The sequence below is a fragment of the Terracoccus sp. 273MFTsu3.1 genome, from assembly GCF_000383675.1.
Lineage (GTDB): Bacteria > Actinomycetota > Actinomycetes > Actinomycetales > Dermatophilaceae > Terrabacter.
Map to the genome: position 1 here is coordinate 399,582 of NZ_KB911822.1, position 113,927 is coordinate 513,508.

Consider the following 113,927-nt stretch of genomic DNA (forward strand, 5'->3'; position numbering starts at 1 on the left):
CAGCCCCAGTTGTCGGTGACGAAGCCGCCGACGAGCGGGCCGAGGATCGAGGCGAGGCCGAAGACGCCGCCCATGAGGCCCTGGTACTTGCCGCGCTGACGCGGGGGGATGATGTCGCCGATGATCGTCTGCGACAGCGGCATCAGCGTGCCCATGCCGGCGCCCTGGATGGCGCGGGCGGCGATGAGCCACCAGAAGTTCTGGGCGAAGCCGGAGAGGATCGAGCCGGCCATGAAGACGACGAGCCCGCCGAGGTAGAAGCCGCGGCGACCGTAGAGGTCGCTCATCTTGCCGACGATGGGGACGGTGATCGCGCTGACGAGCATCGCGGCCGTCGCGAGCCACGAGTAGTGGTCGATGCCACCGAGCTCGGCGACGATGCGCGGCATGGCCGGCCCGACGATCGTCTGGCTGATCGACGCCACGAGCATGCCGAGCATGAGCGCGATGAAGATGTTGCGGGTCGGGCGGTCGAGTCCGGGCGCCTTGGTGACGCTCGTCGAGCTGGCTGATGCGGTCGCGGTGTCCGTGGCTACCCCCTGGGTCTTCTGTGGCATGTCCTCCACGGTACGCCGAAAGTGCAGTGACTGCAAAATTGCAGTCCATGCAGTGAACGTGTCACGATGAGGGCATGAGCACGGACCTGCTGACCGACGAGTCGTGCGGCCTGCGTGAGCGCAAGAAGCGCGAGACCCGCCGCGCGCTCAACCTCGCCGCCCTCGACCTCGTCGAGGAGAAGGGCTTCGCGGCCGTCACGACCGAGGAGATCGCGGCCCGGGCCGGCGTCAGCGCCCGGACGTTCTTCAACTACTTTCCGTCCAAGGAGGCCGCGGTCATCGGCACCACGGCCGAGGAGCTCGAGTCGTATGCCGCCGCGCTGGAGCAGGACGTCGAGGGTGAGACGCCGCTCGAGTCCCTGCGTCGGATCCTCGCCGGCATGCTCGCGCCCGCGTCGATCGACCGCGAGCTGCGGGCCCGACGCCGGCGCATCCTGCTCGGCGAACCGTCGCTCGCCCCGGCGCTCGTCGGCAACAACATCCGCATCGAGAACGCCCTGACCGGCGCGCTCGAGCGTCGTCTCGGCGTGCAGTCCGGCGCGTCGCTCGAGGCGCGCCTGACCGTGGCCGTGGCCATCGCGGCCGTCCGTGCCTGCATCGAGCACCAGCAGAACGGCGGCTCCGGCCGCCTCGAGCGCAACATCGACCAGGCCTTCGACCGGATCGCGGCCGGTCTGCGCTGAGGAGCGCTGCAGGGCCGGTGGGACGGACCGGCGTCGATGGGCTGGAGCCGTGGGCGTTCCGGCTCGAAGCGGTCTCAGCGCGCGGTGGTCGCCCCGGCGACGAGCGCCTCGGCCGCGGCCTTGGCGGCGCGGGGTGCGTCCGGCAGGGCGTCGAGCGAGCCGCTCGCGAGTCCGCCGTCGAGGAGCAGGGTCAGCGTGCGGGCCAGGCCGTCGGGGTCGGGTGCCCCCGCGTCGGCCGCGAGTCCGCGCACCCAGCCGCGCACCGAGTCCTTGTGGGAGAGGGTCCGGGCGTGGATCGCCGTGCCCGGCTCGTTCTCGGCCGCGGCGTTGATGAAGGCGCACCCGCGGTAGCCGTCGCGCCGGCAGGCGGAGTCGAGAGCGTCGAAGAGCCCGACGAGCTGGTCGGCGGGCGCCGGGCCGGCCGCCTCCGCAGCGGCGTGCAGCTGACCCGACCAGGTCGTGTCGACGACGTCGAGGTAGGCGAGGACGAGATCGTCCTTGGCCGGGAAGTGGTTGTAGAAGGTCTGCTTGGCGACCCCGGACTCGGAGATGATCCGGTCGACCCCGACCGCGCGGATGCCGTGCGCGTAGAAGAGTGCGAAGGCCGTGTCGAGAATGCGCTGCCGTGCTGCGCTCGCTGTCCGTGCCATGCGGCCATCGTACCTTGCGAGTAGACAGATCTGTCTGCTAGCGTCCAGATCAGTAGACAGATCTGTCTACTGATGCTCCGACACCCAAGGACCTCCCATGCGTTACGCAGTTCTCGGCACCGGCTCCGTCGGTCGCACCATCGCGGCCCGTCTCGACGAGCTCGGCCACGTGGTCACCATCGGCACGCGTGACCCCGCGAGCACGCTCGCCCGCACCGAGCCCGACCAGATGGGCAACGCCGCCTTCGCGACGTGGGCGACGGCATACCCGGGCATCTCCGTCGCGACCTTCGCGGACGCCGCGGCGTCCGCCGACATCGTCGTCAACGCGACGAGTGGCGACGCCTCGCTCGCGGTGCTCGGCCTCGCCGGCGCCGACGCACTCGCCGGCAAGGTGCTGCTCGACATCGCCAACCCGCTCGACTTCTCGGCGGGCATGCCTCCGACGCTGTTCGTCAAGGACTCCGACTCGCTCGGCGAGCAGATCCAGCGTGCCTTCCCCGAGGCCAAGGTCGTCAAGTCGCTCAACACCCTGACGGCAGAGCTCATGGTGCGCCCGGCCGGCCTGCCTGAGGGCAGCAGCGTCTTCGTGTCCGGCGATGACGGCGAGGCCAAGGCCGTCGTCACGGAGCTGCTCACCGAGTTCGGTCACGAGGACGTCATCGACCTCGGCGACATCACGACCGCCCGGGGCACGGAGATGCTGCTCCCGGTGTGGCTGCGCCTCTGGGGCGCCCTCGGCACGCCGATGTTCAACTTCCGGATCGTCCGCTGACGGACGTGGGCGCCCGCAGGGGCTTCACCGGACGTCGCGCTCGCGCGCTGGGGTGAGGTCAGGTGGGGCGTCCGTCATCCGTAGTCGCGGGCGTCGCCGGGAGAGGTCGATGAAGTCCCCGACGCGCAGACCTGCCTCCAGAGGGTGGCGGAAGCGCACCTCGCGACGGACCACGTAGCGGTTGCGCCGCCCCTCGCGGTGCCGGGTGATGACGCGGGCCCCCTCGAGGTCGGCCACGATCTGTTGGACTGCCCTCTCGGTGAGCCCGATGTTGGCGGCGACGTCCTTGAGCAACATGTCCGGGTCGTCCGCCAGGCAGACCAGAACGTGTCCGTGGTTCGAGAGGAAGGTCCATCCTTTCCTTCTCATGATTCGACGGTAGATCGCTGTGCGGGCGGCGGCGGCAAAAGGCGAAGAGGGCTTCGTCACACGTCTCCGTCGAATGCGAACTTCGTCCCTCGCTGGGCAGCTTAGCTGTCCCGTCTTGTCGAGGCTGAGCAGATTTGTGCATGCAGGCGGATGTGCGAACTGCGTTTCCGGAATCGCTTGTGGCGCAAAAGGTTTCGCATTTCGAATACTCGCCAAAGTCGTCGTCCACACCGTACTTCCTGTCTAGATTCTTTGCATTCGCTGATCATGCGATGAGTCACAGGACGGTGGGGAAGATGTCAGGCAGCAGTCCACGGAAATGGTTGTCGGCGATCGTGGCCAGTGCCGCGACGGTGCTCGCTCTGGGCATGCAGGCGGGAGTGGTGCCTGCCACGGTCGCGGCAGCCTCGCCACCGACGGGAGCCACGGACGCATCGAAGGTCCCGCACTACTTCGGACCCTGGCCGAACTGGGCGAACAGTCCCTTGACGTTGCCGACGGCGACGGTGAGCATCACGGACGCCGGCACCGGAGCGGGCGCGACCGCCGTGGCGCAGGTGCAGCCGGACGGCAGCATCGGCGCCATCAACCTGACAGCTCCGGGACACGACTACACGTCGCCCACCGTCACCATCAACGCGCCGACCGGCGCCGGCGGGACGCAGGCGACGGCGACCGCGACGGTCAAGGCGACCGGCGCGGTCGTCTCCGCGTCGGTCACGGCCCCGGGGGCGGGCTACTCCGGCCTGGCCGCCACCGTGACAGGCGACGGGACGGGCGCCAGCGTGACGCCCTCCGGTGGCGTCGACGCCGTGGCTCTGACGGACGGCGGCACGGGCTACACCATGCCCACCGTCCTCTTCGACCTCCCGGGTGACCCCAACGGCACGCGCGCCACCGGTCACGTCGAGCAGGCCGACCTCGTCGGCGGCGTGGTCCAGAAGGTCACGGTGGACGACCCAGGCTCGGGCTACACGACCGCACCGGGAGTCAGGATCCTCGACGGCACGCTCTCCGACCCGATCAGCGGGTCGACGCCGGCCACGGCGACCGCGACGCTCAGGCTCGTCGGACTCGCCGTGGACGTCCCCGGCTCGGGCTACACCGCGGCCACGGTGGCCCTCACGGACCCGACCGGAACCGGCACCGGCGCGAGCGGCACCCTGACGACCGACGTCGGATCGCTCGACTCGGTCACCGTCACGAATGCCGGCAGCGGCTACCTCACGGCGGGCATGAAGAAGTTCCAGGACGCACTGCCTACCGCGTGCAACCCGGGCGCCAGCGGTTCCGGGTGCCCTGTGATCCCCCAGGCGCTGGGGGTGGACGCGGCCACGGGTCCCGACCACAAGTTCATCCCGCTGGCCGTTCCCGAGGCGAAGACGTACAACGGCAAGGTCGCCGACGAGTACGTCATCGGGCTCGTGCAGTACCGCACGAAGTTCTCGTCCGACCTCCCGGCAACCCTCGTGCGCGGCTACGTCCAGCTCTCGACGACCGCGGTCCCGGGGCAGCACGTCACCCTCTTCAACGAGCTGCAGAACGGCGACAAGCAGGCCATCACCGGCTACACCGGTGTCACCGCCCCGCAGTGGCTCGGCCCGATCATCGCGGCGACGAAGGACCGTCCGGTCCGCATCGTCTTCCGCAACCTGCTGCCCACCGGCGCCGACGGCGACCTGTTCCTGCCCACCGACAGCACGATGATGGGCTCCGGCATGGGCCCGATGGCCATGCCCGCACCCGTCGACGGCGGCGCCGTGACGGACGCCGTGCGCAACCCGGCGTGCACCCAGGAGCCGAAGGCCGGTGACTGCTTCAAGGACAACCGCGCCACTCTGCACCTGCACGGCGGCACCACTGCGTGGATCAGCGACGGCACGCCGCACCAGTGGATCACGCCTGCCGGCGAGAACACGTCGTGGCCGCAGGGCGTCAGCGTGCAGAACGTCCCCGACATGCTGGCCAACCCGGCGATCCCCAACTCCCCAGCACTCTGTGCTGCGAAGGACGACGGCTGCTCGACGTTCTACTACACCAACCAGCAGAGCGCGCGGCTGATGTTCTACCACGACCACTCGTGGGGCATCACGCGTCTCAACGTGTACGCCGGTGAGGCAGCCGGCTACACCATCACGGACAACACCGAGAAGGCGCTCGTGAACGCGGGCCTGATCCCGACCGCCGCCGACACCCTGCCGCTCATCGTCCAGGACCGGACCTTCGTGCCCGGCGACGCCCAGCTCAAGGACACCGTCGACGCCAACGGCAACGTCACGGCATACGGCCAGGACCCGACCTGGGACGCGAAGCGATGGGGCACCAAGGGCAGCTTCTGGTACCACCACGTCTACATGCCGGCGCAGAACCCGGGTGACCCCGGTGGGCTGAGCGCCTACGGACGGTGGATGTACGGACCGTGGTTCTGGCCACCGGCCACGGGCACGACGTACGGACCGATCGCGAACCCGTACTACGACCCGAGCTGCAACCTCGACGACCCGGCGACGTGGCAGTACCAGACCGACCCGTTCTGCGAGCCGGAGCAGATCCCCGGCACGCCCAACGTGTCGGCCGGCATGGAGCAGTTCAACGACACCCCGATCGTCAACGGTGTCGCCTACCCGACCGTGACCCTGCAGCCGAAGACCTACCGGATGCGGCTGCTCAACGCCGCGAACGACCGGTTCTTCAACTTCCAGTGGTACACGGCCGACCCCGACCCGGCGAACGGCAACGGCCAGAGCGAGGTCAAGCTGAACCCGACCGAGCTGGCTGCCGCGCAGACCGACCCGACGGTGTCGCCGACGCCGGCCGACGCCCACAATGACGCCTCGGGCCCTGACTGGGTGCAGATCGCGAGCGAGGGCGGCTTCCTCCCTGCGCCGGCGGTCATCGACGGCCAGCAGCCGACGACCTGGATCACCGACCCGACCCGCTTCGACTTCGGCAACGTCGACAAGCACTCGATGCTGCTCGCGCCGGCGGAGCGTGCCGACGTCGTCGTCGACTTCTCGAAGTTCGCGGGCAAGACGCTGATCCTCTACAACGACGCACCCGCCGCCTTCCCGGCTCGTGTGCCGCAGTACGACTACTACACGGGTGGCCCGGACCTCAGCCCGGCCGGGGCTCCGACCGTCATGCCGGGTTACGGGCCCAACACCCGCACCGTCATGCAGGTGAAGATCGCGGCCGCAACCCCGGCTCCGGCCTTCAACGTGACGGCGCTCGCCGCCGCCTTCAAGCACCAGGCGAACGGATCCGGAGTCTTCGAGTCCGGCCAGCACCCGGTGATCGTCGGCCAGGCGGCGTACAACTCGGCCTACGGGACGAGCTTCGCGGCCAGCAGCAACTGCAACGTCAACACGGGAAACGTCACGAGGTGTGACGGTCTCGTGCGCGTCAACGACACCGGCACCTTCGGCTTCAACACCCTTGCGGCTCCCACCGCGAAGATGACGATGGGGCTCGAACCGAAGGCGATCCACGACGAGATGAACTCCTCGACGTTCGACGACTACGGGCGCATGCAGGCCAACCTCGGTGTGGAGGCGCAACCTCCGGCACCGGGAGCGCAGAACGTCACGCTCTACCCGTACGTCAACCCGGCGACCGAGCTCATCGACGGCACCAACCTGCCACCGGCGGACGTCACGGTCACCCCCATCACGAACGCCAAGGACGGGACGCAGATCTGGCGCTTCACCCACAACGGCGTGGACACGCACCCGATCCACTTCCACCTCTACGACGTCCAGGTGCTCAACCGGGTCACGTGGGACAACATCGTCATCCCACCGGACCCGAACGAGCTCGGCTGGAAGGACACCGTGCGGATGAGCCCGCTCGAGGACACCATCGTCGCCCTGCGGCCCGTCGTGCCCCAGGTGCCCTTCGAGGTGCCGAACGCGGTCCGTGCCCTCAACCCGATGATGCCGCTCGGTTCACAGTCCGGGTTCAACAACATCGACCCGCAGGGAAACCCGACCGGGGCCATCGTCAACTCGCTCGTCAACATGGGCTGGGAGTACGTCGTCCACTGCCACATCCTCAGTCACGAGGAGATGGACATGATGCGTCCCGAGTCCCTGGCCCTGCCGCCGAGGACGGCGACCTGGCCGGCGACCGGTGGGGCAGTGGTGACGGGCAACGGCAACAACCGCCACATCACCCTGACGTGGAGCGACAACTCGATCACCGAGACGGCGTTCGTGGTCCAACGGTCCACCGACGGGACGAGCTGGGTGGACGTGGGAACGGTGACCGTGCCGCTCACCGCCACCAACGTCCACCAGTCGCGGACACTCACCGACGCCACCTCGAACCCGACCACGGCCTACCTCTACCGGGTGGTCGCCCAGAACACGGTCGGCTACGGGCAGGGGTTCCCGACGATGACGGCGAGCTCGACCTCCGCCACCCTGGGGGTCAACGCTCCCGCGGCGCCGACGACGCTCACCGCGACCCTGACGGCAGGTCCGCAGGTCAGCCTCTCGTGGCGTGACAACGCGACGAACGAGTCCGGCTTCATCGTCGACCGCTCGGTCGACGGCGGCGCCTTCGCCCGGCTGGCGACCCCGCCTGCGCGTGCCAACACCGGAACGGCGACGTACGTCGACGGCGCCGTGTCGGTCGGCAGCACCTACGCTTACCGGGTCAGCGCGGTCAACGTCGCCGGGCAGTCCGCTCCGAGCAACACCGCCACGGCGGCGGTGCTGCTCCCGGGACAGCCGACGATCGCCACGGCGACCGCGGTCCGCTCGGGCAACAACGAGCGGGTGACGCTGACGTGGGGTGACGTCGCCAACGAGACGAGCTACGTCGTCCAGTGGAGTGCGAACAACTTCGCGACGGTCTCCGGGCAGTCCGGAGCGCTGGCGGCGGGCTCGACGACCTTCACGACGGGCAACATCGCGCGGCAGGCCTGGTCCTTCCGGGTCCGCGCAGTGAACGTCGTCGGAGCCGTCGACTCGGCGGTGCGGCCGGTGGCGGCAGCCCCGTGACCCGGCTCTAGAGGTTGGACCAGCAGTGAGGGCTCGTGGCGACGGGCCCTCACTGTTGCCTGCTGTCGCACGGTCGGTCAGCGCCGAGCGGTCACCGCGTGGCTCATGCAGGTCCGGGCCGTGGGCCGGGCTCGCAGCCGGTCGTCGGGGATCGCCTCACCGCACACCTCGCACCGGCCGTAGCCGCCGTCGGCGATCCGCTGCAGCGCGGCGTCGATCTCGACGAGGTGCCGCTCGGCCTGCTCGATGAGGGCGCCGATCTGGGTGCGCTCGTAGGCGATGGTCGAGCCCTCCGGGTCGTGCTCGTCGTCGGCGATGTTGGCCTCGGACGCCTCGACGACCTCGGCGAACTCCCGGCGCAGCCCGGTGATGCGCTCGACCTCGGTGGCCCGGTTCGCCGTCAGCTCCGCCTCGTGGGCGGCCGTCTTCGTGCTCATGTCCCCATCGTCCTCCCGATCGGTCGAGTCGGCCGGATCGAGTGGTCCACGGCACTCATCGCAGGGCCGGAGCGGCCGTGGATCTAAGAGTCCACTCTCGCCTCCTCGGCACCGATCTGCCGTGCGTCGTATCAGCGGCGGTGCACGGCCTTCCGACCATTGACGGGTGCCGACGGGGCACCCCGGGGCGAGGGAGCGGGCCGTGACGGACGGACGAGTGCGCGACGCGGTCCACGGCGTCGCCTGGGTCGCCGGACTCGCGGCTCTCGCGTGGGCAGGACTCGGTCTGACGGCGGTGCAGGGAGCGCCGCGCAGCGGCGACGGCGGCGTCGCGGCCTCCTCGGTCGTCGCCACGACGCCCCCGAGCGGGCTCCGTGTCGAGGGCGGCCCGAACGCCGACGGCTGGTATGCCGCCCCGGCTCGCTACCGCTGGGTGGCGCAGCACCCCGGCGGCGGGATCGCCTCGTGCCAGGGCGGATCCGTCGTCGCCGTGGACTCGGCGGTGCCGCGCACCGTCTACGGCACGTGTGTCGACGATGCCGGCCGGTCGGCGCCCTACGTCGGCTTCTCCTACCGCTACGACGGCACGCCGCCGACCCTCGACCCGGTCGCCATCCCAGCAGTCGTCCCGCGTCACGGGGTCGTCCTCGCCGTGCCACGGGCGGCCGACGCGCTCTCGGGCGTCGCCCGCCAGGGCTGCAACGGCGGGCGCGCGCCGAACACCCGCCGGCTCGGGCCCCACACCGTCACGTGCTTCGTGCGGGACCGCGCCGGCAACCTGACCACGGCCCGCGTGACCTACCTCGTCGTGGACCAGCGGCTCCGCCAGGGCTGAGCGACCAGCCGCCGACGGAGCGACCTGCCCACCCGGCAGGATGGACCCATGAGCGACCCCAGAGGAGTGGTCTTCCCCCTCGACCCGACGTCCGGACGCCGCAGCACGACGGCCACCGGACGTGCCGTGGTCGCCGACGCCCTGCGCGAGGTCGACCCGGTCGGCGCCGCCTCCGCCGAACGCGAGACGAACTGGCGCCAGGGCTACCTCCCGCACTTCCGGCGCCTCGTCGAAGCGGGGGTCGCGGTCCCGGGCGCGGCGCAGGCCATCGCCACGAGCGGGCTCGAGTCCCTGCACGCGCGCATGCGCTGGGCGACCGACGACGGCGACCGACCGCTCGAGGTGGCCGTCGCCCCGGACGACGGCGTGCCCGCCCTCGCCTCCGAGACCGTGCGCGGCGAGGGTGAGCCCGACCGCACGCTCTCGGTGCCGTATGCCGGTGAGCGCCTCTCGGGGGACGCGCTGCGCCGACGGCTCGACCGGTGGGTCGAGGCGGGGACCGTCGAGCCCACGTGCGCCGAGGCCGTCAGCCTCGTCATCGACAACCCCGACTGGCTCGACCTCTCCGACCGCACCGTCGTGGTGCTCGGTGCCGCGGCCGAGATGGGCCCGCTGCGCTCGCTGCTGCGCTGGGGCGCCGACGTCGCAGCCGTCGACCTGCCGCGAAAGGAGCTGTGGGACAAGCTGATCGGCGACACCCACCGACTGGCTGGATCCATCACCGTGCCGGTCCGACCCGGACCCGAGCCGCTGTCCGCTCGCGCCGGTGGCGACCTCGTCCACGACCTCGGCGCCGTCACCCGGTGGGTCGCGGCCATCGATGGACCGCTCGCCATCGGCAACTACGTCTATGCCGACGGCGAGACCAACGTCCGCGTCTCGATGGCCGTCGACGCCCTGACCCGCGCGGTCGTCGACGCCAAGGGCCGCGACGACGTCGCCCTCGCCTTCCTCGCGACTCCGACCGACGTCTTCGCCGTCCCGGGAGCTGCGGTCGAGCGGTCCGTCGACAGCTACGCCCACCGGCGCACCTCCAAGGTCCTGCGGGTGCCCCTGCGCACCGTGAGCGGCGGGCGCCTCCTGCGCCGCAACTACGTGCCCGGACAGGACCCCGGCATCAACGACAGCGTCGTGCTCCAGCAGGGACCCAACTACCTGCTCGCCAAGCGCCTCCAGCGGTGGCGGGCGACGGCCTACCGCGCCGACGGCGGTCTCGTGTCGCTCAAGGTGGCCCCGCCCACGCGCACCCGCTCGGTCGTCAAGAACCGGGCGCTCGCCGCCGCCTACGCCGGGGCGCACCGCTTCGGCATCGAGGTGTTCGAGCCCGGCACGGCCAACACGCTCATGGCCGCACTCCTGGTCCACGACCTGCGCACCGGCTCGCCGGCGCAGCCGACGGCCTGGCAGGACGAGGCGTATGCCGCCGCGCACGGCGGACTGTGGACCGCCGCCTACGACCCGCGCAGCGCGCTGGGGCTGGCCGCTCTCCTCGGGGTCGCCTCCGCCCGCTGAACCGTCCCGGCGGGGCGTGGCCTCGGTGGCGTGGCGGATGAAGGGCTTGTCTCAATGTGAACCGGAAGTTGGCAGGCGCGTCCCCCAGGCTCGATGCTGTGTCCCATGGGTGAGCGAGTGGCACAGCAGCCGCGCGTGGACGACCGGTCGCCAGAGCGCGGACTCGGCGGCACCATCGGCGCGCCCCGCACCCTCATCCCGGCGCTGCTCGCCGCCATCGCGTACGTCGACCCCGGCAACTTCGGCGTCAACATCACCTCCGGCGCCGAGCACGGCTACACGCTCGTCTGGGTCGTCGTCTTCGCGAGCTGCTCGGCCATGGTCATCCAGTACCTCGCCGCCAAGCTCGGCATGGCCTCGGGCAAGAGCCTCGCCGAGCACAGCGCCGAGCGCTTCCCCGGCGTCGGCCGGCTGCTGCTCTGGGCGCAGGCCGAGCTCGTCGTCATCATGACCGACCTCGCCGAGGTCGTCGGCGGCGCCATCGCGCTCAAGCTCCTCTTCGGCATGCCGCTCATGGCCGGGGCCGTCTGCGTGGCCCTCTTCAGCCTCGTCGTCCTCGCGCTCAAGGTTCGCGGCCGCAGCCACTTCGACTCGGTCGTGCTCGTCCTGCTCGTCGTCATCATCGGTTCGCTACTCTGGCAGGTGCTCGTCGCCGACGTCGACCGGGTCGCGCTGCTGCGCTCGGTCGTGCCGGGTCCGCTCGACTCCTCAGCGGCCCTGCTCGCGGTCGGCATCGTCGGCGCGACGGTGATGCCGCACGCCCTGCACTTTCACTCGGCCGCGTCCCGGGGACATGACGACGGCACCGAGGCCAGTCACGCGGAGCGGCTGGCCAGCGGCCGCCGCACGGTGCGCAGCGTCGTCGTCGCCATGACGATCGCGGGCGCCGCGAACATCAGCCTCGTCGTCTTCGCGGCAGCCCTCCCCTCGGAGGCCGGTGCGAGCATCGAGACGGCGTATGCCGCCCTGTCGGCCAACGCGGGGCAGATCGCCGCGACGATGCTGGCCGTCGCCCTCCTCGCGTCGGGCCTCGCCTCGACGCTGGTCGGCGTCCAGACCGGTGACGTCGTCATGCAGGGTTTCGGGCGCCGGCCCATCGCACCGCTCCTGCGCCGGATGCTCGCCGTCGTGCCCACGCTCGTCATCCTCGGCCTCGGCGTCGAGCCGACGAACGCGCTCGTGTGGAGCCAGGTCGTCCTGTCGTTCGCGCTGCCCGGCACGCTGATCCCGCTGGTGCTCTTCACCCGCGACTGCAGGATCATGGGCGTTCTCGTCAACCACCGCCTCACCACGGCCGTCGCAGTGCTCATCACCGCCGTCATCGTCGGCCTCTGCGGCTACCTCGTGGCCACCGGCCTCTGACCAGCCCCGCCCGTCGCACTCGAGTGAGCGCCCCGTCCCAGTCGAGTGAGCGCCCCGTCCCAGTCGAGTGAGCGCCCCGTCCCAGTCGAGTCAGCGCACCCGTCCACTGGTGTGAACGAGCGCTCACTCGAGTGTGAACGAGCGCTCACTCGAGTGTGGTTGTGCTCACTCGAGGTGGGGTGGAGGCGGGTGCGGGAGGGGTGTGGCGCACGGCACCCGGCGGGACGGCATACGGCCTCGGGTCCGGTGAGGGACCGTGTGGGAGAGTGGCGCACGAACCGCTGCGACGTCGCGTGAGGAAGGTGAGCATGGCCCGTCTCGTCCCTCCGGGTGCGCGGGAGCTGCCCGCCCTGACCGCGCTGCGTCTCGAGGTGCGCGCCTTCCTCGCCGAGCAGGTCGCGGCCGGCGCGTTCGTGCCCCACGTCGACACGTGGCTCACCCGCTGGGACCGTGACTTCACCCGCGAGCTCGGCCGGCGCGGCTGGCTCGGCATGGTCATCCCGCAGCGGTACGGCGGCCAGGGACGCACCTTCCTCGAGCGCTTCGTCGTCACCGAGGAGCTGCTCGTCGTCGGGGCTCCCGTCGCGGCGCACTGGATCGCCGAGCGGCAGATCGGCCCGTCGCTGCTGCGCTACGGCACCGAGGAGCAGAAGCAGGCGTTCCTTCCCGGGATCAGCCGCGGCGAGGTCGTCTTCGGCATCGGGATGAGCGAGCCGGACTCGGGCTCCGACCTCGCGAGCGTCCGCACCCGTGCCGAGCGCGTCGACGGCGGCTGGCGGCTCACCGGCACCAAGGTGTGGACCTCCGGCGCCCACGAGGCCGACGCCTTCTTCGCGCTCGCCCGGTCCGCGCCGCTCGACCCCGCCCACCGCCACGCGGGGCTGAGCCAGTTCATCGTCGACCTGCGGGCACCGGGGGTCACGATCCGCCCGATCATCTCGATGGGCGGCGACCACCACTTCAACGAGGTGCACCTCGACGGCGTCCTCATCCCCGACGACCGCGTGCTGGGCCAGGTGGGAGAGGGCTGGTCGCAGGTGACGTCCGAGCTCGCCCACGAGCGCAGCGGGCCCGAGCGGGTCCTGTCGACCTTCCAGCTCCTCGCCGCGGCCGCGCAGGCCATGGACGACGGCCGTCTGCCCACCGACCCGGGCCTCGGTCGCCACGTCGCGCGGGTCGCCGCCCTGCACCACATGTCCTTCGCCGTCTCGACGGCGCTCGAGAACGCCGAGGACGCCGACACGGCCGCCGCGGTCGTCAAGGTGCTGGGGACGACGGGGGAGGGCGACATCGCCGACTACGTCGACACGTTGACCGCCACGGGGTGGGCCCTCGACGAGGAGCTCGACACCCTGCTGCACGCGGCGATCCTCCAGCGTCCGGGCTTCACCCTGCGCGGCGGCACCAACGAGATCCTCCGCGGCGTCATCGCCCGCGGCCTGGGGCTGCGCTGATGACCGACATCCGCGACCTCGCCGCGCCCACGACGCCGGACCCCGACCTCGTCGCCGTCCTCACCGACCTCTTCGCCGACTACCGCGCCACCCGCGCCACGCCCACCGAAGTCGTCGACCTCGACCGCGGCCTGTGGCAGCGTCTCGAGGACCTCGGGCTGACGCGGCTCACCGGCACGGAGTCCGCGGGCGGCAGCGGGGGAGGCTGGGTCGACGCGGCAGCGCTGCTCGGGCTCGCCGCCGCAGCGGCCGCGCCGGTGCCGCTCGCAGAGCACGACGTGCTCGGGGGGTGGCTGCTCGAGGCGGCCGGGCTCCCCAACGACGGCGGCCTCCGGACCGTATGCCGTCCCGACCCGTCCGGGGTCGCCCTCAACGTCACCTGGGCCCGCGACGCGAGCAGCGTCGTGGCCCTCTGGGAGGACCGCGACCAGTGGCGGGTGGCCGACGTGCCGATCGACCTGGTGGGCGTGGAGGAGCGACGCAACCTCGCCGGGGAGCCCAGCGACACCGTCGAGTTCGACCTCGACGACCTCGAGGCGGGCATCGTCGTCGACCACGCGATCGGCGAGCAGTTCCATCTGCGCGGGGCGCTGGCGCGCTCGGCCCAGGTCGTCGGCGCCATGGAACGCGTCGTCGACGTCGTCGTCGCGCACGTGCGAGAGCGTGAGCAGTTCGGGCGGCCGATCGGGAGCTTCCAGGCGGTGCAGCACCTCGTGTCCGACATCGCCTGCGAGACGGCCCTGGCCCGTGCCGCCACCGACGCCGCCGTCGCACGGGCTGCCGCGTCCGACTGGACCGACCCCGGGATGCTCTTCGCGGTCGGGGTCGCCAAGTCGTGCGTCGGGCACGCCGCCTCGGTGGTCGTCCGGGGGTCGCACCAGGCGCTCGGGGCCATCGGCACGACCCTCGAGCACGAGCTGCACACCCTGACGCGTCCGATCCTTGCCCGGCGCAGCGAGTACGGCTCCCTGCAGGACTGGGACGAGACCCTCACGGCGCTCGCCTCGTCCGCCGGTCACGACCGACTCTGGACCCTCATCACGACCGGCCGCGCCAAGACGCAGCGAGCCCGTGAACCCCTCTGAACCACCGAGCTCGCTGGTAGCCAAGGAGATTCGCCGCATGACCGAGATCCGCTACGACGTGACCGACGGCGTCGCGCTCATCACCCTCGACGCGCCCGAGCGTCGCAACGCCCTCTCCGTGGAGATGTCGCGCGAGCTCATCGACGCCGCCCGCACGGCGGAGGCCGACGAGGAGGTCGGTGCCGTCGTCGTCACGGGCGGAGCCCACTTCTGCGCGGGGGCGGTCCGCAGCGTCCTCGCCGACACGGGCCGTGACCCCGTCGAGGACGAGGCCTACCGCAACCTCGAGACCGTCTACGCCGCGTTCACGACCATCGGCTCGATCGCCGTCCCGACCGTCGCGGCCGTGCGCGGTGCGGCCGTGGGGGCCGGTCTCAACCTCGCGCTCGCCACCGACTTGCGGATCGTCTCGCGCACGGCCCGGCTGCTCCCCGGCTTCGCCCAGATCGGCATCCACCCCGGCGGGGGGCACTTCACGCTCATCAACCGGGTCGCCGGGCGCGAGGCCGCCGCGGCGCTCGGGCTCTTCGGTGACGAGGTCGACGGCGAGCGAGCCGTCGCGCTGGGACTCGCGTGGGCGGCATACGACGACGGCGACGTGCAGGACGCGGCGATCGCGGTCGCGGGCCGCGTGGCCCGTGACCCCGCCCTCGCCCGACGGATGGTCGCGAGCTTCCGCCGAGAGACGGCCCCCGGGGGCATGCCGTGGGACGTCGCCGTCGAGCTCGAGCGCTCGCCGCAAATGTGGTCGCTGCGCCGCAAGCACGGGGCGTGAGGCACGGCTCACCACGAATCCGGCATTTCGGATCCCCGGGGGTCGTGGTGCAAGGATGGGGAAGTTGGCCGTCCCCCACCGCGAAGGAGCACCTGTGCTGGCGTCCTACCGACCTCTCTTCGAGGTACCGGGGGCACGCGTCTTCATCACCGGCGGGCTGATCGCCCGCTCGGCAGGCTCGATGTTCGCCGTGTCCGTGGTCGCGATGGTCTCGGCACGCACCGGCTCCTACGCGCTCGCCGGAGCCGTCGTGGCGGCCGGGATGGTCTCCCTGGCGCTCTTCGCCCCGTTCCTCGGGCGGCTCGTCGATCGCTACGGCCAGCGCCGCATCGCCATCCCGTTCTTCCTCTGGTCGGGGTTCTGGGCCGTCATGACCCTCCTCGTCTCGATGCGGGGGCTGCCCTCGTGGCTGCTCTTCATCACGTTCCCGCTGTGCGGCGCGATCCCCAACCTCGGCACGATGGCCCGCGCGCGGTGGTCGCACATCTTCGCCGACGACCCGCGCAACCTCCATGCGGCGATGTCGTTCGAGCAGGTCATGGAGGAGGTCACCTTCGTCATCGGTCCGGTCCTCGCGATCTGGCTCTCGACGACACTCTTCCCCGAGGCGGGCTTCGCCTTCGCCACCATCGCCTACACGGTGGGCGTCCTCATCTTCATCTCCGCACGGTCCACCGAGCCGCCGGTCGTCCCGCACCACGAGCGCCCCACCGAGCACGCCTACACGGTGCCGGGCCTCATCCCGCTCGCCTTCATCATGGTCATGACGGGTGCGATCTTCGGCGTCAACGAGGTCGTGACGCTCGCCGTCTCGCAGGAGCAGGGCGCGCCGAGCGCCGCCGGCGCCATCCTCGCGCTGTATGCCGTGGGGTCGGCCGCCGCGGGCCTCGTCTTCGGGCACGTCTCGCACGGCCGAAGCCTCGTCAAGCTCCTCATCGCCGGGACGTTCGGGATGGCGGTCCTCGAGATCCCGGTGCTCTTCGCCCCCAACCTCTGGGTCCTCGCCGGTCTCATGCTCGTCGCGGGCATGGCCACCGCTCCGACCCTCATCACGACGATGAACCTCATCGAGCGGATCGTCCCCAAGGCTCAGCTCAACGAGGGCATGACCATCGTGCTCACTGGCCTCATCATCGGCATCGCGGCGGGCTCGGCCGTGTCGGGCATCGTCGTCGACCACGTCGGCCCGCAGCACGGCTACTGGGTCGCGATCATCGCCGGCGGCTTCGCCTTCGTCATGGCCCTGGGCACGCGCGCGTTCCTTACCCGGCGCGAGCTGCACGACCTCCGCTGACCGAGCCCGCGGCATACACCACCCGCCTGAAGCGTCGAAAGGCCACGTCTCCGAGGAGACGTGGCCTTTCGACGGTCGAGCGGCTGGGCCCGAGGGGTCAGTGGGCGGCGGGGGCCACCACGACGTCCTCGTCCTTCGCCGCCGCCTGACCGGGCTTGGGGCCCAGGTCGATGTTCGGCAGGAAGAGCGTGGCGATGAACGCGAGCACGAGCACGCCGGCGGCGACGAGGAAGACGACCGACATCGCGTCGGAGAAGCCGACGAGGAACGGCTTGGCGAGCGCCGGGTCGAGCTGGTTGATGAACGAGCTGTCGGACAGGGCTGCCCCGCCGACGCCCGCACCCGTGCCGCCGGACTGCTGCGCGGTCTGGAGCTGCTCGATGAACGCCTTGTTCGCCGCAGGGTCGCCACCCGTCGGGTTGCGCAGGGCCGCCTGGAACGCCGGGCTCGGGGCGATCGCCGTGAACGCCTCGGAGATCTTCGTCCCGGCCTGCGAGAAGAGGATCGACAGGAAGACCGCGGTGCCGAGCGTGCCGCCGATCTGGCGCGTGAACGTCGCGGAGGACGTCGCCACGCCCATGTCGCGACGGTCGACGGCGTTCTGCACGGCGAGGGTCAACGGCTGGAAGTTGAAGCCGAGGCCGATGCCGAAGAAGAACATCACGATCATCGTCTTCCAGAGCGGGGTGTCCGCGCCGACGAAGTGGAAGGCGAAGAGCGACAGGACGAGGATCGCCGCGCCCATGATCGGGAAGTGCCGGTAGCGACCGGTCCGGGAGATCAGCTGGCCCGAGACGATCGAGCCGGCCATGATCCCGAGGGTCATCGGGAGCAGCTGGAGGCCGGCCTGGGTCGGCGACGAGCCCTTGACGATCTGCAGGTAGAGCGGGATCGCGGCGAGGCCGCCGAACATGCCCATGCCGATGAAGACCGAGGCGACCGACGACGACGCGACGGTGCGGTTCGTGAAGAGGCGCAGCGGGATGAGCGCCTCCTCACCCATGGACCGCTCGAAGAGGAAGAAGGCGACGAGACCGGCGAGGCCGATGGCGTAGCAGGTGATCGAGGTCGGCGAGCCCCAGCCCCATGCGCGGCCCTGCTCGGCCACGATGAGCAGCGGCACGAGGGCGACCGCGAGGCTGAGCGCACCCCAGTAGTCGATGCGGTGGTCGAGGCGCGTGTGCTTGAGGTGCAGCGTGCGCGTCACGACGATGAGGGCGGCGACGGCGATCGGCACGTTGACGAGGAAGACCCAGCGCCAGCCGGTGACGCCGAGGAGGGTCTCCTGGCCGGCGAAGAAGCCACCGATGACCGGGCCGAGCACGCTCGAGGTGCCGAAGACGGCGAGGAAGTAACCCTGGTACTTCGCACGCTCACGCGGCGGCACGATGTCGCCGATGATGGCGAGGGCGAGCGAGAAGAGGCCGCCGGCGCCGATGCCCTGGACGGCTCGGAAGGCCGCGAGCGACGGGATCGACCACGACAGCGTGCAGAGCATCGAGCCGATCGTGAAGATCGTGATGGCGAAGATGAAGAGCTTCTTGCGCCCGTAGATGTCGCCGAGCTTGCCGTAGAGCGGCGTCGTGATCGTCGCGGTGATGAGGTAGGCCGTCGTGACCCACGCCTGGCCGGCGAGGTCGTTGAGGTCGTCGGCGATGACGCGCATGGCGCTTGCGACGATGGTCTGGTCGAGCGCGGCGAGGAACATCCCCATCATGAGTCCGACGAGGATGGTCAGGATCTCCTTATGGGAGAGCACCGGTCGCGCGTCGGGACCTGCACCGGCTGGTGCGTCCGCGGTCGCGTCGACGCGTGGCGGCTCGGCGGTGGTGTCGGACATGTCAGTCCTCTTTCTGCTTCTGGGCTCTGGTGGAGTCGAAGGGCATGGGGGGCGGCGCTGCACCCCGGGCCCGGAGGTTGGTGTCGAGCGCGTCGCCGAGCTCGCGGAGCCGACCGACGAACTCTTCGGTGGTGGGGCCGTCCCACTCGGTGAGCAGCCCCTGGAACCACGTGGCGCGGCTCGCCTGGATGCGATCGAGGGCGGCGCGGCCGTGCTCGGTGAGGGAGACGACCCACGCACGACCGTCGCTGGGGTCGGCGCTCTTCTCGAGCAGTCCGCTCGCGACGAGGGCGCTGACCTGTCGACTCACGGTGGAGACGTCGTTGTGCAGCGTCGTCGCGAGCTCGGAGATGCGGACGGTGCCCTGGCCCGCGACGACGAAGAGCACGGGGTATGCCGTGACGTCCACGCCGTCCTCGAGCCGCGGGGCCGTGTGCTTGGCCGCGACGAGCAGCTTCTGGACGCGCAGGAGCCCGAGGAAGACGTCGTTCGCCTCGTCCCTGCTCACGGCCATCGCGTGCCCCCTCGGTCAACTACTTGCTTGCAGCATGCAAGTATTTGCCCGAACGTCTCGGCTGTCAACTCACGTGTCCAAGGTTTGTCCAGCCATCGGATCTTCTCGCCACGTGCGGGGCTCATGTGGTTGTCTGTGGTCTCGCGCCATCGGGGAGGTGCGAGGATGACTCACGTGCCCGAACCGTCCAGCAGTGTGCGGAAACCGCGGGGCCAGATGTTGCAGGGAGTGACATGACGAGCGACGTTCCCGTCGATCCGACGATCAACGACGCCTTCCGACAGATGTCGGCCCTGATCTACGCCGGCGCCGACGCCGGTTCGATCCACCAGTCGCTCGTCGACTCCGCGCTCCGGCTCGTCGAGGGCTGCGACCGCGCCTCTCTGCTCGTGCGCACCCGCGACCGCTACGTCACGGCCGCCAGCACCGACGACATCGCCCGCCGCATCGACCAGATCGAGCTCGAGGTCGGCGAGGGTCCCTGCGTCGACGCCATCGTCTCCGAGGCCTACCAGCACGACGCCGACCTCACTGACGCCAAGACCCCGTGGCCGCGCTTCACCGAGCGCATCGTCGCCGAGACGCCGGTCCGGTCGGCCATCGGCTACCGACTCCTGCTCGAGGGCGACAAGGTCGGTGCCCTCAACCTCTTCTCGGACACCCCCGGCGGCCTCACCTCCAAGTCGGCCGACGTCGGCGCGGTCATCGCCTCGTTCGCCTCGGTCGCCCTCATGGCGATCCGGGCGCGCGAGGAGGCGGCGACCCTGAGGCAGGGGCTGACGAGCAACCGCGAGATCGGCAAGGCCGTCGGTCTGCTCATGGCCGCTCACCACATCAGCGGCCAGGAGGCGTTCGAGCTGCTGCGGAGCACCTCGCAGGAGCTCAACATGAAGCTGGCCCTGGTGGCCTCGCAGGTGATCCAGGGGCAGGAGTCGCAGTTCGGCCACGCCGGCCCGGCGGGTGGCGCCACGGCGGACTCGCAGGTCTGAGCCGGCGGGGCCGCGGGAGGTCCCCGTCGGCCGCAGACCGATCCGGGACGGCGTCAGGCCCCGAACGACGAGCGGCCCCGACGCGCCTCACGGGCGTCGGGACCACGGGTCGGACTGGAGGGGGATCAGGCCGAGGCCATGCCCTCCGCGGACAGCTGGCGGCGCAGCTCGTCGAGCGTGCGCCGGAGCAGGCGGCTGACCTGCATCGCGCTGAGCCCCATGGACTCGGCGATCTCGGCCTGCGTCATGTCGCCGCCGAACCGGAGCTCGACGAGCTTCTGGTCCCGGGCGGGGAGCCGCCCGAGAGCGGTGCGCACGACGATGCCCTCGTCGAGGGCCGGGTCGGAGCCCGAGTCGCCGCGGGCGTCGAGCAGGTCGAGGACCGGGCGTCCGCCGTCCGCCGTCGTCGCGTCGAGGGAGGCGGGGCGCAGGTTGGTCGCCGCGACCTGGGCCTCCTTGACGGCATCGAGCGTGATGTCGAGCTCGTGGGCCAGCTCGCCGGCATCCGGGTCGTGGCCGAGCCGCTGCTCGAGCCGTGACCTCGTGTCGGTGACGAGCTGGCGTCGCTCCTGCAGCTCGCGAGGCGGGCGGACGAGCCAGCCGTGGTCACGGAAGTGGCGGCGGAGCTCACCGGTGATGGTGGGCGTCGCGTAGGCGCCGAACTCCGTCGGCTTGGACAGGTCGAACCGCTGGAGTGCCTTGAGCAGTGCGAGGAACGCGACCTGCTCAAGGTCCTCTCGGTCCAGGCCCTTGCCCGAGTAGCGGTGGGCGAGAGAACGGGCGAGCGGCATGTGCAGCACGGTCACGGTCTCGAGGGCGGTGGCGCGCTCGGACGGCGAGTCCGAGGTGCGCAGGGTCTTGATGAGCTCTCTGGTTCGCGCATCCTTGCGCGGACCCACGGATGGGTCGGTCATTTCAACTCCGATGGATCGGATCCCCGATGCGGCGCTGGCTTGACCGACTACTAGTGACGCTAGGCCGTTGCCCGTATATACACAAGGTGGACTTCGCCCCCGTCAAGGGGTCCCGAGGTGTATACGCGGGCGCGAGTGACGACGGCCCAGACGGTGTTCCCGGAGGTGTTCCCCACGGCGAGGGATGGGCCGTCTCGGAGCCGTCAGTGCGTGACGACGACGAGCGCCTCGAGAACGCGCCGGGCGATCTCCTCGTCCCCGGTGACGGTGTAGTGGATCTCGTCGACGCCGCGACGTCCGGCGGCTCGACGCGTGAGGGCGTCGGTCGTCAGGTGGATCGACGTGACGTCGAGCTGCTCCTCGCCCTCGGGTCGGTCATGACCGCTGAAGAGTGCTTCCCCGTAAGGGCGCCCGTCGTCACCGGTGATGATGCGCACGCCGCCACGCGCGACGACGGGACCGCTCACGTCGAGCACGACGGCGTGACCGGCGCCGATGCCAGCCACCCGCGAGGCGATGCGCGGGAGGGCGGCGAGGATGTCGGCGGTGAAGACCGCGGCACTCGCGGAGTCGAGGTTGCCGGGCCGGTCGAGGGCGGCACGGAGGTCCTGCTCGTGCACCCAGGCGTCGACGATCCGCCGGTGCAGGTGGTCGCCGAACGTCGTCTCCGGCCCGAAGAAACCGCCGATCACGGTGTCGATGTCGGCGTCCGACGCGCGAAGGTCGGCAACCCGTTGCGGGTGGAACTCGGCCAGCTCGGCCACGACCTCACGTCCGGAGAGGCCGCGCCGGGCCTCGACGTCGACCTCGACGAAGCGGGCGAAGTCGCTGTGGACGTGCGGGTAGTCGGGAACCTCGACCTGCGGCCGAGGCATGCCGGCAAAGGACTTCTCGGCCCCGACGACGTGGGCGATCTGGTCCTTGACGGTCCAGCCGGGGCACTCGGTCTGGATCTCGAAGTCCTCGTCTCGGCAGGAGTGCCCGAGGTCGATGATCGACTGCACGGAGTGGTCGAACGCGTCGATCAGTCCGTTGCGGTCGTCTGGGGCGGCCGGGTGCATGGGCATGTCATCAGACTACTTACCCTTGAGGCATGCCAACCCTGCAGCGAGATGGTCTCGCCGACCCGCGGACGGGCCCCGCCGCCCCGTCCTCCGGGCGCGTCGCGGTCGTCCTCGCCGCCGTCGTCGCGGTCGGTCTGCTGGCGAGCGTGGTCGCTGCCCGGTACACCGGCGCGGCCGCCCCCCTGCCCGGCGGCCTGACCGACGCGGGCCCGGTCGTCCGCTGGGCCCTCCCCCTCGTCCGCGTCGTCCACGACGTCGCCGCCTCGCTCACCATCGGCTCGCTCCTCCTCGCCGCCACGATGATTCCCGGCCGCACTCGCGCCGAGAGCGCGGCGCTCGACGAGCCACGCCGCGCCGCTGCCCTCCGGGTCGCCACCGCTGCGGCGTTCGTCTGGGCGCTCGCGGGGGCCGTCGGCGTCGTCTTCACGTTCGCCGACGCCGCGGGCATGCCGCTCGGCGACCCGCTCTTCGGAGGCAATCTCGCCGGGTCGGTGTGGTCGATCGAACCGCTCCGGGTCGGGCTCATCAGCGCGGTCGCCGCGTTCGTCGTCGCCTCGGTCGCCGCTGTGGCTCGCTCTCGTGCGGTCGCGCTCGCGCTCACCGTCGTCTCGGCGTTCGGCGTGCTCGTCCTGGGCCTCGCGGGCCATGCCGGCGGGTCGGCCGACCACGAGACGGCTGTCAACGCGATCGCCGCCCACATGCTGAGTGCCGCAGTGTGGGTCGGTGGGCTCCTCGCGCTGATCGTGCTCCGTCGTCCCCTGGGTGGCGCGCTCGGCGTCGTCGCCCGTCGCTACTCGACCGTCGCCCTCTGGTGCTTCGTCACCCTCGGCGTCTCCGGCGTCATGTCGGCCACGACCCGGCTCGGCTCGTGGTCCGACCTCGCGACGCCCTACGGCGTCCTCGTCCTCGTCAAGGTCCTGGCCTTCGCGGTCCTGGGGCTCGCAGGCTTCTGGCACCGGCGCGTCACGCTCGACCGCATCGACGAGACCGGCACCTCGGGTGCCGGCACTGCCGTCCCCGAGGGCTCGCGCAGGCTGCGGAGCCGGCTCTTCGTGCGGCTCGCGGTCGCCGAGACCCTCGTCATGGCGCTCGCGTTCGGCGTCGCGACCGCGCTCGCGCGCAGCGAGCCCCCCGTTCCCGAGACGGTGGCCGACCCGAGCGCCGCCCTCTCGCTGACCGGCTATCCCGCTCCGCCCGCCCCCACGGCGATGTCGTGGCTCACGGCCTGGCGGGTCGAGTGGCTCTTCCTCGCCACGGGGCTGCTGGCGATCGGGCTCTACCTGGCCGGGGTCGTGCGCCTGCGCCGCCGTGGCGACGCCTGGCCGGTGATGCGCACCGTGAGCTGGGTCGTGGGCTGGGTCCTCTTCGTCTACGCCACCAACGGCGTGCTCGGCATCTATGGGCGCGTCGCCTTCTCGTGGCACATGACGCTGCACATGCTCGAGGCGATGGTCGTCCCGATCTTCCTCGTGCTCGGGGCGCCGGTGACGCTCGCGCTGCGCACCGTCCGGGGGCGCCGCGACGGCACCCTCGGCCCGCGCGAGATGCTTCTCTCGCTCATCCACTCGCGGTTCCTCGCCGTCGTCGGCAACCCGATCTTCGCGGCCGTCTTCTTCTTCATGAGCCTCGTCGTCTTCTACTGGACCGGCCTGTTCCAGCTGGCCCTGCAGACGCACACGGGGCACCTGCTCATGACCGCGCACTTCGTCCTCACGGGCTATCTCTTCGCGTGGGTGCTCGTCGGGGTCGACCCGGGCCCCAAGCGCTGGAGCCCTGCGCTGCGGCTCGTCGTGCTCTTCGCGACGATCTCCTTCCACGCCTTCTTCGGCGTCGCGATGATCAGCGGCACGACGCTCCTCGGGGGCGACTTCTTCCCGACCGTCGCCATCCCGTGGGTCACCGACTCGCTCGCGGACCAGCGCTACGGCGGGGGTGTCGCGTGGGCCATCGGCGAGCTGCCGAGCCTCGTGCTCGCGCTCACGGTCGCGCTGCAGTGGTTCCGCACCGACAGTGCGGAGTCGGTGCGCCAGGACCGTCGGGCCGACCGTGACGGCGACGCCGAGCTCACGGCATACAACGAGCGGCTGGCCGCGCTGGCCCGCCGCGACGAGGGCTCGCGCCGCTGACCGCGCGGGCGGAGCGTCACTACTACCCCATGTAGTATTGACGTCGAGGAGGCGACATGCCGCAGCGACCGTCCGACCCGAGGTGCCCGATCCGGCTCGGAGAGCCGTGCACGCTCTGCTTCCCGGGGGCGAGCGGTCCGCAGGACTGCGGCCTCGTCTACCTCGTCCGGAACGACCCGGAGCTGCGTGAGGAGCTCGCGGCACGACGCCGCGCGCGCCACGCGGCGCGGCTCAGCGCACCGGTTGTTGCAGCTCCGTGACCCAGGCGTCGGCGTCGTCCATCGGCGTCTCGAGGTAGACCTCCCGACAGGGGCCGTATGCCGTGAGCCCCGTCGCGTCGACCTGCGTCGCGAGTGCCTGCCAGGTGTCCCCGATCGTCGCCATCGACCCGCGGTGGATCACCGTGACGGCCTGCGCGACGCCCGGCAGGTCGGCGACCTCGGCGCCCTCGACGTCGACGGCGTCCAGGGTCGTCGGCACCCCGACGCCCCACGTCGTGCCCTGGGCGTCGCCGTCGTACCAGGCGACCGACGGCGTGCGCGGCTGCACGCCGGCCGCCGAGAGGCCGCGGAGGAGCCGGTCGAACGCCGGCCCGATCGTCGCCCCCAGCTCGCCCACGTCGGCGACGCGGCCCGTCACCTGCGCCAGCCGGACGCCCGGCAGCTCCTTGGTCACGTACTCCAGCTCGGGCATGGTGCCCTCCTTCTCGACGGTTCGGAGTCTCGCCTCGATGGCCTGCAGACGGGCCGGTCGGCGGCACTCCCGTGAGCCGGGGCGAACTCTCCGATGTTCACCACGATGACCATGGTCTACGGCCGACACGGTGTGAGGGTCAACCCCTCGGGTCGGCGGGGTGCCCGCGTGACGGGACCGCGGACCCGGCACCGGCTCGACCGTGTGAGAGTTGGACCATGAAGGTTGCGCTCATCCAGCTGGCCTACGGTGACGACGAGTCGGTCGCGGACCGCACCGCCCGCGTCGTGGATCTCGTGCGGGCCCAGGCCGGCCATGACCTCGTGGTCCTCCCGGAGCTGTGGCCGGCCGGTGGCTTCGACTACACCGCGTGGGACGAGCGGGCGCAGTCCGTCGACGGACCCGTGGCCCAGGCGCTCTCGGCCGCCGCCCGTGAGGCCCGGGTCACGCTGCACGGCGGCTCGATCGTCGAACGGGCCGAGCCCGCCGAGCCCGGCGGCCGAGGGCTCTGGAACACCAGCCTCGTCTTCTCGCCGGACGGCGACCTCGTCGCGACGTATCGCAAGATCCACCGCTTCGGCTTCGGCGAGGGCGAGCCGACGCTCATGGAAGCCGGAGAGGACCTCGTCGTCGTCGACGTCCCCGTCGCCGATGGTGGGACGGTGCCCGTCGGGCTCTCCACCTGCTACGACCTGCGCTTCCCGGAGCTCTACCGGCGTCTGCTCGACCAGGGCGCCGAGGTCTTCGTCATCCCGGCGGCCTGGCCGCGCAGGCGGGTCGCGCACTGGACCCTGCTCGGCCAGGCGCGTGCGGTCGAGGACCAGTGCGTCGTGCTCCAGTGCAACACCGCCGGCACGCACGCCCGCCACGAGATGGGTGGTCACTCGCAGGTCGTCGACGCGACCGGGAAGGTTCTGGCCGCCGCCGGCCTTGACGAGGAGGTGCTGAGCATCGACATCGACACCGCGGCGACGCCGGAGTGGCGCCGCACCTTCCCCGTCCTGACCGACCGGAGGCTCTCGTGACGCCCGGCGGCGGGGTCGAGACCGCCTCGCTGCGCGCCCGCGTCAAGGTCCGGGCGCCCGAGCTCGTCGGCCGCGGCTGGCTCAACACCGGCGGACGGTCGCTGTCTCTCGCCGACCTGCGCGGTCGCGTCGTCGTCCTCGACTTCTGGACCTTCTGCTGCGTCAACTGCCTCCACGTGCTCGACGAGCTGCGGCCCGTCGAGGCCCAGTTCCCCGACGCGCTGACGATCATCGGCGTCCACTCGCCGAAGTTCGAGCACGAGGCCGACGCCGACGCGCTGGCCGCCGCCGTCGAGCGGTATGCCGTCCACCACCCCGTGCTCGACGACCCCGAGCTCGTGACGTGGAAGGCGTATGCCGCCCGCGCGTGGCCCACGCTCGTCGTGCTGGACCCCGAGGGCTACGTCGTCGCGTCGATGTCGGGGGAGGGCCACGGCCCGGGTCTCGCCTCCCTCGTCACGGAGCTCGTCGAGGAGCACCGCGCCAAGGGCACGCTCCAGCCCGGCGACGATCCCTACGTCCCGCCGCCGTCTCCGGACACCGCGCTGCGCTTCCCCGGCAAGGCCGTCGCCCTGCCCGACGGGTCGTTCGTCGTCAGTGACACGGCGGACCACGAGGTCGTGCACCTCGAGGACGACCTCGAGACCGAGCGGGCCCGATGGGGCGGCAAGGGCGTCCTCAACGAACCGCAAGGGGTCCTGCTCGCGACGCCCGACGTGGCCGAGCGGCTCGGCATCGACCTCCTCGTCGCGGACTCCGTCAACCACCAGGTCAAGGGAATCCGCTTCTCCGACGGCTCGATCCACGTCGTGGCCGGCACGGGGGACCAGCTGCGCGAACGCACCGGCGGCGGGCCCGCCCTCGAGCAGGCGCTCTCGACCCCGTGGGACCTCGCCTGGCTCGGCGACCGGCTCGTCATCGCGATGGCGGGCACGCACCAGCTGTGGGCCTGGACCCCCGGCAAGACCCTCGAGGAGGGTCGCGTCGAGGTCGTCGGTGGCACGTCCAACGAGGGGCTCGTGGACGGAGCGGCACCCGAGGCGTGGTTCGCCCAGCCGTCCGGTCTCGCGACCTCTGCCTCCGGCGACCGCGTCTGGGTGGCCGACTCCGAGACCTCCGCGCTGCGGTCCGTGACGGTCGGCGCCGACGGCGGACTCGTCGTCGAGACCCACGTCGGCACGGGCCTCTTCGACTTCGGTCACCGGGACGGCGACGCCGCCGACGCGCTGCTCCAGCACCCGCTCGGCGTCACCGAGCTGCCCGACGGCTCGGTCGCCGTCAGCGACACGTACAACGGCGCCGTCCGACGCTTCGACCCCGTGACGGGCCAGGTGTCGACCTTGGCCCAGGGACTCGCCGAGCCGAGCGACGCCGTCGTCGAGCACGACCCCGAGACCGGCGAGGTGCGCCTCGTCGTCGTCGAGTCCGCTGCCCATCGCCTCATCCGCGTGGCCCTGCCCGAGGCCGCGCAGCGCGTCGAGGGTCCCGCCCACCGCACCCAGCGGCCTCCGACTCCCTTGCCCGCCGGGGAGGTCGCCCTCGAGGTGACGTTCGTGCCGCCGACGGGGCAGAAGCTCGACCTGCGCTGGGGCGACCCGACGCGCCTCAACGTGTCCGCGACGCCCGATGCGCTCCTCGTCTCCGGGGCCGGGCGGGCCGAGGGCCTGACCCGGACGCTCGTCCTGCGTGACGGCATCGGGTCGGGCACGCTGCACATCTCCGTGCAGGCCGCCGCGTGCGACGGCGACCCCGAGACGGGCGAGGTTCCCGAGCACGCCGCGTGCCACCTCTTCCAGCAGGACTGGGGGATCCCGGTCACCCTCGACCCGACCGCCGATGCCACACTGACTCTCGACCTCCGCGGGGTCCAGGCCGGAAGCTAGCCGGTGCAACCCGTCCGGCAGGTCGTGACGAGACCAGCGGACGACAAGGCGGCACACGTGGCACGACAGGCATCAGGCGGCGGTGGACGCTCCGTCCTCTCGGCGGTGTGCGGGCTGCTGGCCATCGTGCTGCTGCCCGTGTCGCTCGTCGGCTTCTGGGCGTCGGTCATGCTGACGCGCACCGACGTCTTCGTCGAGGAGCTGCGGCCGGTCGTCACCAAGCCCCAGGTCCAGGAGGCCCTCACCGACGGCGTCGTCCAGGGCGTCCTCGGTGCGGTCCAGCTCCAGCCGGCGATCGAGAAGGCCCTCGAGGCGCCGATCCGGACGCAGGCCGCAGCCCTCGTCGCGAGCCCTCAGGTCACCACGGCCTGGGCCACCGGGATCCGGGCGCTCCACACCCAGTTCATCGCCGTCATGGAGGGTCGCGCCGACACGAAGCTCGACGACCAGGGGCGTGTCTCGGTGCGCCTGACGATCCCGGTCCCGGCCCTGACGTCGACGCTCGAGCAGGCCGGGGTCCCCGACGCCGGGTCGATCGCGCCCGTCGTGACGATTCCCCTCGTCAAGGCCACCGACCTGCAGAAGGCGCAGGCGGCATACCGCATCGCCGACGCGTGGGGCCCGTGGGGGCCACTCGTCGTGGGTGCCCTGGCGCTGCTGTCGATCGCGCTCGCGCGGCGCTGGCGCACGGCGACCACGCTCGTCGCCATCGGCTGGATCGCGACCGCCCTCGCGCTCGCCCTCGTCCTCATGGTGTCGCGCGAGCCGCTCATGCGTCGCGTCGACCCCGAGGTGGCGCGCACCATCGCCGACGCCGCCTACGGCCTGGCGGCGCGCAACCTCTACTACGAGATCGCGATCGCCGTCGGTGTCGGGGTCGTCATGCTCGTCGTCTCGGCCGTGTCGCTCGCGTTCGGGCGTCGCCGCTCCCGCTGACCCGGACCGTCGACGCCGGGATCGTGACGGTTCGCCGACCTGCGGGTATGTGACCCGCAGGTACGCGTCCAGGGCGTACCCCAGCCAAGGAGACCTCATGGGTATCGGACTCGGGATCTTCCTGCTCGTCGTCGGCGCGATCTTCTACTTCACGAACATCGACTCCAGCGTCCTCAACCTGAGCAGCAGCACGGGCAACACGATCGGGATCATCCTCATGGTGGCCGGCGCGCTCGCGATCATCCTCGCGCTCGTCCTCAACGCCCAGCGCGCGCGCACCCAGCACACGGTCGTCACGGAGCGCCGTGGCGCTCCCGACGTCGTCGAGCGCCGGGTCGCCGGTGACGAGGTCGTCGAGCGTCGCGTCGAGCACCGCGACGGCACCGTCTAGCACCGTCGAAGGGCCACGAACGGCCCCTCAACCGTCGAAAGGCCACGAACCGGGCTCCGGTTCGTGGCCTTTCCACGGTGAGAGGCGGGGCCCGGACGGTGGGTCACGGGCGGTGGGTCACGGGCGGCGAGCTGAGCAGGAGAACTCACCTGCCGAGGCGGCCGGTCGTGCTTCGATGAGACGTGAGCCGGACCCACCCCGACGCCGCGCCCCGCACGGCGGCCGAGATCGACGCCGCGACCCCCTCCGACCGGGACCGCTGGGCCGACACGCTCCGCGTCGGGTCGCTCGTCGTCGTCATCCTCGGACACTGGCTCATGGTCGCGATCACCCCCGACGGCCAGATCACGAACGCCCTCGCGGTCGTGCCGTCCCTCCAGCCGCTGACCTGGCTGCTCCAGGTCATGCCGCTCTTCTTCCTCGTCGGGGGCGTCGCCCACGCCCACACGCTCGAGTCGCTCGAGCGTCGTCACCCGGACACCCGTGGGAGGTATGCCGCGTTCTTCCGGGCGCGGGCGACGCGCCTGCTGCGACCCACCCTCGCCTTCCTCGCCGTCTGGGTCGCACTCGGCGTCGTCGCCGACCTGTCGGGCCTGACGTCGCGTCCCGGCGACGCGGGGCGGCTCGCGCGAGACGCGCTCGTCATGGTGCCGCAGCTGCTGTGGTTCGTCGGGATCTACCTCGGAGCCTGCGCCTTCGCCCCGCTCATGCGTGACCTCCACCGGAGGTGGGGTCTCGTCGTCCTCGGCGTGCTCGTCGTGCTGGCGTGCGTCGTCGACGCAGTGCGCTTCGGCGGCGGGCCCGAGCTCGTCGGCAACCTCAACTTCGCCCTCGTCTGGCTGGCGCTGCACCAGCTCGGGTTCGCCTGGCGTGACGGCCTGCTCACGACCGGTCGGGGGTGGGCGATGACGTTCGTGGGCTTCTCCGCGATGGGTCTGGCTGTCGCGTTCGGCCCCTACCCGACGTCGATGGTGGGCCTGCCGGGGGAGGCCGTCTCGAACATGGCGCCGCCCACGGCGGCCCTGCTCGCCCAAGGCATCGGCATCTGCGGCCTCGCCGTCGTCCTGCGGCCGGCCATGGCACACGCGCTCGCCCGGCCCCGCGTCTGGCGGGCGGTGGTGCTGTCGGGCCCCTTCGCGATGACGGCCTTCCTGTGGCACCTCACGGCGCTCATGACGGTGCTCCTCGCGATGCGGGCGCTGGGGATCGTCCAGCCGGCCGTCGCGTCCTGGCAGTGGTGGCTGTCCCGGCCCCTCCTCTTCGCCGTGCTCGCCGTCGTGACGGCGTTGCTCGTCGCCGTCTTCGTCCGCTTCGACCGCGGGCCGCGCTCGGTGGCCGGCGCCTCGCCGGAACCGCGCGGCTGGGTCGACCCCGTCGCCGCCGTGTCGGCGGGCGTGCTCTTCTTCGGGATCCTCATCGTCTCGATCGTCGGCGTCGACGTGCTCGGCAACCGACCCGTCTTCTTCCTCGTCGGTGACGTCACCCCGATCGTCGGCTTCGTCGTCCTCGCTGCCGGCCTGCTCCTGCTGCGCACGACGCGCCCCCGCGCCCCCCGCACCTGACCCCACCCCACCCCCAGTCGAGTGAGCGCTCCGTCCCACTCGAGTGAGCGTTCCGTCCCACTCGAGTGAGCGCTTCGTCCCACGGAAACTCGATGGCCGCGCCGACGCGCGTACCCCTACCGTCGTGCCATGGAGACGAGGCTCATCGACGTGCACGACGACGCCGTCTGCGCCCGCGCGTACGACGTCATCATCGCCAGCAAGGGTCACGAGCGCCCGTGGAACGAGCCGCCGTCGCTGGCCGAGACGCTCGTCGAGTGGCGCCACGTCGACGAGGCCGAACGCATGGAGATGTGGGGAGCCCACGACGGTGACGAGCTCGTCGGCGTCGCGACGCTGTGGCTCCCCCTGACGGACAACACGACGATGACGTGGACCGACGTCCAGGTCGACCCGGCCCACCGCCGGCGCGGCGCCGGCACCGCCCTCGTCGAGCGCCTCCTCGAGCGGGCCCGGGAGGAGGGTCGCGTCACCATGGTCGTCGACTTCCTCGTGCCCCCGGAGTCGGAGGGACACGGCTACCGTCGCTTCGCCGAACGGCACGGCTTCCACCTCAGCAACACCGAGATCATGCGCCACCTCCGGCTGCCCGTCGACGACGAGCTCCTCACCCGGCACGCCGAGCACGCGCGACCGCGTTGGGAGGGGGCCTACCGCCTCGAGACCCACGTCGGCGGCGTGCCCGAGCACCTGCAGGAGTCCCTCTGCGCCGTCATGAACCAGCTCGCCGTCGACGCGCCCACGGGCGACATCGCGTTCGAGGAGGAGTCCCTCACGCCGGCGCGCTACCGGGAGTACCTCGAGGTCGCGAGGGCCCAGGGGCGCGTGCGCCTGACGACCGTCGCGGTCCACGAGGACAGCGGTGACGTCGTGGCCTACACCGACCTCATGCTTCCCTCGGGTGCCCCCGGGTTGGCTTGGCAGTGGGGGACGCTCGTGCACCGCGACCATCGCGGCCGCCGTCTCGGGATGGCCCTCAAGGTCGAGAACCTCCGGCGTCTGCAGGCCGACCACCCGGAGCGCCAGCGGGTCGTCACGGGGAACGACGACACGAACTCGTGGATGGTCTCGATCAACGAGGACCTCGGCTTCCGCATCGTCGAGCTGTGCCCGGCCTACCAGCGGTCGCTCGCCTGACGTCGCCCCCGCGTCTCGGTCGTCGCGACCGTGTCCGCTCAGGCTCCACTCACACTCGTGCCTAACCAGTGAACACCGTTAACCGGTTATCCCGCTGAACCCGGTTGTCCGGGTGAGCTGTCGCGGGCCATGATCGTCTCGTGCAGACGTATGCCGTCGACGGGCGCGAGCTCCCGCTCCGCATCGCCGGCGACCCGGCCCTCGAGCTCGTCAACACCCTTGCGCGCTGGTCCGGGACCTCGACCGACCAGGTCGACCACCTCCACGACTACGACGACCTCGTCGTCTGGGCCCGGGAGTGCGGCCTCGTCGACGAGGTCGCGGCGGCCCGCCTCCGACGGTCGGCACGACGCGACCGGGTGACGGCCGGCGCCGTCCTCCGGGAGGTGCGGAGGCTGCGCCGCGACGTCCACGACCTCGCCGTCGGCCTCGGGCGGCGTGCGGCCCTGGCGCGGGTGTCGACGCTCGCCGTCGAGGCCCGCCAGTCCCAGTCGCTCACGGCCACCGCGGATGCCGTCACCTGGCGCTTCACGCGCGACGCAGGGCTGCACGAGCCGCTGTATGCCGTCGCGCAGGCCGCCGCGGCCCTGCTGACGTCCGACGCGAGCGGGCACGTCTCTGCCTGCCCGGGGGACGGGTGCGGCGCGGTCTTCCTCAACCCGTCCGGCCGACGGCGCTGGTGCATCATGTCCGTCTGTGGCAACCGGGCCAAGGCGCGGGCCTGGGCGGCTCGACAGCACGCGTCCCGGGACCCGGCCCCCTCCTGACCGACCGCACCACCGCACACCGCAGCGTCACTCCCGTGACCGGGCCGGACGGCATACGCACGCCGTCGTGGAACGACGAGGCGCCCGCTCCCGCGTGGGGAGGGGCGCCTCGAGGTGAGGGGTGCTGCGCGTCAGAACGCGGACTCGGGCACGTCCATGAGGTCGTTGTCGATGGCCTCGGCGATGGCGCGCTCGGCGGCGAGCTTCGGCAGGACGTTCTTGGCGTAGAAGGAGGCCGCCGCGACCTTGCCGCGGTAGAAGTCGGCGTCCTTGCCGGACGCGCCGCCGGCGAGGGCCGCCTGCGCGACCTCGGCCTGACGGAGCAGGAGCCAGCCGACGACGAGGTCACCGGCAGCGAGGAGCAGACGAGTCGTGTTCTGGCCGACCTTGTAGAGGTTGGCCGTCTCGCCGCCCATCCGCGGGTCGCTCTTCATGGCGTCGCCGATCATGTGGCCGACGATGCCCTGGACGTCCTCGAGGGCCCGACCGAGCAGCTCGCGCTCGGTGTCGAGCGAGCCGCCGAGGTCCTTCGCGAACTCCTGAATCTGTCCGGCGACGTGCTGCAGGGCCTGGCCCTTGTCGCGGACGATCTTGCGGAAGAAGAAGTCGAGTCCCTGGATGGCGGTCGTGCCCTCGTAGAGGGTGTCGATCTTCGCGTCGCGGACGTACTGCTCGATGGGGTAGTCCTGCAGGAAGCCCGAGCCGCCGTAGGTCTGGAGCGACTCGGTGCCGAGCAGCACCCAGGCGCGCTCGGAGCCGAGGCCCTTGACGAGGGGCAGCATGAGGTCGCTGATCCGGTTGGCGACCTCGGCCGCCGACCCCTTCTCGAGCGGGGCGGCCGGGTTGCCGGCCTGCGCCTGGTTGACGGCGTCCTGCTGGCTCGCGGTGTAGATGACGAGCGCGCGCAGGCCCTCTGCATACGCCTTCTGGAGCATGAGCGAGCGGCGGACGTCGGGGTGGTGCGTGATGGTGACCCGCGGGGCGGCCTTGTCGGTCATCTGCGTCAGGTCGGCGCCCTGGACGCGCTCCTTGGCGTACTCGAGGGCGTTGAGGTAGCCGGTCGAGAGCGTGGCGATCGCCTTGGTGCCGACGAACATCCGGGCGTTCTCGATGACCTTGAACATCTGCGCGATGCCGTCGTGGACGTCGCCGAGGAGGGTGCCGACAGCCGGCTCGTGCTCGCCGAAGGTGACCTCGCACGTCGTCGAGACCTTGAGGCCCATCTTGTGCTCGACGTTGGTCACGTGGGCGCCGTTGCGCTCGCCCAGCTCGCCGGTCTCGAGGTCGACGTGGAACTTCGGGACGATGAAGAGGGAGAGGCCCTTCGTGCCGGGCCCGGCCCCCTCGGGGCGGGCGAGGACGAAGTGCACGACGTTGTCGACCATGTCGGACTCGGCAGAGGTGATGAACCGCTTGACGCCCGTGATGTGCCACGTGCCGTCGGGCTGCTGGACGGCCTTGGTGCGGCCCGCACCGACGTCGGAGCCGGCGTCGGGCTCGGTGAGCACCATCGTCGTGTGCCAGGCCCGGTCGACGATGTGCTTGGCGAGCTTCTTCTGGTCGTCGGTGCCGAGGTGCCACAGCAGGTTGGCGAACGAGTAGCTCGCGGTGAACATGTGGATGGCCGGGTTGGCGCCGCAGACCATCTCGGCGACCGACCAGCGCAGCGAGGCCGGGACGACCATGCCGCCGAGCTCGGCGGGGACGTCGAGGTTGCCCCAGTCGCCGTCGACGTAGGCCTTGAAGGACTTCTTGAACGACTCCGGCATCGTCACCGACTGGCTGGCCGGGTCGTAGACGGGCGGGTTGCGGTCGCTGTCGAGGAGGCTGTCGGCCAGCTCGTTCTCAGCGAGGCGCGAGACCTCGCGGAGGATGTCCTTGGCGGCGTCGACGTCGACGTCGGCGTAGATCCCGGTGCCGAGGACGTCCTGACGGTTGAAGACCTCGAAGAGGTTGAACTCGAGGTCACGCACATTGCTCTTGTAGTGGCCCATCCGGGGACCCTCCACGTTCTGTCGCTCGTCGTGCGTCCGCGCTGTCGTCGGCGGGCGCGCCAAGTTACTGGCCGGTCACTTCCATGATGCTACTCACGGGTAACGATCGCAAGGGGGAGAGGTCACGGTTCCGCCACGAGGGGCCCCGGGGCGTATGCCGTCCGGCCCGGCACGTGCGCCACGCACCCTCGCCCGGGCGACCGGCAACTACCGGCTCGGCAACGAGCGCTGACGGCGGAGCCACCGGAGGTCGGCCGCGGCCCGGGCGCCGGCCGCACGGCATACGTGCTCGCACGGCATTCGTGCTCGGACGGCACACGTGCTCGGGCGCGGCAGGCCACCGGACAGCAGAAGGGCCCGGTCGCGGTGACCGGGCCCTTCCGCATCTGGAGCAGGCGGCACGAATTGCACGTACGTCTTCCTTCTGGAAGAAGGCTGTTCTGCTACTGAACTACGCCTGCGAGGCGTCGCCAACCGTAGCAACAGTCGGGGCGCGTCGTCCAAACGACGCGCTCGGCGCGCCGTGGGCGTCAGCCGAGCGGTGCCCGGAGGTCCCAACCGTCGAGGATCGCCTGCACGGCACGACCGTCGGTCTCGTTGACGAGCACCGGGGCGGCGAGGTTGACCGACGTGCCGCCCTGCCCAGGGGTCGCCACGACGAGGATCCGCGCAGGGTCACCGGGCTCGAGACCGATGCTCGCGCTCTCGCCCTCGACCGCGGGGGAGTAGGCCGGCGCGTAGAGCGCGGCCTCGAGGACGAAGAGCCGCACGTCGGGGTCGTCCGACGGGCAGAGGCTGAAGACGCCATCGGCCCCGTCGACGGCGTCGAGCTCGTAGACGGTGTGCGGGTCGAGGCCGGGCATGGGCTGCTCGAAGACGAGGGTGGTCATCGCAGGAACTCCGTGAGGCTGGGCTGGAGGACCTTCGCCGTGACGGCGAGGGCCGCTTGGTAGGCGGTCTGCTGGAGCTGGAGGTCGAGCACGGCCTGGCCGAGGTCGACGTCCTCGAGGGCGGTGCGACGGGAGGTGAGCGACGTCGTGGCCTCCGTCGTCGCCTGCGCGGCACGCTGGAGCTGGGTCAGCCGGCTCCCGACGTCGGAGCGGGCCGCGACGACGGTGGTCATCGCGCCGTCGAGGGCGGCGAGTCGAGGGGTCGGGTCGACCCCCGCGCGGAGGTCGGCGGCGATGGCGTCGAGGACGCTGAAGGCGGACATGGAGCCACTCCCGAAGGCGGTGCGGCCGTCGGTGTCGACGGCGACGGTCTCGTCGGGGCCGATGCGGCGGGTGACGGTCCCCGAAGCCCCGTTGTAGGTGGGTGGGGTGCCGTCGGTGAACGCCGACGGGGCGTCGGACGTGCCGGCGAAGACGCTACGACCGAGGTAGCGGGTGTTGGCCGCTCCCACGAGGTCGTGCCGCAGCCCGTCGACGACGGCCGCGAGCGCGTCGCGAGCCGCTTGGGTGAGCGAGCCGTTCCCGCCCTGGACGGCGGCGTCCCGGGCCTGCTGGAGCAGACCGGTCGCGCCGGCGAGGGCCGAGTCGATGGTCGAGAGCCAGCCGGTGCCGTCGTCGATGTTGCGCTGGTACTGGCCGCGGGCGGCGAGCTCGGCGCGGACCCGGAGGGCCTCGCCCGTGCCGACCGGATCGTCGGAGGGACGCGAGATGCGGGCGCCGGAGGTGGCGGTCGCCTGCGCGGAGGCCAGGCGCGACTGCCGGTCGCCGAGCGCACGCTGCGCGGCGAGGGACATCGACTGGTCGGTCACTCGGAGCATGGGTCAGCGCCCTACCATTCCGGTGCGGTTGATGAGGGTGTCGAGGGCTTCGTCGACGGCCGTGAGGACGCGCGCCGCGGCCTGGTAGGCGTGCTGGGCTGCCATGAGGTTGACGCTCTCCTCGTCGAGGCTGACCGACGCCCCGGACAGCTGTGCCTGCCGGGCGTTCGCCGCCGCACTGCCGGCGATGGCGGACTGCTGGCCGGCGGCACGCGCCGCGCCGCCGGTCGTCGTGACGAACGCGGCCCAGCGCGCGTCGGCCGATCCGGGACCGGCAGCGAGCCGGGCGATGGCGTCGGCGGTGGAGCCGTCGAAGGCCCCGGCGCCGACGGCGCCGGTCGCGATGCCGCCGGCTCCGGTCGGCACGACGGTGAGGCCACGGGCCGGGGGCTGCGAGGGGTCGAGGCGGAAGAAGTCGAGACCGGTGGCGCCGGTCGTGGTCTGGCCGGCCCGGTGGACGGTGTTGACCGTCGTGGCGAGGGTGAGCGCGACGTCGTCGTAGGACGCGGCGGCCTCGGCGATGGGCCCGCCGGTGCCTCCGGCAGCGGTCGGGGCGAGGACCGAGAGCACGCCGGCGATGGCGCCGCCCTCGAGCCCGACCTCGAGGCCGGGTCGGTCGGCCCACTCGAGCCGGGTCGGGGAGGTGGCCGCATCCGCCATCGTCGTGGCTCCCGAGAGCGCGAGCGAGCGAGCGGTGTCGCCTCGCACGAGGGCGTTGCCGCCGAGGTAGACGGTCACCGTGCCGTCGGCCTCGTCCTTGACGGAGGCCCCGGCGAGCGACGCGATCGTCTCGGTCAGGCGGGCGCGGCTGTCGATGAGCTCGTTGGCCGAGCCGCCCCGGGCGAGGGTCGAGCGGATGTCCTGGTTGAGGGCCGCGACCTGCGCCGCGGCGTCGTTGACCGAGGCGACCATGCGTCGCGCGTCGGTGGAGGTGTCGTCCCACTGGGTCTCGAGGGCGGCCCGGCCGCTCGACAGCATCGACGCCACGGAGCTCGCGGCGTGCAGCAGCGCACTTGCCGGGCCCGGCTCGCCGGGATGGTTGGCCACGTCGTGCCACGCCGACCAGAACGCCGCGAGACGCGACGAGAGCCCGTCGTCTCCGGGCTCGTCGAGCGTCGCCTCGATGCGGTCGTATGCCGCCGTGCGCGCCGCCGTGTAGCCGGCCGACGCGGCCGTGGTCCGCACCGACGCGTCGAGCAGGGCGTCGCCGAGGCGGGCGATGCGGTCGACCGAGACGCCCTGGCCGACCTGCGCTCCGGTGACACCGAGGCCGGTGGGCCCCGGAGCCCCGATCGCGGACTGCTCGATGCGCTGGCGGGTGTAGCCGTCGGTGCCGACGTTGGCGACGTTGTGACCTGCGAGATCCATCGCCTGCTGCGCCGCGGACAGGCCGCGGTAGGCCGTGCCGAGAGGGCCGAAGGTGCTCATCAGGACCCTTCCGGTCAGAGGCTGCGGTCGAAGAGATGGGCGTCGTCCGTCGCCGCCGGTCGGCCCTGGGCGTCGTACGTCGAGGCAGGGGACTCGGTCGTGGCGAGCGTCTCCTGCGTGGACCGTGCTGCCGCCCGGAGGAACTGGGCGTTGGCGTCGCGCAGCTGCCGGATGACGGCCGTCTGGTCGGTCATGGCGGCCAGGTGGGCCGCGAGGATCTCGCCCCAGACGGTGTCGCCGGCGCCCTCCGCGAGGTCACGCAGCGTCGCGTCGTCGGACAGCCCCCACTCGTGCGCGACCGTGGCCGCGGCGGCGGCGCGCTCGAGCCCGGCGACCTGCAGCCGCTCGAGCACCTGCTCGACCTCGCGGGTCGCGTGGGAGACCCAGCGCGTCCGGCCCGCGGTCAGGAGCAGCTGCTCCTCCTCGAGCTTGAAGGTCAACAGGTCGAGCAGCTCGCGCTCGTACCAGAGGCGGGCCGACAGGTCCGAGACCGTCGTGCCGGGAGCACCATCCCCCGCTCGCCCCGCTCCACCATCCACTCGTACTTCCCCCATCCAGAGACGTCACGCACCGGCGCGGACCGCACCGTCAGTCTCCACTATCGGCAGCGGCGGGTGGCCGTTAAGCCGCGAGTGCGTCGACGGCTCGCGCCCGAGGACGGTGCCGAGGACGGTGCCGAGACGGCATACGGCCCGCTCTAACGCGTCCGGAGGGCCTGCCGATAAGGGCTGCTGAGGGCCCACGGACGGGCCCCGGCACGACCCCCACCCATTTCATGGAGGAACGACGATGGCTCTGACCGTCAACACCAACCTTTCGGCCATGCAGGCCTACCAGAACCTCAGCCGCACCTCGGCGAGCATGGCCAACTCGATGGCCAAGCTCTCGAGCGGTCTGCGCATCAACACCGCCGCCGACGACGCTGCTGGTCTCACCGTCTCCGAGGGTCTGCGGTCGCAGGTCAACGGCTACGGCGTCGCCGCCCGCAACGCCCAGGACGGCATCAACATGGTCCAGACCGCCGACGGCGCGCTGGGCGAGGTCCACTCGATCCTGCAGCGCATGCGCGACCTCGCGGTGCAGGGTGCCAACGACACGAACAACACCGCCTCGCGCACCGCGATCACCAAGGAGGCCGGTGACCTGTCGCGCGAGCTCTACCGCATCACCAACGGCACCAACTTCAACAGCATCGACCTGCTCAAGGGCGGCTCGAAGTCCTTCCAGGTCGGCGCCGGCGGCACGACCAACGACGTCATCTCCGTCGCGCTCGCCGACGTGGGCACCTCGACGGGCACGCTGATGTCGGCCGACGGCACGGCCGCCGGTGCGGGCTTCGACGTCACGACGAACGCTGCGTCGCAGACGACGATCGCGGCGATCGACACCGCGATCACGGCCGTCTCGGGCAACCGGGCCGACCTCGGTGCCGCGCAGAACCGCCTCAACCACGCGATGAACATCGCCAACGTCTCGGCGCAGAACCTCGCGGCGTCGCAGTCGCACATCACCGACACCGACATGGCGCAGGAGATGGTCAACTACACGAAGGCCAACATCCTCTCGCAGGCCGGCACGGCGATGCTCGCCCAGGCCAACCAGTCCGGCCAGGGCATCCTCAAGCTGCTCGGCTGACAGGCCCGGGGGGCCAGCTGACGGCGGCCGGGGAACCCGACCCCGGCCGCCATCGGCACCCCGCGGCGCACGACCACGCGCCCGCCCGACGGGCGCCGCGCGCAGCACCCAAGGAGGACCCTCGTGGCCGTCTCGGTCAACGGGCTCGGAAGCGGGCTCGACATCACCTCGATCGTCAACTCGCTCATGGCCGTCGAGGCGCTGCCGCAGCAGCAGCTCAAGCAGGCCCAGTCCCAGCAGGAGACCCTCATGGGCGTCCTGCGGACCCTCAACACGAAGACTGCCGCGCTGGCCACGCTCGCCACGAAAGCGGCCGCACCGGGCGGGCTCGACCTCTTCACGGCGACGACGAGCACCGGCGGTCTGACGGCCTCCGCGGGAGCGAGCGCGACCGCCGGCACCTTCGACCTCACCGTGACCCAGCTGGCACGCACCCAGGTCGCCGTCAGCGCACCGCTCGCCGCCTGGCCCACGGACCCCGGTGGCGCACCCGTGCCCCTGACCTTCCTCGACGCCTCCGGGGCGGCGACCGAGGTGACACCGGCGAGCACGTCGATCGACGACGTCGTCGCCGCCGTCAACGCCTCCGGCGGCCCCGCGAAGGCTCTCAAGGTCAGTGCAGGCACCGACGCGGGAGGCGCGCCCCTCTACCGGCTCCAGCTCACCGCGACGCGCTCGGGCGCGAGCGGTGCCTTCAGCGTCCACGAGGGCACGGCGGCCCAGGTGAGCAGCGGCACGGCAACCGACCTCATGAGCCGCCCGGGTTCCGCCGTCGTCTCGCCCGCCCAGGACGCCAAGGCGCTCCTGTATGCCGGTACGGCGGCCGAGCAGGTCGTCACCTCGGCCACGAACACCTTCACCGGCATCGTCCCCGGCGTCGCCGTGACCGCGACCGCCGCTGCGGTCGGGGTGGCGAGCACCGTCACCGTCTCCGGCGACACGGCCGGCATCGCCAAGCAGGCCGGCGACCTCGTCTCCGCCGTCAACGACGTGCTCGGCGCCATCTCCGACAACGCCAGGGTGACGACGACGGCAGGCTCCGGCGGGGGCGTGTCCGCAGCCCGAGGCGGCCTGCTGACCGGCGACTCCACCATCCGCCGCATCGCCGCCGCCGTCACGGACGCGGCGTACCGGCCGACGAGCGACGGTCGCTCGCCGTCACAGATCGGCCTCGTGATTCAACGCGACGGCAGCATCACCTTCGACAAGGACGTGCTCACCGCGGCGCTGAGCGCCGACGCCGACGCCACGCGGGCGGCCCTGTCGGAGATCGCGGGTCGCGTGGCCGCCGCGGCCAAGGACGCGTCCGCTCCCGTCAGCGGGTCCCTCTCCCAGCTCATCGCCGGCCGCCAGTCGGTCTCCGACGACCTCGGCACGCGGATCGCCACGTGGGACCAGCGCCTCGCCGACCGGCGTACGGCCCTGCTCGCGATCTACAACGCCATGGACACCGCGCTGGGCACCCTCAAGTCGCAGCAGTCCTGGCTCACGAGCCAGATCGCCGGCCTCCCGAGCTTCTCGCAGAACTCCAAGTAAGGACACGACGCGTGACCAGTGCAGCCAACGCGCGCCAGCAGTACGCCCGGGACGCGATCCTCTCCGCGAGCCCCGCCCGACTGCTGACGATGCTCTACGACCGCCTCCTGCTCGACCTGCGCCGCGCCGAGGCAGCCCAGGAGGTCACCGACTGGCAGACGGCGAACGAGCAGCTGCTCCACGCGCAGGACATCGTCGCCGAGCTGTCGGCGACGCTCCGCCCGGACGTCTGGGACGGGGCAGACGGCCTGCGCGGCCTCTACGAGTACGTCCGGATGGCGCTCGTCAACGCCAACATCCACCGCGACGTCGCGCGCACCCGGGAGGCCATCGCGCTGCTCACCCCCCTCCAGGAAGCGTGGCACGCGGCCGCTCTCCTCGACGCGCCTGTCGCCGGCTCCGCACAGGCGGGCTACGCCGTTGGCTGACCGGTGGGACACCGTGCTCGACCGGCTCGAGGCGGACCTCGCGGCCGTCGAGCGTGGGCTGGGGGAGTCGCACCCGCCCACCGAGGCTGCCGTCATGGCGGCCCAGCTCGGCACCTGGGTCCCGCCCCGTGGCCTCGGGCCGCTCCCCGACCACCTCATCGACCGGGCCCGCGCCCTCGCCGCGACCCAGGCGCGTGTCGCCGAGCGCGTCGACGCGCTGCGCATCACCGTGGGGCACCACCTCACCGCCCTGCGGGCGCTCCCGTCGACGCCGCCGCAGGCACCGAGGTTCGTCGACGTCGAGGGCTAACGCCTCCGACACACCTGCCGATAGTCCCCGTCGAGCACGGATTGCTCGCCGCGTCAGGCCAGGGATCGGCCACCCACCTTGCGAGTCCTGCAGGAGAAGTGTGCTCGATTCCGTGACGTCCGCCGCGCTCACCAGTGCCCTCGACGGTCTTTCCCGTCGGCAGCGCGCCATCGCGGACAACATCGCCAACGTCAACACGCCCGGCTACCACGCCCAGCGGGTCCAGTTCGAGGAGGCGCTCGCCGCCTCGGTGCAGGACGGTGACGGGCGCGCCACGGCGACGACCTCCCTGTCCGCCGAGCCGACCCGGACCAACGGCAACAACGTCAACCTCGACACGGAGACGATGTCGAACATCGACACGGTGCTGCGGTTCCAGTTCGCGACGCAGGCCCTCAACGCGCAGTTCACCGGCCTGCGCTCGGCCTTGAGGACGAGCTGATGACCTTCGACGCGATCGGGATCGCCGGGACGTCCCTCACGGTGCACCGCAAGTGGCTCGACGCCATCGCCGACAACCTCGCCAACGCCAACACGGCCGCGCCGACGAGCGGGCCCGCGTTCCGGGCTCGCTACATCGAGGCGCAGGCCGGCCCGGGCACGTCCGGCGTCTACGTCGCCGGTGTCCGCGAGGGCGACGCGGCGGGCCGGCTCGTCTTCGAGCCGGACAACCCGCTCGCCGACGCGGAGGGCTACGTGCGCTACCCCGACATCGACCTCAGCGAGCAGATGGGGTCGCTCATCATGGCCCAGCGCGGCTACCAGGCGAACGCGCAGGTCGTCGACCGGGCGCGCACGATGTACGAGTCCGCGCTCCAGATCGGCAGGTCCTCGTGAGCATCGCGCCGATCGGTCCGGTCGGTCCGGCCATCGGCGCCGTCGCGAGCCCGGCGGCCCAGGGCGCGACGGGCACGGGCGGCGACTTCGCCCAGAGCCTCACCGGGGCCGTCGACGACCTCCAGCAGCTGCAGTCCACGTCGAACCAGCTCGCGGTCCAGGCCGTCACCGGCAACCTCGACGACATCCACAGCGCCGTCATCGCGGCGACCCGGGCCCAGGTGACCCTCGAGGTCGCGGCCGCAGTGCGCAACAAGGGCATCGACGCCTTCAACGAGATCATGAGGATGCAGGCCTGATGCCCCCGTTCCTGTCATCGGCGGCGCAGCGGCTCGGCGCCACCGTCAAGGCCTTCACCGTCGGCCAGCGCACCGTCGCCGTCATCGGTCTCGCGATCCTCGCCCTCGGCGCGGTCGCGCTCACGACGTGGGCGACGAAGCCGAGCTACAGCCCCCTCTTCACCGGTCTGGCGAGTGCCGACGCGAGTGCCGTCGTGCAGCAGCTCGGCAAGGACAACGTGCCCTACCAGCTCGCCGACGGCGGCTCGACGGTCCTCGTCCCGCAGGAGAACGTCTACGACGAGCGGCTCAAGGCCGCGGCCGCGGGGCTCCCGGCCGCACCGGCGTCCGGCTACTCGCTCCTCGACAAGATGGGCGTGACGTCGTCGGACTTCCAGCAGAACGTCACCTACAAGCGGGCCATCGAGGGCGAGCTGGCGACGACCATCGCCCACCTCGAGGGGGTCCAGACCGCGTCGGTCCAGCTCGCGATCCCCGAGAAGACCGTCTTCACCTCGCAGCAGGGGGAGCCGACGGCGTCGGTCTTCGTCCAGGCGCTGCCGGGCCAGACGCTGTCGGCCGACAAGGTCGAGGCCGTCGTGCACCTGACGGCGGCAGCCGTGCCGGACCTCAAGCCCGCCAACGTGTCGGTCGTCGACGCCCAGGGCACCGTCCTGTCGTCCGTGGGCCTCGGGACGGGCGGCTCGGGTGCCAAGCAGGCCACCGAGTACCAGCTGCGCACGCAGGCGTCGGTCCAGGCGGTCCTCGACAAGGTCCTCGGCCCCGGGAACGCCACCGTCGCGGTGACCCCCGAGATCGACAAGAACTCGGCGCAGCAGACCTCGGAGACGTTCGCCGGAGCCACCGGCGTGCTGCCGCTCAGCCAGTCGACGACCACGGAGAAGTACCGGGGGACCGGGTCGGGCAACGGCTCCGGGGTGCTCGGGCCGGACAACATCGCCGTGCCGGGCGGAGCGGGCGGCAACGGCACCTACGACTCGACCAAGGACACGCGGGACAACGCCGTCAACAAGGTCACCGAGGAGCGCACCATCCCCTCCGGTGCCCTCAAGCGGCAGTCCGTCTCGGTGGCCGTCAACGCGTCGGCCACCCGCAACCTCAACATCCAGGAGCTCACCGACCTCGTGTCGGCCGCCGCCGGCATCGACACCAAGCGCGGCGACGTGCTCTCGATGCAGGTCATGCCGTTCAGCACGGCCGCCGCCGACCAGGCCAAGGCGGCCCTCGCAGCGCAGCAGGCCGCCGACGAGGCGCGCTCGGGTCAACAGCTCCTGACGACGCTCGTCTGGGCCGGGGTGGTGCTGCTCATCGCGATCGCGCTGGTCGTGCTGTGGCTGCGGGCCCGCCGCCGCGCCGTCCGCGAGCCGGTCGAGCTCATCGGCGACCTCGTCGTCGTCGACGACCAGGCGCCCCTGCCCTCCGTCACCGCCGGCCCCGACACGGTGCGCCTCCCCGCCGCCCCGGTCTCACCGGGCATCGGTGCGGTGCCCGAGCTGCCCGGGCCGAGCGAGGACGCCGCCGATGCGGAGCTGCGCCGGGCCCAGGTCAGCCGGCTCGGTGCCACCGAGCCGCTCAAGACGGCAGAGCTGCTGCGCGGCCTCATGGACGAGCGGCAGTCGGTATGAGCACGACCACCCAGCTGACCGGCACCCAGAAGGTCGCCATCGTCCTCATGCAGATGGGGCCGGAGAGCGCGGCGGCGGTCATGGCTCACTTCAGCGACTCCGAGGCCGAGGACGTCGCTGCCGAGATCGTGCGGCTGAGCCGGGTCGACCCCAGCGTCTCGGAGGAGGTCATCGCCGAGTTCCACGAGCTCGCCGTCTCCGGACGCCGGACCACCCTCGGCGGACGCGACTTCGCGGCCGGCCTGCTCGAGTCGTCGTTCGGCCCCAACCGGGCCGCCGGCGTCATGGACCGTCTCGCCTCGACGATGGCCGGCCAGTCCTACGACTTCCTCGAGACCGTCGACCCGCCGCAGCTGTTGACCCTCCTCGACGGCGAGCTGCCCGAGACGATCGCCCTCGTCCTCGCCCACCTGCACCCCGAGCGGGCGTCGCACGTCATCGCCGGCCTGGGCCCGGCCCGCGCCGCCGACGCGGCCCACGCCCTCGCGACGATGGGCGCGGCGACGCCCGAGGCCGTCCGCGTCGTCGCCGACAACCTCCGGGCCCGCACCGGTGCAGCCATGACGCCCGGGCTGCGACAACAGCGAGCCCTCGGCGGCATCCAGCCCCTCGTCGACATCATCAACCGCTCCGACGTCGCCACCGAACGGGCCGTCCTCGACGGCCTGGCCGAGCGGGACCCCGCCCTCGCCGAGGAGGTCCGCTCGAAGATGCTGACCTTCGCCGACATCGTCAAGCTCGAGCGCAAGGACGTCCAGCTCGTCCTGCGCGGCCTCGACGCGGCGGTCCTGGCACGGGCCATGAAGGGTGCATCGCCCGCGGTCCACGACACCATCGTCGGCAACATCTCGGACCGCAACAAGGAGATCCTCGAGTCGGAGCTCGCCGCCCTCGGGCCGGTGCGAGCCTCGGAGGTCGAGGAGGCCCGGGCCGACATCGTCCGTTCGATCCGCGACCTCGAGGAGGCCGGCACGATCACGCTGCGCCGCAGCGAGGAGGACGACCTTGTCTACTGACGTCTCGTCGGCCACGGCCGTCGAGGCCGTCGTCTTCCCCGCTGTCGACCTCAACGGCGAGGCCGAGGGCTACACGCGCGGCCACGCCGCAGGGTATGCCGCGGGGTTGCGTCGCGCAGCCGCCGACGTCGCCGCGCGCGAGGTCGAGCGGACGGCGGAGCACGCTGCCGCGCTCCGCGCCGGCCAGGCGCGCACCGACCGGGCCGTCGCGGTCCTCGACGCGGCCGCCCGCGCGCTCGCGACGCGTACGACGCCCGTCCTCGAGGAGGTCGACGCGCAGCTCGTCTCGGCCGCCCTCGTCCTGGCGGAGGCCGTCGTCGGCAGCGAGCTGTCCGACGCCCCGCACGCTGCTCGGGCCGCTCTGGCCCGGGCGCTCTCCGGGCCGGACGCCTCGGCGGTCGTCGCCGTGCGGCTGCACCCGGACGACCTCGCCCACGTCTCGTCCGCGACCGACGCGAGTGGTGCGCCGACGGTGTCGCTCGTGGCCGACACCGCCCTCGCGCCCGGTGACGCCGTCGCGGTCTACCCCGACGGCGAGCTCGACGCCCGCGTCGGGACCGCCCTCGAGCGGGCCCGGTCCGTGGTGGCGGAGGCCCACCCGTGATCGGTCTCGACGAGGTGGTCGCAGCGGCGTCGCCGGAGCGTCTCGGGACCGTGGCTGCGGTCCGCGGGCTCGCGCTCGAGGTGGCGGGACTCTCGTGTGCCGTCGGCGACCACGTCGAGATGGCCTCGGCCACAGGCGTGCCCACTCGCGCGGAGGTCGTCGCCACGTCGCGCGGGACGCTCACCTGCATGCCGCTCGGGCCGGTCGCGGGCCTGCGCGTCGGACAGCCTGCTCGCGCCGTGCGCGGCGGGCCGCGGGTGCCGACCGGCCGGGCCCTGCTCGGTCGCGTCCTCGACGGGCTCGGGCGTCCCATCGACGGCCGAGGCCCGCTGCAGACTCCTTCGGTCCGTCCCGCCGACCGCGCCCCGTCGCCGATGGACCGCGCCCGCATCGACACGCCCCTCGCGACGGGCGTGCGCGCCCTCGACACCCTCGCGACGCTCGGGCGTGGCCAGCGACTCGGCCTCTTCGCCGGGTCGGGGGTCGGCAAGTCGTCCCTGCTGTCGATGGTGGCGCGGGGGAGCGACGCCGAGGTCTGCGTCATCGCGCTCGTCGGCGAGCGCGGCCGTGAGGTCAGGGAGTTCCTCGAGGACGACCTCGGGCCCGAGGGGCTGGCCCGCTCGGTCGTCGTCGTCGCGACCTCCGACGAGCCGGCCCTCGTGCGCCTGCGCGCCGGTGACACAGCGACGAGCATCGCCGAGTCGTTCCGGGCCACCGGCGCGCACGTGCTGCTCATGATGGACTCCCTGACCCGAGTTGCCATGGCGCAGAGGGAGATCGGGCTCTCGGCCGGGGAGTCACCGGCGACCCGCGGCTACCCGCCGTCGGCGTTCGCCGTCCTGGCCCGGCTCCTCGAGCGGGCCGGCACGGACCGCTCCGGCTCGGTGACCGGGATCTACACCGTCCTCGTCGACGGCGACGACCACAACGAGCCCGTCGCCGACACGGCACGATCGATCCTCGACGGCCATGTCGTCCTCGACCGCAAGCTCGCGGTCATGGGCCACTACCCGCCCATCGACGTGCTCGGCTCGATCTCCCGTGTCGCCACGAAGGTCAACCCGCCCGAGCGGACCGCGTCGGCGACGACGCTGCGCCGAGTGCTCGCCGCCCGTCGCTCCGCCCAGGACCTCATCGACGTCGGGGCCTACTCGCGAGGGGCGAACCCGCTCGTCGACGCCGCCCTCGACCAGGCGGGTCCCATCGAGGCGTTCCTGACCCAGTCGCTCGACGAGCGGACCTCCGCCGACGACGCCTGGGACCTTCTCGCCCGACTCACGACGACCCTCGGGGGGCCACGATGACCGCACCGTTCTCCCTCGCCGGGCTGCTGCGCCTGCGACGCCTCGAGGAGGAGCAGGCCGGAGCCGTCTACGGCGCCGCGACCGCCCGCCACGCCACCCTCGTCGCCCGCACCGACCGAGCCCTTGCCGATGCTGCGGCGATCCGGGCGGAGGTCGACACCATCCACGAGCTCCAGGCCGTCGCGGCAGCCCGAGCGTCCTCGCTGGCGAGGCTCACCGAGCTCCGGGCGCTGACGGCCACCGCCGCGGACGAGCGCGACAGCGCACAGGCGGGCTTCACCGTCGCCCGAGGACGGACGCTCGGGCTCGAGAAGCTCGAGGCCCGGCACGGCGAGGCCGTCCACGCCGCCGACCTCGCCGCCGAGCAGGTCGTGCTCGACGAGCTCGGATCGACGGCCCACACCCGGAGCCGGCTGGGGGAGGCGCAGTGACCTTCACGGAGTCGCTGGGTCGCATCCAGCAGATCGAGAGCACGCTGACGCGCTTCGACGGCGTGTCCGCGCGCACGGCGTCGGCGCTCGCGGCCACGCGCGTCGCCGCGGCGGCCACCACTGCGACCCCGTCCGGAGGGACCGCGTTCGCCGACACCCTCGCCGCCGCGCTCGGCAGCGGGGACACTCCAGGCGCGGCCGACGCCCTCGGGGGCCTCGGCACGCTCGGCCTGACCGGTGCGGGGGCCGCCGTGGCCTCGCCGGCCGTCTCGGGAGCCGCGTCGGGTGGCGGTGTGTCCGGGGAGCAGGTTGCCACCGCCGCCAAGCGCTACGTCGGTGTCCCGTACGTCTGGGGCGGCACCGACCCGGCCAAGGGCATGGACTGCTCCGGCTTCGTCCAGCGCGTCTTCAAGGACGTCGGCATCGAGCTGCCGCGGGTCGTGTCGCAGCAGATGAAGCACGGCACGCCCGTCGCGTCGATGGGCCAGGCCCGGGTCGGCGACCTGCTCATCAGCCACGGTGGCGGTCACATCGCGATCTACCTCGGCGGCGGCAAGGCCATCGACGCGCCGATGCCGGGGCGCACGATCCAGGTGCGAGACGCATGGGAGCTGCGCGGCAACCTCACCGCGATCCGCCGCATCGTCCCCGAGACGTCCGGCGTGGCTGCAGCAGGCGCCTCCGCGGTCTCGGCCGCGGCTGTCGGGCCGGCCACCGCGCGCCTCGACGCGTCCCAGCGCCACTACGCGCAGGTCATCGTCGACGAGGTGCGGGCCCGCGGCCTGCCGGCGCAGGCGGCCGTCAACGCGATCTCGACGGCCCTGCAGGAGTCGTCGCTCCGGATGTACTGGAACCCTAAGGTGCCCGGCTCGCGCGAGCTCGCACCCGACGTCTCGGCTCGCGGCACCGACGGCTACTCCGTCGGGCTCTACCAGCAGCAGGTGCACGGCGACCGGTTCTCGTGGGGCACCGTCGCCGACGCCATGGACCCGCGGAGGTCCACGCGCATGTTCCTCGACCGGCTGACCGCGATCCCCGGCTGGCAGACGATGTCGGTGTCCGCGGCCGACCAGGCGGTCCAGCGCTCGGCGTACCCCCACGCCTACGCGAAGTGGGAGGGCACGGCCCGCCAGGTCGTCGCCGAGCTGTACGGGGCACGGGCATGATGGCCGCGAACGTCCCCACCCGGGCCCCGGCGTCGGCGTCCACGTCGGCGAACGCCGGTGGGTCGGGAGGTCCGCCGCGGGGCGGCGCGACCGGAGCCGACGCCTTCGTGTCGCTCCTCTCCTCGGCGATGGCCGCGCCCGCGGCAGCCGTGGGTCCGGTCGGCGAACCACCGTCGGCAGCAGGCCTTCCAGACGCAGAGACAGCCGGAAACGCTGTGGTGACAAGCGGACTCGGCGCCGGAGTGATCATCGGAGACACCCGATCCGGTATGCGGGACGCCGCCGACGAGGACGCCGATCCCACCGTGGACGCCCCCTCCGCCGTCGCGACCGCCCCGACGCCAACCGCCTGCGACGTGACGGCGCTCGCCGCCTCAGCTGCGGCTTCGGTGTCCGCCCCGTCGACGCACGTCCCTGCTCCTCGCGCCACGCTCGGCGACGGGTCGACCTCGCCCGGTGCCGGACCGGGGGTGGCTCCGGCATCGTCTCCGGGGATGTCCCCGGGCACCGGGTCGGCCGCACTGACGGGTGTCCCTGCTCCCGGGGGCTGGGCGCCGGCCGCCGTGGCCCCGGCGTCGACGGCCACGACGACTCCGGTGCCGACGACCCCGGTCACGACCACCGCGAGTGCGACGACCTCGTCCGCGGCGGTCGAGGTCGCGCCCGGCGCGGCGCCGACCTTGCGCGATGCGTCGGCCGGCGGCGTCGGCGGGTCACCCGGTGGGCTGTCTCGCGAGGTGCAGGCCGCGGGACCCGCGAGGGGAGCCGCCGCGACGGGAGCAGCGACGGGAGCAGCGACGGGAGGGGCCGCGGGAGGGGCCGCGACGCCCGTGCCGGCGGTCGTCGCGCCGCCGCCATTCTCGGTGAGTTCAACACCCGCCGCCGCCCCGACGGGCTCCGCGATGCCCGCGCACGTCCCCACGACGCCCTTCGCCGCGCAGCTGTCGGGGCCGGTGATCGGTCTCGCGGCGGAAGCACCGGGCCACCACGTCCTCACCGTCCGGGTGTCTCCGGAGCATCTCGGTCCGGTCACCGTGCAGGCGCACATCGGGGCGGACGGCATACGGATCGAGCTGTTCAGCCCGACCGACGTCGGGCGGGCCGCCGTGCACGCGGTCCTCGCCGACCTGCGGCGTGACCTCGCGGCCAGCGGGTTGGGCGCGAGCCTCGACCTGTCCGCCCGGGGGGCGCCGCTGCCCGACCCGTCGACGCACCACGGCCAGCCGGGCCAGCCGGGCCAGCCGGGCCAGCACGGTCAGCCCGGCCAGGCCGACTCGGGCGGCGGTGCGCCTCGGGACCGTCCGCGCGCGGCACCTCCCACCGCGCGAGGGCCCGTCGCGAACCCTGCCCCGGACACCGCCGACGCGTTGTCCCACCTCTCGTCGTCCGCCCGGCTCGACGTCATCGCCTGACAGAAGGAGTCCCATGACCACGACCCCCATCGGTCCCGTCGGCTCGACGAGCCTCACGTCCGGCGCGCCCACCCGCACCCCGAAGCAGACCATGGACGCCGACGTCTTCATGAACCTGCTCGTGACGCAGCTGAAGAACCAGGACCCGAGCTCGCCCATGGACACCAACGCCATGATCGGCCAGTCGACGCAGCTGGCCATGATGGAGAAGCTGAGCCAGCTGGCCTCCGACGGCGCGCAGGGCCTCCAGACCCAGCAACGCGCCGCGGCCGCCGCCCTGCTCGGGCGCACGGTCACCTACCTCGGTGCGGACGGCGCGGCCGGCAGCGGCGAGGTCTCCTCGGTCGCCTACACGGGGTCGACGCCCACCGTCACCGTCGGCTCGGCCATCCTCCCGCTCGGCTCGATCACCGGGATCGCCGGCGCCTGAGCGCGGCGCCCCGACCCCACCCGCATCGCACCATCCGCTCCCCAGAAAGGCAGTCACCATGCTCCGCTCGCTGTACTCCGGCATCTCGGGCCTGCGCGCCCACCAGACCATGCTCGACGTCACCGGCAACAACATCGCCAACGTCAACACGACCGGCTTCAAGGGTTCCTCGACCCAGTTCCAGGACACCCTGTCGCAGCTGACGCAGGGCGCCTCCGGGCCCCAGGGGCTCACGGGCGGCACCAACCCCGCGCAGATCGGCCTCGGCGTGCGCGTCGCCGGCGTGACGACGAGCTTCACGCAGGGCTCCGCCCAGACGACGGGCAAGGCCACCGACATGATGATCTCCGGTGACGGGTTCTTCGTCACGAACAAGGGCGGCCAGCAGTACTTCACCCGCGCGGGCTCGTTCGGGCTGGACGCCTCGGGTCATCTCGTCGGCCCCGACGGCGGCATCCTCCAGGGTTGGCTCGGCGACGCCTCCGGGCGGGTCAACACCGGCGGCCCGACCACCGACCTCCTGCTCACCCCGACGACGACGATGCCCGCCAGGGCGACGACGAGCGTCTCCGTCAGCGGCAACCTGCCGTCGGACGCGGCGGCCGGCACCTCGCTGCAGCGCGACATCCAGGTCTACGACGCGAGCGGTGTCGCCCGCAGCCTCTCGATGACCTTCACGCGCACCGCCGCAGGCTGGAACGTCTCGGCGGCCGACGCGTCCGGGGCCACCGGTACCGGCAGCCTGACCTTCGTCGACGGCAAGCAGTCGACGCCCGGCTCGGTGACGGTCGGCGGCATCAGCGTCGACCTCGGTGCCGTCAGCGGCTACGCGGGCAGCGCGACGGTCGCCGCGACGGGCCAGGACGGCTACAAGGCCGGCAACCTCGAGGCGTTCAGCCTCGGTGCCGACGGATCGCTCGTCGGCGCCTTCAGCAACGGCGTCCGTCAGACCGTCGGTCGGGTCGCACTGGCACGCTTCACCAATCCCGAGGGCCTCGAGAAGGCCGGTGACTCGTCCTACTCGAGCACGGCGAACTCCGGTGGCCCCCAGATCGGCCAGGCCGGCGACGCGGGCTTCGGCTCGCTCGTCGGTGGCGCCCTCGAGATGAGCAACGTCGACCTCTCGCAGGAGTTCACCAACCTCATCGTCGCCCAGCGCGGCTTCCAGGCGAACGCCCGCATCATCACGACCTCCGACCAGGTGCTCCAGGAGCTCGTCGACCTCAAGCGGTGACCTAACGCCCGTCGGCGTCCTGCCGATAGAGGGGGGCGGAGGCGAGGAGCAGCCCCGCCCCCCGAAAGGGCCCCATGATCGCAGTCACCCGTCTGAACGGGTCACGCTTCGCGGTGAACCCCGATCTCATCGAGCGCGTCCAGGAGAACCCGGACACGACGCTCGTCATGGTCGGGGGAGCCACGTACGTCGTGCGCGAGAGCCTGCCCCAGATCATCGCCCTCATCGCCGACTTCCGCGCACTCGTCATCGCCGCGGCGCAGTCCCTCACCGCCGGGGACCTTCCCCAGCCGAGCGTCCTCAGGGCTGCCCCGTCACCCACGCCCCTGCGGCCCACCGAGCACTGAGGAGCACCGATGGACCCCTCACTCATCATCGGCCTCGTGCTCGCGTTCGGGTCCGTGGTCGCGATCGTGACCCTCGAGGGCTCGCACATCTCCTCGCTCCTGCTGCCGCCGCCGATGATCCTCGTCTTCGGGGCGACCATCGCCGTGGGCCTGGCCGGCAACACCGTCAAGGACACCCTGCGCGCCTTCAAGGCCGTGCCCCGCGCCTTCCTCGGCAAGGCGCCCAAGCCCTCGGACAGCATCGCCGGAATCATCTCCCTCGCCGAGAAGGCCCGCGCGGAGGGGCTGCTCGCCCTCGAGGCCGAGGCGAGCGACTCGAAGGACCCGTTCCTGTCGGGCGCACTTCAGAACGTCGCGGACGGCACGGACGCCGAGGAGCTGCGCGTCCTCATGGAGGACCAGATCGCGACGAAGGCGCGGGTCGACCACGCGGACTCGAAGTTCTTCGCCGCCCTCGGCGGCTACGCCCCGACCATCGGGATCATCGGCACCGTCGTGTCGCTCACCCACGTGCTCGAGAACCTCTCCTCCCCGGACGAGCTCGGGCCGATGATCGCGAGTGCCTTCGTCGCGACGCTCTGGGGCCTGCTGTCGGCGAACTTCATCTGGCTGCCGATCTCGGCGCGCATCAAGCGCCTCAGCGAGCTCGAGGTCGAGCGCATGAACCTCGTCATGGAGGGAGTGCTCGCCGTCCAGGGCGGCGCGCAGCCGCTCCTGCTCGCCGACCGCCTCCGCGCCATGGTCGCCGAGGCCGGCGCCACGGACAAGGGCAGGACCAAGGGCAAGGGCGCCGACGACGGTGAGAAGGCGCCGGCCGCCGCATGAGCCGCCGCCGCCGCTCCCGCAAGCCTCCCGAGGAGTTCCACGTCGACGAGAGGTGGGCCGTGTCCTACATGGACATGATCACCGTCCTCTTCTGCCTCTTCGTCGTGCTCTACGCGATGTCGACGGTCGACAAGAACCGGTTCGAGAAGCTGCGCAACTCCCTCGCCACCGGTTTCGGCACGACGATCAGCCAGAAGATCGACACGGCGTCGGGGACCGTCGTCCCGCCGAAGGCGGCGAGCAAGGACAAGGAGGGCTTCGCCGACCTCGCGCTCGCCGTCAAGGACGTCCGCAAGTTCACGGCCCTGGCCGAGCAGATGAGCAGGCGCCTCGCCGTCGAGGGCCTCGAGAAGGACGTGCAGTTCCACATCGACCAGCGTGGCCTCACGGTGCGGCTCGTGGGGTCGCAGACCTTCTTCAGCCCGGACAGCGTCACCCTGACCCCGCGCGCGTACCGGATCATGCGGGCCATCACACCGGTCATCGTCGGGACCCGCCTGCAGGTGTCGGTCGAGGGTCACGCGGCGAACCTCATCACCGCCTTCCCGTCCGTCTGGGAGCTGTCGGCCGAGCGGGCCACGAAGGTGGCGCGCTACATGGTCGAGCGGGGCGGCATGCCCGGGCCGCGTATCGGCGCCACCGGCTACGGCTCCTCACGACCTGCGAGCACGGGGACGACCGCGGCGGACTACCGCCAGAACCGGCGCGTCGACATCGTCGTGCTCTCCGACCAGCCGGAGAAGGTCCGCGCCCTGATCCCCGAAGCGCTCAAGGCGCGCGTCGGTCACTCCTGAGCCGGACCGTCCCCGCCCTAACGGGATCACCTCGGCTGCCGATAGTGGGCCTCGTGACTGTGCACGACGTCGGGGCGACCGCGGAGCTGGCCGTGGAGGCATACGACTTCCGGCGTCCGACGACGCTGGCCCGTGAGCACAGCCGCGTCCTCGAGGCCGCCTTCGACTCCTTCGCCCGCCAGTGGGGCACCCAGCTGACCGCCAAGGTGCGCACCAAGTCGACCGCGACGACCGAGTCGGTCGTCGTGCAGACGTACGACGAGTACGTCGCGTCGCTGCCGACGGTGACGTGCATGGTCCGCTGCGTGCTCGGCGACACCCCCGCGAAGATGGTCGTCCAGTTCCCGACGCCCGCGGCCCTCGGCTGGGTGGCGCGGATGCTCGGCGGCAGCTCGGACAAGGCCGGGCTCGAACGCAAGCTGACCCCGATCGAGCACGCCCTCGTCAAGGCTCTCGTCGAGGAGGCCCTCGACGTCCTCGCGTACTCGCTCGGGCCGCTCCTGCCCGCCGAGGCCCGCGTCGAGTCGATCCAGTACAACTCGCAGTTCGCCCAGGCTGCCGCGACCTCTGACCTCATGGTCGTCGTGACGTGCGGCCTGCAGGTGGGCGAGACCACGTCGGCCGTGACGTTCGCGATCCCGGCCGACACGCTGCTGCCGCAGCTCGGCGCCGTCAACCCGGTGGCCAGCAGCGACAACGCCGCCGCGCTGACGCGCGAGCAGGTCGCCCAGGTCCCGGTCGAGGTCGCCGTGCGTCTCGCGCCCGTCTCCGTCACCCCCGAGCAGGTCCTCGCCCTCGCGGTCGGCGACACCCTGTCGCTGCCGCACCACTCGCGCGAGCCGTTCGTCGTCACCGTGGGCGGTCAGGACCTCGCCCGGGCGATGGTCGTACGCGCGGGGGCCCGTGCCGCCGCCCGCATCGTCTCGCTCGTGCACCCGACGCCGGGGGAGCTCGCGGACGACGCGTCACCGCAGCGTCGTCGGCCGGCCATGGTTTCCGACGCATCCGTCCCGACCCAGGAGAACCGTCCGTGAGCACCGCAACCCTCGCCTCTGCCGCCGAGCACCTCGTCGCCTCGCTCCCCGTCCCGGGTCTGCGCGTCCTGGGGCAGGTCGGGCCGGAGGCGCTGGCCGGCCTGGCCGGGCTCTCCGACGCTGCCGTCCTGTCCGCCTCCCACGTCGGGCCGGAGCCGGCCGAGCTCGTGCTGGTCGTGCTCGACCCCGGCTTCGTCGGCGAGGCGGGCGGTGACCCGTCCGCGTCCGCGACGGTCGTGCTGCGCCCGGCGTTCGAGCGCGCGGCTGCCGCCCTCGGCCCGGGCGTCCTGGGACAGCTCGTCGACGGCGACCCTGCGGGGCTGCTGACCGACCCGGACGGCACGGCCCTCTTCGAGATCTCGGACGGGAGCGCACCCTTCGGGTGGCTCGCCGTCCGTCGGCACGCCGTCGCCGGCAACGCCTCGCACGTCGGGTCGGCATCGTTCGACGGGCGGCTCCGGCGCATCCAGGACGTCGAGATGGCGCTGACCGTCGAGATCGGCCGCACCCGCATGAGCGTCCGCGAGGCGCTGTCGATGGAGCCCGGCACCGTCGTCGAGCTCGACCGGTCCGCCGGCGCCCCTGTAGACGTCCTGCTCAACGGTCGTCGGATCGCCGTCGGCGAGGTCGTCGTCGTCGACCAGGACTACGCCGTGCGCATCTCACGGATCCTCGACACCGCCGAGGCCCGGCCCTGAATGGACTCGCTCATCCTGGGCCTCCGGGTCCTCGTGTCGCTCGGCGCGGTGTTCGGGCTCATGTGGCTCATCCAGCACCGCCTGCGCGCGGGCAACCCGGGCCTGCGCGCCAAGCTGCTCAGCGTCGTGGCGCGACAGACGGTCGGCCCCAAGGCGTCGGTCGTGCTCGTCGACACCGACGGCAAGCGCTTCCTGCTCGGCGTCACCGAGCACGGCATCAGCGTCCTGCACACGGCGGACGTCCCGGTGGCGGAGTCGGGTCTCGAGCTGACCGCCCCGCCCTCGGTGCCCGGCGCCGTCCCCGACCCCACCCACGACGCGGTGCCCGGGGACCCGGGCACGCTTGCGACACAGGCGACGTCGTCGGCCGACCCGGCCATGGCGACGCGCCGGTCGGTCCGCAAGGCGTCCTTCGAGGCGGAGCTGCGGAAGCAGACCGAGGCGCAGGGCGCCGCCGGCACCCGGCCCACGGGGTCGATCCTCGAGCCGGCCACGTGGCGCCTCGCGGCCGACGCGCTCCGGTCCGGTCGGCGGTCGTGACGCCGCCCGTCGGAGAGTCCCTCCGGTGCTCCCACGGTCGTCTGCGTCGCGTGCTCTCGCTCGCGCTGCTGACCGTGCTCGCGACGTTCGCGCTCCTGCTGGCGGTGGCGTCCTCAGGACACGCCACCGAGCTGCCCGCTTCCCGTGGTGCGGTGCCCGCTGCCGCGCCGGCCGTGCCCGCTGCGGCGCCGGCCCTGCCCCAGGAACCCACGCCGGCGCCCACCCCCACGACCCCCTCGCGGACGGCCACCAAGGGCGGCGGGATCGACCTGCAGATCAACACGCCGGACAACGCGCCCTCGTCGGCGGTCGTCACCCTCATCGGGATCAGCCTGCTGTCGGTGGCGCCGGCGCTGCTGCTCATGATGACGTCGTTCACGAAGATCTTCGTCGTCCTGGCCATGACGCGAAACGCCCTCGGGCTGGCGTCGGTCCCGCCGAACCAGGTGCTCGCCGGACTGACGCTCTTCCTGTCCCTCTTCATCATGTGGCCGGTGCTGAGTCACGTGAACACGCTCGCCGTCCAGCCCTACCTCAGCGGCGACATCGACTTCGGAGCGGCCCTCGCGGCCGGAGCCAAGCCGCTGTCCGGCTTCATGCTCGCCCACACGCGTCAGGAGGACATCGCCCTCATGACCCGGGCCGCCGGCATCGCGAACCCGGCCACCCCGGCTGCGACGCCGCTGCAGACCCTCATCCCGGCGTTCATGATCTCCGAGCTGCGCGCCGCCTTCATCATCGGCTTCGTCATCTTCATACCGTTCCTCGTCATCGACCTCGTCGTGTCGTCGGCCCTGATGTCGATGGGCATGATGATGCTGCCGCCGGTCATGGTCTCGCTGCCGTTCAAGGTGCTGCTCTTCATCCTCGTCGACGGGTGGGGGCTCATCATCACCTCGCTCGTCCAGAGCTATGCCGGGGGAGCGACGTGAACGCCTCCGCCGTCCTCGACATCTGCGTCCAGGCCCTCGCCGCGGCGGCCAAGCTGTCGGCCCCCGTCCTCATCACCTCGCTCGTCGTGGGTCTCGCCGTCTCGCTCGTCCAGTCGATCACCCAGCTCCAGGAGGTGACGCTCTCGTTCGTCCCGAAGGCCGTGGCCGTCGCCATCGCGCTCGCCGTGTCTGGGCACTGGATGATCGCCGAGATGGTGTCCTTCACCCAGGACCTCTTCGCCCGGATCCCGAGCCTGCTCGGCGCGGCCTGAGGCGTCATGCGGATCCCCATCGACCAGGCCTGGGCCGAGGCGACACTGCTGGCGGTCGTCCGGATGACGGCGTTCCTCTTCGTCGCACCACCGTTCTCGCACAAGGCGTTTCCGGCCCGGATCAAGGCGATGCTCGGTGTCGGTCTCGGCCTCGCGGTCTCGGCCAGGGCGGGGGCGGCCTACACGAGCCGCGGCGACGCGGCCTTCGTGACGGGCCTCGTCCTCGAGCTCGTCACCGGCCTCGTCCTCGGCTTCCTCGTCTACCTCGTCTTCGCCGCACTGCAGTCTGCCGGCTCGCTCATCGACCTCGCCGGCGGCTTCCAGCTGGCTCAGGGCTATGACCCGCAGAGCATGGTCAACGGCGCGCAGTTCACCCGCCTGACACAGATGGCCGCCCTCGCCCTGCTCTTCAGCACCGACGGCTACCAGCTCGTCATCGGCGGGCTCACGGGCACCGTCGGCCCGATCCCGCTCGGGGGTGGCATCGACCTCGCCCGCCCCGTGGAGGCGATGGTCTCCGGGGTGACGGGCATGTTCGTGTCCGCCGTCCAGATCGCAGGGCCGCTCATGGCCGTCCTCTTCCTCGCCGACGTCGGGCTCGGGCTCCTGACCCGGGTCGCCCCGGCCCTCAACGCCTTCCAGCTCGGCTTCCCGCTCAAGATCCTCATCACCCTCGGCCTCGCGGGTGTCATGTTCCTCGCCATCCCCCGCGTCGTGTCCGCGCTCGCCCACGACGCCGCACGCCTGCTCCTGGGGGTGGCCTGATGTCCGACGCGGGTGAACGCACCGAGCAGGCCACCGACAAGCGGATGAAGGAGGTCCGCTCCAAGGGCCAGCTGTCCAAGTCCCAGGACCTCACCGCCTGGCTCGCGGTCGGACTCGGCGCGGTCATGATCCCCGTGACGATCTCGCGCGGAGCCGACGCCAGTGCGCGCCAGCTCATGACCCTCCGATCCGTGACGGAGGACCCGGACGCAGGCCGGGCCGTCGCCGCGCTGGGCGAGGGCCTGAGCTCGATCGGGTGGACCCTGCTCCCGCTCGCAGCCGCCGTCTTCGTCGGTGTCGTCGCCGGGGGCGTGATCCAGGGCGGCGTGCACGTCAAGCGCTTCTCCCCGTCCTTCGAGCACTTCGACCTCGTCAAGGGCCTCGGCCGGATGCTCGGCAAGCAGGCCCTGTGGGGCGGGGCCAAGGCCCTCGCCAAGACGGCGGTCGTCGGGGCCGTGCTCTGGATGGTGGTGCAGGACCTCGTGCCCGTGCTCCTCACGGCCGGTGGGCTGCCGGTCTCGGGCCTCATCGCCGAGACCGGTGACGGCGCGGCCTCCCTGCTGCGCTTCGCCGTCGTCGCAGGCCTCGTGCTCGCCTTCGCCGACGTCGCGGTCGTCATGCGCCGCAACCGCGGCCGCACCCGGATGACGAAGCGCGAGGTCAAGGACGAGCACAAGACGAGCGAGGGCGACCCCCTGCTGCGCCAGCACCGCCGCTCGCGGCAGCTGTCCATGTCGCGCAACCGGATGATCGCGTCGGTCGCCTCCGCGGACGTCGTCCTGCTCAACCCGACCCACGTCGCCGTCGCCCTGGCCTACGACCCGGGTCGGTCCGCACCGCGCGTCGTGGCCAAGGGCGCCGGCACGATCGCGGCCCGGATCCGCGCCGAGGCGGAGGACAAGCGGGTGCCGATGGTGCGCGACGTCCCGCTCGCCCGCGCGCTGCACGCGGGGTGCGAGATCGGGCAGGAGATCCCGGTCGAGCTCTACACCGCCGTGGCGGGCGTGCTCGCGTTCGTCATGGCGCTCCGGGCCCGCGGCGCGGCCGCCGGGGTCCACACCGTGCCCAGGCGGCCGGCCGCCGCGGCCTCCACCTCAACCACGTCACCCACCCCAGGAGGGCTCTCGTGAACCGTGACCTCGCCCGGTTCGCCGTGCCGCTCGGCATCGTCGGCATCGTGCTGCTGCTCGTCGTGCCGATCCCCGCCGGCCTGCTCGACGTCCTCATCGTCTGCAACATCGCCCTGGCGCTCGTCATCCTGCTGACGAGCATGTTCGTCACGAAGCCCCTCGACTTCTCGGTGTTCCCCTCGCTGCTGCTCGTCGCGACGCTCTTCCGCCTCGGCCTCAACGTCGCCTCGACCCGGCTCGTGCTCGGCGAGGGTTTCGCGGGTCACGTCATCGAGGCGTTCGGCAAGGTCACCGTGGGCGGGTCGCTCATCATCGGCGTCGTCGTCTTCGTCATCCTCGTCGTCATCCAGTTCGTCGTCGTGACGAAGGGCGCCGAGCGCGTCGCCGAGGTCGGCGCACGGTTCACCCTCGACGCCATGCCGGGCAAGCAGATGGCTATCGACGCCGACCTCAACGCCGGGCTCGTCACCGACGTCGTCGCGCGCGAGCGCCGCGCACAGGTCGCCGCCGAGGCCGACTTCTACGGCGCGATGGACGGCGCCTCGAAGTTCGTCAAGGGCGACGCGATCGCCGGCATCGTCATCATCGTCGTCAACGTCGTGGGCGGCATCGGGGTCGGCATGGTGCAGCGCGGACTGTCGCTCTCCGACGCCGTCAACACCTACAGCCTCCTCACCGTGGGTGACGGGCTCGTGACACAGATCCCGGCGCTGCTCATGGCGGTCTCGACCGGCATGATCGTCACCCGGTCGAACGCCGAGGCCGACCTCGGGCGCAGCGCCTCGGTCCAGCTCTCCCAGTCCAGGACGGCTCTGCTCGTCGCCGGGTGCGCGTCCATCGTCATGGCTCTCCTGCCCGGTATGCCGCCCCTGCCGTTCCTCGCGGTGGGTGGCCTCCTCGTCCTCGCCTCGAGGCGGGTCCGCCCCGCCGGTGCAGGCGGGTCGTCCGGCGGCGACGGCTCGGGGGACGCCGACGCCGAGGGCGGCGAGGCGGACCCGAACCGGGCCATCCTCGAGAAGATGCGGGTCCACCCGCTCGAGATCCTGCTCGCGCCCGATCTCGTCGACCTCGTCAGTGCCTCTCCCGACGACCTCCTGAGCCGGGTCAAGGCGCTGCGACACACCGTCGCGATGGACCTCGGCATCGTCATCCCGCCGGTCCGTACCCGCGACAGCGTCGACCTGCCCCCCTCGACGTATGCCGTGCGGGTCGCCGGCGTCGAGGCCGGCCGGGGCATCGCCCCGCCGGGCAAGCTGCTCGCCCTGGGGGAGTCCCTCGACGCCCTGCCGGGCTCTGCCGTCATCGAGCCCGTCTTCGGGCTGGCCGGCAAGTGGGTGCCGGCCGAGCTGCGGCACAGCGCCGAGCTGACGGGGGCCACGCTCATCGACCGCGTGAGCGTCCTCGTGACCCACCTGTCGTCCATCGTCGGCGCGCACGCCGCACGCCTGCTCTCGCGTGAGGACGTCCGCGTCCTCACCGAGGGCGTGAGGTCGGTGAGCCCGGCGACCGTCGACGAGCTGACGCCGGCGATCCTCTCGCTCGCCGAGCTCCACCGGGTGCTCCAGGGGCTCCTCGCCGAGCAGGTCCCGATCAACGACCTCACCCGGATCTACGAGGCCCTGACGCTGCGGGCCAAGGCCGGTGCCGACGCCGAGTCGCTCGTCGAGGCGGCGCGCGCCGCCCTCGGCCCGGCCCTCGTGGCCCGCTTCGCCGACCAGGGTCACCTCCCGGTCATCACGATCGAGCCCACGCTCGAGCAGGGCCTCGTCCAGGACCTCCGCCCCGCCGAGGGCGGCACCCAGCTCGTCGTCGACCCCACGCGCCTCGACGCCGTCATGACCTCGCTCAGCTCGGCCGTCGCGGCCGCGGAGGCGTCGGGCAGGTCCGCAGTTCTCGTCTGCGCCCCCGTCCTGCGCCCGGCGATGCGCAAGCTCGTGCCCCCGGCCCCGCGCGGAGTTCCCGTCCTGTCCTATGCCGAGGTCACGTCGGCCGACGTGACGATCGAGACCGTCGGGGTGGTGCGCGTTGGCTCAGCAGTTCCTGCTTGAGGGGCGCAGCCTCGACGAGCTCGCCCGGGAGGCGACCGCGCTCTACGGCAGCGGCGCGCGGATCGTGCGCGCCGAGAAGGTCCTCGACCCCGGCGTCGCAGGTTTTCTCGGCCGGCGCCACCTGGAGGTGACGGTGGAGGTGCCGGACGCGTACGTCCCCGTGAGCCCGCCTCGCGCGGGCGTCCATGTGCTCGGCGACCGGGCCGGCATCCTCGCCCTGCTCGAGAGCGCCGACCGTGCGGAGGACGACGCCAACGGCCGGGATGCAGCGCACCCGCCGCCCCGTCCGAGCGAGCCGGTGTCGACGCAGTCCCCAGCCGTGACCGACCTGCTGGCCCGGCTCGGCGAGGAGCGCACCGGACGCGGCGTCCCTGTACCCCTGTGCTCGCCCGGCGACCTCGTCGTCGTGCTCGGCCTCGGCGACTCGGCCCGGGTGGTGGCCTCCTCGATGGTCCGCGCGCTCGCAGGGACGCCCGGCGGGGGCTTCGCGCTGCACCTCGCCGGCGCGGACGACCCCGACGCTCCCTCTGACTGCCCCCGCCTCGACAGCCGTTGGGACGTGGCCGAGGCGCGGGCGCTCGCGGTCGAGGCGAGCGCGACGGTGCTCACGGCATACGCCCTCGGGTCGCCGACCGCGGGGCTGCCGCACCTTGCGGACGTGTCGGGGCTCGGCGCCGACCAGGTGTGGCTCGTCGTGGACGCGAGGCACAAGCCGGACGAGACGCACGAGTGGGTCTCCATGGTGCGCAAGGCTGTCCGTGTCGACGCGCTCGCGGTGGTCGGGGCCGGCGACTCGCGGACCGCGCACACCGTGAACCGACTGGGCCTTCCCCTAGGCTGGCTGGACGGGCAGCCCGCGCCACGGACGGTGCTCTGAGCGGAGTCGATGACCGACCACCCGCAACCCACGGAAGGGGAACCATGCTCGTCCTGACCCGCAAGCCCGGCGAGAAGATCATGATCGGCGACGACATCGTCATCACCTTCCTCGAGAGCCGTGGCGGCGACGGCATCCGCATCGGCATCGACGCGCCCCGCCACCTCGAGATCAAGCGCGAGGAGATCGCGGGAGCCGTCGCCGACGCCAACCGCGAGGCGACCCGAGCCACCGTCGACGACGTCCTCCGCGGCCTGACCGCGCCGGTCGACGGGCCCGGAACTGGCTCGAGGAGCGCGACGACCTAGTCCTGGCGCAGGTTTTCCGGTCGAACCCGGTGACTTTTTGTCGTTTTGGGGACAAGAACGACATACCCGCACAAAATGGACATGTCCGGACGACGTGCCCGCCACCAATGGCGCCGTGCACTCGCCCGGATCGTTGTCGTCATCGGGTGAGGGGTTCAGTGGAAACAGCGGAGCGCAACCGTCTCGTCGTCGACAACCTTCCGCTCGTGGGCTACCTCGTGTCCGACCTGTGCGCACGTGCCACCCACCTCTCGCGCGAGGACCTGGCCTCTGTCGGCGCCATCGGGCTCGTGCTCGCCGCCGACGCCTTCGACCCGTCGGCCGGAGTCCCGTTCGGGGCCTACGCCCGCCGTCGGATCACCGGCGCCCTCGTCGACGAGCTGCGCTCGCTCGACTGGGCCGGCCGGGGCACGCGACAGCGGATCAAGGCCCTGCAGGCCATGACGGAGACGCTGGCGGCGCGCCTGGGCCGGGCACCCTCCCACGAGGAGATGGCCTCGGCGCTGGGGGTGACGAGCGAGCAGGTGCGTGCCGGGCTGGCCGACGCCGCCCGCACCGTCGGTCCCCTCGACGCCGCCGCGGAGGCGCTCGCCGCCGACACCGTCGCGCCGGAGGACGTCGTGCTCGAGCGCGAGCGGGTGGCCCACCTCGAGGTCGCCGTCGCAGCCCTGCCCGAGCGGCTGCGGCTCATCGTCACGGAGATCTACCTCGAGGGCAGGGCCGTCAAGGACGTCGCCGCCGAGCTGGGCCTGACCTCCTCGGCCGTGTCGCAGCAGCGCAGCGAGGCGCTCCGCCTGCTCCGGAGCGGGCTCGAGCTGCACTTCGCCGACGAGCCTGCGACCGTCCGGGACGGCACGGTCGAGCTCGAGCCGGCCGCCCCGTCCTCGCCGCGACGGGCCGCCTACCTCGAGAGCCTCGGTGGTGCCGTCCACGGCCTGCGCTCCGTGCGCGGCGTGCCCGGCGGCATGGCGCGCCACACCGCCGGGCCGGCGTCGCTCGAGGCCGCGGGCTGACCAGCCCGGCGCCCTGAGGGTGCCGTCAGCCGACGCTCACGAGCCGTCGCGCAGGCGGCGGGCGAAGGCCGAGGACCGCGCCCGCAGCTCCTCGACACGTCGCTCGACGAGGGCGAGCGGGTCGAGTCCGCCCTCCATGCCGTTCGGGAGGCGTCGGACGTGCGCAGAGCAGCTGAAGTCGGCGTGCACGAGGGTGCCGAGGCTGTTGCCCTCGCGGCCAGAGGCCCCGGCCCGACGAGCCACGAAGAGGGCCACCTCCGTCGTCGCGAAGACGTCCTCGCACCAGGCGCACATGGCGCTGGCCTTGCGCGTCCGCTCGGCAGTCCGGAGGAGGAAGCCGACGGGTTCGTCGTCGACCGGGACGACGGCGTACGCCCGTTGCGGGTTGCTGCGGTCGACCCAGCCGAGGTAGTCGAGCGTCTCCCAGCGCGGGCCGAGGTCGAGGTCGGCGGGAAGGGTGGCCTGCTTGGCCTCACGCCTGGAGGCGTTGACGAAGGAGGCGCGAATTTCGTTGTCCGTCAATGGTTTCACGGTCTGTTCCTGTCAGTCGGGCAGGACCGGATGACCCGGTCAGCCGGGGTGGGGGAGGTGGGGCGGGACCGTGACCGCTGAGCAGGCCATGACGGCCACCCACCTCTCCGCGGGCCTCCCCGCTGACGACTGACGTGCCCCGACGGAGCAGCGTCCATGGTGCGCCACGACGTCCCCGGAGGTCCACCGGATTACCGGGCGCCGCGGCGACGGACAGCGTGTGCCATCGGCGGCCGGACGGTCCATGACGTGGCGGCAGCCGTCGGAATGTCCGGTGCCACCGCATTTGACTTGTCAACTATTGCCACAATCCGCTCGGGTAGGACCCTTTTCGTGACCTGTCTGTCACCGTCGATGGATGTTCATCGCCCGGGGTCTCCCCCGGGCGGCCCACCGCACGCCGAGTCCTGTCCACCGGTGGGGCAGCTAAGCAATAACGGACAGGAGTGGGGGACCCACTTTCGGACCGGCCAGCCGGTCCTTGGGGTGAAGCCGCATCTGCGGCCGGGCATCTTCCGCCCGAACCCGACAGCTCACCTCACAGGCGTGGGAAGGAATCCACCATGCCCACTTCTACCCTTGCACGCCGAATTCCCTTGCAGTCCCTGGCTATCACGCCACTTCTCGCAGCCGCCCTCCTCATCGGGACGGGTAGCGCGCCGACATCGTCGGTGACGTCCCAGGCGGCCTCTCGAGCGGGAACCGCTCCGGTCACGATCAAGGCCAGTCCGGTCGCCTACGTCTCGGCCGCCACGCGCGCCGCGCGCGGCCGGGCCGCCGTCCGGGTCGCCGCCGCACAGCAGGGCGATCCCTACCGCTACGGGGCCGCGGGGCCGTCGGCGTTCGACTGCTCCGGCCTCGTCTACTACACCTACCGCACCCGTCTCGGCGTCGGCGTCCCGCGCACCGCCAACGCCCAGAGACTCGCCAGCGTCCGCATCGGCAAGTCGAACCTCCAGCAGGGCGACCTCATCTTCTTCATGTCCGGGGGCCGCGCCTACCACGTCGGCATCTACGCCGGCTACGGCAAGGTCTGGCACGCACCCAGACCCGGCCAGCGCGTCCAGCTCTCGAGGATCTGGACGACGAGCTGGGTCGCGGGCCGCATGCCCTGACCCCGATCGGTCCCGGGGGTCCGTGTCGACCCTCGGGACCGTGTCGCCGAGTGGTGCGCACCCCCCGGGTGGTTCGACACGTCGTGCGTGGAGCGAGCGACGGGAATCAACCCGCGTATCCAGCTTGGGAAGCCCGCCAACTGAGGTTGTCAAAGCTTGTGCTCGATGAGTTGACCGTGGCTGACCGCGCCGACCTTGGAGGAACTGTCCCGTATTGCACGACGGCTGCACGGCGTGGGCGCGTGACTGCCTGGTCCACCACGCGCGGCCACCGTCCGCGGCGTGGTCACTGGTGGATGAGTAGCGCGCGTACGCGAGCTTGTCGTGGGCCTAGAACTACATGCCCGTGGTGGCGCCCCAATCGTGCGCTGCGGGCGCCTACTGCCATGCCCGTGGCGAACGGGCTCGGACACCGTCGTGAGCGGATGTCGGGTTCTCCCACGTCGTCCTTTGTGCCCCGGTATCCTCCCATTCGCCGAGCGGGAGAGACGTCGCTGACCCGGGAGGCCTCGATCTAGCGATACGACAGACAGAGGGAACCATGTCCGACACCCAAATTCCGCAGTCCCCGCCGACCCAGCCGACCCAGCCGGTCCTGTCAGGACCTCCGCCAGTGACTGGCAGCAACGGCCTTGCCACAGCGGGCTTCGTGCTTGGCCTGCTGGGTTTGCTCGCCTCGTGGATCCCCTTGCTCAACATCGTCGGACTGATTCTCGGTGTGCTCGGCGCCATCCTTGCCGCCGTTGGCCTGGCGAAGTCCAAGAAGGTGGGTACGGGCAAGGGCCTCGCGCTGACCGGACTCATTCTCGGTGTGCTCGCCGTGATCATCGCGATCGTCGTCAACGTCGCCTTCGTCAACGCCGTGGATGCGGCGGTCAAGACGACCGTGGACACGAGCGTCAAGGCTCCGGCGGGCGCGAACGGCGCGGTCGCAGCTGACAAGGAACTCGGGGCGTCGCGGGAGAAGCCTGCTCCCGTCGGGTCCGCGATCACCGGGGGCGACTGGACGGTCACGGTCAACTCGGTCAAGACCGCAGACAAGGACTCGCTGGGCCAGAGGCCGGCGGCCGGCAAGAAGCTTCTGGTCGTCAATCTGACCGCCACTTACAACGGTGACGACGCGCAGGGGTCGTCGGCCTTCGCGGTCGTCAAGTTCGTTACCGCGCAGGGCAACACGATCGACTCGACCAGCGGCTCGACGATGTTCATTCCGAAGGACCAGTTCGCGTCTCTCGACAAGGTGTTCAAGGGTGCGTCCGTGACGGGCAACGACATGCTTGAGGTGCCGGCGAATGGTTGGGAAGACGGTGTCCTCTCTGTGTCGCCCGACCTGCTGTCCGATGACACGTTCGTCGCGGTGAAGTGAGGTCCTAGTCCTCCTTCCATCGAAGCCCGAAGCGGCCCTGCGTTCCTCCTGGAACGCAGGGCCGCTTGGCGCGCAACCGCGTATCGGGAGGACTGAATGCCTTCACCACGTGGGCCACTCTGAGTTGAGGGCGCCACGGTCGGGGAGCCCTGTCGCCTGCCTTGCCGACCGTCTCAACGGTCCGGAACGCCGCGCGATGTGGAAGGGAGCGGGCGGACGTGAACGAGGGCTTTGGTTGCACGTTCGTTGCATGCCACGCCGCGCGCACGCCCGCAAAGACGAAGCCGCAGGTCGGGAGACGTGTCCTGACCTGCGGCTTTCGTGTGGAGCGAGCGACGGGAATCGAACCCGCGTATCCAGCTTGGGAAGCTGGCGCTCTACCATTGAGCTACGCTCGCACGGGCCGCCCGGAGGTGCCCCGCGACAGGGTCCGCAAGGCGGCACGCGGCGTCAGTGTAGCCGACACCGCGCCAGTGCCAGGAACGCGACCCCAGGGGCCGAAACCGTCATGGATCTCGCCAAGCAGACCACCTTCGTCGACCACGTCCGCGAGCGCGGCGGGGCGACGGCCCAGGTGGCCGTCACCCTCGAGCAGTTCTTCGAGGGCAACGACTGCGAATGGTGCATCGCGCCGAACCGTCCCGAGGACGTGCCGCTCGACACCGTGCGCCGGGTGCTCTTCGAGCTGCGCGAGCACCCGGAGGTGCACGACGTGCGGGTCGAGCTCGACGTCCTCGAGTTCCAGGACTTCCCCGACGACGAATGGCCCTATGCGAGCGGCGTGGCCGTCATCACGACCCTCCTTCCCGAGGAGCTCGACGCGATGACGATCGATGCCGACACCGAGTCGAGCGGTGGTCCGGCCGCGAGCGCGGAGTGGCTCGTCGACGGGCCGGTCGTCCCCGAGGGGCACCACTACGTCGGCGTGTGGTGGGACTGATGGCCGCCTCTCACGGTCCCGTCGTCACGGGAGAGCTCGAGCAGGTCACCGACGCCCTCTGCTACCACGGCGAGGGACCCGTGTGGTCGCCGACGTGGGGCGGCCTGCGCTGGGTCGACCTCCTCGCCGGTGACGTCCTGACGCTGCGCGCCGACGGCTCCGTCAACCGCCTGCACGTCGGCGACGTCGCCGCCTTCGTGCGGCCACGCACGTCCGGCGGCTGGGTGGTCGCGACCGATCGCGGTCTGGCGCTCGCCGACGAACCGGACGGCACGCCCACGCCGTGGTTCGACCTCTGGGACGACCCGACGGTCCGGATGAACGAGGGCGGTGTCGACGGCGAGGGCCGCCTGTGGGCGGGGACGATGGGCTACGACCGCGTGCCCGGCAGCGCGCGGCTGTTCCGGGTCGACGGCAGCGGCGACGTCACGACCCTGCTGCCCGACGTGACGATCTCCAACGGCATCGACCTCTCGCCCGACGGCCGGCTCGCCTACTACGACGACACCCCCACCGGGCGCACCGACGTCTTCACGGTCGTCGACGGCGAGCTCACCGACCGGCGCCCCTTCGTCACCCACGCCGTCGGCCATCCCGACGGGCTCACGGTCGACAGCGCCGGCAACGTCTGGGTCGCCCTCAACGGCGCGGGTCGCGTCCGCTGCCACTCCCCGGAGGGCGACGTGCTCGCCGAGGTCACCGTCCCGGCGCGCCTGACGACGGCGTGCACGTTCGGCGGCGACGACCTGCGCGACCTCTACGTCACGACGTCCCGCGAGAACCTCGACGACCCCGAGCCACAGGCCGGAGCCGTCTTCCGCGTGCGCGTCGCCGTGCCGGGTCAGCCGGTGCGCGCCTTCGCCGGCTGAGTCGTGCCGGACGGCCACGTCCACCGATGGCGTATGCCGTGTGCCCGGGTCGCCCAGCCGGACCGGGCACGTGCGGCACGCATCACCTCACGGCGGTGGCCCCGGGCGCGTCATCCCGCCGTCGGAGGACGGGCCGAACACGGCGACGGGGCGGCTGGACCGCGGCCGCCGGCCGGACGGCATACCCGGGTGGTCACCGTCGGAACCCGCTGAGCCGTCGACGCCGTCGGGGCCGACGCCGAGGAGGCTGCGCGTCAGCGCCTGAGCGTCCGACAGGAGCTCGTCGAGGGCGTGGCCGAGGTGGTCGTCCGCCGGTGGCTCGTCGGCGACCGCCGCCGCGAGGACCGCGCGCCGCACGAGCTCCTTGGCGAAGGACGCCGTCGTGCCTTCGGCCCGGGCGGCCGCGGCCGAGATCGCCTCGGGCCCGAAGAGGTGCCCGCCGTAGAGGCGGAGCAGCTCGCGACGACCCTCGGCGTCCGGCAGGGGGATCTCGGCGGCGAGGTCGACCCGACCGGGCCGCTGCGAGAGGGCGACCTCGAGGTCCTCGACACGGTTCGTCGTCAGCACGAAGGCGACGTCCGAGTCGGAGTCGAGGCCGTCGAGGGCGTCGAGCACCTCGAAGAGCAGGGGAGAGGCCCCCATCGGGGCGAACGACCGGTCCTCGGCGACGAGGTCGCAGTCCTCGAGGACGACGATCGCCGGCTGGTGCGCCCGGGCGACCTTGGCGGCGTCGTGGATGAAGCGCAACGAGCCGCCGCTCAGCAGCACGGCGGTCGTGCCGGGCGTGGCCGAGAGCAGGTAGCGGACCGTGTGCGTCTTGCCGGTGCCGGGCGGTCCGTAGAGCAGGACGCCGCGCTTGAGGTGCTGCCCGTGGGCCACGAGCCGCTCCCGGTGCTCGCCCATCCCGATGACGTGGTGGGCCACCCGATCGAGCACCCCGTCGGGCAGCACGACGGCGGCCGCGTCGACGGTCGGTCGCTCGATGAAGGTCACGCCGGCCATGCCGGGGCCGTAGGGGTCCGAGCCGAAGGTCACGACCTGGCCGCGGATGACGCTCCGCTCGTCCATGAGCTCCTGCACGCGGGCCATGACGGCGTCGGAGACGTCGCGGTCACGGGCGACGACCTCGATGGTCCCGGACTCGCGCCCGAACTGTCGGTTCATGCCCTGCTGACGGACCGCGACGGCGTGCCCGTCGAAGTGGAAGAGGTGGATGCCGGAGGTCACGACCTGTCGCTGGTCGTCCTTGCCCGGGCCGGTCGGCATCCGGTCGTAGTCGACCTGGCCGACCGACATGACCTGGCCGTGGAAGCGCTGCACGAGGTCGCCGAGCGACATGTGGTGGCGTGCGTCGCCGGCGATGCCGATGACGGTGCCGTCGGGATCGACGCCCGCGACCTCGGACAGGGCGATGTCCGCGTCGACGAGGCGGTGGGGGAGCACGGTCGCCGAGACGACGGCGAGCAGGTGCGGCTCGACCCCGAGGTGCTCGCGCAGGGCGTCCGACAGCCGCTGTCCGGCGTCGTCGGACGGTAGCGACTCGAGGATCCGTCGGAGGACGGAGTGGAAGTCGGCGATCAGGGCGTCGTCGGCGCGGCCGGAGCCCGGGCCGGAGGGGTCGGAGGGGTCCATGACGTGACGATAGGTCGCCGACGGCGCCCGTGGGGCGTCCGCGAGGCACGAGAGTCGGGCAGGAGTGACGGGGCGAAACCGGGCCGGCGTTATAGCCTCGTCCCGTGCTGCTCTCCGACAAGGACATCCGGGCCGAGATCGCCGCCGAGCGGGTCGTGCTCGACCCGTGGGACCCCTCGATGGTCCAACCGTCGAGCGTCGACGTCCGGCTGGACAAGTTCTTCCGACTCTTCGACAACCACAAGTACCCCTACATCGACCCGGCCGCCGAGCAGCCGGAGCTGACGCGGCTCGTCGAGGTCGGTCCCGACGAGGACAGCTTCGTGCTGCACCCCGGCGAGTTCGTCCTCGGCTCGACGCTCGAGACCGTGACCCTGCCCGACGACCTCGCTGCGCGCGTCGAGGGCAAGAGCTCGCTCGGACGGCTCGGCCTGCTGACCCATGCGACCGCCGGCTTCGTCGACCCCGGCTTCTCCGGCCACGTCACCCTCGAGCTGTCCAACGTCGCGACCCTGCCGATTATGCTCTACCCCGGCATGAAGATCGGCCAGCTCTGCTTCATCCGCCTCAGCTCGCCGGCCGAGAACCCTTACGGCTCAGCGGCCTACGGCTCGCACTACCAGGGGCAGCGCGGTCCCACGGCGAGCCGCTCGTTCGCGAGCTTCCACCGCACCCAGGTGTGAGCGCCGAGCTCGACACCACCGCGGCCGACGGCGACAGCATGCCGCTGGCCTCCCTGGTCTGGGACGCCCGACCGGCGGTCGCGGCCGTCGTCGCCCTTGTCATGCACGGCGGTGCCGTCGACGGTCTCGAGCCCAACCGGCCCTGGTCGCACAACGTCGCGCGCCTCGTGCCGTTCGCCAGGTCCCTCAAGAGGGTGCCCGGCCCGATCGCCGTCGCCCGACTCCGCTTCCGAGTCCGTGGCTGGAACGGCGACGCGATGCCCGTCGAGGACGCCAGGTGGGCGCTCGCACAGGTGCGGGCGGCATACCCCGGCGTCCCGATCGCCCTCGTCGGTCACTCGATGGGCGGGCGCGTCGCGATGTTCGTCGGCGACGAGCCCGACGTGCGCCTCGTCGTCGGCCTCGCTCCGTGGATCGAGCCGGGCGACCCGCACCCGGGTGCCGGCAGGCGCACCGTCCTCATCCACGGCGACCGCGACGTCATCTGCTCGCTCGCCCGCACCCGCCGTGCGGTCGAGCAGATGCAGGCCGAGGGGCTCGACGCCTCCCTCGTCCGCGTCGCCCGCGGCGACCACGCGATGCTCGTGCGGGCCCGGCTCTGGACCGCCCTCGTGACCGACGTCGTCGGGGCATCCTTCGCGCGCGAGCTCGGTGGCACGGGTGAGCCGCGATCCGGCCCGATCGGGGCCGTCGTCGCTCAGGTGGTGCACTCCGGGGGCGTCACGGTCGACATCTGACCCTCGACGAGGACCGCTGCACGGTCGGCACAGGCGGGTACGTTGAGGGGCATGATCCGCTTCGAGGGCGTGACCAAGCGATATGCCGACACGTCCGGCACCGACCGCGGGGACGGGTCGGTCGCAGTCGACGACCTGACCCTCGAGGCCCCGACGGGCAAGATCACCGTCCTCGTCGGACCCTCGGGCTGCGGCAAGACGACGACGCTGCGCATGGTCAACCGGATGATCACCCCGACGTCGGGCACGATCTCCATCGACGGCCGCGACACCGCCTCGCTCGACGTCGCCGAGCTGCGCCGCGGCATCGGCTACGTCATCCAGCACGCCGGTCTCTTCCCGCACCGCACGGTCCTCGACAACGTCACGACCGTCCCGCGGCTGCTCGGCACCGACAAGCGGACCGCCCGCTCCCGGGCCATGGAGCTCATCGAGCGGGTGGGCCTCGACCCGGCGATGGCCAGGCGCTATCCGGCGCAGCTCTCCGGTGGCCAGCAGCAGCGCGTCGGGGTGGCCCGCGCGCTCGCGGCCGACCCGCCCGTGATGCTCATGGACGAGCCCTTCTCGGCCGTCGACCCCGTCGTGCGCGAGCAGCTCCAGAACGAGTTCCTCCGGCTCCAGTCCGACCTCGGCAAGACGATCCTCTTCGTGACCCACGACATCGACGAGGCCGTCAAGCTCGGCGACCAGGTGGCGGTCCTGCGCGTGGGCGGCGTTCTCGCCCAGCTCGACTCGCCGGCCAAGCTCCTCGCCGACCCCGTCGACGACTTCGTCGCGGGCTTCGTCGGCCGCGACCGCGGCTACCGCGCGCTGTCCTTCGCGGCGGCACCCGAGCTCTCGCTCACCGACGAGCCCACCGTGGCCCTCGGCGCCAGTGCCGACGACGTCCGAGCCATCGGTACGCCGTGGGTGCTGTGCGTCGGTGACGCGGGCGAGCCGTTGGGGTGGGTCCGGGCGGCTGCCGTCGAGTCCGAGGTGACGCGCACGGTCCTGCACCGGGGTGGCACCGTGGCCTCGACCACCGGATCGCTGCGGGCCCTGCTCGATGCGGCCCTGTCGTCCCCGAGCGGGCGCGGCGTCGTGGCCGACGACGACGGACGCCTCGTCGGCACCGTCCGCGCCGCCGAGGTGATCGCCGCGATCGAGGCCCGGCGCGACGCCGTCGCCTCCTCGACCCCGGCCGAGGAGGCGACCGCCCGGTGACGTGGGCCCTCGACCACATCGGCGACATCATGTCCCGCGCCGGCCAGCACGCGTGGCTCGCAGGGTTGCCGCTGGTGCTCGGTCTCGTCATCGCCCTGCCGCTCGGCTGGTTGGCGGCACGCCGCCCGCGGATGCGTGCCGTGCTGCTCACGACGACCGGCCTGCTCTACACGATCCCGTCGCTCGCGCTCTTCATCCTGCTGCCGCCGCTGCTCGGCACGAAGATCCTCGACCCCGTCAACGTCATCGTCGCGATGACCGTCTACACCGTGGCCCTGCTGACCCGCACCGTCGCCGACGGGCTCTTGTCGGTCGACGGCTCGACTCAGCAGGCGGCCATCGCCATGGGCTACGGCTCGTTCGCCCGGTTCCGCGCCGTCGACCTCCCGCTCGCGGTGCCCGTCATCGCGGCCGGCCTGCGCGTCGCCGCCGTGAGCAACGTCAGCATCGTCAGCGTCGCCTCGCTCATCGGCATCTCGCAGCTCGGCTACTTCCTCACCGACGGCTACGCCCGCTCCTTCCCGACCGAGGTGTGGGTCGGCATCGTCGCGTGCCTGCTCCTCGCGCTCGTCTTCGACCTCGTCATCCAGGTCGTGTCCCGCGTGCTGACGCCGTGGACCAGGACGGTGGCCGCATGAGCCTCGCGACGATCTGGGACTGGTTCACCGACCCGGCCAACTGGCAGGGCACCGACGGCGTGCCCCACCGCGTGCTCGAGCACCTCTTCTACACCGTCCTGACCCTGCTCATCGCGCTCGTCATCGCTGTGCCGCTCGGCGCCTGGGTGGGGCACTCGGGCCGTCTGCGCTGGCTCGTCACCGGAGCCAACGCCGCTCGGGCCGTCCCGACCCTCGGGCTGCTCTTCGCCGTGTCGATGTTCGTCGGGCCGCTCATCCAGAGTGACCTCGCCTTCGTGATCCCGAGCATCACGGTGCTCGTCCTGCTCGCGATCCCGCCTCTGCTGTCGGGCACGTACGCCGGCATCGACAGCGTCGAGCCCGCCGCGCGCGACGCGGCCCGGGGGATGGGCATGACCGGCTGGCAGGTGTTGACCAAGGTGGAGGCCCCCATCGCGCTCCCGCTCTTCCTCAGCGGGCTGCGCAGCGCCACCCTCCAGGTCATCGCGACCGCCACCATCGCCGCCTCGGTCAGCCTCGGCGGCCTGGGCCGCTACCTCATCGACGGGCTCGCCTCGCGCGACTACGTCCAGATGGTCTGCGGGTCGATCCTCGTCGCCGTCCTCGCCCTCGTCGCCGACGGGATCCTGGCCCTGCTCGAGAAGAGGGCCGTCTCACCGGGAATCTCCGGACGGGCCACGCGTGTTGCCCGTTCACGAGCACGAAACTCCGATCCCCACCCCGAACCAGACCTCGACGGTGCAGACCGCTCGGACACCGGCCCGCGGCAGCCCGCAGTCGTCGGCTCCGGCAGCACCGGCCCCGTGGAGGCGACCGCCGCCACGGGCACCCCATCCGAAAGGGACCGACCATGACACGCACGCGCTTCCTCGCCGCGGGCCTGCTCCTCGCCGCCGTCGTGCCGCTCGCCGCCTGCGGTGGCGGCGGCGACCCGCTCGCTCCGGCCTCGAGCCCCGCTGCAGGCGGGACCGGTGGATCGACCGGCGCCGCCGGCTCGGTCAAGATCGGCTCCGCCGACTTCCCCGAGAGTGCCCTGCTGGGCGAGATCTACGCCCAGGCGCTCGAGGCCAAGGGTATGACGGCCACTCGCCAGTTCAACATCGGCAGCCGTGAGACCTACCTCAAGGCGATCTCGGGCGGCGAGGTCGACGTGCTGCCCGAGTACACCGGCTCGCTGCTCAACTTCTACGACAAGAACGCCAAGGTCGTGCAGCCCGACGAGGTCTACGCGGCCCTCCAGAAGGCCGTGCCGCAGGGCCTGACGGTCCTCGACAAGTCGGCGGCTGAGGACAAGAACTCCCTCGCCGTGACCAAGGACACCGCCAACCAGTGGTCGCTCAAGGCGATTCCCGACCTCGCGGCGCATCAGTCCGACCTCACCATCGGGGCCCCGCCGGAGTTCAAGACCCGTCAGCAGGGTCTCGTCGGCCTGAAGTCCGTCTACAACATCACGCCCAAGGAGTTCCGCCCGCTGCAGAGCCAGGCGACGGTCGAGGCACTGAAGAACGGCCAGGTCAAGGCCGCCAACATCTTCAGCACCGACCCGTCGATCGCGGCCAACGGCTTCGTCGTGCTCGAAGACCCGCAGAGCCTCTTCGGTTCCGACAACGTCGTGCCGCTCGTCCGGTCCGACAAGGCCGACTCGCTCAAGGCGGTCCTCAACGCCGTCTCGGCCAAGCTCGACACGACGTCGCTCGCCGACATGGTCAAGCAGGTCGTCGTCGACAAGAAGGACGCGAGCGAGGTCGCCAAGACGTGGCTCGCCAGCGCCGGTCTCGCCTGACCCGGGGCACCTGCTGAGCAGTTGACGGCATACGCCCTCGGTCCGCAGGACACGCCTGAGGCCCCCGCGTCGGATGCGGGGGCCTCAGTCGTGCCCCGACAGGACCCGGCCGGGCTGACTCGGCCGTACCGGGAATGTACCACCGTCGAGAATGGTTCTCATTACAGTCGCGAGAACTCGCGACCCGAGACCGAAGGAGCCCCCATGGCCAAGCGCACCGACCTGCGCCCCGTCGTCACCCTGCGTTCGACCGCCGGCACCGGCTACAGCTACGTGACGCGCAAGAACCGTCGCAGCAACCCCGACCGCATGGTGCTGCGCAAGTTCGACCCCGTCGCTCGCGAGCACGTCGACTTCCGCGAGACCCGCTGACAGCAGGCGCGTGCCGCGATGAGCGGCCGACGCGCAGTGGCCACGTCCGACCTCGGACGTGGCCACTGGCGTATGCCGTCGCGATCAGCGGGTGAGGCTGCGGGCCTGCCTGGTGGGCTCGGGGGAGGCAGGCGTCGACTCGGGGGCGGCCCACGTGACGCGGATCGGCTCGGGCGCGAGCGGCGCGAACGTGGCCACGACGTCGATGCCGTCGCGGAGGAGCTTCACGAGACGCTCCTCCGGGTCGTCGACACAGGCGCGGGCGATGCCGTCCACGGCGAGGGCGACGACCTTGGCGGCGTTGGCCGGCCGGACGGCCGCGGTGTTGAATCCCATGCGGGCCAGGTGGATCCGGGCCCAGCGCTCTGCGGCCGGCGCCGTGGCGAGCGCGGCGCGAGAGGCCTTCGAGAGCTGCCCGTGAGCACGACCGTCCTGCTCGGCGAGGATGCCCTCGGCATTGAGGATGGCGAGGGCCATGACGTTCTGTCGCTCCTCCGCGGCGACCGGCAGTGCCGCCCGGGCGGTCGTCAGCACGAGCGCCGTCGTGACCCGTGGGTCGTCCGGGTTGAGGCCGACCACCTCGGGGATCATCGTCACGAGGCGTTGCCGGTGCGTCTCGTCGAGCATGTCGTTGACGCAGCGCGCGAGGGTCGCGAGGACCGGGTGCGTGCACTCCGGGTGGTCGCTCCACCGCTCGCCGGCCAGGAACGAGGCCATCTCCATGAAGCACGCGCCCTTGCGCGAGCTGCGGTGGCGGCCGCGCGACAGCACCGGCACGCCGTCGGGCACGAAGGGGGCTCGTCGTGACATCGTCGCTCCTCGGAGTTTTCCATGAAGGATCCTGTGCGGGTTCCTTCATGGTGCGCCTCAATCGGCTCCTTGACCACCCCTTCTGTCCAACCCGGGGATGGACAGGTGCTGTGGGATCTGACGCACTGCTGTCGCCGGGCGTCGGAGTGTGGGCACAATCGGCCCATGCCCGTCGACGCGCACGCCGAGTCCGAGAGCGGCGGGGTCCGTGCCCACGTCGCCGACTCGTGGCTGCGCTCAGCGGCAGCCGGCGTCCAGGTCGACACCGTCGACGCCCCGATCACGTTGCCCGGGGACGCCCTCCGCGACCACCGCGAGGCGCACCCGCTGGCCAGGGTCTTCCCCCTGCTCGACGACGTGCTCGGCCAGGCGGCGCGCGACTGCGACGCCGTCATGGCGGTGTCCGACGCCTCGGGCCAGCTGCTCTGGGTGTGCGGGACGCCGAGCGTGCTCCGTCGCGCCGAGTCGATCGGCTTCGTCGAGGGCAGCAACTGGGACGAGCGGCTCGCCGGCACCAACGCGCCGGGCATGGCGCTGCGTCTCGACCAGTCCGTCAACGTCATCGGCGCCGAGCACTTCCGGCACTCGGTCCAGCGATGGAGCTGCGCGGCCACGACGATCCACGACCCGTCCGACCAGAGCGTGCTGGGGGTCCTCGACATCACCGGCGGGGACGACATCGTCGTGCCGCAGACGATGGCGATGGTGCGCGCTGCGGCCCGGATGGCCGAGTCCGAGCTGGCTCGGGAGCTGCTCGTCAGCGGCCGAGGCGCCCAGCCCGACGCCGCCGGGCGCGGGCTCTCGGTGCTCATGGAGTCGCTCGGTCGCAACGACACCCTCCTGACCGTCGACGACGGCCGGGGCCACCGCCGGACGGTGCGGCTCAGCCCGCGGCACAGCGAGATCCTGCTGTTGCTCGCCTCGGCACCGCGCGGCCTCTCCGGTGACGAGCTCGCCGTGCTCCTCTACGAGGAGGACAGCGTCGCCTCGACGCTCCGGGTCGAGATGGGCCGGCTGCGCAGCCTGCTCGGCGAGGACCTCCTCGCGTCGCGCCCGTACCGCCTCGTCGCCGAGCTCTCCGGGGACTGGATCGGGGTCGAGGCGCACCTCGCCGCAGGTGACGTCGCGAGCGCGATGCGGGCCTACCGGGGACCCCTGCTGCCCCGTTCGACGGCGCCCGGGGTGGTCCGGCTGCGCGCGAGCGTCGAGGGCAACCTGCGACGCGCCGTCCTCGGGAGCGGTCGCGCCGACCTCATGTCGGCGTGGACCCGCTCCGCCTCGGGCGCCGACGACTACGAGATGTGGCAGGCGCAGGCGCGCGTGCTCGGCCCCGGCTCGCCGCTCATGCCCCTCGTCCAGAACCAGATCCACCGCCTCGACCGCGAGCTCGGCTCCACCTGACCCTGCGGTCGGCGTCGCGGACGGGTGACTGCCCACTCCCTGACCGACTGCCCCGCGCCCGGCCGACTGCCACGACCTGCCGGAGCAGTCGGGCGCTCGCGGAGCACTCGACCATCCGGCACGCAGTCGCCACCGAGCCGTATGCCGTCTCGCCACGCAACGTGGTTGCAACGTTGCGCTGCCTACGGTCACGCCAACCCCTGGGAGGGGAACCACCAAGGATGTTGGGAGATCAACCATGACCGTCTACGCACCGCCCGGCTCGCCGGACTCGCTCGTCACCGTCCTCGACCGCTACGGCCACTTCATCGGCGGCAACTGGGTCGACCCGAAGAAGGGCCTCTGGTTCGAGAACATCTCGCCGGTCAACGGCAAGCCGTTCTGCGAGGTCGCCCGCGGCACCGAGGAGGACATCGAGGCCGCCCTCGACGCCGCCCACGCCGCCGCTCCGGCCTGGGGCAGGACGTCCCTCGGCGAGCGTTCGCTCGTCCTCAACCGGATCGCCGACCGCATCGAGGCCAACCTCGAGTCGCTCGCGGTCGCCGAGACGTGGGAGAACGGCAAGGCCGTCCGTGAGACCCTCGCCGCCGACCTCCCGCTCGCGGTCGACCACTTCCGCTACTTCGCCGGCGTCCTTCGGGGACAGGAGGGTTCGAGCAGCGAGATCGACGAGAACACCGTCGCCTACCACTTCCACGAGCCGCTCGGCGTCGTCGGCCAGATCATCCCGTGGAACTTCCCGATCCTCATGGCCGTGTGGAAGCTCGCCCCGGCCCTCGCCGCCGGCAACTGCGTCGTGCTCAAGCCGGCCGAGCAGACGCCGTGGTCGATCCTCAAGGTCGTCGAGCTCATCGGGGACCTGCTGCCTCCGGGCGTCCTCAACGTCGTCAACGGCTTCGGTGTCGAGGCCGGCAAGCCGCTCGCGTCGAGCCCGCGCATCGCCAAGATCGCCTTCACCGGCGAGACGACGACCGGCCGCCTCATCATGCAGTACGCCTCGCAGAACATCATCCCCGTCACCCTCGAGCTCGGCGGCAAGAGCCCCAACGTCTTCTTCGACGACGTCGCTCAGGAGCGGGACGCCTTCTACGACAAGGCACTCGAGGGCTTCACGATGTTCGCCCTGAACCAGGGCGAGGTCTGCACGTGCCCGTCGCGCGCCCTCGTGCAGCGCTCGATCTACAGCGACTTCGTCCCGGACGCCGTGGCCCGCGTCGAGAGGATCAAGCAGGGCAACCCGCTCGACACCGAGACGACGATGGGTGCCCAGGCGAGCAACGACCAGCTCGAGAAGATCTTGTCCTACATGGACATCGGCCGGCAGGAGGGCGCCAAGATCCTCACCGGCGGCGACCGCAACGTGCTCGACGGCGACCTCGCCGAGGGCTACTACGTAGCGCCGACGATCTTCGAGGGCGACAACTCGATGCGGATCTTCCAGGAGGAGATCTTCGGACCGGTCGTCTCGCTGACGAGCTTCGACGACGAGGCCGACGCACTCTCCATCGCCAACGACACCCTCTACGGCCTCGGCGCCGGCGTGTGGACCCGCGACGGCTCGCGCGCCTACCGGATGGGCCGTGGCATCAAGGCCGGTCGCGTCTGGACGAACTGCTACCACCAGTACCCGGCGCACGCCGCGTTCGGTGGCTACAAGCAGTCGGGCATCGGCCGCGAGAACCACAAGATGATGCTCGACCACTACCAGCAGACGAAGAACCTCCTCGTCTCCTACTCGCCCGACGCGCTCGGGTTCTTCTGAGCGGGCCGGCCCCCGTGGCCACCACGCCCCCAGAGACGGTCGCACCCGGTGAGCCATCGGCTTCCCCCAGCCGGGTCGACCTCACCGGTGAGGCGGCGGACCTGCTCCGTCGCCTCACCGGGATCCACGGTCCGCTGATGTTCCACCAGTCGGGCGGCTGCTGCGACGGCAGCTCTCCCATGTGCTTCCCGGCCGGTGAGTTCCTGACGAGCGAGGCCGACGTCCACCTCGCCGACCTCGTCGTCGACGGCGTCGAGGCACCCGTCGGCTTCTGGATGTCGGTCTCGCAGTACGACTACTGGAAGCACACGCACCTCACCGTCGACGTCGTGAAGGGCCGTGGCAGCGGCTTCTCCGTCGAGGCGCCCGAGGGTGTGCGGTTCCTCATCCGCTCGCGCCTGCTGACCGCCGAGGAGCTGTCCGCCTTCGGCATCACCACTCCGACCGTGGGCCGGGTCGGCTGAGACTCCGACACGACCGTGGAGGTCCGCACCCCTGTGCGGGGTGCGGGCCTCCACGTCGACGTGAGCCGGGTGTCGGCGACGCGGTACGCCTCCGGCGCGGCGGTATGCCGTCCGGTGGGCGTGTGCCGTCAGGCGGGCGGGGCGACCGCCGCACCCGACTGTCCCGACCGCGAGAGCGCGTCGGCGACGAAGCCGCTCGCCTTGAGCTCCTCGACGAGCTCGTGGAGGAAGGCGACGGTCTCGGCGGACCTGGTCCGGGTCGTGCCGACGGCCTGCTCGATCTGCATGAACGCCTCGTCGACGACCCGCACGTCGTCGCGGCGCGCGGCGAAGGCCGTGACGGGCTCTCGGATGCCGGCGCCGACCTCGAGACCCTCGGCGACGAAGACGTCGACGCCCTCGTCGCCGCGCACGATGGTCGCGAGCGCCAGCGTGCGGGAGAGGAAGAGGTCGTAGGCCGAGCCCTGCTTGACCCCGACCCGGACGCCGTCGCGGTCGACGTCGGCGGCGGACACCACGGGCGAGTCGACGGGCACGACGTAGACGCCCTCGAGGACGGCATACGGCGCCGTGAAGGCGACCTCGGTCGCCCGGGCCGGGTCGACGGCGAGGAAGCAGAGGTCCGCTGCGCCGGACGTCAGGGCCTCGAACGACGTGCGTGCAGCGTCGAAGCAGACGAAGGAGACGGGGACACCGAGGCGGTCGGCGATCTCGCGTGCGAGGTCGACCGTGATCCCGGATGGTGACTCCGGGCTTCCTTGCGCCAGCACCGGGTTGCCGAGGTTGATCGAGGCGCGCAGGACCCCCGTCGGCGCGAGGTCCTGGGCGATGGCGGGCGTCGGGGTCGCGTTCACCCGGTCAGGCTACGGCGTCCTTCCCGCGGGTGGGCTTGCGGTAGAAGGCGATCCCGGGCACGGGACGCTCGGCCTCGAGGACTGCCGTGTCGGTGACCGAGATCCCGGGACCGGCGACGACCGCGAAGAAGACCGTCTGGCCCAGCACGACGTCGACCTCGGCCGGCTCCGCCTGGCCGTCCTTGACCATGACGAGCACGCCTTGGCGCTGCTGACTCTGCCAGGCCCGGATCCCCTTGTCCGAGCTCGAGTCGGGCGCCGAGACGCGGACGACTCCCTTGGCGCCGGAGCCGTGGGCATCGGCCCACTCGTACGTTCCGGTGCACGTGAAGGCGTGGGAGTAGCCCGACTCGTTGACGAGGCGGTCGCTCGAGAAGAAGTCCTTCTCCCCGGAGACGGCGAAGGGCCGGGCGTGCGGGTCGGGGCAGTGCCACATGACCATGTCGCCCGCGTTGACCGTCACCTTCGGGGCGTCCGGCACGAACGCCTTGCCCTCGGCGTGGACGGTGACGAGCGTCTGGGCCATCTCACCGCGCTTCGGGGCGTCGCCCTCGACGACGACGACGTAGGGGTGGTCCTGGGCCAGGGCGGCGGTGCCGGCGTGGCCGATCGCGTAGGCGTAGGTGCCGGGCCTCATGAACCGCTGCCCGTAGCAGTCGGTCTGTCGCAGCGCCCTGCTGTCGAAGTGGTCGCTCATGGTTCCGCCCTCCTCAGGCGCTGATGTCGGCGCTGAGGACGAGCTCGTCCTCGGGCGCGTTGTGCTGGACCTCGGCGCCGACGGCGTCGATGTGGACCGAGACGGCCGGGTCGATCGCCGACGTCGCCGGCAGCACCTCGAACCACTCGGGCTGCTCGTAGACCGGGAAGCGGGTGCCCGAGATGAACGGCGTGATGATCGGGCCGAGCCAGCCGGTGAGCCCGGCGATCCCGATCGCCGCGGTGACGGCGATGGCGAGCCCGGCGAGGAAGGGACCGATGAGCGGCACCCAGGCGACGGCGGCCGCGACGGCGAGCCCGATGCCGGCGACGATCGCTGCGGTCCCCGGGCCGAAGGCCAGGCTCGGCACGCCCTGGACGATGCCCTCGACCTTCCAGACGCCACCGACGAGCGTCACGGACAGCCCGAGGTCGACGGTGGCCCGCACGAAGTCGCCGAACGACACGGGCACCGAGACGGTGGGCCAGGTGATGTCGATCCGCGGGGTGCAGACGGTCCCGACGCACGGGATGTCGATGCAGACCTGCGGGATGTGGATCTCGGGGAGGAAGTCACCGAGGTCGAGCGACAGCGTCGCGCTCGCGCTCCAGTCGAGGCGCAGGTCGGCGATCCGGATGGTGCCCGGTGGGATGAGGTCGACGGTGCCGTTGCTCAGGGTGCCGCTCACGGAGTAGCTGACCGCGAACGGCCCGAGGCTGGACGAACCGCTCGTCGACTGCGGGCCGAGCCCGGCGACGACGGTGTCGAGGAAGTCGTTGGCCGCGCCCTCGTCGATGGCGGCGATGATCTCGGACATGTGGGTCTCCTAGAGGTTGCCGCGGGCGAGCACGCGGTCGGTGTCGATGAGCGGGCCGACCGTCGGGGTCAGGGTGAAGGCGCCGACGCGCAGCGCCGAGACGGGGACGCGGATCGTCGTGAGGACGGCGCGGAGCATCTGGCCGATGAGGCACTCGAGCACCGACTCGAGGTCGTCCGGCATCACGTCGACGAGCTCGACGGCGTCGACGGCGAAGCCGAGGGCGGGCTGTCCGTCGAGCGTCGTTCCCACGAGGTGCCCGACGGCGTACAGCTCGATGGCCGTGCACACGGGGTTCTGCGCCTTGCCCGGCTTGTCGTCCCAGCGCGGGTCGTTCGGCTCGTTCGGGTGGTCGCCGCCGTGGTCGCCGTGCGGGTCGTGCGGCTCGTCCGTGGGATCGCGCCGGTCCTTGGGGCAGTCGACGCAGATCTGCACCTTCGTCGACACGCTGAACTGGCCCGGTCCGAGGCTCAGCTGGGGCGGCAGGGGCGTGTCCTCGTCGTAGAGGTCGAGGTGCGGCACCGAGAAGCGGACGTGCCACTGGATCCCCCCGGTGCCCGGGAAGAGGATCGGCGGCATCTGGGTATCGGCCACGTCGGAGACCGGCACGAAGGCCGGTGACCCGTAGGACAACAGGTGTGGTCTGGCGGTGCACAGCGCCGTCACGAGGTCGTTGAGGGCTGACTCCTCGACGGAGACGAAGACCTCGGAGGTGTCGGTCAGGCTCATGGGTTCCCCCCGGTGCTCGGGCCGGCTGCGGTGCGCCGGCTGCAGGGAGTCAGTGGTGCGCGCGCGACGCGCTGATACACGCCGACCTCGCCTGACGGCATACGCAGAAGGTCCCCTCCGCGGGTGCGGAGGGGACCTTCGTCAGGAAGCGGGCGTATGCCGTCCGGCGCGCTCAGGCGACCGGTGCGGGCTCCGGGTCCGGCTGGGGCTCAGGCGTTTCCGCGTCGTCGGGCTCGCCACCGCCGTCGCCGCGACGCACGGCGGCGAGCAGCATCTGGGCGACGTCGACGACCTCGACGGCGTCGGTGGCCTTGCCGTCCTGGATCGCGGCGTTGAGGCCGTCGGAGAGCATGACCTTGCAGAAGGGGCAGCCGACGGCGATGCGCTCGGCGCCCGTCGCCAGGGCCTCCTCGGTGCGGTTGGTGTTGATCCGCGTGCCGAGCTTCTCCTCCATCCACATGCGCGCGCCGCCGGCGCCGCAGCAGAAGGACTTCTCCTTCGACCGCTCCATCTCGGCGTACTCGACGCCGGGCAGGATCTGGAGCAGCTCGCGCGGCGGCGCGTAGACCTGGTTGTGGCGGCCGAGGTAGCAGGGGTCGTGGTAGGTGACCTTGGCGCCGGTCGACGCGGCCCCGGTGGCCACGGCGTCACCGGGACGGGCGACGGGCGTGAGGCGCTTCTCGCGGACGAGCCGGTTGAGCAGCTGCGTGTGGTGCAGCACCTCGTACTGTCCACCGAGCTGCGGGTACTCGTTCTTGATGGTGTTGAAGCAGTGCGCACACGTGACGACGATCTTCGTGGCGCCGACCTCGTTGAGGGTCTCGACGTTCTGCTGGGCGAGCATCTGGAAGAGGAACTCGTTGCCCGCGCGGCGGGCCGAGTCGCCGGTGCAGGCCTCGCCGTCGCCGAGCACGGCGAAGGAGACGCCGGCCGTGTCGAGCAGCTCGGCGACGGCACGCGTCGTCTTCTTGGCGCGGTCCTCGTAGGCGCCGGCGCAGCCGACCCAGAAGAGGTAGTCGACCTCGTCGAGGCTCTCGACGTCCTGGCCGACCTGCTTGACCTCGAAGGGGAGGTCCTTGGCCCAGTCCATCCGCAGGCGCGGCGCGAGGCCCCAGGGGTTGGAGTTCTTCTCGAGGTTCTTGAAGAGGCCGTTGAGCTCGGCCGGGAAGGCCGACTCGATGAGGTTCTTGTAGCGGCGCATGTCGACGATGGCGTCGACGTGCTCGATGTCGACGGGGCACTGCTCGACGCAGGCGCCGCACGTCGTGCACGACCAGAGCACGTCCTCGTCGATGACGGCGTCGGGCCCGTGCGGGTTGTAGGCCGTCAACGGGTGGCGGATGTCGTAGCCGGTCTCGCCGACGAGCTGCTCGGTCGCGACGGCGCCCTTCGTGGCGTCGCTGAAGCCCTCGGCCGCCTCGATGCCGGCGGCCCGGACCTCCTCGGAGGCGAGCAGCCACGGCGACTTGGCGTGCGCGTGGTCGCGCAGCGTCATGACGAGCAGCTTGGGGGAGAGGGGCTTGTCGGTGTTCCACGCCGGGCACTGGCTCTGGCAGCGACCGCACTCGGTGCACGTCGTGAAGTCGAGCAGGCCCTTCCACGTGAAGTCCTCGACCTTGCCGACGCCGAGCGAGGCGTCCTCGTCGAGCTCGTCGACGTTCTCGAAGTCGAGCACCTCGCCGCCCACGCGGATCGGCTGCAGCTCGCCGAGGCTCGTGCGGCCGTCGGCGTGCCGCTTGAAGAAGATGTTGAAGAAGGCGAGGAAGCGGTGCCAGGCGACGCCCATCGTCGGCTGGAGCGCGATCGTGATCATCCACGCGAAGGAGATGAGGATCTTGACCGCGGCGATGACGACGATGAGGTTCTCGATGGCGCCGACCGACAGGCCGGTGAAGAAGTTGCCGATCCATCCCGTGAGCGGGAAGTGGAGGGCGGTGTCCATGCCGGTGCCGGTCTTGCGCGCGAGGGTCCACTCGAGGGCGCGGAGCAGGCCGATGCAGAGCGTGACGCCGAGGATCGTCAGCTCGACGTAGTAGGCCTGCCACCACGTCGATCCGAAGAAGCGGCTTCGACGTCCGTCCTCACCGGCGGCCGAGCGCGGGTGGTTCCTCTGGCGGATCGCCATGAGCACGAGGATCGACAGGAAGCCCGCGAAGGCGAAGAAGTCGGTGATCCACTCGTACGGGAAGAAGTGGCCGATGAGCGGCAGCACGAACTCCGGCTGGAAGAGCTGGCCGAAGGCGTTGAGCAGGGTGAAGAAGAGGACGCCGAAGCTGACCATCGTGAACCAGTGCGCGATCGCGACGACGGGCAGGCGCGACATGCGCGTGTGGCCGAGGAACTCGCGCAGCAGCGTCCGGGTGCGGACCCCCTTGTCGTCCCCGCGGTCCTCGGGCTGGCCGAGACGGAAGGTCGCGAGGAAGTGGTTGACCGTCTTGACGAGCAGGGCGACGGCCACGGCGGTGACGCCGAGGCACACGACGACGGCGACGATCTGGAGCGCACTCATGCCGGGGAGTCTACTGACGCGTGAGCAAGCGCTTAGTGATTGTGACGGCCGTCGCGGCGTGACGCTCGTCCCCTTCGTCCCGCGCCGGGCGGCATACGCCCTTCGGGAGGTATGCCGGGTGGTCCCGCGTCATGGGGGCGCCCGGATCATGGGCGTGGCCTTGGCAATCGATAACGACGTGTTGGAATATGCATAACGAGAACTCGGTTGTCGGAGACAATCGAGGCGACCGACCGTTCCGCCGTACCCAGCCGAAAGGGCTCCAGCAATGCCGATCTACGACGACGTGACCAAGCTGATCGGCAACACGCCGCTCGTGCGCCTCAACAAGGTCACCGACGGGGCGCAGGCGACCGTGGCCGCCAAGCTCGAGTTCTACAACCCCGCCAACTCCGTCAAGGACCGCATCGGTGTCGCGATCATCGACGCCGCCGAGGCGAGCGGCCAGCTCGAGCCCGGCGGCACCATCGTCGAGGCCACCTCCGGCAACACCGGCATCGCGCTCGCCATGGTCGGCGCCGCCCGCGGCTACAAGGTCGTGCTGACGATGCCCGAGTCGATGAGCAAGGAGCGTCGCGCCCTGCTGCGTGCCTTCGGTGCCGAGCTCGTGCTCACCGACCCGTCGACCGGCATGAAGGGCGCGGTCGCCAAGGCCGACGAGATCGTCGCCGAGCGCGGCGGCGTGCTCGCCCGCCAGTTCGCCAACGAGGCCAACCCCGAGATCCACCGCAAGACGACGGCAGAGGAGATCTGGAAGGACACCGACGGCGAGGTCGACATCGTCGTCGCCGGCATCGGCACGGGCGGCACCATCACGGGTGTCGGCCAGGTGCTCAAGGCCCGCAAGCCGAGCGTCCAGATCATCGCCGTCGAGCCCGAGGAGTCGCCGATCCTCAACGGCGGCCAGCCCGGTCCGCACAAGATCCAGGGCATCGGCGCCAACTTCGTCCCCGAGATCCTCGACACCGAGGTCTACGACGAGGTCATCGACGTCAACGCCGAGACCTCCGTGAAGTGGGCCCGCCGCGCCGCGACCGAGGAGGGCCTGCTCGTCGGCCTGTCGTCCGGTGCCGCCATTGCCGCCGCCGTCCAGGTCGCCCAGCGTCCCGAGAACGCCGGCAAGACGATCGTCGTCATCATCCCGTCGTTCGGCGAGCGCTACCTGTCCACGATCCTCTTCGAGGGCCTCGTCGACTGACGTCCCTCGATCGCCCGTCCCATCTGCAATGCCACCAAGGAGTCGTGCATGAGCACCGCACCACAGATCGACCACGAGCCCCGGTCGGCCGAGAAACCGCTGACGCTCGTGCGCGGTGACGGTGCGACCGAGGTGGTCAGGATGGCCGGGGAGCCGGCGGCGACTGTGACCTCCCACGCAGCCGCCGCCCTCCCCGACGAGCGGTCGTATGCCGGCCCGCTCGGCTTCGTGCGCAAGCTCGCCGACCGGGCCCGCGAGGACGTCGACGGCGCGATCGAGCGCGACCCCGCGGCCAACTCCCGGCTCGAGATGGTCCTGACCTCTCCCGGGCTGCACGCCATCTGGGCGCACCGCGGGCTGCACGAGCTGTGGAAGCGCCCGGGTGGACGACTGCCGGCGCGGGTCCTCGCGACGGTGACGCGCTCGATCACCGGCGTCGAGATCCACCCCGCGGCCCGGCTCGGCCGGCGGTTCTTCATCGACCACGGCATGGGTGTCGTCATCGGCGAGACCGCCGAGGTCGGCGACGACGTCATGATCTACCACGGCGTCACCCTGGGTGGCCGGTCGATGGAACACGTGAAGCGGCACCCCACGGTCGGCGACCGCGTCACCATCGGAGCCGGTGCGCGCGTGCTCGGGCCCATCCGCGTCGGCGACGACGTCCAGATCGGCGCCAACTCCGTCGTCGTCAAGGACGTCCCCGCGGGCGCGGTGGCGACGGGCATCCCGGCGGTCATCCGGTTCCCGAAGCGCGACGCGACCAACCAGTGGCTCGACCCCGCGATGTACATCTGAGCCGACGACCCGGTCCGGCTCCCGGTCGGGGGCGTGCGTGGTCGAGGTCGTGACCCTGCACATGGTCTTGCGGATGGTGCTGCGTCCGGTGGTGCTCTGCCCCCACCGGACGCAGCACCATCGCGCATTCGATCGGGGAGTCGCGACGCGTGACGCGGCGAGCGAGCGAGATTCGGACGGGTGGGGCGCCCGCGGCTAGACTTCCGCGGACACTGGAGGGCTCGCATAGTGGCCGAGTGCGGCGGTCTTGAAAACCGCTATGGGTTCACAGCCCATCGTGGGTTCGAATCCCACGCCCTCCGCCAAGCTGCTCCGTCGGCGCGGAGCGCCTTCGGAGCAGCTGCGGAGGCGTGAGATGACGGGGAGCGCTGGGCCCGGGCGAGGAACGAGCCCGGAACCAGCGCGGAGTCCCATGCCCTCCGCCCACGCCCTCCGCCCACGCCCGGCCGCGGCCACCCAGACCCTTCGCCACGGCTGCACCCCCTCAGTGCGCAGGATCGCGCAGCGGGTGTCGCCACGACCTGGTGCGCGACCTCCCGCACCCCACTGCGCCACGCAGGTCTCGGACCGGATCCGGGCATGAAAAAAGGGCCTCCGGAGATCCGGAGTCCCTTTTGTTCTCATGCACCGGCCTCGACGGTGAGCCCGGCGGTTGCACGCGCTCTCAGAGCAGGCCGAGCCTCTCCTCGAACGTCGTGCTGGAGTTGTACTGACCGACCGGCATCGACGTGGACGGACGGTTCATGGCCGCGAAGAACGACACGATGTACGACATCTCTGTATTCAGTTTCCTTGGTGACTGGGCCCACCGACGCGTCGTCGTGGACCCGGTTGGTCGACCGTCATTGCGGGACGATCAGGACCGGCGGACCACCCGCGACCCGGCCGGGAGCGTGGCCGGGCCGTGGGCGATGTCTGCTCGACAATGGTAACAGTTCCGCAACCATGCTCGAGACGACCGTTGACCTTTGAGTGACCCCGTGAGATACGACAGTGTGACCAGACATTCCGGCTCGGATCCCGCGCCCGACACCGCCGAGATCCTGAGCCGGCTGGCCCCCCTCCAGCTCCCGTCGGCGAGTCCTCTCGTCCTGCGGGGACGCCGCTTCGATGCTGCCTCGCCCGCCGTCATGGCGATCGTCAACCGGACCCGTGACTCCTTCTTCAGCGGCAACCGGCACGCCGACCTCGAGTCCGCCCAGGCGGCCTTCGTCGAGGCCGTCGAGCTCGGCGCGGACCTCGTCGACGTCGGTGGCGTGCGTGCCGGTCAGGAGGGGGAGGTCGTCGATGCCGAGGAGGAGATCCGGCGCGTCGTCCCGTTCCTCCAGTGGGCGCGGGACGAGCACCCGGACGTCCTGCTGAGCCTCGACACGTGGCGGTCCGAGGTGGCCCGTGAGGCGTCCGGTGTCGTGGATCTCGTCAACGACACGTGGGCCGGGCACGACCCAGAACTCGTCCACGTCGCGTCGGGCATCGGTGCCGGCTACGTCATCTCACATACCGGCGGCCTTCCGCCCCGGACCGATCCGGTCGACGTCACCTACGGCGACGACCCGCTCGACGTCGTGCGGGACGTCGTGCGCACCCTGGCCGACGGTGCCAGCGCGGCGGAACGGGCCGGCATACCTCGTGAGCGAATCCTCGTCGACCCCACGCTCGACTTCGGCAAGACCACGGCGCACTCGCTCGAGGTCCTCAGGCACACGGCCGACATCACTGCCCTGAACTACCCTGTGCTGCAGGCGATGTCGCGCAAGGACTTCGTCGGGGAGTCCCTCGACCTGCCGGCCGAGGAGCGGCTCGAGGGGTCGCTCGCGGCGACCGCGGTGGCGGCGTGGCTCGGGGCCACGGTGTTCCGCGCGCACGACGTCCGGGCGACCCGGCGCGTCCTCGACATGGTCGCGACGATCCGCGGCGACCGACCCCCGCGGCTCGCGCTGCGAGGCACCCGACGTGACGCCGCGACGAACGGCTCCTGAACGCCCAAAAACGAGTGTCATCCGATGGGCCGACCGGCCGGTATTCTGCTAGGTTCGTCGCGGTTGCAGTTGCAGTTCCTCGCAGTCGAGCAGGTGCCCGTCATCCGCAACGGTGACGGGTTTCCTTTCGGCTTCGGTGGGTTCGCGCCCGTCGAGTGGAGTCAAAGCGGCAGCTTGGGATGCGCGAGGTGCGTTGTCCCACACGCTAAAGAAGGAAGAGTTACCCGTATGGCACAGGGCACCGTCAAGTGGTTCAACGCTGAAAAGGGCTTCGGCTTCATCGCCCAGGACGGCGGCGGCCCCGACGTTTTCGTCCACTACTCGGCCATTCAGTCGAACGGTTACCGTTCGCTGGACGAGGCGCAGCGAGTCGAGTTCGAGGTCACGCAGGGTCCCAAGGGCCCGCAGGCCGACGCAGTTCGCCCGCTCTGATCACTCGAGAGCAACAGCAACGAGCGACACCAACCTCAGTCGTTTGTGACAAAGCCCCCGGCCATCGGCCGGGGGCTTTGTTGTGGGTCGGCGGACCTGCGGCTCAGCAGGTCTCGTAGGAGTCGGTGCTCGACGAGGTCGGGGTCTTCGTCTTCGTCGGCGTGCTCGTCGGCGTGCTCGTCGACGACGGCTTGGGCTTCGCCTTCGGCGGTGCGATCGCCTTCTGGACCAGCGAGCGGACGAGGTCATAGTCCGGGTTCCAGGACTTGACCCCCTGCGACTGGGTGAGTCCCAGAGCCGTGATCTTGGCCTTCTGCACGCGCTGGATGAGCTCCACGAAGGCGGGCAGGTTCTGACCTGGGATGTCGGTGTAGATGTTGTTCTTCAGGATGCTGGCGATCTGCGGGTAGTCCGCGACCATCTTGGCGGGGTTGACCTGCTGGACGATCGCCTGGATGACGCACCGCTGGCGCATCTGGCGGTAGGTGTCGCTGTCGGAGGCCCGGGTGCGGGCGTACCAGAGGGAGTGCCACCCATCCAGGTGCTGCAGGCCCGGCTCGAAGTAGCCCTTGACCCCATAGAGGCGCCCGGACGCGTCGTGTGCTCCGCCGATCGTCAGCTTGGTGCCGAAGCCGCTGAGCTTGACGTTGATGTCGAGTCCACCCATCGCGTCGATCAGCTCCGAGAAGCCCTTGAGGTCGATGACGACGGTCTGGTCGATTTTGAGTCCGAGCACCTCTCCGATGGCGTCGCGCGTCTCGTTACGTCCCGGCACCTTCTCCGTGTAGGCGCCGGGGTGGTTCGCGGCGTACTGGTCTGCCTCGGTCCACAGCGCGTTGAGCTGACACGGGTCTGCCGGGTCCTTCTGCTCGCGAGGACAGGTCGGCTCTCCGTAGACCCCGCCCGGCCACATCGCCCGCAAGGGGCTCTTGGCGGGCAGTGGGATCTTCTGCAGGTTACGGGGAAGCGAGATGAGGGCAGTTCTGCCCGACTTGGTGTCGATGCTCGCCACGATCATCGAGTCGCTTCGGGTGCCGGTCCGGTCAGCCCCGGCGTCGGAGCCGATCATGAGGATGTTGACGCGGGACTGGTTGGCCCAGGGGTCCTCCCCTTCAGCCACCTGCGCGCCCGAGCCCGGCGTCACAGGAGTCTTGCCGAAGACCTGCGCCACGGTGCTCTGCGTGATCGTGGCGTACTCGGCGACCTTGAACGACGACCCGGCGACGAGGAAGACCATGAGGGTGGTGAACCCGGCGAGCAGACGCGTGCGGGCGCGGTCGAGACGCGTCGGGCGCGACTGGACTGCAGTAAGGATGATCGAGCCGCACCAGAGGATGCCGCCGATGACGAAGGCGACGGCGAGCGTCTGCAGCACCGTCGGGCGCGCGACGATCGACAGCGCGGCGTTCGTCACACCGGTGCGCATCACGTAGTAGGCGCCGACGCCGAGGCTGACGATGGCGACGGCGAGCAGCAGCCAGCCGAACTTGCGGCTCCGGGTCTGGGTCAGGCCGGCTCCGGGGACGACGGTGCCGAGGGCGGTGAGCCCGACGGCGCGACGGAAGCCTGACTTGAGCTCGCGTCGCAGCGCCTCACGGGTCGGGGGCGCAGCCGGACCTCGCGTGTTCGGGTAGGTCATGGAGTCCTCTCTGCATCGGCCCGTGCGCACGAGCCGATGCACATTGTGCCCTGCCAACCTGATATATGCCTCATCGAGTTGGGTATGGCGCCGCGACGCGTCCACCCCCGGTTTGGGTCGGGCGCACCGGTGCCGGTAGCCTGTGCTCGCCCGTGCATCCGACGCCGCCTCGGCGGCCTCGTCGCGGGCACGGAGGCGTCGCATAGTGGCCTAGTGCGCCCGCCTGCTAAGCGGGTTGAGGATAAAACCTCTCGCGGGTTCAAATCCCGCCGCCTCCGCCAGCACCAGACAGAAGGACCCCGACACGCTCTTCGTCGGGGTCCTTCTGTCTGGTGCTGATCGAACGCGTGGGATTTGGGAGGAGCTCAGGAGCCCCCGAGGAACGAGGGGGCTGCTGAGCGACGGGTCCCGCCGCCTCCGCCCGGTGGGGGACCCGCAAACGGTGCCCCTCGACAAGCGGGACCCGCAGTCAATGGCCTAGACGGTCGAGGAGCTCAGTCGCTGGCCTCGAGGTTCTGGCGCGCGCTGCCCTTCTTCGACAGCGGCACCCCGACCCACAGCGCCAGCCCCAGCACGCCCAGCGCGCCACCGAACCAGAACGCGGCGGTGTGCGACATCAGCACGTCGAGCACGAGCACCACGCCACCGATGATGCCGAGCCCGAGCGTGAGCAGGCCCACGCTCATGAGCCGGTCGGTGTAGGTGACGATGAAGTCCTTGAGCCCGTCGCGAAAGAGGGTGCGGTGCAGCGCGACCGGCGCCGTGAAGACGATGACGCTGACGGCGGCGGCCATGAGGGTCGCGACGTAGATGTCGCGCTGCAGGTCGCTCAAGGTGGTGAAGCGCTGCTGGAACGGGATGGTCAGCAGGAAGGCGAAGAGGATCTGGACGCCGGCCTGGGCGATGCGCAGCTCCTGCAGCTGCTCGCCGAAGTTGCGATCGAGCCGCTCGGCCTCGGTCTCGTCGCGGGTGTAGGGGTGTGAGTTGCTCATGGCCCACCTGTACCCCACGACGGCCACCCGACGACAGGGGGCGTATGCCGCGTGCCCGGCGACACGGCATACGCCCTCGGTGTCGGGCGGGCGCCACGACGGCGACGGACCCGTGGGATGACGGAGGGCCCGGCACCGTGAGGTGCCGGGCCCTGCATCACGTCGTCCGCCGCCCGCCGGCCAGCAGGCGGTGGACCGACCTCTCAGCGCTCGCTGACGCGGGCCTTGAGGGCGTCGAACTCGGCCCACAGCTCCGCGGGGAGCTGCTCGCCGAACTTGTCGAACCACTCCTGGATGAGGGGCAGCTCCTTCTCCCAGTCGGCCGCGTCGACCCGGATGGCCTTGGCGACCTGCTCGGGCGTCATGTCGAGGCCGTCGATGTCGATAGAGCCCTCGGTCGGCACGAACCCGATCGGGGTCTCCACGGCATCGGCGTCGCCGTCGAGGCGCTCGATGACCCACTTGAGGACCCGGCTGTTCTCGCCGAAGCCGGGCCAGAGGAAGGAGCCGTCCTCCTCGTCGCGACGGAACCAGTTGACGCCGAAGATGCGGGGGAGCTTGGAGGCGTCCGCGCTCTTGCCGATCTCGAGCCAGTGATTCATGTAGTCGCCGGCGTGGTAGCCGATGAAGGGCAGCATCGCCATCGGGTCGCGGCGCACGACGCCGACGGCGCCGGTCGCGGCAGCGGTGGTCTCCGAGGAGAGCGTGGCGCCGATGAAGGTGCCGTGCTGCCAGTCGCGCGACTCGTAGACGAGCGGCACGGTCGTCTTGCGGCGGCCGCCGAAGAGGATCGCGTCGATCGGCACGCCGTCGGGGTTGTCGTACTCCGGGGCGATCATCGGGCACTGCGAGGCCGGCGTGCAGAAGCGGCTGTTCGGGTGGCTCGAGAGCGTCCCCGCCTTGCCGTCCTCGGGCGTCCAGCTGTTGCCGTGCCAGTCGGTCAGGTGCGCCGGCGGCTCGTCCGTCATGCCCTCCCACCACACGTCGCCGTCGTCGGTCAGGGCGACGTTGGTGAAGACCGAGTTGCCCTTCTCGATGGTGGCCATCGCGTTGGGGTTGGTCGACTCGCCGGTGCCGGGGGCCACGCCGAAGAGCCCGAACTCCGGGTTGACGGCGTAGAGGCGCCCGTCCTCACCGAAGCGCATCCAGGCGATGTCGTCGCCGACCATCTCGGCCTTCCAGCCGGGGATGGTGGGCGTGATCATCGCGAGGTTCGTCTTGCCACAGGCGGACGGGAAGGCCGCCGCGATGTAGTGGACGGACCCCTTGGGCGAGGTGAGCTTGAGGATGAGCATGTGCTCGGCCATCCAGCCCTCGTCGCGGGCGATCGCCGAGGCGATGCGCAGCGAGTAGCACTTCTTGCCGAGCAGGGCGTTGCCGCCGTAGCCGGAGCCGTAGCTCCAGATCGTGCGCTCCTCGGGGAAGTGGACGATGTACTTCGTGTCGGAGCACGGCCACTTCACGTCGGCCTGTCCCTCGGCGAGGGGGGCGCCGACCGAGTGGAGGGCCGGCACGTAGTCGGCGTTCGTCTCCTCGATCTTGTGGAGCACCTTGTCGCCGCAGCGGGCCATGACGAGCATCGAGACGACGACGTAGGCGGAGTCGGTGATCTCGACCCCGAACATCGGGACCTTGGCGTCGAGGTGACCCATGACGAAGGGGATGACGTACATGGTGCGGCCCGCCATGCTGCCGCGGTAGAGCTCGGTCATCCGAGCCTTCATCTCGTCGGGCGCCATCCAGTTGTTGGTGGGCCCGGAGTCCTTCTCGTCGACGGAGCAGATGTAGGTCTGCCCCTCGACGCGCGCGACGTCACTGGGGTCGGAGGCGCAGTAGAAGGAGTTCGGCTTCTTGCTCTCGTTGAGCCGCACGAACGTGCCGGCCTCGACGAGCTGGTCGGTCAGCTCGGTCCACTCCTCGGGAGTGCCGGTGATCCAGCGGATGTCGCGCGGCTGCGTCAGCTCGGCGACCTGCTCCACCCACGCGGCAAGACCCGCGTGCGTCGTGTGTGTCTGTTTCTCGTGGGTCGTGGTCAACTCGGGGCCCATCCCTTCGCGCGCGGTGCCGCCCGGCACCACGTCGTGCCGGTGTGAAGCTGCTCCGCACGTGGATCCTGGGCGAGCCCGGATCGGGCTGCAGGTGTCCACATGCTGAACAGATGACGTGATGACTTCAAGGTACGCGCCGTCGTGGGTGCCGTTGACCGCATGCGGGCGCCGGAGCGGTGAGACGCCTCACATGACATCGGCGCCGCAAGAAATACGACGAATCATTGTCGGTTTCTTGCAGGAATTTCAGTACTCACGGGTACCGGGCAGCGGGTGATCGTGGCCCACCGTCGAGCCGATCGCGTATGCCATGAGCCGGCGCCCGCGGGTCGCCGTTCGTGGGGTGCCTGGCGGGGTCGTCCCGCTCGGGCCGGGGCCGATTTCGTGGATGCGAACCCGAGGCGCTAAGGTAACTTTTCGTTCCTCCGAGTGACGGAACGACGCACCCGTAGCTCAACGGATAGAGCATCTGACTACGGATCAGAAGGTTAGGGGTTCGAATCCCTTCGGGTGCACTCTGTGTTGAGACAGAACACCACGCCCCGGCCGGGTCTCCCGGCCGGGGCGTCGTGCTCTCCGGGGGCGACCCGCTGGCCCGCGTTCATCCTGTGGGGGTGACGCGGCCACGCGTGTGGGGGGCGGACTCTGGTCCGGTGACGACATCCCCCGCCCGAACCGGTGCCGGCATGGTTCTCGCCCTGTTGGCGTCGGGCAGTTCGTCATGACCCTGGACAGCTCGGTCATGAACGTCTCCATGGCCGTCGTCGCGAGCGACCTCGGCACGACGATCAGCGGCATCCAGACCGCCATCACGCTCTACACGCTCGTCATGGCCACGATGATGATCACAGGCGGCAAGATCGGCACGATCATCGGCCGGCGTCGCGCGTTCGGCATCGGCCTCGTCATCTATGCGGCCGGGTCGCTGACGACGGCGCTCGCGCCGAACCTGCCCGTCCTGCTCTTCGGGTGGTCGCTGCTCGAGGGGTTGGGCGCCTCGCTCATCATGCCCGCGATCGTGGCGTTGGTCGCCGCGAACTTCCCCGCTGAACGACGGGCCGCTGCCTACGGTCTGGTGGCCGCGGCCGGCGCCATGGCGGTCGCCGCGGGCCCGCTCATCGGCGGTGCCGTGACGACCTTCGCGTCGTGGCGCTACGTGTTCGCGGGTGAGGTCGTCATCGTCCTCGTCATCCTCGTCTTCCTGCGCAAGATGGCCGACGTGCCACCGGCGCCGGCGAAGATCGACTACGTCGGGTCGCTGCTGTCGGTGGTCGGTCTGGGCTCGATCGTCTACGGCGTGCTGCGCACGAGCGACTGGGGCTGGGTCGCGGCCAAGCCCGGCGCCCCCGTGGTGCTGGGGACCTCGCCGTCGATCTGGCTCATCGTGCTCGGGATGCTCGTCGTCTTTAGCTTCATGAGGTGGGAGAACCACCTGGTGCGGATCGGGTCGGAACCCCTGCTGCGACCCGTGCTGCTGCGCAACCGCGGCCTCGTCGGCGGCCTGACCATGTTCTTCTCGCAGTACATCGTCCAGGCGGGCGTCTTCTTCGCCGTGCCGCTCTTCCTGTCGGTGGTCCTCGAGCTCGACTCCCTCCAGACCGGTCTGCGCATCCTGCCGCTCTCCTTCGCGCTCCTCGTCTCGGCGGGAGGCATACCCAAGGCGTGGCCCAGGGCCAACCCCCGCCGCGTCGTGCGCCTCGGCCTCCTGTCGGTGCTCGCCGGCGTCCTCGTGCTCGTCGCGGGCATGGACCCCGGCGCCAACGCCGCCGTCGTCGCGATCCCGATGCTCCTCATCGGTCTGGGTCTCGGTGCCCTGTCGTCGCAGCTCGGCAGCGTGACCGTGTCGTCGGTGCCCGACTCGGAGAGTGCGGAGGTCGGCGGCCTGCAGAACACCGCGACGAACCTCGGCGCCTCTCTCGGCACGGCCCTCGTGGGGTCGGTGCTGCTCGCGACCCTGACGACGTCGGTCATCGCCGGCGTCCAGACGAACCCCGACGTCCCGACCGAGGTCAAGGCGCAGGCGACGACCCAGCTCGCCAGCGGGGTGCCCTTCATCTCGGACAAGCAGCTGACCGAGGCCCTCCAGCAGGCCGGGGTCGACGAGACGCAGACCGCCGCGATCCTCGAGGTCAACGCCAGCGCTCGACTCGAAGCCCTCCAGGAGGCCTTCGGGGTGACCGCCCTGCTGACGGCCGGTGCTCTCTTCTTCACCGGGAGGATCCCGCGCCGGGCTCCGGGTGACGACGGACCGGCCGACGACGGACCGGCCGACGACGAGGCCGAGGAGCTCGACCCCGAGCCCCTGCTCGGGGAGGCCTGACCCGTGGCCGCGCAGTCGCTCGCCGAGCGATGGACGGTGATCGACGGCGTCAGGGTCTTCTACCGCGAGTCACCCGGGCCACCGGGCGCCGCCCCGATGATGCACCTGCACGGCTTCGGCCTCTCCGGTCGCTACCTGCTGCCGACCGCCGAGCGGCTCGCGGGAGAGTTCCGCACGCTCGTGCCGGACCTGCCCGGTTTCGGTCGCAGCGGTCGGCCGCGCGAGCCGCTCGACGTGCCCGAGCTCGCCCATGCGGCCGCGGCCTTCCTCGACGACCGGGGCGTCGAGCAGGTGACGCTCGTCGGCAACTCGATGGGCTGCGCGGTCATCTGCGAGTTCGCGCACCTCTACCCGGAGCGCCTGGACCGGGCGGTGCTCGTGGCACCGGCGGGCGGTCTCCACAACCAGCCACTGCGCCGAGCCGTGCAGCAGCTCGCACGGGACGGCATACGCGAGCCGTTCGGCCTCATCCCGGTGGCCGTGCCCGACTACCTGAGGTTCGGGGTGCCGAGCACCGTGCGGATGTTCCGGGCCCTGACCCGCTACCCGGCGCTCGACCGTCTCCTCGCGCTCGACATCCCGACGCTCGTCGTCGTCGGGAGCGCCGACCCGCTCATGCCCGCGCCACCGCGGATCAAGGAGGTCGCCGGGCAGACCGACAGCCACGTGATCCTCGTCGTCATCCACGGCGCCGCGCACGCCATCAACTTCAGCCACCCCGGCGAGCTGGCCAACGTCACGCGGCTCTTCATGTCGAACCGACCGATCCGGGACGACCCGGACTCGCCCGGTGACGCCCGCGCCTACGAGATCCACCGGGGCGTGCATGCGCCTCCGGTGGCCGACGCCTGAGGTCGCTGACGGGCGCGTCCATCCGGCGCACCATGTGAGTTCGCTCCACCTCGCGGGCTTTCCCTTGTGCGTCCGGTCGTGCCGGGGTTGGGTGTGGTGAGACCGTCCACCGCCGCACGCCGGGAGGCCACCGATGACCGCCGCACCGCCCGTCACGCTCGACCCGAACCTCTCGCACACCCGCGGTGAGACCGACACTCCGCTGCTCGAGACGACGATCGGCGACAACTTCGACGCCACGGTCGAGCGGTTCGGCGAGCGGGAAGCCCTCGTCGACGTGGCCCAGGGCCGTCGGTGGACGTATGCCGAGCTGCGGGCCGACGTGGACCGGCTGGCGCGCGCGCTGCTCGCTGTCGGCGTCGGCACCGGCGACCGAGTCGGCATCTGGGCGCCGAACTGCTCCGAGTGGACGCTGGTGCAGTACGCGACGGCCAAGATCGGCGCCATCCTCGTCAACATCAACCCGGCGTACCGCGCCCACGAGCTGCAGTACGTCCTGGGCCAGGCTGGCATCTCGACGCTCGTCACGGCGGAGTCGTTCAAGTCGAGCAGCTACCGACAGATGGTCGACGAGGTGCGCGAGGAGGTCGACGGCCTCGAGCGGGTCGTCTACATCGGGACGTCGGACTGGGACGAGCTCGTCGCGCGCGCCGACGACGTAGCCCCCGAGGAGCTCGCCCGGGTCCAGGCGGGGCTCTCCAACACCGACCCGATCAACATCCAGTACACCTCGGGCACGACGGGATTCCCCAAGGGCGCGACGCTGAGCCACCGCAACATCCTCAACAACGGCTACTTCGTCGGCGAGCTGTGCGACTACACCGAGGCCGACCGCGTCTGCATCCCCGTGCCCTTCTACCACTGCTTCGGCATGGTCATGGGCAACCTCGCGTGCACGACCCACGGCGCGTGCATGGTGATCCCGGCACCCGGCTTCGACCCCGCGCTGACCCTCCGAGCCACCCAGGACGAGAAGGTCACCTCTCTCTACGGCGTGCCGACGATGTTCATCGCCGAGTGGAACCTGCCCGACTTCGCGTCGTACGACCTGTCGACCGTGCGGACCGGCATCATGGCTGGATCCCCTTGTCCCGCAGAGCTGATGAAGAAGCTCATCGCGGCCGGCATCGAGGAGATGACGATCTGCTACGGCATGACGGAGACGTCTCCGGTGTCGACGCAGAACCGCACGAACGACACGTTCGAGCAGAAGGTCGGCACCGTCGGCCGGGTCGGCCCGCACCTCGAGATCAAGATCGTCGACCCGGTGACGGGCGAGACGCTGCCTCGGGGGAAGGCGGGCGAGTTCATGACGAAGGGCTACTCGGTGATGCTCGGCTACTGGGAGCAGCCCGACAAGACGGCGGAGGCCATCGAGGACGGCTGGATGCACACCGGTGACATCGGCGTCATGCACGAGGACGGCTACGTCGAGATCACCGGCCGCATCAAGGACATGGTCATCCGCGGTGGCGAGAACGTCTACCCGCGCGAGATCGAGGAGTTCCTCTACACGCACCCCGACATCCTCGACGCGCAGGTGATCGGCGTCCCCGACGAGAAGTACGGGGAGGAGCTGTGCGCCTGGGTGCGGATGAAGGAGGGCGCCACCCCGCTGACCGCCGAGTCGCTGCGCGAGTTCTGCACCGGTCAGCTCGCGCACTACAAGATCCCGCGCTACGTCGAGATCGTCGACGAGTTCCCGATGACCGTGACGGGCAAGATCCGCAAGGTCGAGATGCGCGAGACCACGGCGAAGAAGCTCGGACTCGGCTGACGTCCCGAGCGGACCCGAGTGGGACCGCGGAGCAACGGGATTCGGCGACGAGCAGCGTGCCGGGCTGCGCCCGGGGCACCGATGGCGTATGCCGTCCGGCCGGCCGGACGGCATACGCACGCTCGTCAGGGTGCGAACCGGGCGGTCGTGCCCACGGTTCGGGGTAAGTGCACGACGACGGCGGCGCGCTGGGTGCCGCAGAGGTCCCCCAGCGCAGTAGGTTTCGGGGGAAGTGGTCGTGAGGGCCCGTAATCCGTAAGGGGATGGCATGTCCGACACAGGCAAGACGATTCTGTGGATCGTGGTGGCGATCGTCGTCATTGCAGTGATCATCTGGTTGTTCGTCTCGGCAGGGCGGCGTCGCGAGGTCGAGGCGCGCCGCTTCGAGGCCGGCGAGCTGCGAGCCAAGGTCGAGGAGCGGCTGCCCGAGGTGCAGGACACCGAGGACCGCGCGTCGGTGACGGCCGCGATGGCTGCCGATGCCCGCGCCGAGGCCGAACGCAAGGCCGCGGAGGCCGAGCGAGTCGCCGCGGAAGCGCGGCGACTCGAGGAGCAGGCCGCGGCGCACCGCGCCAGCGCCGAGTCCGCGCGCGTCGAGCACGCGGGTCTGGAGCGTGAGGCCGACCGGGTCGACCCCGACGTCGCCACCGACGACGAGGGCTACCGCGTCGACGACGCCGGGAACCGCCTGCCGGGTCAGGAGCCGCCGCGCGGTGCCGGGCTCGCCGCCGGTGCGGGTGCTGCCGGTGCGGCAGGGGTGGGGGCCGCGGCCTTCGCTCACGACGACGACGAGGCCGACCTCGCGGACGCCGAGAACCCCTTCGCTCCCAGCGCGTCCACCACGGACGACCAGCCGGCCAGCCGGGGCACGGACCTCGCGAGCGACGCAGACCTGCGCGCCGACGAGGAGCAGTCCTCCTACGCCACGGACGAGCCCGAGGTCACCGGCGGAGCGACGGCCGCAGCGTCGTCGACCGACGCCGACGCGGGTGCCGATGGTGGTGCTGACGCCGGTGCTGACGCCGCGGAGGAGACGAGCGGTCACACGTGGTCCCCGACGGATGCTGACGCGGGTGCCGATGGTGGTGCCGACGCGGGCGCTGACGCCGCGGAGGAGACGGGCGGCCACTCGTGGTCCGCGACGGATGCGGACGCGGGTGCCGATGGTGGTGCCGACGCGGGTGCTGACGCTGCGGAGGAGACGGGCGGCCACTCGTGGTCCGCGACGGATGCGGACGCGGGTGCCGATGACGGCGCTGACGCCGGTGCCGCCGCCGTGGGGGCGGCCGCAGCGAGCCACGAGCGTGACGGCGACCGTGACGACGACCGTGACGACGACGTCTCCGGCACGGCATCGATCGGGGCCGAGGACGCCTCGATCGCGTCGACGGAGGACTCAGCGGGTACAGCGACTGCGACGGAGCAGCCCTCAGACGAAAGGTCCACGACCGTGAGCGACACGCAGTCCGACGCCACCGGCCCCACTGACTCCACGGACGAGCACTTCACGCCTCCTGTGGCCGATGCCGAGGAGCCGCACGAGGTCGCGATCCCAGCCCTGGACGAGCGCGACGACGTCGTGACCGACGGTGGCACCCCGACCGACGACCCCGGCGACCACCGCGGCCAGCCCTGGGCGACCACCCCGGGCGAGCGCGGTCTCGACGAGGGCACCGACGACGACGCTGCGGACGCCGGGCTCGACGTGGACATGGCGCCGCACTCGCACGAGAGCGACGAGGACGACGGGCTCGCCGAGCCCGCGAACACCGGGACGCCCAGCGACTCCACCGACTCCACCGACTCGGCGCAGGAGTCGGACGAGGCGTCGGACGAGCCGTCGGACGAGCAGACGAGCGAGCAGACGAGCGAGCAGACGAGCGAGCAGCCGGCGCAGGGCGACTCCGCTGCCGGCCGCCGCATCTCCGGGTTCGACGAGGTCGCCGACGGCGGGTTCGGCCTCGGTTCGGCCGCACCCATCGCGGACGGGGCGCAGCCGCTCGGTCACGCCATCAAGGGCCGGCGCGACGGCACGACCTTCATCGGCCCCGACGACGCCGGCTACGACGACGTCGAGCCGGACGTGTGGTTCTACAGCGAGGAGGCGGCCCGACGCGCGGGCTTCCACCGCGACGGGGAGTGACCGCTCCCTGACGGACAGTGGCCGCGTGCACAACGGTGTGCACGCGGCCACGCCCGTGCCCGGGCGGTTCTCCGTGGCCCGACCCCGCTGGGTCCGCGCTCGGGCGGGGTGCGCGCGACACGGCATACGCCGTCGGTGGGGCGGGCCCGAAACGGTGGCGCGGGCACCCGCTCGGCGCAAATAGACTTGCCGGCATGGTTTCCCCGCTCGTCGCGCTCACGCCCAAGGTCCAGTCCGCGATCGCCGCCGCCCTCGGTGACGACTTCCGCGAGGCCGACCCGGTGCTGCGCCCGTCGCAGTTCGCCGACGTGCAGGTCAACGCCGCGCTCGCCCTGGCCAAGAAGGTCGGGATGCCGCCGCGTGAGGTCGCGGCCAGGATCGTCGACGCCCTCGACCTCGACGGCGTGTGCGACTCCGTCGAGGTGAGCGGCCCCGGGTTCATCAACCTCACCTTCTCGAGCTCGTGGATCGCCGGCCTGCTGCAGGACGTCGAGGCCGACGAGCGGGGTGGTGTCGCGCTGCAGCCGACGCAGAACATCCCGATCGACTACTCCGCGCCGAACGTCGCCAAGGAGATGCACGTCGGGCACCTGCGCACGACCGTCGTCGGCGACTCACTGGCGCGCACGCTCGAGCACCTCGGCCACCACGTCATCCGGCAGAACCACATCGGTGACTGGGGCACGCCCTTCGGCATGCTCATCGAGCACCTGCTCGACGTCGGTCGGGACTCCGAGGAGGCCGACCTGCTCGTCACCGACCCCAACGCCTTCTACCAGGCGGCCCGGGTCAAGTTCGACCGCGCCGAGAAGGCCGAGCCGGCCGGCAGCGAGGGCGACTTCAACGTGCGGGCCCGCACCCGGGTCGTCAAGCTCCAGGCCGGCGACCCCGAGACCCTCGCTCTCTGGCGTGAGCTCGTCGACCTCTCGAAGATCTACTTCAACAAGATCTACTCCACGCTCGGCATCACGCTCACCGACGACGACCTGGCCGGCGAGTCCACCTACAACGAGGTGCTCGCCGACCTCTGCGCCGAGCTCGAGGCCAAGGGCATCGCGACCCTCTCGGACGGCGCCCTGTGCGTGTTCCTCGACGGCTACACCGGCCGCGAGGGCAAGCCGGTGCCGCTCATCATCCGCAAGAGCGACGGCGGCTACAACTACGGCACGACCGACCTGGCGACGATCAAGCACCGCGTCGAGGACCTCAAGGCGCACCGGGTGCTCTACGTCATCGGCGCCCCGCAGGCCCTGCACCTCAACATGGTGTGGGACACCGCGCGCAAGGCCGGTTGGCTGCCCGACGACGTCGTGCCCGTCCACGTCCAGATCGGCAACGTGCTCGGCGACGACCGCAAGATCCTCAAGACCCGCTCCGGCAAGCCGTTGCGGCTCATGGCCCTGCTCGACGAGGCCGTCGAGAAGGCCCGGACCGTCATCGACGGCACGCGGCCCGACCTCGACGAGACCGTGCGCGCCACCATCGCCCGGCAGATCGGCATCGGCGCGGTGAAGTACGCCGACCTGTCCGTCGCGCACGACAGCGAGTACGTCTTCGACCTCGACCGGATGGTCGCGCTCACCGGCAACACCGGTCCGTACCTCCAGTACGTCGTCGCCCGCGTCCGGTCGATCTTCCGCCAGATCGGGCTCGACCCGGCCGCCCAGCACGCGCCGATCCTGCTCGGCGAGCAGCACGAGCGCGCCCTCGCGATGCACCTGCTCGGCTTCGGTGACGTCGTCGCCGAGGTCGGTGACACGTACGAGCCGCACCGGCTCGCCGGGTACCTCTTCGAGCTGGCGCAGGCGTTCTCGGCGTTCTACGAGAACTGTCCGGTGCTCAAGGCCGAGCTCGACGAGGTCAAGGAGTCGCGACTGACGTTGTGCGCCCTCGTCTTCCGCGTCATGACGACCGGTCTCGACCTGCTCGGACTGGAGTCGCCCGAACAGATGTGACCGCGGAGGCGGGCCGGTGTCGGCCCGCCTCGCGGCGGGTCGCTCCTGCGTTCGCTCCTGTCGGCGTGCCTGCTGCTGTAGGTTTCGGGCGCGCAATTTCATCGACAGGGGAGAACACTCATGACCCAACCCGCTGCACCTCACGAACCCCCGGCTCCGGCCGCGGCACCTCACGAACCCACGGCACCGGCCGCGGCGGCATCGGCCGCGGCGGCACCGGCTGCGGCGCCACCGGTCCCGCTCGTGCCGCAGGGCCACCTGCCCGCGCCGAGCGGACCGGCCCATCCCGCGCCGACGGGCGAGCCGGGCCTGACCGCCAACTCCAAGACGGTCAAGGTGCGTCCGTGGAAGCAGTCCACGGCCGTGCTCGCCATCATCGCGCAGGCCCTCTTCACCGTCGCAGCCCTCGCCAACCTCTACCTCGCCTGGTTCGACGTCCGGATCAAGGGGCTGCTCAGCGACGGGGACTTCGACGCCGTCGTCAGCGAGGCCGAGAGCGCAGACGCCCTCTACCTGCCGATCCTCGCCCTCGCCGGGCTGGCCGGCATCGTCATGCTCGTGTGGCTCCACCGCGTCTGGACCTCGGACCGATCCGACCACGCCCTCTACACCCGCGGCACCGGACTCGCGATCGGTGGCTGGTTCATCCCGTTCGCCAACGTCGTCCTCGGCCCGCTGGCCCTGCGCGACCTCCTCTGGGGCACCGAGCACGCGAACCCGCGCACCCGCCACGACCGCCCCTCGACGACCCCGCCGCTCGTCATCGCCTTCTGGGTCGTGCTCGGTGTCAACCTCGTCCTCGCCATGCTCGGGCGCGCCGCCCAGCGCGGCATCGAGCAGCCCGACTCGCTCGACACCCTCGTCTCCTCGCTCCAGACGGGTCTGACCTACGAAGCCCTGAGCGGCGTCTTCGGCGCCGCCGGCGGCGTCGTCGCCATCCTCCTGATCCGCAAGGTCATGGGCTTCACCCGTCGCTGACCCGACGCCCGGTGACGTGGTCGACGAGGTGCTGACGTCCGCAAGGACGTCAGCACCTCGTCACATCCCGGCCATTGCGACGGCGGGTTGCGACGGAGGACAGTCGGATCCATGACCGACTGGGACTTCACCGGGCTCAAGGCCACCTACGTCAACTGCACGCTGAAGAAGAGCCCCGAGACGAGCCACACACAGGGGCTCGTCGACGCGAGCGCCGCCATCATGCGCGAGCACGGGGTCACCGTCGACGAGATCCGCCTCGTCGACCACGACGTCGCCACGGGCGTCTACCCCGACATGCGCGAGCACGGCTGGGAGAGCGACGCGTGGCCCGACCTCTACCCCGGCATCCTCGACAGCCAGATCCTCGTCGTCGCCGGCCCCATCTGGCTCGGTGACAACTCGAGCGTCACGAAGCGCTTCATCGAGCGGATCTACTCCCTCAGCGGGATGCTCAACGACAAGGGGCAGTACCTCTTCTACGGCAGGGTCGCCGGTTGCCTCATCACCGGCAACGAGGATGGCATCAAGCACTGCGCGCAGAACGTGCTCTACAGCCTCCAGCACGTCGGCTACACGATCCCGCCCAACGCCGACGCCGGCTGGATCGGCGAGGCCGGTCCGGGACCGAGCTATCTCGACCCCGGCAGCGGTGGCCCCGAGAACGACTTCACCAACCGCAACACGACGTTCATGACGTGGAACCTCATGCACCTCGCGAGGATGCTCCACGACGCGGGGGGCGTGCCGGCACACGGCAACCAGCGGTCGGCCTGGAACGCCGGCGAGCACTTCGGCTGGCACAACCCGGAGTACCGCTGAGCGTTCCGGGGCCCGCAGTCACCCCGTGTGGATGATGCCGAGGGTCGCGGCCGGTCTCGACCATGGGGTGACCACCGCTCCGGTGCTGCCCTCCGAGAAAGGTCGCCCCATGTCGTTCTGGGACATCGTCTGGTTCATCATCATCTTCTTCGCGTTCGCGTCCTACCTCATGGTGCTGTTCTCGATCGTCGCCGACCTGTTCCGCGACCCCCAGGTCTCCGGCGGGATGAAGGCGCTCTGGGTCGTGTGCCTCGTCTTCTTCACCTTCATCACGGCGATCGTCTACCTCATCGTGCGTGGGCGCGGCATGAACGAGCGTGCGGCGCAGAAGAACGCGGAGGCGCGCCAGGCGCAGGAGGAGTACGTCCGAGCCGTCGCGGGGGCCTCGAGCACCTCGGCACCGGAGCAGATCGCCAAGGCGAAGGAGCTGCTCGACTCCGGCACCATCTCCGCCGATGAGTTCGCCGCGCTCAAGGCGAAGGCGCTCGCCTGACAGGCGGGTTCGCCGTCCCGTCACGACACTCGGCGTGGACGACCTTCCGGAGGCTCGGATACCCACCGAGCCCCCGGGGGCACGAGGGCGTATGCCGCACGCGCCCCGAGGCGTTTGGGCTCAGACTCCGTGCGTGCGGGACACGAGGTCCTGGTAGCGCGCCACGACGTCGGCGTGCGCCTGCTCGTCACTCGGCTGGACGGCATACTCCGAGTCGATCGCGAGCGCCCACGTCGGTGGGTCCGCTTCTCCCGAAAGGGCCCACGCGGCCTGGCGTGCGGCGCCGACGCCGACGTACTCGGCCGGTGCCGGCACGACGACCGGGGCGCGGAACAGGCCCTGCGCGATCTGGCGGACCGCGCGTGAGGCGGCCGCTCCGCCGATGAGCAGGATGCGTCCGACCTCGACGTCGTGGTCACGGAGGGCGTCGACCCCCGCGACGAGGTTGCACAGCATTCCCTCGACCGCGGCCCTGGCGAGGTTCTCGGGCGTCGCGTTCGTGCGGGTGAGCCCGCTCAGCGTGCCGGTCGCCTCGGGAAGGTCAGGGGTCCGCTCGCCGTCGAGGTAGGGCAGGAGGGTCAGGCCACCCGCACCCGGGACGGCCTGCAGCGCAAGGCGGTCGAGCTCCGCGAGGTCCACGCCGAGCATCGAGGCGGCGGCGGTGAGCACGCGGGCCGCGTTGAGGGTGCACATGAGCGGGAGATGGTGACCGGTCGCATCGGCGAATCCGGCGATGGCGCCGGTCTCGTCGCGGATCGCGGAGCCGTGCGGCGTGAAGACCGTGCCGCTCGTCCCGAGCGAGACGACGACGTCGCCGGGGTGGAGCGTCAGGCCGAGGGCGGCACCCATGTTGTCGCCCGTGCCGGCGGCGACGAGCAGGCCCTCGGCCGTGTGGCCGGCAGCCTGGGCGGGGGACAGCACCTCGGGGACCTCGAGGGTCCGGCCGAAGGCCCGGTCGAGCAGGTCGAGCCGGTAGTCGCCGTCGGCGGCCGACCAGTAGCCGGTGCCGGACGCGTCGCCGCGGTCCGTGCTCCAGCGCTCGAAACCGTTGCCCTGTTGCAGGATCCGGCCGGTGAGCCAGTCGTGGGGGAGGACCACCCGGGCCACTCGCTCGGCGAGGTCGGGCTCGTGCTCGGCGAGCCATCTCAGCTTCGTGACCGTGAAGCTCGCGACAGGGACCAGGCCGACGGCGTCGACCCACGCACTGACGCCGCCGAGCTCGGACGTGAGGTCACGGGCTGCCCCCGCGCTGCGGGTGTCGTTCCACAGCAGGGCGTCCCGCACGACCGTGTCGTCCTCGTCGAGCGCCACCATGCCGTGCTGCTGGCCGCCGACGGCGATGGCGGCCACGCCGTCGAGGACGCCGTCACCGCAGGCCTGCTCGAAGGCCTCCCACCACCGGTCGGGGTGCACCTCGGTGCCGTCGGGGTGCGGGGCCCGGGCCGCGCGCACTACCTGCCCCGTCTCGGCGTCGCAGACGACGATCTTCGTCGACTGGGTCGAGCTGTCGACCCCCGCCACGAGGGTGCGTCCATCGGTCACGTCGTGCTGCTCCGCCCGGTCCATGACTGCAGGGTCTCCCGAGCGCCTTTGGTGTGCAAGGCCGACAGGGCTCGCGTGAACACCGAGGTGAACCGCTGGTCGTCGACGAGGTCGCCGAAGAGGTCCCGGTCGCGGAGGAAGGCGAGCGGGTCGGTGCCCTGCTGCGCGGCTGCGGCCATGACCCGGTCTTTGACGCGGTCGACGACCTCGATCGGCTCACCCTGCTCGTCGACGCCCTCCGCGTAGCGGGCCCACGAGGCGACGACGAGGGCTGAACGGTCGATCTCCCCGCCCGTCTCGAGGTTGCGCCGGATCACGGGGACGAGCCACTTCGGGATGCGGTCCGAGCTCTCGGCGCAGAGCCGCGCCAGCGTGTCACGCACCTCCGGGTTGGCGAAGCGCGTGATGAGCTCGTGGCGGTACGCGTCGAGGTCGACCCCCGGCACGTCGGGGAGCGTCGGACTGCCCTCGTGCTCCATGTAGCCGAGCAGGAAGTCGACGAAGAGGGGGTCCTGGCAGACCTCGTGGGCGTAGCGGTAGCCGGACAGGTAGCCGAGGTAGCAGAGCGCCTGGTGACTCGCGTTGAGCAGTCGCAGCTTCATCAGCTCGTAGGGCACGACGTCCTCGACGAGCTGCACGCCGGCCTCTTCGAGGGGAGGGCGCCCCTGGGTGAAGTGGTCCTCGAGGACCCACTGGGTGAACGGCTCGCACACGACCGGCCACCCGTCCTCGACACCGAACTCCTCGACGAGGCGGTCGATGTCCTCCGACACCGTGACGGGGGTGATGCGGTCGACCATGCCGTTGGGGAAGGAGACGTGCTCGTCCATCCAGTCCGCGAGCGCGGGGTCCTTGAGGCGGGCGTAGGCCGTCATCATCGTCCGCGCGACGTCACCGTTCCCCGGCAGGTTGTCGCACGACATGACGGTGAAGGGCTCCTGCCCCGCGTCGCGGCGAGCCGCGAGCCCTGCGACGACGTAGCCGAAGACGGTGCGCGGGACGGCGCCCTCCTCGAGATCGGCCCGGATCGCCGGGTCGGCGGCATCGAACTCGCCCGTGACCTGGTTGACGAGGTAGCCACCCTCGGTGATCGTCAGCGACACGATCCGCGTCCGGGGGTGGGCCAGCCGGTCGACGACGGCTTGCGGGTCGTCCGGCGCGAAGACGAGCTCGACGATGCTCCCGACGACGCGCGGCTCGCGGTGGCCGTCGGGATGCTTGACGACGAGGGTGTAGAGGCCGTCCTGCGCCGTCAGGGTGTCGACGATGCGTCGGTCCTGGGGGAGGGCCCCGACGCCACAGATGCCCCACTCCAGAGCGCCGGGGACGCCCTGCTCCATCAGCCGGTCGACGTACATCGCCTGGTGGGCGCGGTGGAAACCGCCGACGCCGAAGTGCACGATGCTCGCGGTGACAGCCGCCCGGTCGTACCTGGGTCGGTCCACCGCGGCCGGGAGTGCGTCGAGCGTGGCGCGCGCCAGGGCCGTGGGTCGCGGGGGCGAGGGGGCGGGCGTGGTGGTCATGGTCGTCTGGTCCTCTCGGAGGAAAGGGATGTCGGAGGCGTGGGCGGCGGGGCGGCCGGACACGGGTGAGCCGGTCGTCATCGACGCGCGGCTGACGGTCGTCAGTGCGTCTCGGACAGGCTCCACATCGTCCACAGCTCGGTGCGCATCCGTCGTGGCTGGCGCAGGGTGTAGGCGACGGCCTGGGCGATGTCCTCCGGTTCCATGAAGTCGCCCTCGGACGGGTCCCGGTCGCCGAAGCGTCCGTCGGCGGCGGCGAAGGGTGTGTTGACGCCGGCCGGAGCGATGGTCGTCGTGCGGATCCCCTCGGAGCGCAGCTCGCGGTCGAGGGCATAGCCGAGGTTGATCTGCGCAGCCTTTGTCGCGGAGTAGACCGCCTCCTTGCCGCCTCCGATGAGGAGACCGGCGACCGAGCCGATGATGACGATGTCGCCACCGCCGCCCTGGGCGCGGAACTGGCGGACGGCCGCCCGCGCCAGCCACACGGTGCCCTTGACGTTGACGTCGACCATGAGCGCGACCTCGTCGGCCGAGTAGTCGAGGATCCCGCCGTAGAAGCCGACGGCGGCGTTGGCGACGACGGAGTCGACCCGGCCGAAGGCGGCGACTCCCGCGGCGACGAGCGCGTCCGCGGTGCTCTCGTCCCGGACGTCGCCGAGGCCGACGGCCAGCCGGTCCTCGCCCCAGGCGCCCCGGAGCGAGCCGAGGGCGTCGGGCCGGAGGTCACCGGCGACGACGCGACCGCCTGCCTCGAGGACGAGCCGGGCAGTCGCGCCACCGATGCCACCGCCGGCACCGGTGACCACGACGACCGAGTCCTCGAGGCTCCGTCCACGGTCGACGGCGCGGAGGGCGGCGGGACCTGGCGCGGAGGTGGTGCCGGTCACTTGATCGCCCCCATCGACAGGCCGCGGACGAGCTGCTTCTGTGCCGCCCAGCCGGCGATGATGACGGGGAGGGCCGCGATCGTCGCTGCGGCGGACAGGACGGCGAGGAACTGTCCTCGACCATCGACGAAGCTGCCGAGGAAGGGCGGCGTCGTGCGGGCGGCCGAGCTCGTCAGCAGCAGGGCGAGGAAGTACTCGTTCCAGGCGAAGATGAAGCTGATGAGCGCTGCGGCTGCGACCCCCGGCAGGACGAGTGGGAGGACGATCCGCACGATCTCACGGAACATGCCGGCCCCGTCCACCCGTGCCGCCTCGATGATCTCGTAGGGCACCTCGAGGAAGAACGAGCGCATCATCCACACCGTGACGGGCAGGTTCATGGCGCCGTAGACGATGGCGAGCATGTAGATGTTGTCGAGCAGCCCGACGGTCTTGAAGATCATGAAGAGCGGCAGCACGATCGCGGCGAGCGGCATGAACCTGGTCGAGATGAAGAACGAGAGCGAGTTCTCGACGTTCTTGACCCGCCGGATCGACAGGGCGTAGGCGGCGGGGATCGCGAGCGCCACCGAGATGATCGTCGCGATGACGGCGGCGGTCAGCGAGTTCTGGAGGTAGCCGGCCATCCCGCGGTCCATCGCGAGCTGGTAGCCCTCCGTGACGGGCTTGAAGATGAACGTCGGGTTGACGGACGACGCGAGCGACTCCGGCTTGAACCCGTTGAGGACCATCCAGAAGACCGGGAAGAAGAAGACGAGCACGAGGACCCACGTGACGAGCGTCGTGAGGGCTCCTCGGGCCGACTGCCTCGACCTCGTGGTGCTGCCTGAGCCGTTCATCGGCTTCCTCCTGCCATGAAGACCTTGAAGACGCTCTTGAGAGCGATGGTCGCGACGATGATCGTGAGGACGACGGTCACGACGCCGTATGCCGCTGCCTGCCCGACGTCGAGCCCGATGAAGGCCCGCTCGTAGAGGAGGTAGGCGAGAGTCTTCGTGCCGCCGGTCCCCTTGGTGAGGATCGCGATCGGGTCGAAGACCTGCAGGATGATGACCGAGCCGAGGAGCACCCCGATCTCGATGTACATCCGTAGGTGGGGCAGCGTGATCCAGGTGAAGGTCCGCCACGTGCCGGCCCCGTCGACCTGGGCGGCCTCGAGGATGCCCTTGTCCTGGCCCTGGAGACCGGCCAGCAGGATGAGCATCATGAACGGCGTGAACTGCCACGTCAGCACGATGACCACCGTGGCCATCGGGTGCTCCGTGCTCCACGCCACGACCGGCAGGTGCAGGGACCGGAAGACCCAGTTGAGCATCCCGATGTTCGTGTCGAACATCGAGTACTTCCAGATGAGCGAGGCGGCCGCCGGCATGATGAGGAAGGGCGTGATCATCAGGGTCCGGGCCAGCGCGCGCCCGCGGAACGGGCGGTCGAGCAGGACGGCGAAGAGCAGGCCGAAGAGGACCGCCAGGGTGACCGAGAAGGCCGTGATGAGCACCGTGGCGCGGATCGAGGGCCACAGGTCGCCGGAGGTCAGTGCGCTCGTGTAGTTGTCGAACCCGGCGAACGCACGGTCGTTGGGATAGAGCAGGTTCCACTTCGTCAGTGAGAACCCGATGGTCGTCAGGAACGGGATCTGCGTCAGCAGGATGAGGAAGATGACGGCCGGGAGGAGCAGTCCCCGGTTGCGCCAGAGCTCCGTCCGCTGGACGCGCCGCTTGTCGGTCGCGGTGCTGGCCCGGACGTCCTCGAGCTCGGAGGGTTGCGAGGTGGTGGTGGTCGTCGTCATGTCGGCACTCCCTTGTGCGGCTCGTGCGACTGCGGGGTTGGAGGAGGTGTGGTGCCGGGCCCGGGGCGTGCCGGACCCGGCACCACGTGTCACCTGTTCGTCAACAGGGGGTCACTTCTTGTGCTTGTCGCCCGCCGCCTGGGCGATCGACTGGCACTTGCTGAGCGCGTCGTCGATCGTGCCGCGGTCGGCCAGGTAGTCCGCGACGAGCTGGGCGCACTGGTTGCCGACGTCCTGGAACTCGGGGATCGAGACGTACTGGATGCCGACCCAGCCCTGCGGGTTGATGCCCGGCTGCTTCGGGTTGACCGAGCTCATGACGTCGAGCGTGATGGGCGCGTACGCCTTGGCGGCGTCCTTGTACTCGGGGATGTCGTACGTCGAGGTCCGCGAGCCCGGCGGGACGTTGGACCAGCCGATCTTCGTGCCGACGAGCTTGATGTAGTCCTTGCTCGTGGCCCACTTGACGAACTTGACCGCCGCGTCCTTCTGCTTGGTCGACGTCGGGATCGCGAGGTTCCAGCTCCAGAGCCAGCCGGACTCCTTGGTCTTGTCGACCGGCATGTGCGCGTAGCCCATCTTGCCCTTGACGGGCGAGTCGGCCGCCTCGAGCATCGAGGCTGCGACGGAGGCGTCGGCCCACATCGCGGCCTTGCCCTCCTTGAGGGCCGTGAGGCACTCGTTGAAGCTGTAGGAGACAGGGTCCTTCTCACCGGACTGGTCGAGCATCGTCTTGTAGAAGCTGACCGCCTGCTTCCACTCCGGGGTGTCGACGGTGGCCTTCCAGCTGCTGTCGTACCAGTTGCCCCCGAAGGTCTGCACGACGGTGGTCAGCGGGGCGAAGAGGTCTCCCCAGCCCGGCTTGCCGCGCATGCAGATCCCGGCCATGTCGGCGGTGTTGACCTTCTTGGCCGCGTCCGCGACCTGCTGCCACGAGGGGTTCTGCGGGATCGTGACCCCGGCCTTGTCCATGACCTCCTTGTTGTACATGAGGATCGAGGACTCCCCGTAGAACGGGACGGCGAAGAGCTTGTTGTCGAAGGTGTTGACGTCGCGGACCGGCGGGAGCAGGTCGGCCACGTCGTACGACGCGTCGGCCTGGAGCTCCGGGGTGAGGTCCACGAGCCACCCGTTCGCGCCCCACTGGGGCGTCTCGTAGGCGCCGATGGTGACGATGTCGTACTGGCCGGCGCCGCTCGCGACGTCTGCCGTCACGGCTGCGCGGAGGTCGCCTTCCTCCATGACCTGGAAGTTGACGGTGACGCCGGGGTTCGCCTTCTCGTACTCGGACTTGAGCTTCTCCATGTCCTTCATCTGGCCGTTGTTCACGGTGGCCACCTTGAGGGTGACGGCGCCCCCGGCGGCGCCCGTGGACCCGTTGCCGGACTGCACTGCCCCGGACGAACAGGCAGCCACCGTCATGGCGACCGCCACCGCGCCCGTCCCCAGCGCGAGCATGCGCTTGTTCGCAAGCATTCCTAACTCCTTTGGTAGGCATTCCTCGTTTCCGTCGGCCCGGTTCCACCTGGCCCTGCGGCGATCTCCGCTTCGTTCTTGACGGGAACTTGCCGGAACGGTAATGACGGGCGAGTCGGCACAACAAGCACCATGAGCCCCCTGTCATTGATACGATTTTTCGCAGGGGTGGGCGTTGTGGGCGACATACCGGTCACAGCCCCGCACGGGACGGCGACGATGCCGTCCACCGCGGCGAAGGAGACGAAGATTTCGTATCGATCCGGCCAGTCTTCCGGCGGTGGCTCCCGCACGACCGAGGGTGACGCGCTGCGTTCCGTACCGCCGGGCCCCCTGCTGGGTCAGCCCGTGCGCCGGGAGTACATCCCGCACCACCCCCAGGCGTCGGCGCGGGTGCTGACGCACGACTTCCCGAGCGAGATCTGCGGCTGGGGCTTCCATCCCGAGTACGAGATCCACCTCATCACCAAGACGCGGGGCAGCTTCATCGCCGGCGACCACATCGGCACCTTCGCCCCGGGTCACGTCAGCCTGATCGGCCCGAACCTGCCGCACGACTGGGTCAGCGACCTCGCCGAGGGCCAGGTGGCCGTCGACCGCGACGCGGTCATCCAGTTCAGCGACGAGTGGATCCATGCGGCGATGGAGCACCTGCCGGAGCTGGCCGAGGTGACGGAGGTGCTCCAGCGCTCGACCCGCG

General features: G+C 71.2%; 109 protein-coding genes, 5 tRNA genes and 1 riboswitch (2 of these 115 cut by a window edge). Of the genes, 80 read left to right on the plus strand and 34 right to left on the minus strand.

The annotated features are described in order from the left end of the window. On the minus strand, window positions 1-557 hold the 5' end (the start) of the coding sequence (locus H283_RS0112145) for an MDR family MFS transporter (RefSeq protein WP_051103634.1). The gene continues 1,576 nt to the left of window position 1, outside the view; only the first 557 of its 2,133 coding nucleotides appear in the window; the start codon lies at window positions 555-557; the stop codon falls past the left edge of the window. Window positions 558-631: 74 nt separating this feature from the next. Between H283_RS0112145 and H283_RS0112150 the strand changes: the two genes are divergently transcribed. Next, entirely contained in the window at window positions 632-1,240 is a 609-nt protein-coding gene (locus H283_RS0112150; protein ID WP_020143798.1) for a TetR/AcrR family transcriptional regulator, read from the plus strand. Between the two features lie 74 nt (window positions 1,241-1,314). Here H283_RS0112150 and H283_RS0112155 read toward each other — a convergent pair whose 3' ends face one another. Next, window positions 1,315-1,890, minus strand: a complete 576-nt coding sequence (locus tag H283_RS0112155; RefSeq protein ID WP_020143799.1) for a TetR/AcrR family transcriptional regulator — start codon at window positions 1,888-1,890, stop codon at window positions 1,315-1,317. Between the two features lie 97 nt (window positions 1,891-1,987). Here H283_RS0112155 and H283_RS0112160 point away from each other — a divergent pair, with 97 nt between their 5' ends. Next, window positions 1,988-2,665 carry an NADPH-dependent F420 reductase gene (locus tag H283_RS0112160; RefSeq protein ID WP_020143800.1) on the plus strand — a complete coding sequence of 226 codons (678 nt, stop codon included), beginning with the start codon at window positions 1,988-1,990 and terminating at the stop codon, window positions 2,663-2,665. 24 nt (window positions 2,666-2,689) lie between these two features. Here H283_RS0112160 and H283_RS24965 read toward each other — a convergent pair whose 3' ends face one another. Both H283_RS24965 and H283_RS28175 read right to left on the minus strand, forming a co-directional pair. After that, entirely contained in the window at window positions 2,690-3,034 is a 345-nt protein-coding gene (locus tag H283_RS24965; RefSeq protein WP_051103612.1) for a hypothetical protein, read from the minus strand. A 277-nt stretch (window positions 3,035-3,311) separates the two neighbouring features. Then, on the minus strand, window positions 3,312-3,461 hold the full coding sequence (locus H283_RS28175; RefSeq protein WP_020143802.1) for a hypothetical protein: 150 nt from the start codon (window positions 3,459-3,461) through the stop codon (window positions 3,312-3,314). A 79-nt stretch (window positions 3,462-3,540) separates the two neighbouring features. On the opposite strand from H283_RS28175, the gene H283_RS0112170 reads away from it, so the two are divergent. Continuing rightward, complete coding sequence (locus H283_RS0112170) at window positions 3,541-8,037, plus strand: multicopper oxidase domain-containing protein (RefSeq protein WP_231372272.1); 4,497 nt, start codon at window positions 3,541-3,543, stop codon at window positions 8,035-8,037. 77 nt (window positions 8,038-8,114) lie between these two features. Here the strand turns inward: H283_RS0112170 and H283_RS0112175 are convergent, their stop codons facing one another. Beyond that, window positions 8,115-8,474: a TraR/DksA C4-type zinc finger protein gene (locus H283_RS0112175; RefSeq protein WP_020143804.1), complete on the minus strand. Its 360-nt coding sequence runs from the start codon at window positions 8,472-8,474 to the stop codon at window positions 8,115-8,117. A 202-nt stretch (window positions 8,475-8,676) separates the two neighbouring features. On the opposite strand from H283_RS0112175, the gene H283_RS0112180 reads away from it, so the two are divergent. The 7 genes from H283_RS0112180 to H283_RS24970 all read left to right on the plus strand — a co-directional run bounded on the left by H283_RS0112180 (window position 8,677) and on the right by H283_RS24970 (window position 16,791). After that, the gene (locus H283_RS0112180) at window positions 8,677-9,309 is read left to right on the plus strand and encodes a hypothetical protein (protein WP_156023147.1); all 633 of its coding nucleotides are present in this window, start codon (window positions 8,677-8,679) and stop codon (window positions 9,307-9,309) included. A 48-nt stretch (window positions 9,310-9,357) separates the two neighbouring features. Then, on the plus strand, window positions 9,358-10,821 hold the full coding sequence (locus H283_RS0112185) for a hypothetical protein (RefSeq protein ID WP_028785550.1): 1,464 nt from the start codon (window positions 9,358-9,360) through the stop codon (window positions 10,819-10,821). A 105-nt stretch (window positions 10,822-10,926) separates the two neighbouring features. After that, a complete protein-coding gene (locus H283_RS0112190; protein WP_028785551.1) occupies window positions 10,927-12,183 on the plus strand; it encodes an Nramp family divalent metal transporter in 1,257 nt (418 codons plus the stop codon). A gap of 308 nt (window positions 12,184-12,491) precedes the next feature. Then, a complete protein-coding gene (locus tag H283_RS0112195; RefSeq protein ID WP_020143808.1) occupies window positions 12,492-13,637 on the plus strand; it encodes an acyl-CoA dehydrogenase family protein in 1,146 nt (381 codons plus the stop codon). Then, a complete protein-coding gene (locus tag H283_RS0112200) occupies window positions 13,637-14,722 on the plus strand; it encodes an acyl-CoA dehydrogenase family protein (RefSeq protein ID WP_020143809.1) in 1,086 nt (361 codons plus the stop codon). Before H283_RS0112195 ends, H283_RS0112200 begins: the two co-directional genes overlap by 1 nt. A 37-nt stretch (window positions 14,723-14,759) precedes the next feature. Further along, window positions 14,760-15,497, plus strand: a complete 738-nt coding sequence (locus tag H283_RS0112205; protein ID WP_020143810.1) for an enoyl-CoA hydratase-related protein — start codon at window positions 14,760-14,762, stop codon at window positions 15,495-15,497. 94 nt (window positions 15,498-15,591) lie between these two features. After that, window positions 15,592-16,791, plus strand: a complete 1,200-nt coding sequence (locus H283_RS24970; protein WP_020143811.1) for an MFS transporter — start codon at window positions 15,592-15,594, stop codon at window positions 16,789-16,791. Window positions 16,792-16,888: 97 nt separating this feature from the next. Here H283_RS24970 and H283_RS0112215 read toward each other — a convergent pair whose 3' ends face one another. Together H283_RS0112215 and H283_RS26685 are read right to left on the minus strand one after the other, a co-directional pair. Further along, window positions 16,889-18,631, minus strand: coding sequence for an MDR family MFS transporter (locus H283_RS0112215; protein WP_020143812.1), 1,743 nt, complete (start codon window positions 18,629-18,631; stop codon window positions 16,889-16,891). Between the two features lies 1 nt (window position 18,632). Next, window positions 18,633-19,145 carry a MarR family winged helix-turn-helix transcriptional regulator gene (locus H283_RS26685; protein WP_020143813.1) on the minus strand — a complete coding sequence of 171 codons (513 nt, stop codon included), beginning with the start codon at window positions 19,143-19,145 and terminating at the stop codon, window positions 18,633-18,635. Between the two features lie 233 nt (window positions 19,146-19,378). On the opposite strand from H283_RS26685, the gene H283_RS0112225 reads away from it, so the two are divergent. Continuing rightward, window positions 19,379-20,134 (plus strand): GAF and ANTAR domain-containing protein, encoded by a 756-nt coding sequence (locus tag H283_RS0112225; RefSeq protein WP_020143814.1) that lies wholly within the window; start codon window positions 19,379-19,381, stop codon window positions 20,132-20,134. Window positions 20,135-20,259: 125 nt separating this feature from the next. On the opposite strand, the gene H283_RS0112230 is transcribed toward H283_RS0112225, so the two are convergent. After that, a complete protein-coding gene (locus H283_RS0112230) occupies window positions 20,260-21,048 on the minus strand; it encodes a sigma-70 family RNA polymerase sigma factor (RefSeq protein WP_028785552.1) in 789 nt (262 codons plus the stop codon). Between the two features lie 203 nt (window positions 21,049-21,251). Beyond that, window positions 21,252-22,115, minus strand: coding sequence for a maleylpyruvate isomerase family mycothiol-dependent enzyme (locus H283_RS24980; protein WP_156023148.1), 864 nt, complete (start codon window positions 22,113-22,115; stop codon window positions 21,252-21,254). Between the two features lie 26 nt (window positions 22,116-22,141). On the opposite strand from H283_RS24980, the gene H283_RS0112240 reads away from it, so the two are divergent. Next, window positions 22,142-24,238: a cytochrome c oxidase assembly protein gene (locus tag H283_RS0112240; RefSeq protein WP_020143817.1), complete on the plus strand. Its 2,097-nt coding sequence runs from the start codon at window positions 22,142-22,144 to the stop codon at window positions 24,236-24,238. A 56-nt stretch (window positions 24,239-24,294) separates the two neighbouring features. Further along, complete coding sequence (locus H283_RS27225; RefSeq protein ID WP_081633858.1) at window positions 24,295-24,498, plus strand: DUF6767 domain-containing protein; 204 nt, start codon at window positions 24,295-24,297, stop codon at window positions 24,496-24,498. Here the strand turns inward: H283_RS27225 and H283_RS24985 are convergent. Then, window positions 24,470-24,931 carry a GyrI-like domain-containing protein gene (locus tag H283_RS24985; RefSeq protein ID WP_020143818.1) on the minus strand — a complete coding sequence of 154 codons (462 nt, stop codon included), beginning with the start codon at window positions 24,929-24,931 and terminating at the stop codon, window positions 24,470-24,472. The genes H283_RS27225 and H283_RS24985 overlap by 29 nt on opposite strands. A gap of 218 nt (window positions 24,932-25,149) precedes the next feature. On the opposite strand from H283_RS24985, the gene H283_RS0112250 reads away from it, so the two are divergent. The 7 genes from H283_RS0112250 (at window position 25,150) to H283_RS28450 (ending at window position 32,632) form a co-directional block, all read left to right on the plus strand. Next, window positions 25,150-25,956 (plus strand): carbon-nitrogen family hydrolase, encoded by an 807-nt coding sequence (locus tag H283_RS0112250; protein ID WP_020143819.1) that lies wholly within the window; start codon window positions 25,150-25,152, stop codon window positions 25,954-25,956. Then, window positions 25,953-27,839, plus strand: coding sequence for an NHL domain-containing thioredoxin family protein (locus tag H283_RS0112255; protein WP_020143820.1), 1,887 nt, complete (start codon window positions 25,953-25,955; stop codon window positions 27,837-27,839). Before H283_RS0112250 ends, H283_RS0112255 begins: the two co-directional genes overlap by 4 nt. A 57-nt stretch (window positions 27,840-27,896) precedes the next feature. Beyond that, complete coding sequence (locus tag H283_RS0112260) at window positions 27,897-28,775, plus strand: hypothetical protein (RefSeq protein WP_020143821.1); 879 nt, start codon at window positions 27,897-27,899, stop codon at window positions 28,773-28,775. Window positions 28,776-28,872: 97 nt separating this feature from the next. Beyond that, window positions 28,873-29,166: a DUF6458 family protein gene (locus H283_RS0112265; protein ID WP_020143822.1), complete on the plus strand. Its 294-nt coding sequence runs from the start codon at window positions 28,873-28,875 to the stop codon at window positions 29,164-29,166. Window positions 29,167-29,348: 182 nt separating this feature from the next. Next, window positions 29,349-30,728, plus strand: a complete 1,380-nt coding sequence (locus tag H283_RS0112270) for an acyltransferase (protein WP_020143823.1) — start codon at window positions 29,349-29,351, stop codon at window positions 30,726-30,728. A 129-nt stretch (window positions 30,729-30,857) separates the two neighbouring features. Then, window positions 30,858-31,865, plus strand: a complete 1,008-nt coding sequence (locus tag H283_RS0112275; RefSeq protein WP_020143824.1) for a GNAT family N-acetyltransferase — start codon at window positions 30,858-30,860, stop codon at window positions 31,863-31,865. A 140-nt stretch (window positions 31,866-32,005) separates the two neighbouring features. Continuing rightward, a complete protein-coding gene (locus H283_RS28450; RefSeq protein WP_020143825.1) occupies window positions 32,006-32,632 on the plus strand; it encodes a CGNR zinc finger domain-containing protein in 627 nt (208 codons plus the stop codon). A 131-nt stretch (window positions 32,633-32,763) separates the two neighbouring features. Here H283_RS28450 and H283_RS0112285 read toward each other — a convergent pair whose 3' ends face one another. From H283_RS0112285 to H283_RS0112305, 6 genes are all read right to left on the minus strand, one after another. After that, window positions 32,764-34,626 (minus strand): acyl-CoA dehydrogenase, encoded by a 1,863-nt coding sequence (locus tag H283_RS0112285; RefSeq protein ID WP_020143826.1) that lies wholly within the window; start codon window positions 34,624-34,626, stop codon window positions 32,764-32,766. A gap of 387 nt (window positions 34,627-35,013) precedes the next feature. Beyond that, window positions 35,014-35,087: transfer RNA gene (locus H283_RS27740), tRNA-Gly, on the minus strand. 69 nt (window positions 35,088-35,156) lie between these two features. Next, entirely contained in the window at window positions 35,157-35,516 is a 360-nt protein-coding gene (locus H283_RS0112290; protein ID WP_020143827.1) for a flagellar assembly protein FliW, read from the minus strand. After that, complete coding sequence (gene flgL / locus H283_RS0112295; RefSeq protein ID WP_020143828.1) at window positions 35,513-36,394, minus strand: flagellar hook-associated protein FlgL; 882 nt, start codon at window positions 36,392-36,394, stop codon at window positions 35,513-35,515. The genes H283_RS0112290 and flgL overlap by 4 nt, the downstream gene beginning before the upstream one ends. Window positions 36,395-36,397: 3 nt before the next feature. Next, window positions 36,398-37,822 (minus strand): flagellar hook-associated protein FlgK, encoded by a 1,425-nt coding sequence (gene flgK / locus H283_RS0112300; protein WP_020143829.1) that lies wholly within the window; start codon window positions 37,820-37,822, stop codon window positions 36,398-36,400. Between the two features lie 14 nt (window positions 37,823-37,836). Beyond that, on the minus strand, window positions 37,837-38,361 hold the full coding sequence (locus tag H283_RS0112305; RefSeq protein WP_020143830.1) for a flagellar protein FlgN: 525 nt from the start codon (window positions 38,359-38,361) through the stop codon (window positions 37,837-37,839). Between the two features lie 250 nt (window positions 38,362-38,611). On the opposite strand from H283_RS0112305, the gene H283_RS0112310 reads away from it, so the two are divergent. From H283_RS0112310 to H283_RS25030, 30 genes are all read left to right on the plus strand, one after another. Next, the gene (locus H283_RS0112310) at window positions 38,612-39,457 is read left to right on the plus strand and encodes a flagellin (protein ID WP_020143831.1); all 846 of its coding nucleotides are present in this window, start codon (window positions 38,612-38,614) and stop codon (window positions 39,455-39,457) included. A gap of 123 nt (window positions 39,458-39,580) precedes the next feature. Next, window positions 39,581-40,993, plus strand: coding sequence for a flagellar filament capping protein FliD (fliD, locus tag H283_RS0112315; RefSeq protein ID WP_020143832.1), 1,413 nt, complete (start codon window positions 39,581-39,583; stop codon window positions 40,991-40,993). 11 nt (window positions 40,994-41,004) lie between these two features. Next, window positions 41,005-41,421, plus strand: coding sequence for a flagellar export chaperone FliS (gene fliS / locus H283_RS0112320; RefSeq protein ID WP_020143833.1), 417 nt, complete (start codon window positions 41,005-41,007; stop codon window positions 41,419-41,421). Then, window positions 41,414-41,731, plus strand: coding sequence for a hypothetical protein (locus H283_RS24995; protein WP_156023149.1), 318 nt, complete (start codon window positions 41,414-41,416; stop codon window positions 41,729-41,731). The genes fliS and H283_RS24995 overlap by 8 nt, the downstream gene beginning before the upstream one ends. Window positions 41,732-41,831: 100 nt before the next feature. Beyond that, window positions 41,832-42,173, plus strand: coding sequence for a flagellar basal body rod protein FlgB (gene flgB / locus H283_RS0112330; RefSeq protein WP_020143835.1), 342 nt, complete (start codon window positions 41,832-41,834; stop codon window positions 42,171-42,173). Further along, window positions 42,173-42,568 carry a flagellar basal body rod protein FlgC gene (flgC, locus tag H283_RS0112335; protein ID WP_020143836.1) on the plus strand — a complete coding sequence of 132 codons (396 nt, stop codon included), beginning with the start codon at window positions 42,173-42,175 and terminating at the stop codon, window positions 42,566-42,568. The genes flgB and flgC overlap by 1 nt, the downstream gene beginning before the upstream one ends. Continuing rightward, window positions 42,565-42,867 (plus strand): flagellar hook-basal body complex protein FliE, encoded by a 303-nt coding sequence (gene fliE, locus H283_RS0112340; RefSeq protein WP_020143837.1) that lies wholly within the window; start codon window positions 42,565-42,567, stop codon window positions 42,865-42,867. The genes flgC and fliE overlap by 4 nt, the downstream gene beginning before the upstream one ends. Next, complete coding sequence (gene fliF / locus H283_RS0112345) at window positions 42,867-44,492, plus strand: flagellar basal-body MS-ring/collar protein FliF (protein WP_020143838.1); 1,626 nt, start codon at window positions 42,867-42,869, stop codon at window positions 44,490-44,492. The genes fliE and fliF overlap by 1 nt, the downstream gene beginning before the upstream one ends. Then, complete coding sequence (gene fliG, locus H283_RS0112350) at window positions 44,489-45,508, plus strand: flagellar motor switch protein FliG (protein WP_020143839.1); 1,020 nt, start codon at window positions 44,489-44,491, stop codon at window positions 45,506-45,508. The genes fliF and fliG overlap by 4 nt, the downstream gene beginning before the upstream one ends. Then, window positions 45,498-46,112 carry a FliH/SctL family protein gene (locus tag H283_RS25000; protein ID WP_020143840.1) on the plus strand — a complete coding sequence of 205 codons (615 nt, stop codon included), beginning with the start codon at window positions 45,498-45,500 and terminating at the stop codon, window positions 46,110-46,112. The genes fliG and H283_RS25000 overlap by 11 nt, the downstream gene beginning before the upstream one ends. Continuing rightward, a complete protein-coding gene (locus H283_RS0112360; protein ID WP_020143841.1) occupies window positions 46,109-47,416 on the plus strand; it encodes a FliI/YscN family ATPase in 1,308 nt (435 codons plus the stop codon). Before H283_RS25000 ends, H283_RS0112360 begins: the two co-directional genes overlap by 4 nt. After that, complete coding sequence (locus tag H283_RS0112365; RefSeq protein ID WP_020143842.1) at window positions 47,413-47,847, plus strand: hypothetical protein; 435 nt, start codon at window positions 47,413-47,415, stop codon at window positions 47,845-47,847. Before H283_RS0112360 ends, H283_RS0112365 begins: the two co-directional genes overlap by 4 nt. Further along, the gene (locus H283_RS27745) at window positions 47,844-49,013 is read left to right on the plus strand and encodes a C40 family peptidase (RefSeq protein WP_156023150.1); all 1,170 of its coding nucleotides are present in this window, start codon (window positions 47,844-47,846) and stop codon (window positions 49,011-49,013) included. Before H283_RS0112365 ends, H283_RS27745 begins: the two co-directional genes overlap by 4 nt. A gap of 494 nt (window positions 49,014-49,507) precedes the next feature. Then, window positions 49,508-50,425: a flagellar hook-length control protein FliK gene (locus H283_RS0112375; protein ID WP_156023151.1), complete on the plus strand. Its 918-nt coding sequence runs from the start codon at window positions 49,508-49,510 to the stop codon at window positions 50,423-50,425. A 13-nt stretch (window positions 50,426-50,438) separates the two neighbouring features. Beyond that, window positions 50,439-50,855, plus strand: coding sequence for a flagellar hook assembly protein FlgD (locus H283_RS0112380; protein WP_020143844.1), 417 nt, complete (start codon window positions 50,439-50,441; stop codon window positions 50,853-50,855). 58 nt (window positions 50,856-50,913) lie between these two features. Next, window positions 50,914-52,089, plus strand: a complete 1,176-nt coding sequence (locus H283_RS0112385; RefSeq protein WP_020143845.1) for a flagellar hook protein FlgE — start codon at window positions 50,914-50,916, stop codon at window positions 52,087-52,089. A 74-nt stretch (window positions 52,090-52,163) separates the two neighbouring features. Then, window positions 52,164-52,436: a flagellar FlbD family protein gene (locus tag H283_RS25010; RefSeq protein WP_020143846.1), complete on the plus strand. Its 273-nt coding sequence runs from the start codon at window positions 52,164-52,166 to the stop codon at window positions 52,434-52,436. 9 nt (window positions 52,437-52,445) lie between these two features. Beyond that, on the plus strand, window positions 52,446-53,261 hold the full coding sequence (locus tag H283_RS0112395) for a motility protein A (protein WP_020143847.1): 816 nt from the start codon (window positions 52,446-52,448) through the stop codon (window positions 53,259-53,261). Next, window positions 53,258-54,055, plus strand: coding sequence for a flagellar motor protein MotB (locus tag H283_RS0112400; protein ID WP_020143848.1), 798 nt, complete (start codon window positions 53,258-53,260; stop codon window positions 54,053-54,055). Before H283_RS0112395 ends, H283_RS0112400 begins: the two co-directional genes overlap by 4 nt. A gap of 53 nt (window positions 54,056-54,108) precedes the next feature. Continuing rightward, entirely contained in the window at window positions 54,109-55,089 is a 981-nt protein-coding gene (locus tag H283_RS0112405; RefSeq protein WP_231372273.1) for a flagellar motor switch protein FliM, read from the plus strand. Beyond that, window positions 55,086-55,787 (plus strand): flagellar motor switch protein FliN, encoded by a 702-nt coding sequence (fliN, locus tag H283_RS0112410; protein WP_020143850.1) that lies wholly within the window; start codon window positions 55,086-55,088, stop codon window positions 55,785-55,787. The genes H283_RS0112405 and fliN overlap by 4 nt, the downstream gene beginning before the upstream one ends. Next, the gene (fliO, locus tag H283_RS26695; RefSeq protein ID WP_020143851.1) at window positions 55,788-56,327 is read left to right on the plus strand and encodes a flagellar biosynthetic protein FliO; all 540 of its coding nucleotides are present in this window, start codon (window positions 55,788-55,790) and stop codon (window positions 56,325-56,327) included. A 50-nt stretch (window positions 56,328-56,377) separates the two neighbouring features. Further along, complete coding sequence (gene fliP, locus H283_RS0112420) at window positions 56,378-57,259, plus strand: flagellar type III secretion system pore protein FliP (protein ID WP_231372274.1); 882 nt, start codon at window positions 56,378-56,380, stop codon at window positions 57,257-57,259. Then, a complete protein-coding gene (fliQ, locus tag H283_RS0112425) occupies window positions 57,256-57,531 on the plus strand; it encodes a flagellar biosynthesis protein FliQ (protein WP_020143853.1) in 276 nt (91 codons plus the stop codon). The genes fliP and fliQ overlap by 4 nt, the downstream gene beginning before the upstream one ends. 6 nt (window positions 57,532-57,537) lie before the next feature. Beyond that, the gene (locus H283_RS0112430; protein WP_020143854.1) at window positions 57,538-58,296 is read left to right on the plus strand and encodes a flagellar biosynthetic protein FliR; all 759 of its coding nucleotides are present in this window, start codon (window positions 57,538-57,540) and stop codon (window positions 58,294-58,296) included. Beyond that, window positions 58,296-59,426, plus strand: a complete 1,131-nt coding sequence (locus H283_RS25020; RefSeq protein WP_020143855.1) for a flagellar biosynthesis protein FlhB — start codon at window positions 58,296-58,298, stop codon at window positions 59,424-59,426. The genes H283_RS0112430 and H283_RS25020 overlap by 1 nt, the downstream gene beginning before the upstream one ends. After that, window positions 59,423-61,474 (plus strand): flagellar biosynthesis protein FlhA, encoded by a 2,052-nt coding sequence (locus tag H283_RS0112440; RefSeq protein WP_020143856.1) that lies wholly within the window; start codon window positions 59,423-59,425, stop codon window positions 61,472-61,474. The genes H283_RS25020 and H283_RS0112440 overlap by 4 nt, the downstream gene beginning before the upstream one ends. Continuing rightward, the gene (locus tag H283_RS26700; protein WP_020143857.1) at window positions 61,452-62,351 is read left to right on the plus strand and encodes a hypothetical protein; all 900 of its coding nucleotides are present in this window, start codon (window positions 61,452-61,454) and stop codon (window positions 62,349-62,351) included. Before H283_RS0112440 ends, H283_RS26700 begins: the two co-directional genes overlap by 23 nt. 44 nt (window positions 62,352-62,395) lie before the next feature. Beyond that, complete coding sequence (locus H283_RS0112450) at window positions 62,396-62,659, plus strand: carbon storage regulator (RefSeq protein WP_020143858.1); 264 nt, start codon at window positions 62,396-62,398, stop codon at window positions 62,657-62,659. 158 nt (window positions 62,660-62,817) lie between these two features. After that, a complete protein-coding gene (locus H283_RS25030) occupies window positions 62,818-63,672 on the plus strand; it encodes a sigma-70 family RNA polymerase sigma factor (protein ID WP_020143859.1) in 855 nt (284 codons plus the stop codon). Between the two features lie 36 nt (window positions 63,673-63,708). On the opposite strand, the gene H283_RS0112460 is transcribed toward H283_RS25030, so the two are convergent. Then, complete coding sequence (locus tag H283_RS0112460; RefSeq protein WP_043649156.1) at window positions 63,709-64,203, minus strand: FBP domain-containing protein; 495 nt, start codon at window positions 64,201-64,203, stop codon at window positions 63,709-63,711. Between the two features lie 388 nt (window positions 64,204-64,591). Then, window positions 64,592-64,762: riboswitch (cyclic di-AMP (ydaO/yuaA leader) on the plus strand. A 112-nt stretch (window positions 64,763-64,874) separates the two neighbouring features. Here H283_RS0112460 and H283_RS0112465 point away from each other — a divergent pair. Beyond that, a complete protein-coding gene (locus H283_RS0112465) occupies window positions 64,875-65,318 on the plus strand; it encodes a C40 family peptidase (protein ID WP_020143861.1) in 444 nt (147 codons plus the stop codon). 613 nt (window positions 65,319-65,931) lie between these two features. Beyond that, a complete protein-coding gene (locus tag H283_RS0112470; protein ID WP_020143862.1) occupies window positions 65,932-66,684 on the plus strand; it encodes a DUF4190 domain-containing protein in 753 nt (250 codons plus the stop codon). 324 nt (window positions 66,685-67,008) lie between these two features. On the opposite strand, the gene H283_RS0112475 is transcribed toward H283_RS0112470, so the two are convergent. Continuing rightward, window positions 67,009-67,082, minus strand: a tRNA-Gly gene (locus H283_RS0112475). 110 nt (window positions 67,083-67,192) lie between these two features. Here H283_RS0112475 and H283_RS0112480 point away from each other — a divergent pair. Both H283_RS0112480 and H283_RS0112485 read left to right on the plus strand, forming a co-directional pair. After that, window positions 67,193-67,624 (plus strand): hypothetical protein, encoded by a 432-nt coding sequence (locus H283_RS0112480; protein ID WP_020143863.1) that lies wholly within the window; start codon window positions 67,193-67,195, stop codon window positions 67,622-67,624. Continuing rightward, window positions 67,624-68,493 carry an SMP-30/gluconolactonase/LRE family protein gene (locus H283_RS0112485; protein ID WP_028785554.1) on the plus strand — a complete coding sequence of 290 codons (870 nt, stop codon included), beginning with the start codon at window positions 67,624-67,626 and terminating at the stop codon, window positions 68,491-68,493. The genes H283_RS0112480 and H283_RS0112485 overlap by 1 nt, the downstream gene beginning before the upstream one ends. Window positions 68,494-68,580: 87 nt before the next feature. Here the strand turns inward: H283_RS0112485 and H283_RS28455 are convergent, their stop codons facing one another. Next, window positions 68,581-70,125, minus strand: coding sequence for an ATP-binding protein (locus H283_RS28455; RefSeq protein ID WP_020143864.1), 1,545 nt, complete (start codon window positions 70,123-70,125; stop codon window positions 68,581-68,583). A gap of 104 nt (window positions 70,126-70,229) precedes the next feature. Here H283_RS28455 and dcd point away from each other — a divergent pair, with 104 nt between their 5' ends. From dcd to rpmG, 7 genes are all read left to right on the plus strand, one after another. Continuing rightward, complete coding sequence (gene dcd, locus H283_RS0112495; protein WP_020143865.1) at window positions 70,230-70,808, plus strand: dCTP deaminase; 579 nt, start codon at window positions 70,230-70,232, stop codon at window positions 70,806-70,808. After that, on the plus strand, window positions 70,805-71,545 hold the full coding sequence (locus H283_RS0112500; protein ID WP_020143866.1) for a serine aminopeptidase domain-containing protein: 741 nt from the start codon (window positions 70,805-70,807) through the stop codon (window positions 71,543-71,545). The genes dcd and H283_RS0112500 overlap by 4 nt, the downstream gene beginning before the upstream one ends. 51 nt (window positions 71,546-71,596) lie before the next feature. Continuing rightward, complete coding sequence (locus tag H283_RS0112505; RefSeq protein WP_020143867.1) at window positions 71,597-72,748, plus strand: ABC transporter ATP-binding protein; 1,152 nt, start codon at window positions 71,597-71,599, stop codon at window positions 72,746-72,748. After that, a complete protein-coding gene (locus tag H283_RS0112510) occupies window positions 72,745-73,386 on the plus strand; it encodes an ABC transporter permease (protein ID WP_020143868.1) in 642 nt (213 codons plus the stop codon). The genes H283_RS0112505 and H283_RS0112510 overlap by 4 nt, the downstream gene beginning before the upstream one ends. Next, entirely contained in the window at window positions 73,383-74,240 is an 858-nt protein-coding gene (locus tag H283_RS0112515) for an ABC transporter permease (protein ID WP_043649419.1), read from the plus strand. The genes H283_RS0112510 and H283_RS0112515 overlap by 4 nt, the downstream gene beginning before the upstream one ends. Further along, window positions 74,237-75,169 (plus strand): ABC transporter substrate-binding protein, encoded by a 933-nt coding sequence (locus H283_RS0112520; RefSeq protein ID WP_020143870.1) that lies wholly within the window; start codon window positions 74,237-74,239, stop codon window positions 75,167-75,169. The genes H283_RS0112515 and H283_RS0112520 overlap by 4 nt, the downstream gene beginning before the upstream one ends. Window positions 75,170-75,373: 204 nt before the next feature. Beyond that, window positions 75,374-75,541 (plus strand): 50S ribosomal protein L33, encoded by a 168-nt coding sequence (gene rpmG, locus H283_RS0112525; protein ID WP_020143871.1) that lies wholly within the window; start codon window positions 75,374-75,376, stop codon window positions 75,539-75,541. A gap of 84 nt (window positions 75,542-75,625) precedes the next feature. Here the strand turns inward: rpmG and H283_RS0112530 are convergent, their stop codons facing one another. Then, window positions 75,626-76,351 carry a hypothetical protein gene (locus H283_RS0112530; protein ID WP_020143872.1) on the minus strand — a complete coding sequence of 242 codons (726 nt, stop codon included), beginning with the start codon at window positions 76,349-76,351 and terminating at the stop codon, window positions 75,626-75,628. A gap of 165 nt (window positions 76,352-76,516) precedes the next feature. Between H283_RS0112530 and H283_RS0112535 the strand changes: the two genes are divergently transcribed. The 3 genes from H283_RS0112535 (at window position 76,517) to H283_RS0112545 (ending at window position 79,978) form a co-directional block, all read left to right on the plus strand. Beyond that, window positions 76,517-77,752: a helix-turn-helix domain-containing protein gene (locus H283_RS0112535; RefSeq protein ID WP_020143873.1), complete on the plus strand. Its 1,236-nt coding sequence runs from the start codon at window positions 76,517-76,519 to the stop codon at window positions 77,750-77,752. 238 nt (window positions 77,753-77,990) lie between these two features. Further along, window positions 77,991-79,514 carry an aldehyde dehydrogenase family protein gene (locus H283_RS0112540; RefSeq protein WP_020143874.1) on the plus strand — a complete coding sequence of 508 codons (1,524 nt, stop codon included), beginning with the start codon at window positions 77,991-77,993 and terminating at the stop codon, window positions 79,512-79,514. Window positions 79,515-79,528: 14 nt separating this feature from the next. Then, window positions 79,529-79,978: a DUF779 domain-containing protein gene (locus tag H283_RS0112545; protein WP_020143875.1), complete on the plus strand. Its 450-nt coding sequence runs from the start codon at window positions 79,529-79,531 to the stop codon at window positions 79,976-79,978. A gap of 128 nt (window positions 79,979-80,106) precedes the next feature. On the opposite strand, the gene H283_RS0112550 is transcribed toward H283_RS0112545, so the two are convergent. The 5 genes from H283_RS0112550 to H283_RS0112570 all read right to left on the minus strand — a co-directional run bounded on the left by H283_RS0112550 (window position 80,107) and on the right by H283_RS0112570 (window position 85,584). Next, window positions 80,107-80,832 carry a transporter substrate-binding domain-containing protein gene (locus H283_RS0112550; protein WP_020143876.1) on the minus strand — a complete coding sequence of 242 codons (726 nt, stop codon included), beginning with the start codon at window positions 80,830-80,832 and terminating at the stop codon, window positions 80,107-80,109. A gap of 4 nt (window positions 80,833-80,836) precedes the next feature. Beyond that, a complete protein-coding gene (locus H283_RS0112555) occupies window positions 80,837-81,529 on the minus strand; it encodes a hypothetical protein (protein WP_020143877.1) in 693 nt (230 codons plus the stop codon). A 13-nt stretch (window positions 81,530-81,542) separates the two neighbouring features. After that, window positions 81,543-82,346, minus strand: a complete 804-nt coding sequence (locus tag H283_RS0112560; RefSeq protein ID WP_020143878.1) for a hypothetical protein — start codon at window positions 82,344-82,346, stop codon at window positions 81,543-81,545. Between the two features lie 9 nt (window positions 82,347-82,355). Continuing rightward, window positions 82,356-83,075, minus strand: coding sequence for a hypothetical protein (locus tag H283_RS0112565; RefSeq protein WP_020143879.1), 720 nt, complete (start codon window positions 83,073-83,075; stop codon window positions 82,356-82,358). Between the two features lie 172 nt (window positions 83,076-83,247). After that, entirely contained in the window at window positions 83,248-85,584 is a 2,337-nt protein-coding gene (locus tag H283_RS0112570) for a (Fe-S)-binding protein (RefSeq protein ID WP_020143880.1), read from the minus strand. Window positions 85,585-85,852: 268 nt separating this feature from the next. On the opposite strand from H283_RS0112570, the gene cysK reads away from it, so the two are divergent. From cysK to H283_RS0112605, 5 genes are all read left to right on the plus strand, one after another. After that, entirely contained in the window at window positions 85,853-86,782 is a 930-nt protein-coding gene (gene cysK, locus H283_RS0112575; RefSeq protein WP_020143881.1) for a cysteine synthase A, read from the plus strand. A 48-nt stretch (window positions 86,783-86,830) separates the two neighbouring features. Continuing rightward, complete coding sequence (cysE, locus tag H283_RS0112580; RefSeq protein ID WP_020143882.1) at window positions 86,831-87,580, plus strand: serine O-acetyltransferase; 750 nt, start codon at window positions 86,831-86,833, stop codon at window positions 87,578-87,580. A gap of 214 nt (window positions 87,581-87,794) precedes the next feature. Beyond that, window positions 87,795-87,885, plus strand: a tRNA-Ser gene (locus H283_RS0112590). A 738-nt stretch (window positions 87,886-88,623) separates the two neighbouring features. Next, window positions 88,624-89,559 (plus strand): dihydropteroate synthase, encoded by a 936-nt coding sequence (gene folP, locus H283_RS0112600; protein ID WP_051103637.1) that lies wholly within the window; start codon window positions 88,624-88,626, stop codon window positions 89,557-89,559. 228 nt (window positions 89,560-89,787) lie between these two features. Further along, window positions 89,788-89,991, plus strand: a complete 204-nt coding sequence (locus tag H283_RS0112605; RefSeq protein ID WP_013491183.1) for a cold-shock protein — start codon at window positions 89,788-89,790, stop codon at window positions 89,989-89,991. Between the two features lie 103 nt (window positions 89,992-90,094). Here the strand turns inward: H283_RS0112605 and H283_RS0112610 are convergent, their stop codons facing one another. Beyond that, entirely contained in the window at window positions 90,095-91,630 is a 1,536-nt protein-coding gene (locus H283_RS0112610; RefSeq protein ID WP_020143886.1) for an LCP family protein, read from the minus strand. Between the two features lie 191 nt (window positions 91,631-91,821). Here H283_RS0112610 and H283_RS0112615 point away from each other — a divergent pair. Then, window positions 91,822-91,911 (plus strand) — tRNA-Ser (locus tag H283_RS0112615). 213 nt (window positions 91,912-92,124) lie between these two features. On the opposite strand, the gene H283_RS0112620 is transcribed toward H283_RS0112615, so the two are convergent. Both H283_RS0112620 and H283_RS0112625 read right to left on the minus strand, forming a co-directional pair. After that, the gene (locus H283_RS0112620; RefSeq protein ID WP_020143887.1) at window positions 92,125-92,622 is read right to left on the minus strand and encodes a DUF6328 family protein; all 498 of its coding nucleotides are present in this window, start codon (window positions 92,620-92,622) and stop codon (window positions 92,125-92,127) included. A 203-nt stretch (window positions 92,623-92,825) separates the two neighbouring features. Continuing rightward, window positions 92,826-94,670 (minus strand): phosphoenolpyruvate carboxykinase (GTP), encoded by a 1,845-nt coding sequence (locus H283_RS0112625; protein WP_051103613.1) that lies wholly within the window; start codon window positions 94,668-94,670, stop codon window positions 92,826-92,828. A gap of 442 nt (window positions 94,671-95,112) precedes the next feature. Here H283_RS0112625 and H283_RS0112630 point away from each other — a divergent pair. From H283_RS0112630 to H283_RS0112670, 9 genes are all read left to right on the plus strand, one after another. Beyond that, window positions 95,113-95,185: transfer RNA gene (locus H283_RS0112630), tRNA-Arg, on the plus strand. Between the two features lie 146 nt (window positions 95,186-95,331). Further along, window positions 95,332-96,990 carry an MFS transporter gene (locus tag H283_RS25035; RefSeq protein WP_255324760.1) on the plus strand — a complete coding sequence of 553 codons (1,659 nt, stop codon included), beginning with the start codon at window positions 95,332-95,334 and terminating at the stop codon, window positions 96,988-96,990. Window positions 96,991-96,993: 3 nt separating this feature from the next. Further along, window positions 96,994-97,842 carry an alpha/beta fold hydrolase gene (locus H283_RS0112640; protein WP_020143890.1) on the plus strand — a complete coding sequence of 283 codons (849 nt, stop codon included), beginning with the start codon at window positions 96,994-96,996 and terminating at the stop codon, window positions 97,840-97,842. 133 nt (window positions 97,843-97,975) lie between these two features. Further along, window positions 97,976-99,619 (plus strand): AMP-binding protein, encoded by a 1,644-nt coding sequence (locus tag H283_RS0112645; RefSeq protein WP_020143891.1) that lies wholly within the window; start codon window positions 97,976-97,978, stop codon window positions 99,617-99,619. 268 nt (window positions 99,620-99,887) lie between these two features. Further along, the gene (locus H283_RS26705) at window positions 99,888-101,762 is read left to right on the plus strand and encodes a hypothetical protein (RefSeq protein WP_020143892.1); all 1,875 of its coding nucleotides are present in this window, start codon (window positions 99,888-99,890) and stop codon (window positions 101,760-101,762) included. A 194-nt stretch (window positions 101,763-101,956) separates the two neighbouring features. After that, window positions 101,957-103,717 (plus strand): arginine--tRNA ligase, encoded by a 1,761-nt coding sequence (gene argS, locus H283_RS0112655; RefSeq protein ID WP_020143893.1) that lies wholly within the window; start codon window positions 101,957-101,959, stop codon window positions 103,715-103,717. Between the two features lie 120 nt (window positions 103,718-103,837). Continuing rightward, window positions 103,838-104,695 carry a DUF4328 domain-containing protein gene (locus H283_RS0112660; protein WP_156023152.1) on the plus strand — a complete coding sequence of 286 codons (858 nt, stop codon included), beginning with the start codon at window positions 103,838-103,840 and terminating at the stop codon, window positions 104,693-104,695. A 111-nt stretch (window positions 104,696-104,806) separates the two neighbouring features. Then, complete coding sequence (locus H283_RS0112665) at window positions 104,807-105,517, plus strand: flavodoxin family protein (RefSeq protein WP_020143895.1); 711 nt, start codon at window positions 104,807-104,809, stop codon at window positions 105,515-105,517. Between the two features lie 109 nt (window positions 105,518-105,626). After that, a complete protein-coding gene (locus H283_RS0112670) occupies window positions 105,627-106,010 on the plus strand; it encodes an SHOCT domain-containing protein (protein WP_020143896.1) in 384 nt (127 codons plus the stop codon). A 120-nt stretch (window positions 106,011-106,130) separates the two neighbouring features. On the opposite strand, the gene xylB is transcribed toward H283_RS0112670, so the two are convergent. The 6 genes from xylB to H283_RS0112700 form a co-directional block, all read right to left on the minus strand. Beyond that, on the minus strand, window positions 106,131-107,576 hold the full coding sequence (xylB, locus tag H283_RS0112675) for a xylulokinase (RefSeq protein WP_020143897.1): 1,446 nt from the start codon (window positions 107,574-107,576) through the stop codon (window positions 106,131-106,133). Beyond that, window positions 107,549-109,075, minus strand: coding sequence for a mannitol dehydrogenase family protein (locus H283_RS0112680; protein WP_051103638.1), 1,527 nt, complete (start codon window positions 109,073-109,075; stop codon window positions 107,549-107,551). Before H283_RS0112680 ends, xylB begins: the two co-directional genes overlap by 28 nt. A 101-nt stretch (window positions 109,076-109,176) precedes the next feature. Then, window positions 109,177-109,962, minus strand: a complete 786-nt coding sequence (locus H283_RS0112685; RefSeq protein WP_020143899.1) for an SDR family oxidoreductase — start codon at window positions 109,960-109,962, stop codon at window positions 109,177-109,179. Next, window positions 109,959-110,801 (minus strand): carbohydrate ABC transporter permease, encoded by an 843-nt coding sequence (locus H283_RS0112690; protein WP_020143900.1) that lies wholly within the window; start codon window positions 110,799-110,801, stop codon window positions 109,959-109,961. The genes H283_RS0112685 and H283_RS0112690 overlap by 4 nt, the downstream gene beginning before the upstream one ends. Next, on the minus strand, window positions 110,798-111,751 hold the full coding sequence (locus tag H283_RS0112695) for a carbohydrate ABC transporter permease (protein ID WP_020143901.1): 954 nt from the start codon (window positions 111,749-111,751) through the stop codon (window positions 110,798-110,800). The genes H283_RS0112690 and H283_RS0112695 overlap by 4 nt, the downstream gene beginning before the upstream one ends. Window positions 111,752-111,862: 111 nt before the next feature. Beyond that, the gene (locus H283_RS0112700; RefSeq protein ID WP_020143902.1) at window positions 111,863-113,227 is read right to left on the minus strand and encodes an ABC transporter substrate-binding protein; all 1,365 of its coding nucleotides are present in this window, start codon (window positions 113,225-113,227) and stop codon (window positions 111,863-111,865) included. A gap of 348 nt (window positions 113,228-113,575) precedes the next feature. Here H283_RS0112700 and H283_RS0112705 point away from each other — a divergent pair, with 348 nt between their 5' ends. Then, on the plus strand, window positions 113,576-113,927 hold the 5' portion of the coding sequence (locus H283_RS0112705; RefSeq protein WP_231372275.1) for a helix-turn-helix domain-containing protein. Its footprint extends 557 nt past the window's final position; only the first 352 of its 909 coding nucleotides appear in the window; its start codon is at window positions 113,576-113,578; its stop codon lies beyond the right edge, outside the window.

Bases quoted from the DNA above. Each gene is read 5' to 3' on its own strand.
- H283_RS0112150 (WP_020143798.1), top strand. From the start codon at position 632: ATGAGCACGGACCTGCTGACCGACGAGTCGTGCGGCCTGCGTGAGCGC.
- H283_RS0112155 (WP_020143799.1), bottom strand. From the start codon at position 1,890: ATGGCACGGACAGCGAGCGCAGCACGGCAGCGCATTCTCGACACGGCC.
- H283_RS0112160 (WP_020143800.1), top strand. From the start codon at position 1,988: ATGCGTTACGCAGTTCTCGGCACCGGCTCCGTCGGTCGCACCATCGCG.
- H283_RS24965 (WP_051103612.1), bottom strand. From the start codon at position 3,034: ATGAGAAGGAAAGGATGGACCTTCCTCTCGAACCACGGACACGTTCTG.
- H283_RS0112175 (WP_020143804.1), bottom strand. From the start codon at position 8,474: ATGAGCACGAAGACGGCCGCCCACGAGGCGGAGCTGACGGCGAACCGG.
- H283_RS0112185 (WP_028785550.1), top strand. From the start codon at position 9,358: ATGAGCGACCCCAGAGGAGTGGTCTTCCCCCTCGACCCGACGTCCGGA.
- H283_RS0112190 (WP_028785551.1), top strand. From the start codon at position 10,927: ATGGGTGAGCGAGTGGCACAGCAGCCGCGCGTGGACGACCGGTCGCCA.
- H283_RS0112195 (WP_020143808.1), top strand. From the start codon at position 12,492: ATGGCCCGTCTCGTCCCTCCGGGTGCGCGGGAGCTGCCCGCCCTGACC.
- H283_RS0112200 (WP_020143809.1), top strand. From the start codon at position 13,637: ATGACCGACATCCGCGACCTCGCCGCGCCCACGACGCCGGACCCCGAC.
- H283_RS0112205 (WP_020143810.1), top strand. From the start codon at position 14,760: ATGACCGAGATCCGCTACGACGTGACCGACGGCGTCGCGCTCATCACC.
- H283_RS0112215 (WP_020143812.1), bottom strand. From the start codon at position 18,631: ATGTCCGACACCACCGCCGAGCCGCCACGCGTCGACGCGACCGCGGAC.
- H283_RS26685 (WP_020143813.1), bottom strand. From the start codon at position 19,145: ATGGCCGTGAGCAGGGACGAGGCGAACGACGTCTTCCTCGGGCTCCTG.
- H283_RS0112225 (WP_020143814.1), top strand. From the start codon at position 19,379: ATGACGAGCGACGTTCCCGTCGATCCGACGATCAACGACGCCTTCCGA.
- H283_RS0112230 (WP_028785552.1), bottom strand. From the start codon at position 21,048: ATGACCGACCCATCCGTGGGTCCGCGCAAGGATGCGCGAACCAGAGAG.
- H283_RS24980 (WP_156023148.1), bottom strand. From the start codon at position 22,115: ATGCCCATGCACCCGGCCGCCCCAGACGACCGCAACGGACTGATCGAC.
- H283_RS0112240 (WP_020143817.1), top strand. From the start codon at position 22,142: ATGCCAACCCTGCAGCGAGATGGTCTCGCCGACCCGCGGACGGGCCCC.
- H283_RS27225 (WP_081633858.1), top strand. From the start codon at position 24,295: ATGCCGCAGCGACCGTCCGACCCGAGGTGCCCGATCCGGCTCGGAGAG.
- H283_RS24985 (WP_020143818.1), bottom strand. From the start codon at position 24,931: ATGCCCGAGCTGGAGTACGTGACCAAGGAGCTGCCGGGCGTCCGGCTG.
- H283_RS0112250 (WP_020143819.1), top strand. From the start codon at position 25,150: ATGAAGGTTGCGCTCATCCAGCTGGCCTACGGTGACGACGAGTCGGTC.
- H283_RS0112265 (WP_020143822.1), top strand. From the start codon at position 28,873: ATGGGTATCGGACTCGGGATCTTCCTGCTCGTCGTCGGCGCGATCTTC.
- H283_RS0112275 (WP_020143824.1), top strand. From the start codon at position 30,858: ATGGAGACGAGGCTCATCGACGTGCACGACGACGCCGTCTGCGCCCGC.
- H283_RS0112285 (WP_020143826.1), bottom strand. From the start codon at position 34,626: ATGGGCCACTACAAGAGCAATGTGCGTGACCTCGAGTTCAACCTCTTC.
- H283_RS0112290 (WP_020143827.1), bottom strand. From the start codon at position 35,516: ATGACCACCCTCGTCTTCGAGCAGCCCATGCCCGGCCTCGACCCGCAC.
- flgL (WP_020143828.1), bottom strand. From the start codon at position 36,394: ATGCTCCGAGTGACCGACCAGTCGATGTCCCTCGCCGCGCAGCGTGCG.
- flgK (WP_020143829.1), bottom strand. From the start codon at position 37,822: ATGAGCACCTTCGGCCCTCTCGGCACGGCCTACCGCGGCCTGTCCGCG.
- H283_RS0112310 (WP_020143831.1), top strand. From the start codon at position 38,612: ATGGCTCTGACCGTCAACACCAACCTTTCGGCCATGCAGGCCTACCAG.
- flgC (WP_020143836.1), top strand. From the start codon at position 42,173: ATGACCTTCGACGCGATCGGGATCGCCGGGACGTCCCTCACGGTGCAC.
- fliF (WP_020143838.1), top strand. From the start codon at position 42,867: ATGCCCCCGTTCCTGTCATCGGCGGCGCAGCGGCTCGGCGCCACCGTC.
- fliG (WP_020143839.1), top strand. From the start codon at position 44,489: ATGAGCACGACCACCCAGCTGACCGGCACCCAGAAGGTCGCCATCGTC.
- H283_RS0112365 (WP_020143842.1), top strand. From the start codon at position 47,413: ATGACCGCACCGTTCTCCCTCGCCGGGCTGCTGCGCCTGCGACGCCTC.
- H283_RS0112375 (WP_156023151.1), top strand. From the start codon at position 49,508: ATGTCCCCGGGCACCGGGTCGGCCGCACTGACGGGTGTCCCTGCTCCC.
- H283_RS0112380 (WP_020143844.1), top strand. From the start codon at position 50,439: ATGACCACGACCCCCATCGGTCCCGTCGGCTCGACGAGCCTCACGTCC.
- H283_RS0112385 (WP_020143845.1), top strand. From the start codon at position 50,914: ATGCTCCGCTCGCTGTACTCCGGCATCTCGGGCCTGCGCGCCCACCAG.
- H283_RS25010 (WP_020143846.1), top strand. From the start codon at position 52,164: ATGATCGCAGTCACCCGTCTGAACGGGTCACGCTTCGCGGTGAACCCC.
- H283_RS0112395 (WP_020143847.1), top strand. From the start codon at position 52,446: ATGGACCCCTCACTCATCATCGGCCTCGTGCTCGCGTTCGGGTCCGTG.
- H283_RS0112400 (WP_020143848.1), top strand. From the start codon at position 53,258: ATGAGCCGCCGCCGCCGCTCCCGCAAGCCTCCCGAGGAGTTCCACGTC.
- fliO (WP_020143851.1), top strand. From the start codon at position 55,788: ATGGACTCGCTCATCCTGGGCCTCCGGGTCCTCGTGTCGCTCGGCGCG.
- H283_RS0112430 (WP_020143854.1), top strand. From the start codon at position 57,538: ATGCGGATCCCCATCGACCAGGCCTGGGCCGAGGCGACACTGCTGGCG.
- H283_RS25020 (WP_020143855.1), top strand. From the start codon at position 58,296: ATGTCCGACGCGGGTGAACGCACCGAGCAGGCCACCGACAAGCGGATG.
- H283_RS0112450 (WP_020143858.1), top strand. From the start codon at position 62,396: ATGCTCGTCCTGACCCGCAAGCCCGGCGAGAAGATCATGATCGGCGAC.
- H283_RS0112480 (WP_020143863.1), top strand. From the start codon at position 67,193: ATGGATCTCGCCAAGCAGACCACCTTCGTCGACCACGTCCGCGAGCGC.
- H283_RS0112485 (WP_028785554.1), top strand. From the start codon at position 67,624: ATGGCCGCCTCTCACGGTCCCGTCGTCACGGGAGAGCTCGAGCAGGTC.
- H283_RS28455 (WP_020143864.1), bottom strand. From the start codon at position 70,125: ATGGACCCCTCCGACCCCTCCGGCCCGGGCTCCGGCCGCGCCGACGAC.
- H283_RS0112505 (WP_020143867.1), top strand. From the start codon at position 71,597: ATGATCCGCTTCGAGGGCGTGACCAAGCGATATGCCGACACGTCCGGC.
- H283_RS0112515 (WP_043649419.1), top strand. From the start codon at position 73,383: ATGAGCCTCGCGACGATCTGGGACTGGTTCACCGACCCGGCCAACTGG.
- H283_RS0112520 (WP_020143870.1), top strand. From the start codon at position 74,237: ATGACACGCACGCGCTTCCTCGCCGCGGGCCTGCTCCTCGCCGCCGTC.
- rpmG (WP_020143871.1), top strand. From the start codon at position 75,374: ATGGCCAAGCGCACCGACCTGCGCCCCGTCGTCACCCTGCGTTCGACC.
- H283_RS0112530 (WP_020143872.1), bottom strand. From the start codon at position 76,351: ATGTCACGACGAGCCCCCTTCGTGCCCGACGGCGTGCCGGTGCTGTCG.
- H283_RS0112535 (WP_020143873.1), top strand. From the start codon at position 76,517: ATGCCCGTCGACGCGCACGCCGAGTCCGAGAGCGGCGGGGTCCGTGCC.
- H283_RS0112540 (WP_020143874.1), top strand. From the start codon at position 77,991: ATGACCGTCTACGCACCGCCCGGCTCGCCGGACTCGCTCGTCACCGTC.
- H283_RS0112555 (WP_020143877.1), bottom strand. From the start codon at position 81,529: ATGAGCGACCACTTCGACAGCAGGGCGCTGCGACAGACCGACTGCTAC.
- H283_RS0112560 (WP_020143878.1), bottom strand. From the start codon at position 82,346: ATGTCCGAGATCATCGCCGCCATCGACGAGGGCGCGGCCAACGACTTC.
- H283_RS0112565 (WP_020143879.1), bottom strand. From the start codon at position 83,075: ATGAGCCTGACCGACACCTCCGAGGTCTTCGTCTCCGTCGAGGAGTCA.
- H283_RS0112570 (WP_020143880.1), bottom strand. From the start codon at position 85,584: ATGAGTGCGCTCCAGATCGTCGCCGTCGTCGTGTGCCTCGGCGTCACC.
- cysK (WP_020143881.1), top strand. From the start codon at position 85,853: ATGCCGATCTACGACGACGTGACCAAGCTGATCGGCAACACGCCGCTC.
- cysE (WP_020143882.1), top strand. From the start codon at position 86,831: ATGAGCACCGCACCACAGATCGACCACGAGCCCCGGTCGGCCGAGAAA.
- H283_RS0112605 (WP_013491183.1), top strand. From the start codon at position 89,788: ATGGCACAGGGCACCGTCAAGTGGTTCAACGCTGAAAAGGGCTTCGGC.
- H283_RS0112610 (WP_020143886.1), bottom strand. From the start codon at position 91,630: ATGACCTACCCGAACACGCGAGGTCCGGCTGCGCCCCCGACCCGTGAG.
- H283_RS0112620 (WP_020143887.1), bottom strand. From the start codon at position 92,622: ATGAGCAACTCACACCCCTACACCCGCGACGAGACCGAGGCCGAGCGG.
- H283_RS0112625 (WP_051103613.1), bottom strand. From the start codon at position 94,670: ATGGGCCCCGAGTTGACCACGACCCACGAGAAACAGACACACACGACG.
- H283_RS0112645 (WP_020143891.1), top strand. From the start codon at position 97,976: ATGACCGCCGCACCGCCCGTCACGCTCGACCCGAACCTCTCGCACACC.
- H283_RS26705 (WP_020143892.1), top strand. From the start codon at position 99,888: ATGTCCGACACAGGCAAGACGATTCTGTGGATCGTGGTGGCGATCGTC.
- argS (WP_020143893.1), top strand. From the start codon at position 101,957: ATGGTTTCCCCGCTCGTCGCGCTCACGCCCAAGGTCCAGTCCGCGATC.
- H283_RS0112660 (WP_156023152.1), top strand. From the start codon at position 103,838: ATGACCCAACCCGCTGCACCTCACGAACCCCCGGCTCCGGCCGCGGCA.
- H283_RS0112665 (WP_020143895.1), top strand. From the start codon at position 104,807: ATGACCGACTGGGACTTCACCGGGCTCAAGGCCACCTACGTCAACTGC.
- H283_RS0112670 (WP_020143896.1), top strand. From the start codon at position 105,627: ATGTCGTTCTGGGACATCGTCTGGTTCATCATCATCTTCTTCGCGTTC.
- xylB (WP_020143897.1), bottom strand. From the start codon at position 107,576: ATGGACCGGGCGGAGCAGCACGACGTGACCGATGGACGCACCCTCGTG.
- H283_RS0112680 (WP_051103638.1), bottom strand. From the start codon at position 109,075: ATGACCACCACGCCCGCCCCCTCGCCCCCGCGACCCACGGCCCTGGCG.
- H283_RS0112690 (WP_020143900.1), bottom strand. From the start codon at position 110,801: ATGAACGGCTCAGGCAGCACCACGAGGTCGAGGCAGTCGGCCCGAGGA.
- H283_RS0112695 (WP_020143901.1), bottom strand. From the start codon at position 111,751: ATGACGACGACCACCACCACCTCGCAACCCTCCGAGCTCGAGGACGTC.
- H283_RS0112700 (WP_020143902.1), bottom strand. From the start codon at position 113,227: ATGCTTGCGAACAAGCGCATGCTCGCGCTGGGGACGGGCGCGGTGGCG.